This is a genomic window from Vibrio sp. E14, from assembly GCF_020515785.1.
Taxonomy (GTDB): domain Bacteria; phylum Pseudomonadota; class Gammaproteobacteria; order Enterobacterales; family Vibrionaceae; genus Vibrio; species Vibrio diabolicus.
Genome location: NZ_JAHPJI010000007.1, coordinates 115,344 through 204,860, shown reverse-complemented (window position 1 = coordinate 204,860; position 89,517 = coordinate 115,344). Strand labels below are relative to the sequence as shown.

General features: G+C 45.3%; 82 protein-coding genes and 1 tRNA gene (1 of these 83 cut by a window edge). 37 read left to right on the top strand and 46 right to left on the bottom strand.

The window, feature by feature from the left end; all coding sequences use genetic code 11:
• Nucleotides 1–447: 447 nt before the first annotated feature.
• A complete protein-coding gene (locus LIX84_RS18635; protein WP_226421943.1) occupies nucleotides 448–1,320 on the bottom strand; it encodes a Tim44 domain-containing protein in 873 nt (290 codons plus the stop codon).
• A 378-nt stretch (nucleotides 1,321–1,698) separates the two neighbouring features.
• On the opposite strand from LIX84_RS18635, the gene LIX84_RS18630 reads away from it, so the two are divergent.
• The 3 genes from LIX84_RS18630 (at nucleotide 1,699) to LIX84_RS18620 (ending at nucleotide 5,229) form a co-directional block, all read left to right on the top strand.
• A complete protein-coding gene (locus LIX84_RS18630) occupies nucleotides 1,699–2,289 on the top strand; it encodes a TetR/AcrR family transcriptional regulator (RefSeq protein WP_006743255.1) in 591 nt (196 codons plus the stop codon).
• A gap of 13 nt (nucleotides 2,290–2,302) precedes the next feature.
• Nucleotides 2,303–4,177, top strand: a complete 1,875-nt coding sequence (locus tag LIX84_RS18625; protein ID WP_226421942.1) for an MFS transporter — start codon at nucleotides 2,303–2,305, stop codon at nucleotides 4,175–4,177.
• A gap of 116 nt (nucleotides 4,178–4,293) precedes the next feature.
• A complete protein-coding gene (locus LIX84_RS18620; RefSeq protein ID WP_226421941.1) occupies nucleotides 4,294–5,229 on the top strand; it encodes a YeiH family protein in 936 nt (311 codons plus the stop codon).
• Here the strand turns inward: LIX84_RS18620 and LIX84_RS18615 are convergent.
• The 7 genes from LIX84_RS18615 to LIX84_RS18585 form a co-directional block, all read right to left on the bottom strand.
• Entirely contained in the window at nucleotides 5,219–5,407 is a 189-nt protein-coding gene (locus tag LIX84_RS18615; protein ID WP_005390556.1) for a hypothetical protein, read from the bottom strand. The two genes, LIX84_RS18620 and LIX84_RS18615, sit on opposite strands and share 11 nt — an antisense overlap.
• A gap of 100 nt (nucleotides 5,408–5,507) precedes the next feature.
• Complete coding sequence (gene menE, locus LIX84_RS18610; protein WP_203342224.1) at nucleotides 5,508–6,935, bottom strand: o-succinylbenzoate--CoA ligase; 1,428 nt, start codon at nucleotides 6,933–6,935, stop codon at nucleotides 5,508–5,510.
• Nucleotides 6,920–7,909: an o-succinylbenzoate synthase gene (menC, locus tag LIX84_RS18605; RefSeq protein ID WP_226421940.1), complete on the bottom strand. Its 990-nt coding sequence runs from the start codon at nucleotides 7,907–7,909 to the stop codon at nucleotides 6,920–6,922. Before menC ends, menE begins: the two co-directional genes overlap by 16 nt.
• A gap of 126 nt (nucleotides 7,910–8,035) precedes the next feature.
• The gene (gene menB / locus LIX84_RS18600) at nucleotides 8,036–8,902 is read right to left on the bottom strand and encodes a 1,4-dihydroxy-2-naphthoyl-CoA synthase (protein ID WP_005390550.1); all 867 of its coding nucleotides are present in this window, start codon (nucleotides 8,900–8,902) and stop codon (nucleotides 8,036–8,038) included.
• Nucleotides 8,895–9,722 (bottom strand): 2-succinyl-6-hydroxy-2,4-cyclohexadiene-1-carboxylate synthase, encoded by an 828-nt coding sequence (menH, locus tag LIX84_RS18595; protein WP_226421939.1) that lies wholly within the window; start codon nucleotides 9,720–9,722, stop codon nucleotides 8,895–8,897. Before menH ends, menB begins: the two co-directional genes overlap by 8 nt.
• On the bottom strand, nucleotides 9,709–11,427 hold the full coding sequence (gene menD, locus LIX84_RS18590; protein ID WP_226421938.1) for a 2-succinyl-5-enolpyruvyl-6-hydroxy-3-cyclohexene-1-carboxylic-acid synthase: 1,719 nt from the start codon (nucleotides 11,425–11,427) through the stop codon (nucleotides 9,709–9,711). The genes menH and menD overlap by 14 nt, the downstream gene beginning before the upstream one ends.
• Entirely contained in the window at nucleotides 11,424–12,731 is a 1,308-nt protein-coding gene (locus LIX84_RS18585; RefSeq protein WP_226421937.1) for an isochorismate synthase, read from the bottom strand. The genes menD and LIX84_RS18585 overlap by 4 nt, the downstream gene beginning before the upstream one ends.
• 217 nt (nucleotides 12,732–12,948) lie before the next feature.
• On the opposite strand from LIX84_RS18585, the gene LIX84_RS18580 reads away from it, so the two are divergent.
• From LIX84_RS18580 to LIX84_RS18570, 3 genes are all read left to right on the top strand, one after another.
• Nucleotides 12,949–14,163, top strand: a complete 1,215-nt coding sequence (locus tag LIX84_RS18580) for a pyridoxal phosphate-dependent aminotransferase (RefSeq protein WP_005390543.1) — start codon at nucleotides 12,949–12,951, stop codon at nucleotides 14,161–14,163.
• Nucleotides 14,164–14,253: 90 nt separating this feature from the next.
• Nucleotides 14,254–14,838 (top strand): 5'-deoxynucleotidase, encoded by a 585-nt coding sequence (gene yfbR / locus LIX84_RS18575; RefSeq protein ID WP_047009477.1) that lies wholly within the window; start codon nucleotides 14,254–14,256, stop codon nucleotides 14,836–14,838.
• A 15-nt stretch (nucleotides 14,839–14,853) separates the two neighbouring features.
• Nucleotides 14,854–16,176 carry an anti-phage deoxyguanosine triphosphatase gene (locus LIX84_RS18570; RefSeq protein WP_005390538.1) on the top strand — a complete coding sequence of 441 codons (1,323 nt, stop codon included), beginning with the start codon at nucleotides 14,854–14,856 and terminating at the stop codon, nucleotides 16,174–16,176.
• 6 nt (nucleotides 16,177–16,182) lie between these two features.
• On the opposite strand, the gene LIX84_RS18565 is transcribed toward LIX84_RS18570, so the two are convergent.
• Nucleotides 16,183–16,797 (bottom strand): tRNA-uridine aminocarboxypropyltransferase, encoded by a 615-nt coding sequence (locus tag LIX84_RS18565; protein ID WP_085343450.1) that lies wholly within the window; start codon nucleotides 16,795–16,797, stop codon nucleotides 16,183–16,185.
• 3 nt (nucleotides 16,798–16,800) lie between these two features.
• Between LIX84_RS18565 and rrtA the strand changes: the two genes are divergently transcribed.
• Nucleotides 16,801–17,352 carry a rhombosortase gene (gene rrtA / locus LIX84_RS18560; RefSeq protein ID WP_226421936.1) on the top strand — a complete coding sequence of 184 codons (552 nt, stop codon included), beginning with the start codon at nucleotides 16,801–16,803 and terminating at the stop codon, nucleotides 17,350–17,352.
• 98 nt (nucleotides 17,353–17,450) lie between these two features.
• Here the strand turns inward: rrtA and LIX84_RS18555 are convergent, their stop codons facing one another.
• The 7 genes from LIX84_RS18555 to tig form a co-directional block, all read right to left on the bottom strand.
• A complete protein-coding gene (locus tag LIX84_RS18555) occupies nucleotides 17,451–17,735 on the bottom strand; it encodes a ComEA family DNA-binding protein (RefSeq protein ID WP_031780151.1) in 285 nt (94 codons plus the stop codon).
• A gap of 224 nt (nucleotides 17,736–17,959) precedes the next feature.
• The gene (gene ppiD / locus LIX84_RS18550; protein ID WP_139059987.1) at nucleotides 17,960–19,819 is read right to left on the bottom strand and encodes a peptidylprolyl isomerase; all 1,860 of its coding nucleotides are present in this window, start codon (nucleotides 19,817–19,819) and stop codon (nucleotides 17,960–17,962) included.
• Nucleotides 19,820–20,020: 201 nt separating this feature from the next.
• On the bottom strand, nucleotides 20,021–20,293 hold the full coding sequence (locus LIX84_RS18545; protein WP_005382341.1) for an HU family DNA-binding protein: 273 nt from the start codon (nucleotides 20,291–20,293) through the stop codon (nucleotides 20,021–20,023).
• Between the two features lie 191 nt (nucleotides 20,294–20,484).
• Nucleotides 20,485–22,836, bottom strand: a complete 2,352-nt coding sequence (gene lon, locus LIX84_RS18540; protein ID WP_005390529.1) for an endopeptidase La — start codon at nucleotides 22,834–22,836, stop codon at nucleotides 20,485–20,487.
• 129 nt (nucleotides 22,837–22,965) lie between these two features.
• A complete protein-coding gene (gene clpX / locus LIX84_RS18535) occupies nucleotides 22,966–24,246 on the bottom strand; it encodes an ATP-dependent protease ATP-binding subunit ClpX (protein WP_005390528.1) in 1,281 nt (426 codons plus the stop codon).
• Between the two features lie 70 nt (nucleotides 24,247–24,316).
• Nucleotides 24,317–24,943: an ATP-dependent Clp endopeptidase proteolytic subunit ClpP gene (clpP, locus tag LIX84_RS18530; protein ID WP_005382347.1), complete on the bottom strand. Its 627-nt coding sequence runs from the start codon at nucleotides 24,941–24,943 to the stop codon at nucleotides 24,317–24,319.
• A gap of 105 nt (nucleotides 24,944–25,048) precedes the next feature.
• The gene (gene tig, locus LIX84_RS18525) at nucleotides 25,049–26,356 is read right to left on the bottom strand and encodes a trigger factor (RefSeq protein WP_005390526.1); all 1,308 of its coding nucleotides are present in this window, start codon (nucleotides 26,354–26,356) and stop codon (nucleotides 25,049–25,051) included.
• Nucleotides 26,357–26,882: 526 nt separating this feature from the next.
• On the opposite strand from tig, the gene LIX84_RS18515 reads away from it, so the two are divergent.
• From LIX84_RS18515 to LIX84_RS18505, 3 genes are all read left to right on the top strand, one after another.
• Complete coding sequence (locus tag LIX84_RS18515; protein WP_226421935.1) at nucleotides 26,883–28,688, top strand: sensor histidine kinase; 1,806 nt, start codon at nucleotides 26,883–26,885, stop codon at nucleotides 28,686–28,688.
• 4 nt (nucleotides 28,689–28,692) lie between these two features.
• Complete coding sequence (locus LIX84_RS18510) at nucleotides 28,693–30,030, top strand: sigma-54-dependent transcriptional regulator (RefSeq protein ID WP_226421934.1); 1,338 nt, start codon at nucleotides 28,693–28,695, stop codon at nucleotides 30,028–30,030.
• A gap of 78 nt (nucleotides 30,031–30,108) precedes the next feature.
• Complete coding sequence (locus tag LIX84_RS18505; RefSeq protein ID WP_041853050.1) at nucleotides 30,109–30,291, top strand: hypothetical protein; 183 nt, start codon at nucleotides 30,109–30,111, stop codon at nucleotides 30,289–30,291.
• A gap of 42 nt (nucleotides 30,292–30,333) precedes the next feature.
• Here the strand turns inward: LIX84_RS18505 and LIX84_RS18500 are convergent, their stop codons facing one another.
• The 9 genes from LIX84_RS18500 to LIX84_RS18460 form a co-directional block, all read right to left on the bottom strand.
• The gene (locus tag LIX84_RS18500) at nucleotides 30,334–31,695 is read right to left on the bottom strand and encodes a TRAP transporter large permease (RefSeq protein WP_053807126.1); all 1,362 of its coding nucleotides are present in this window, start codon (nucleotides 31,693–31,695) and stop codon (nucleotides 30,334–30,336) included.
• A gap of 3 nt (nucleotides 31,696–31,698) precedes the next feature.
• The gene (locus LIX84_RS18495; RefSeq protein WP_226421933.1) at nucleotides 31,699–32,373 is read right to left on the bottom strand and encodes a TRAP transporter small permease; all 675 of its coding nucleotides are present in this window, start codon (nucleotides 32,371–32,373) and stop codon (nucleotides 31,699–31,701) included.
• Nucleotides 32,374–32,443: 70 nt separating this feature from the next.
• A complete protein-coding gene (locus LIX84_RS18490) occupies nucleotides 32,444–33,442 on the bottom strand; it encodes a TRAP transporter substrate-binding protein (RefSeq protein ID WP_048626156.1) in 999 nt (332 codons plus the stop codon).
• Nucleotides 33,443–33,654: 212 nt separating this feature from the next.
• Entirely contained in the window at nucleotides 33,655–35,124 is a 1,470-nt protein-coding gene (locus LIX84_RS18485; protein WP_226421932.1) for a protein adenylyltransferase SelO, read from the bottom strand.
• Nucleotides 35,125–35,300: 176 nt separating this feature from the next.
• Nucleotides 35,301–36,113, bottom strand: a complete 813-nt coding sequence (locus LIX84_RS18480) for a hypothetical protein (protein ID WP_005390499.1) — start codon at nucleotides 36,111–36,113, stop codon at nucleotides 35,301–35,303.
• Nucleotides 36,114–36,287: 174 nt separating this feature from the next.
• Nucleotides 36,288–39,272, bottom strand: coding sequence for a M6 family metalloprotease domain-containing protein (locus LIX84_RS18475; RefSeq protein WP_226421931.1), 2,985 nt, complete (start codon nucleotides 39,270–39,272; stop codon nucleotides 36,288–36,290).
• A gap of 356 nt (nucleotides 39,273–39,628) precedes the next feature.
• On the bottom strand, nucleotides 39,629–40,996 hold the full coding sequence (locus LIX84_RS18470; protein WP_226421930.1) for a TrkH family potassium uptake protein: 1,368 nt from the start codon (nucleotides 40,994–40,996) through the stop codon (nucleotides 39,629–39,631).
• Nucleotides 40,993–41,655: a potassium channel family protein gene (locus LIX84_RS18465; protein ID WP_104974339.1), complete on the bottom strand. Its 663-nt coding sequence runs from the start codon at nucleotides 41,653–41,655 to the stop codon at nucleotides 40,993–40,995. Before LIX84_RS18465 ends, LIX84_RS18470 begins: the two co-directional genes overlap by 4 nt.
• Before the next feature lie 253 nt (nucleotides 41,656–41,908).
• Nucleotides 41,909–43,117 (bottom strand): DEAD/DEAH box helicase, encoded by a 1,209-nt coding sequence (locus LIX84_RS18460; protein ID WP_226421929.1) that lies wholly within the window; start codon nucleotides 43,115–43,117, stop codon nucleotides 41,909–41,911.
• A 143-nt stretch (nucleotides 43,118–43,260) separates the two neighbouring features.
• On the opposite strand from LIX84_RS18460, the gene LIX84_RS18455 reads away from it, so the two are divergent.
• A complete protein-coding gene (locus tag LIX84_RS18455) occupies nucleotides 43,261–44,598 on the top strand; it encodes a hemolysin family protein (RefSeq protein WP_443083703.1) in 1,338 nt (445 codons plus the stop codon).
• Between the two features lie 9 nt (nucleotides 44,599–44,607).
• Here LIX84_RS18455 and LIX84_RS18450 read toward each other — a convergent pair whose 3' ends face one another.
• The 4 genes from LIX84_RS18450 to LIX84_RS18435 all read right to left on the bottom strand — a co-directional run bounded on the left by LIX84_RS18450 (nucleotide 44,608) and on the right by LIX84_RS18435 (nucleotide 48,314).
• The gene (locus tag LIX84_RS18450; RefSeq protein ID WP_226421928.1) at nucleotides 44,608–45,348 is read right to left on the bottom strand and encodes a transglycosylase SLT domain-containing protein; all 741 of its coding nucleotides are present in this window, start codon (nucleotides 45,346–45,348) and stop codon (nucleotides 44,608–44,610) included.
• A 220-nt stretch (nucleotides 45,349–45,568) separates the two neighbouring features.
• Entirely contained in the window at nucleotides 45,569–46,813 is a 1,245-nt protein-coding gene (locus tag LIX84_RS18445) for an NAD(P)/FAD-dependent oxidoreductase (RefSeq protein ID WP_226421927.1), read from the bottom strand.
• 7 nt (nucleotides 46,814–46,820) lie between these two features.
• Nucleotides 46,821–47,888 (bottom strand): methyltransferase, encoded by a 1,068-nt coding sequence (locus LIX84_RS18440; protein WP_226421926.1) that lies wholly within the window; start codon nucleotides 47,886–47,888, stop codon nucleotides 46,821–46,823.
• Nucleotides 47,889–47,915: 27 nt separating this feature from the next.
• The gene (locus tag LIX84_RS18435; RefSeq protein WP_012842027.1) at nucleotides 47,916–48,314 is read right to left on the bottom strand and encodes a hypothetical protein; all 399 of its coding nucleotides are present in this window, start codon (nucleotides 48,312–48,314) and stop codon (nucleotides 47,916–47,918) included.
• A 77-nt stretch (nucleotides 48,315–48,391) separates the two neighbouring features.
• Here LIX84_RS18435 and LIX84_RS18430 point away from each other — a divergent pair, with 77 nt between their 5' ends.
• From LIX84_RS18430 to LIX84_RS18350, 17 genes are read left to right on the top strand one after another with little or no spacing between them, the layout of a single operon-like run.
• Nucleotides 48,392–49,120: a beta-ketoacyl synthase chain length factor gene (locus tag LIX84_RS18430; RefSeq protein ID WP_226421925.1), complete on the top strand. Its 729-nt coding sequence runs from the start codon at nucleotides 48,392–48,394 to the stop codon at nucleotides 49,118–49,120.
• The gene (locus LIX84_RS18425) at nucleotides 49,117–49,884 is read left to right on the top strand and encodes a lysophospholipid acyltransferase family protein (RefSeq protein ID WP_226421947.1); all 768 of its coding nucleotides are present in this window, start codon (nucleotides 49,117–49,119) and stop codon (nucleotides 49,882–49,884) included. The genes LIX84_RS18430 and LIX84_RS18425 overlap by 4 nt, the downstream gene beginning before the upstream one ends.
• Nucleotides 49,885–49,897: 13 nt before the next feature.
• Nucleotides 49,898–50,158 carry a phosphopantetheine-binding protein gene (locus tag LIX84_RS18420; RefSeq protein ID WP_005382278.1) on the top strand — a complete coding sequence of 87 codons (261 nt, stop codon included), beginning with the start codon at nucleotides 49,898–49,900 and terminating at the stop codon, nucleotides 50,156–50,158.
• Between the two features lie 15 nt (nucleotides 50,159–50,173).
• Nucleotides 50,174–50,431: an acyl carrier protein gene (locus LIX84_RS18415; protein ID WP_005382279.1), complete on the top strand. Its 258-nt coding sequence runs from the start codon at nucleotides 50,174–50,176 to the stop codon at nucleotides 50,429–50,431.
• Nucleotides 50,431–50,991, top strand: coding sequence for a hypothetical protein (locus LIX84_RS18410; RefSeq protein ID WP_226421924.1), 561 nt, complete (start codon nucleotides 50,431–50,433; stop codon nucleotides 50,989–50,991). Before LIX84_RS18415 ends, LIX84_RS18410 begins: the two co-directional genes overlap by 1 nt.
• Nucleotides 50,992–50,995: 4 nt before the next feature.
• On the top strand, nucleotides 50,996–52,396 hold the full coding sequence (locus LIX84_RS18405; RefSeq protein WP_226421923.1) for an AMP-binding protein: 1,401 nt from the start codon (nucleotides 50,996–50,998) through the stop codon (nucleotides 52,394–52,396).
• A 10-nt stretch (nucleotides 52,397–52,406) separates the two neighbouring features.
• Nucleotides 52,407–52,775, top strand: a complete 369-nt coding sequence (locus LIX84_RS18400; protein WP_005460551.1) for an ApeI family dehydratase — start codon at nucleotides 52,407–52,409, stop codon at nucleotides 52,773–52,775.
• Nucleotides 52,768–54,474 carry a glycosyltransferase family 2 protein gene (locus LIX84_RS18395; RefSeq protein ID WP_199803799.1) on the top strand — a complete coding sequence of 569 codons (1,707 nt, stop codon included), beginning with the start codon at nucleotides 52,768–52,770 and terminating at the stop codon, nucleotides 54,472–54,474. The genes LIX84_RS18400 and LIX84_RS18395 overlap by 8 nt, the downstream gene beginning before the upstream one ends.
• Entirely contained in the window at nucleotides 54,458–56,011 is a 1,554-nt protein-coding gene (locus LIX84_RS18390; RefSeq protein WP_226421922.1) for an HAL/PAL/TAL family ammonia-lyase, read from the top strand. Before LIX84_RS18395 ends, LIX84_RS18390 begins: the two co-directional genes overlap by 17 nt.
• Nucleotides 56,011–56,457, top strand: a complete 447-nt coding sequence (locus LIX84_RS18385) for an acyl-CoA thioesterase (RefSeq protein WP_152812733.1) — start codon at nucleotides 56,011–56,013, stop codon at nucleotides 56,455–56,457. The genes LIX84_RS18390 and LIX84_RS18385 overlap by 1 nt, the downstream gene beginning before the upstream one ends.
• On the top strand, nucleotides 56,457–57,077 hold the full coding sequence (locus tag LIX84_RS18380; protein ID WP_226421946.1) for a LolA family protein: 621 nt from the start codon (nucleotides 56,457–56,459) through the stop codon (nucleotides 57,075–57,077). Before LIX84_RS18385 ends, LIX84_RS18380 begins: the two co-directional genes overlap by 1 nt.
• Complete coding sequence (locus LIX84_RS18375) at nucleotides 57,049–59,391, top strand: MMPL family transporter (RefSeq protein ID WP_226421921.1); 2,343 nt, start codon at nucleotides 57,049–57,051, stop codon at nucleotides 59,389–59,391. Before LIX84_RS18380 ends, LIX84_RS18375 begins: the two co-directional genes overlap by 29 nt.
• Nucleotides 59,388–59,999 (top strand): DUF3261 domain-containing protein, encoded by a 612-nt coding sequence (locus tag LIX84_RS18370; protein ID WP_226421920.1) that lies wholly within the window; start codon nucleotides 59,388–59,390, stop codon nucleotides 59,997–59,999. The genes LIX84_RS18375 and LIX84_RS18370 overlap by 4 nt, the downstream gene beginning before the upstream one ends.
• Before the next feature lie 20 nt (nucleotides 60,000–60,019).
• Nucleotides 60,020–61,207, top strand: coding sequence for a beta-ketoacyl-[acyl-carrier-protein] synthase family protein (locus LIX84_RS18365; protein WP_226421919.1), 1,188 nt, complete (start codon nucleotides 60,020–60,022; stop codon nucleotides 61,205–61,207).
• Nucleotides 61,200–61,664 (top strand): hotdog family protein, encoded by a 465-nt coding sequence (locus LIX84_RS18360; RefSeq protein ID WP_005396020.1) that lies wholly within the window; start codon nucleotides 61,200–61,202, stop codon nucleotides 61,662–61,664. The genes LIX84_RS18365 and LIX84_RS18360 overlap by 8 nt, the downstream gene beginning before the upstream one ends.
• The gene (fabG, locus tag LIX84_RS18355; protein WP_226421918.1) at nucleotides 61,661–62,386 is read left to right on the top strand and encodes a 3-oxoacyl-ACP reductase FabG; all 726 of its coding nucleotides are present in this window, start codon (nucleotides 61,661–61,663) and stop codon (nucleotides 62,384–62,386) included. The genes LIX84_RS18360 and fabG overlap by 4 nt, the downstream gene beginning before the upstream one ends.
• Nucleotides 62,383–63,606, top strand: a complete 1,224-nt coding sequence (locus LIX84_RS18350; RefSeq protein ID WP_226421917.1) for a beta-ketoacyl-ACP synthase — start codon at nucleotides 62,383–62,385, stop codon at nucleotides 63,604–63,606. The genes fabG and LIX84_RS18350 overlap by 4 nt, the downstream gene beginning before the upstream one ends.
• A gap of 185 nt (nucleotides 63,607–63,791) precedes the next feature.
• Here the strand turns inward: LIX84_RS18350 and LIX84_RS18345 are convergent.
• Nucleotides 63,792–63,868: transfer RNA gene (locus LIX84_RS18345), tRNA-Arg, on the bottom strand.
• A gap of 203 nt (nucleotides 63,869–64,071) precedes the next feature.
• On the opposite strand from LIX84_RS18345, the gene folD reads away from it, so the two are divergent.
• Complete coding sequence (gene folD, locus LIX84_RS18340) at nucleotides 64,072–64,932, top strand: bifunctional methylenetetrahydrofolate dehydrogenase/methenyltetrahydrofolate cyclohydrolase FolD (RefSeq protein WP_005396027.1); 861 nt, start codon at nucleotides 64,072–64,074, stop codon at nucleotides 64,930–64,932.
• Nucleotides 64,933–64,999: 67 nt separating this feature from the next.
• On the opposite strand, the gene LIX84_RS18335 is transcribed toward folD, so the two are convergent.
• The 4 genes from LIX84_RS18335 to LIX84_RS18320 form a co-directional block, all read right to left on the bottom strand.
• Nucleotides 65,000–66,199: a NupC/NupG family nucleoside CNT transporter gene (locus LIX84_RS18335; protein WP_226421916.1), complete on the bottom strand. Its 1,200-nt coding sequence runs from the start codon at nucleotides 66,197–66,199 to the stop codon at nucleotides 65,000–65,002.
• 305 nt (nucleotides 66,200–66,504) lie between these two features.
• The gene (locus LIX84_RS18330) at nucleotides 66,505–67,449 is read right to left on the bottom strand and encodes a LysR family transcriptional regulator (protein WP_226421915.1); all 945 of its coding nucleotides are present in this window, start codon (nucleotides 67,447–67,449) and stop codon (nucleotides 66,505–66,507) included.
• A gap of 91 nt (nucleotides 67,450–67,540) precedes the next feature.
• Entirely contained in the window at nucleotides 67,541–68,512 is a 972-nt protein-coding gene (locus LIX84_RS18325) for a lytic murein transglycosylase (RefSeq protein WP_226421914.1), read from the bottom strand.
• Between the two features lie 48 nt (nucleotides 68,513–68,560).
• Entirely contained in the window at nucleotides 68,561–68,842 is a 282-nt protein-coding gene (locus LIX84_RS18320; protein ID WP_005382303.1) for a YcgL domain-containing protein, read from the bottom strand.
• A 197-nt stretch (nucleotides 68,843–69,039) separates the two neighbouring features.
• Here LIX84_RS18320 and minC point away from each other — a divergent pair, with 197 nt between their 5' ends.
• Genes minC through minE form a run of 3 tightly spaced genes read left to right on the top strand, consistent with a single transcriptional unit; the run spans nucleotide 69,040 to nucleotide 70,798 of the window.
• Nucleotides 69,040–69,702: a septum site-determining protein MinC gene (gene minC, locus LIX84_RS18315; RefSeq protein ID WP_048626138.1), complete on the top strand. Its 663-nt coding sequence runs from the start codon at nucleotides 69,040–69,042 to the stop codon at nucleotides 69,700–69,702.
• A gap of 17 nt (nucleotides 69,703–69,719) precedes the next feature.
• A complete protein-coding gene (gene minD, locus LIX84_RS18310) occupies nucleotides 69,720–70,532 on the top strand; it encodes a septum site-determining protein MinD (RefSeq protein ID WP_005388331.1) in 813 nt (270 codons plus the stop codon).
• 2 nt (nucleotides 70,533–70,534) lie between these two features.
• A complete protein-coding gene (minE, locus tag LIX84_RS18305) occupies nucleotides 70,535–70,798 on the top strand; it encodes a cell division topological specificity factor MinE (protein WP_005396037.1) in 264 nt (87 codons plus the stop codon).
• A gap of 78 nt (nucleotides 70,799–70,876) precedes the next feature.
• Here minE and rnd read toward each other — a convergent pair whose 3' ends face one another.
• From rnd to LIX84_RS18270, 7 genes are all read right to left on the bottom strand, one after another.
• Nucleotides 70,877–71,995, bottom strand: coding sequence for a ribonuclease D (gene rnd, locus LIX84_RS18300; RefSeq protein ID WP_226421913.1), 1,119 nt, complete (start codon nucleotides 71,993–71,995; stop codon nucleotides 70,877–70,879).
• A gap of 79 nt (nucleotides 71,996–72,074) precedes the next feature.
• A complete protein-coding gene (gene fadD, locus LIX84_RS18295) occupies nucleotides 72,075–73,766 on the bottom strand; it encodes a long-chain-fatty-acid--CoA ligase FadD (protein ID WP_005382216.1) in 1,692 nt (563 codons plus the stop codon).
• Nucleotides 73,767–73,872: 106 nt separating this feature from the next.
• Nucleotides 73,873–74,727 carry an alpha/beta fold hydrolase gene (locus LIX84_RS18290; RefSeq protein WP_226421912.1) on the bottom strand — a complete coding sequence of 285 codons (855 nt, stop codon included), beginning with the start codon at nucleotides 74,725–74,727 and terminating at the stop codon, nucleotides 73,873–73,875.
• Nucleotides 74,728–74,733: 6 nt separating this feature from the next.
• On the bottom strand, nucleotides 74,734–75,291 hold the full coding sequence (locus tag LIX84_RS18285; RefSeq protein WP_226421911.1) for a Slp family lipoprotein: 558 nt from the start codon (nucleotides 75,289–75,291) through the stop codon (nucleotides 74,734–74,736).
• A gap of 41 nt (nucleotides 75,292–75,332) precedes the next feature.
• Nucleotides 75,333–75,638 (bottom strand): chromosome partitioning protein ParA, encoded by a 306-nt coding sequence (locus tag LIX84_RS18280; RefSeq protein ID WP_226421910.1) that lies wholly within the window; start codon nucleotides 75,636–75,638, stop codon nucleotides 75,333–75,335.
• Nucleotides 75,639–75,698: 60 nt separating this feature from the next.
• The gene (tsaB, locus tag LIX84_RS18275) at nucleotides 75,699–76,400 is read right to left on the bottom strand and encodes a tRNA (adenosine(37)-N6)-threonylcarbamoyltransferase complex dimerization subunit type 1 TsaB (protein ID WP_226421909.1); all 702 of its coding nucleotides are present in this window, start codon (nucleotides 76,398–76,400) and stop codon (nucleotides 75,699–75,701) included.
• 29 nt (nucleotides 76,401–76,429) lie between these two features.
• Nucleotides 76,430–78,370, bottom strand: a complete 1,941-nt coding sequence (locus tag LIX84_RS18270) for an ATP-dependent DNA helicase (protein ID WP_104971401.1) — start codon at nucleotides 78,368–78,370, stop codon at nucleotides 76,430–76,432.
• Nucleotides 78,371–78,588: 218 nt separating this feature from the next.
• Between LIX84_RS18270 and purU the strand changes: the two genes are divergently transcribed.
• The 3 genes from purU (at nucleotide 78,589) to LIX84_RS18255 (ending at nucleotide 81,619) form a co-directional block, all read left to right on the top strand.
• On the top strand, nucleotides 78,589–79,422 hold the full coding sequence (gene purU, locus LIX84_RS18265; protein ID WP_005382206.1) for a formyltetrahydrofolate deformylase: 834 nt from the start codon (nucleotides 78,589–78,591) through the stop codon (nucleotides 79,420–79,422).
• A 207-nt stretch (nucleotides 79,423–79,629) separates the two neighbouring features.
• On the top strand, nucleotides 79,630–81,246 hold the full coding sequence (locus LIX84_RS18260; protein WP_226421908.1) for a trypsin-like serine protease: 1,617 nt from the start codon (nucleotides 79,630–79,632) through the stop codon (nucleotides 81,244–81,246).
• Between the two features lie 4 nt (nucleotides 81,247–81,250).
• A complete protein-coding gene (locus LIX84_RS18255) occupies nucleotides 81,251–81,619 on the top strand; it encodes a hypothetical protein (protein WP_226421907.1) in 369 nt (122 codons plus the stop codon).
• A 72-nt stretch (nucleotides 81,620–81,691) separates the two neighbouring features.
• Here LIX84_RS18255 and LIX84_RS18250 read toward each other — a convergent pair whose 3' ends face one another.
• Nucleotides 81,692–82,288, bottom strand: a complete 597-nt coding sequence (locus LIX84_RS18250; protein ID WP_226421906.1) for a VOC family protein — start codon at nucleotides 82,286–82,288, stop codon at nucleotides 81,692–81,694.
• A 220-nt stretch (nucleotides 82,289–82,508) separates the two neighbouring features.
• Here LIX84_RS18250 and argS point away from each other — a divergent pair, with 220 nt between their 5' ends.
• Nucleotides 82,509–84,242: an arginine--tRNA ligase gene (gene argS, locus LIX84_RS18245; protein WP_170892663.1), complete on the top strand. Its 1,734-nt coding sequence runs from the start codon at nucleotides 82,509–82,511 to the stop codon at nucleotides 84,240–84,242.
• 126 nt (nucleotides 84,243–84,368) lie between these two features.
• Nucleotides 84,369–84,797 carry an HIT family protein gene (locus LIX84_RS18240; protein ID WP_012842045.1) on the top strand — a complete coding sequence of 143 codons (429 nt, stop codon included), beginning with the start codon at nucleotides 84,369–84,371 and terminating at the stop codon, nucleotides 84,795–84,797.
• 93 nt (nucleotides 84,798–84,890) lie between these two features.
• Here the strand turns inward: LIX84_RS18240 and LIX84_RS18235 are convergent, their stop codons facing one another.
• From LIX84_RS18235 to LIX84_RS18220, 4 genes are all read right to left on the bottom strand, one after another.
• The gene (locus LIX84_RS18235) at nucleotides 84,891–85,121 is read right to left on the bottom strand and encodes a FeoC-like transcriptional regulator (protein ID WP_005396058.1); all 231 of its coding nucleotides are present in this window, start codon (nucleotides 85,119–85,121) and stop codon (nucleotides 84,891–84,893) included.
• The gene (gene feoB / locus LIX84_RS18230; protein ID WP_226421905.1) at nucleotides 85,118–87,394 is read right to left on the bottom strand and encodes a Fe(2+) transporter permease subunit FeoB; all 2,277 of its coding nucleotides are present in this window, start codon (nucleotides 87,392–87,394) and stop codon (nucleotides 85,118–85,120) included. The genes LIX84_RS18235 and feoB overlap by 4 nt, the downstream gene beginning before the upstream one ends.
• Nucleotides 87,394–87,621 (bottom strand): FeoA family protein, encoded by a 228-nt coding sequence (locus LIX84_RS18225; protein ID WP_005382190.1) that lies wholly within the window; start codon nucleotides 87,619–87,621, stop codon nucleotides 87,394–87,396. The genes feoB and LIX84_RS18225 overlap by 1 nt, the downstream gene beginning before the upstream one ends.
• A gap of 828 nt (nucleotides 87,622–88,449) precedes the next feature.
• On the bottom strand, nucleotides 88,450–89,517 hold the end of the coding sequence (locus tag LIX84_RS18220) for an AraC family transcriptional regulator (protein ID WP_226421904.1). Its footprint extends 2,310 nt past the window's final position; only the last 1,068 of its 3,378 coding nucleotides appear in the window; its start codon lies off the right edge, out of view — the gene reads right to left on this strand; the stop codon is at nucleotides 88,450–88,452.

The following is an 89,517-nucleotide window of genomic DNA, read 5'->3' as shown; positions in this document are numbered from 1 at the left end:
GTTCGAATCCGTCCCCCTCCACCATATTGAAAAAGCCAGCTCATTGAGCTGGCTTTTTTCGTTTCAGACTCTTGATAAAGTAACAAGCCCTTCCTTATTTAACCCAACTTCTCCGCTATTCTCCCTTTGTTTGGCTCCTACTTTAACAACTGGGCCGAAGCGAATCTCCGGCCAAAGTTCGGATCTGGTCGTTGTAATACAAACAATGTACTAGCACTTTGTCCTTGTTTTATCGCAATGACCATATGTGAATGCTAAAAACATTCAGTAAAGCACTTGAGGACTGGCTAGCAAAAAAGATATTCGGCAGAGTTAAGCGCGAGCTATGATGAAGGCTCCACCTGGCAGGTTTTATAAAAATATCTTTCGTAGATACAAACGACAGATACAAAAAATCCCGCAGGGGGTGCGGGATTTTTATTAGTGACTAAATTGGTTTAAAGGTGACTAGCCTTGAATACCAACGATTAACCATGGTGCATTAGGCACAGTCAGGTCACGCTCTAGGTGCCAGATATCTTCGATTTCTTCTTCAACACCTTCTACTGTGTCACGGTAACGACCGCTAAACTGCAGGCTAAGCTGTGCTTTATTTGCATCATAATCGGCACGGACGATCTCTGCATCAACGTACATTACATCAGTATGCTGCTCACCGTCGAGCTTCGCGCGCTCTGCTTTCAGATCTTCAAACAAGCTTGGAGAAACATATTCTTCAATAGTTTCCAGTTGATTGTGATTCCACGCTCCTTGCAGGATTCGGTAGTGTTCACGAGAGCCGTTAATGAACGCTGCTTGGTCAAAGCCCGGTGGGTAGTTATGTGGTACGTCCGTTTGAGCGCCGAAACCACCAAAGCCACCATTATTTGTGTTTGGCTGTTGCTCAAAGTTTTGCATGTTTGGTTGCTCAAACTTAGATGCGTTACCACCAAATGCAGGTTGCTGGCGATGCTGGTTCATACTGCCCTGCTTCGCACCTAGCATACCGCGCATTAATTTAAAGATGACAAAGGCAATCAAACCAATAATTAAGATATCCATAAACTGGATACCTTCAAAAGCACCGCCAAAGAATGCAGCAAGTAGACCACCAGCAAGAAGTCCGCCTAGCAGACCACCCATTAAGCCTTTTTTACTTGAAGACTTCGCCGTCTGATCTTTGCCGACCGTATTGGTGTTTTGTTGCTGTTGTTTTGGTGCTGGCGCTGTTTTGTAGCTCTTACCGAAAGACTTACTGCCACCAAACTTCTTCGCTTCCGCGATAGGCGTTACAGCAACGGTAAACATCAACAGAGCAACAATAGACAATAAACGTTTCATCGTTATCCTTAAAGTTAGCTATCTAAGATTGTGCTCTATCAGACGAAACAACGATTGTTTCAAACAGTAGCACGCCAAAGATGATTGTTACGTCATCATACTCTGTATGCCTGTTGATGAAAACAGCTTACAGAAGCTGACATGTATCAGAATATTGCCAAAGATACAGACTGCTCTCGGTTAACTTCGAGATACTTGGTTCGTTTAGAAATGCTTGGAATGAACTCGCTGCTACTTGGGGATGTTTTACTTGAATTAGAATCAGTGACACAGCTCAGAATCCTGCACCTTGACGTCACTTGAGTATATTGCCTTGTTGACGGTTAATAGGTAGCTGACTATCATATTGAACGATGTTCAATAAAGCAGTTTGAGAGTATGGCGCGCAGAAACGATCACACCAGAGAAGAGTTAGTGAATTTGACTTTAACAACAGTCAAAAACTTTTTAGATGAGAATTCTTACCACGAACTCAGTCTTCGTAAAATCGCTAACATGATTGGTTACGTGCCAAGCACATTAGTCAACATTTTTGGCAACTATAACCTGTTACTTTTACACGTAGTCGCGCAAACTTTAGACGAACTCTCCCAAGAAGCACTGAAGGCGACCAATAGCAGTAAAGACGCTCATCAAGCTCTATTTGAACTGGCTTATTGCTACCACGATTTCGCTCAAAAGCACCCTTACCGTTGGCAGTTAGTGTTCGAGCACAACATGAATGGTGCAGAGCTTCCAGAATGGCATGCCAAACGTATCGACGGGATGACAGGAATGTTGGAGTCACTATTGGCTCAAATCGCACCACATCGTACCGAGTCTGAAGTGATTCAAGCGAGTCGAGTGCTTTGGTCTGGCGTACACGGTATTACTTTACTCAGTGTTGATGATAAATTTTTCTCTAGTGAACCCATTGATGGTAAAGAATTAATCAGTAACCTGCTTTCTAACTACCTCACAAACTGGTAACAAAGGATTATCCATGTCGTCCGACAGACAGCCGTCCTTACTTACGCAAAGAAAGTTCCTACCCTATTTCATTACTCAGTTTTTTGGCGCTTTCAACGACAATATTTTTAAAAACGTTTTGCTGCTGTTTGTCGCCTTCGCGGGATCCAGCGCACTACCTATTTCGAGCAACTTGTTCATCAATTTAGCGGCTGGCTTGTTCATTCTACCGTTCTTTCTATTCTCCGCTTCAGCTGGCGTATTAGCCGATAAATATGAAAAATCATGGTTTATTCGCAAGGTAAAGCTGTTTGAAATCGCCATCATGCTTTTGGGTGCCATTGGTTTTATAACCGAAAGTTATGGTGTGCTTTTGCTGCTACTGTTCTTAATGGGCACACAGTCAGCATTCTTTGGACCGGTTAAATATGCCCTTTTGCCCCAAAAATTAAACGCGAAAGAGTTAGTGCCAGGCAACGCCCTTGTTGAAGCTGGTACCTTTATCGCCATCCTTATTGGTACCCTAGGTGCTGGAATTATCGCCTCAGCAGACAACGCAAAATACCTTGCCGCATTTTGTGTCGTACTCTTTGCATTTTTGGGATATTTGTCGAGCCGATCAATACCCTTTGCAGCCGCCAGCGCACCTAATCTTTCTTTTCGTTGGCAACCGTACAAACAAACTAAACACACGCTATCCATCGCAAAATCAGATCGTGTTGTTTTTCAATGTATTATGGCGATAAGCTGGTTTTGGTTTTTAGGCGCCGCCTATCTAACCCAGTTCCCGAATTTCACCAAGATTTACTTAAATGGCACCGAGAGTGCGGTGTCTTTCTTGCTAGCTCTGTTTTCCATTGGTATCGCGCTGGGGTCGCTACTTTGCAATTGGATCTCAAATCATCGTATCGAAGTCGGTATTGTGCCTATTGGCGCACTTGGCATTACGGTATTTGGGTACTTGATGGCAACCTCCATTCCAAGTGACCTACCTATCTTCCATAACTTTGTAGACTTCTTTAGATATGAGCCTTTTTGGCCATTATTTTTCTATCTATTGATGATTGGCGCCTCTGGCGGGCTGTTTATCGTACCGCTTTACGCATTAATGCAACATAGAGCAAAGGAAACCGAGCGCGCACAAGTCATCGCAGGGCTCAACATCTTTAACTCTCTGTTTATGGTCGGCAGTGCTGTCTTAGGTATTGTGTGCCTGAGTGTCATCAAGATGACAATTCCTCAGCTGTTTGCATTGTTAGCCATTTTGAATTTCTTGGTCGCCGCTTACATTTTTTTGCAAATACCGATATTCGTTGTCCGTTTTGTGGTTTGGATGCTAACTCACACTATTTATCGAGTGAAACATAAAAACCTACATAACTTGCCAGAACAAGGCGGTGCGTTGATCGTATGTAATCACGTGAGCTATATGGACGCCTTGCTACTTAGCGCAGTATGCCCAAGGTTGATTCGTTTTGTGATGGAGGAAGATTACGCCAACCTACCTCCACTAAGACGCTTTTTACGCAGAACTGGGGTAATTCCGATTTCAGCGAGTAACAGAAACTCCATCAGGCGTGCATTTAATGATGTAGAAACCGCATTAAGCGAAGGACATATCGTCTGTATTTTCCCAGAGGGGAAATTAACCTCAGACGGTGAAATGAATGAATTCATGCGTGGCATTGATATTATTCTGCGTCGCAGCCCAGTACCTGTCATACCCGTGGCACTCAAAGGCTTATGGGGAAGCTATTTCAGCCGCGCGAAAGGCCGCGCATGTTGTGGCTTACCGACTCGATTTTGGTCAAAGCTAGAAATTGAGGCCGGACAGCCGGTTCCACCAAATGAAGCAACGGCAAAAACGATGTTCGATAGAGTGCATCAACTTAGAGGCGACTGGCGATAAAAATACATTTGAACACATGTTTAGAATAACTGAACATGTGTTCAAATCATTAAGACAAACTGACCACACTCAGTGCGATATACTCGCGCTTTCATTCACAACAGCGAATAAAAACCTTGAATAGAAACTACCTCTTGTTTGGATTGGCGTTACTCTTTTGCTTAACCCCTTTTGTCTCCTCTCCTATTGCCCTAGTTATTGGTTTTCTACTCGCAAGTTTTGGTTTTGTGCCTTCAGAACTGCCCATTGCTTCTTTTACTAAAAAGCTGTTGTCCTACTCGATTATTGGTTTAGGCTTTGGCATCAACTTTGAGCAAGCACTCTCTGTTACATCGGATGGTATCGGTCTGATTATCGCCACGATTACGGGCACACTGATCATAGGCACTATCATTGCCAGAATAATTAAGTTGGAGCGAGTAACCGCATACTTAATCTCGTCAGGTACAGCAATTTGTGGTGGTAGTGCAATTGCCGCGGTGGCACCAGCGATTAAAGCAAAAGACGAACAGATTGGATTAGCACTGGCAACGGTATTTGTCCTAAACTCCATCGCACTATTCGTGTTTCCTGTGGTTGGGCATGCTTTAGGGCTAGATCAACACACATTTGGTACATGGGCCGCGATTGCTATTCATGACACTTCTTCTGTTGTTGGGGCTGCCTCAGCGTACGGTGAAGAAGCACTAACTACAGCAACAACGTTAAAACTTGCACGAGCTTTGTGGATCATCCCTGTTGCACTGATCAGTGCCGTGATCTTTTCGAGAGACCAGAAAGAGAATGGAACGAAAAAGTTAGTTATTCCTTATTTCATTTTTTGGTACTGTGCAGCCATCGCGTTTAGCGACTTCTTCCCTCAATTTGAAATGGTCTATCACGGTATTTTCGTTGGAGCGAAACAAGCTTTGGTGGTGTGTCTGTTCCTGATTGGTTGCAGCATTTCAATTTCGAAGCTGAGGTCTGCTGGAGCTAAGCCACTGTTGTTTGGTGTAACTCTGTGGGTGTTAATTTCAACCACTTCTCTAATTTGGTTATTGTTTAGATATTAGTGGTCTTCTCATCGTGTTGAGATGACGACGGCTCAAGTTTGCTGTTTTTGTATGTAACAACCAATGCGATAGCGATCAAAAAGGCCGTCAGCTCTGCAAGAGAGCGGGCGAGCCCTTCACTGCTTATTGCAATACCAATTTGTAGTGCTACCGCCGCAATTAATACTAGCTTTACCATCCTGAACCTTATGCCTTTTCTCTCTTCGAAGAAGCATAATTATGATTCAGAGTTATAAGGATACGAAATTCCCTTTCTGACTAATACATAGCAAAATTGACTAATGCTGAATTGATGGCAATAGCCACTCCTTCACTGCCTTCCGAGAAACTTTGATCCCACTTTCTAGTAGCACTTGTGGCATTAAATGGTATTCCACTGGCCATTTAAACTTCTCTAATTTGGATTGCAAATGCAGGTCATATTCCGCTTTGCTGCGCAAATCATTGGTCTGAATCACAGCAACAGGGCGATGACCAAATTCCGCATCTTCGACTGGAACCACTATGCTCTGCACCACGCCATCAATTTGGTTCAATGCTGCCTCAATCTCTTCACAATGAATGTTCTCACCACCAGAGATAAATTGATTGTCGGCACGGCCGATGATCTTTAACTCGTCACCTTGCCACTCACCGAGATCCTTGCTATCGAACCAGCCTTTCTCATCCAGAAACGGAGTAACATGACCTTGATGAAAATACCCTGCCGCTAATGTTTTACCACCGACAAAAATGCGTTGGTCAACCAACTTTATCTTACGATGATTCAATACGTGTCCAGCATTACTGGTACTGTCAATTCTCTTTGCGGTAACGGTAGAGGCTGCTTCCGTCATCCCATAACCTAACCACGCCTCAATCCCTCGTCCTGTTGCTCGCAACGCCAACTCGTGAGCAACGTGGCTGCCGCCCAATAGCACATGCGTCAATGACAAGTGAGCATCATCATCCAATAGCCGTTTGAGCTGCGTTGCAACCAAAGAGGCGTGTGACACGCCCTGAATATCTTCGACAAGTTTTCCTGTACCGATTTTCAATGTCGCTCCGACATATAGCCAACGATATACAATCGCCAATCCAGAGACGTGATAAAGCGGAAGCGACAATAGCCAAGAATCTTGCTGAGTGAAAATGAACTCTTGCAACAAGCCTTCTGCTGAAGCAAGGTGTTGTCGATGTGTATGAACCACAGCTTTAGGCTCCCCTGTCGAGCCAGAGGTAAATACCACTGAAGCGAGCCTGTCATGGTGATAGGCATCTTCAATCACCGCATCACGCTCTTGTTGTGAAACTAAGGGCGGTGAAAGCAATGTTGCCTTGAGTTTTTGTATATCATGTTCAGAAAAGGTCGAAGCGCACTCCTGAGCAAACCAGATAAACCGAGTTTGTTCAGGTTTATAAAGGGTCGCAAGTTTACTCTGTAGCGTATCGAGTGGTTGTACCATGGTCAGCGCGGCAAGTGCACCTAACTGCTTGGAAGCAAGATAAAACAGCAGAGTTTCGACTTGGTTTTTACCTACCAAAGTCAGCACATCTCCCCGCGTTACGCCCAAGTCATTCAAATAGTGAGCGTATTGGTCAATACGTACTGAGAGTTGTTGCCAGTTTAATGTTTCTGTTGGTGTCTTGAGTGCAATAGAAAAAGGGCTCGTTTGAGCCCAATATTTCCACGGTGCCTTCGCAACATTGTCTATGCAGAATGCCACACAATCTCCTGATCTTTCAGAGGAAGAACGGGAAGTTCACACTTAGGCCAGCCTTGCTCTAACTGAGCTTTGAATAGGCCAATCGTATCCAAACCTGGAACTTCATCAGGCAGCTGCCATTGGGCAAAGCGCGCTAATTGCGTTAAACCGAGACTGGATTCAATGCTCGAGCTAATAACCGCTTTCATCCCCAGTGACTTCGCCTTCTCTATCAGTGTAATACAAAAATCCACCGAACCAATGAGTGTGGGTTTGATGATGATCGTTTTCACACCAGTTAGATCTTCAAGACGGAAATCCTCTCGACGAACCGCATCTTGCAACGTTTCATCCCAAGCAATCGCAATACCAGTATTGATAGCAAAAGAGAGACTATCGCCAGGAGAGCGGCACGGCTCTTCCAAAAAGGTAATGCGCTGACGCAGAGACGGAGTAATGTATTTAGCAAACTGCTGCGCTTTTTCTGGTGTCCAAGCGCGGTTTGCATCAAGTCGAAGCGTTAATTGAGGGATAGATTCAAGGAAAAGGTTCACAAGCATGCCATCGCGAATTGGCTCATAAAGCCCGACTTTTACTTTCGCGACTTTCTCGCCTTCCATTTCGTTCAGCTTTGGAATGAGCTCGTCTGGGTCACCAGTACACAGCGGCGCTGTTTGATACTTACCTTGTTGGGGCAGGCCACCAGCCAACTCTAACTTTGCCATCGATAAACCAAACGCGACCGATGGATACATGTTGGTGTAATCCACATCCAATCCTGCTACCCAACGCTCCGCTTGTTCTTGTAGCTGAATACCAGCATCTTCGGTGCTCTCTAAACTAAAACCAGGAAGAGGAGCGACTTCTCCAAGCCCTATTTGGTCACCTTCAGAAAGCGCAACAACATAACTAACACGTTCAGTTAGCTTATTGTCTCGTAGGATGACACCACTATCCATGGGCAAGCTATAACGATAAATTTTCGCTTCACGCATAATTCGAGTCCTATGTAATGCCGTATATTTGAGCGTTCTGGCGAGCAATCCCACCAGCCTCCCAGAGGGCGAGGCGCTCAGGAAAAATGGAACAGAGGAGCTAAAACACTCCTCTTTTTATACGGATTATGGGTTACGAGGGAATTTGTCGAAGTCTGGGCGACGTTTCTCGTTGAATGCGTTACGACCTTCTTGGCCTTCATCGGTCATGTAGAACATCATCGTTGCGTTACCCGCAAGCTCTTGAAGACCTGCTTGACCATCACAGTCCGCATTCAATGCAGCTTTCAGGCAGCGTAGCGCCATTGGACTATGCTGAAGAACTTCACGACACCAACGAACGGTTTCTTTCTCTAGTTCTTCTAGCGGCACAACCGTGTTGACCAAGCCCATGTCTAACGCTTCTTGTGCGTTATAGAAACGACATAGGAACCAGATTTCGCGTGCTTTCTTCTGGCCTACGATACGAGCCATGTAAGACGCGCCCCAACCACCATCAAATGAACCCACTTTAGGGCCCGTTTGACCAAACTGCGCGTTGTCCGCTGCAATTGTTAGGTCACACATCATGTGCAGTACATGACCGCCGCCAACAGCCCAGCCAGCAACTGATGCGATCACAGGTTTTGGACAAGTTCGAATATCGCGTTGGAAGTCCAATACGTTTAGGTGGTGTGTACCTTGCTCGTCTTTATAGCCGCCGTAGTCGCCACGGATCTTCTGGTCGCCGCCAGAACAGAATGCGTCTTCACCTAGACCTGTCAGAATGATCACGCCAACACCAGAGTCATAACGCGCATCTGCCAACGCATCAATCATCTCTTTTACTGTTTGAGGGCGGAATGCATTACGCACTTGTGGGCGTGCAATGGTAATTTTCGCGATACCATCTTCAGATTTATGGTAGTGAATATCCTCGTATTTCTCGCTGCAATCTTTCCATTGAACCGGAGCGTAAAGTTCTTCTTCAGAAATGCCTACTGTTTTAGCCATGGTGATTCCCATTGTTCTCGTTACTCTCACCAAAGTGAGATTGAATTATTTGCTTAATATGCATCGCAAATTGTTGGGGCTGCTCTTGATGAACGTTATGTCCTGCGCCTTCAACTTGTCGATACGCCAACCCGCTACGTTGTGCCAGTTGACTAAATTTTTGGTCTTTCGCGCCACACAAGTAATACATCGGTATATTCTGCTTTTTCAGTGTGGGCAACAAATACGCCTGCTTGGCTAACGATGTTGCCATCAGCATGCTCGCGACCGCCGAGCCAAGATTATCACTTCGCTTCGCAATTAATGTTTGTCTTTGCTCATGGTTTAGTGAAGAAAACACCGCTTGCTGATACCAATCGTTCAAAACACATTCAAGTGGTTCAGTTTTGAAACGCTTTGCCCAGCGAGCATCATTCTCCAATCTCACCTGTTTCTCTGACTCAGTTTGAAGCCCGAAGTTTCCCCCTTCCACAATTGCACCCACAATATTGAGATCTGGGAAGCATTGATTGGCAATACCATGCATCGCAATACGACCGCCCATCGAGTAACCAATCAAAATAAGTGGTTGTTGCGGAGGAAATAATAAAGATAGTGTGGAATTAAGAAGTTTGCAGCAATCATCGAGATCGTTGCACTTTGTAAACTGACTGCGACCATGCCCAGGAAGGTCTATAACGACTCGTTCAAACTGAGTCAGCTCATCCAAACAAGCTTGCCAATCAGCACCACTTCCTAAAAAGCCATGCAAAAACACCAGAGTGGGAAGGTCGCCACTTTGGTGTTTTTCAGTTGAAGAGAGACGCTCAGAGTGAAGCATGCAGGCTCTTATTAAATGCCTTTATCAACTCTGCGGCTTGGCTTGGTGGGGTTTGAACTTCCACCAGCAGTGTGCCTTGGCCGCTCGACAGGTGCTCGGCAACCATTGCTTGATACATTTCTAACGTAGTTGGCTTCTCATACTTTAAACCAAACTGTTTGGCTGCATGTTCAAACTGATAACCGTGGGGCATTTGGTAGTACGCAGTGCGATGCTCCTGAGGCACCGGTAACATATCGAAAATTGCGCCACCATCATTGTTTGTGACCACAAGTACCGTCGGCAGTTTATTGTGAGAAAACAGCGCTAGTGAATTGAGATCATACAGTGCTGATGTGTCACCAATATACAGCAGTAACGGATTACCTCTTGCTCGCTGCACACCTGATGCGGTAGCAAACAAGCCGTCAATGCCTGACGCGCCTCGGTTAGTGAACACTTCTACATCATCAAGTTTGCCGTACATATCGACAAGTCGAACAAACAAACTGTTACCCAAAAAGACATCAGCGTTTTTAGTGCGCTCGTTGATGTCTGCTGCCAACGCAATTTCGTCAATGGCAGAAGCTGAATCAGATAGAAAAGCTTCTTCGATACGTTGATGAACTCGCTTAACTCCATTCGCTAACTTATCAGCCCAACCAGCAAATATTGGCTTCTCAAAGCTAATGCGAGAAACCCAAGTTTGAGGAAGCTCAACCCAGTGCATTTGCGCCAGATGATTTTGGTTATTACGGTCAATACGCGACGAGATATACCAGTATTGAACGTCTTTACTTTGTTGATTTTGCGAAACTTGTTTATAAATCCATTGGTTCAAACGTTTGGAGATGATTCGGCTACCAAATTGGATAATAAGTTCACAAGATTCAAGCTCGTTTGCGAACTCGGGAAGTTGAAGCCATACATCGTAATGCGCCCAATCCGAACTGAGACCACTTTGCGGGTCTGCAAGTACTGGCCATCCCATCTTTTGTGCAAATGCCTGCGCCGACTTCGCTTGTTCAAGCGGTAAGCTGCCAATCACAACCAAGCCTTTTTTATCCGCACAAGACGTGATGTGCGCCTGTGACAAGTGGTTAAAACGCTGAGTATAAGTACCACTTCCTTTTCGCCATCCGGCTACCGAGTCTAAGTAGGTTTGATAATCCGCTTTTGCGCCGTTGGAATACAAAGGCTCTGGAAATGCACAGTTAATATGAACAGCACTACCTTGCAGTTGCTGAGTAAACATCACTTCGTCAACAGAGGTCAGCAACCAATTAAGCGATGTTGTTAAAGTTGGGCTTGGTAAATTCAAGCTGGCCGAGACATGATGTGAAAAAATACCCAACTGGTTAATCGCTTGGTTTGCGCCACAGCCAACGAGCTCCATCGGACGATCCGCAGTGAGCAGCACCAGCTTTTCACCAGTAAGCCTAGCCTCCGCAACGGCTGGTAATAAGTTCGCCACTGCCGTACCAGAGGTAACGATGATTGCCACTGGCTCTTGAGTAGCTTTCGCTAAGCCAAGAGCCATAAAGCCGAGACCACGCTCATCAAAGTGAGTATGAATAGAAAAATTGGACTGTTCTGCCGCCTCTAAAGTTAAAGGAGTAGAACGAGAGCCAGGAGCGATACAAACATGCTTAACGCCAAATCGCTGAAGCTCAATCAATATGGTTTCTGACCAAATTCGATTGAGCACCGCTTGGTCATGATTCATGATGCGACTCCTAACGGGGGGTGATCAGAAATCAGCGTAAGTAACGTCGACATTTTCTTATCAAGTTCCGCCCACTCATGCTCTGCTACAGAGCCTGGCACAATACCTGCGCCCGCAAACAGTTGTACTTGGTCACCGAGAACAAGCGCGCTTCTGATCGCGACACAAAACTCTGCTCGTTCATGGCTTATGTAACCCATTGACCCCGCGTACCAGCCGCGCGCAAAGGGCTCATTATCAAGAATAAACTGCATGGATTCTTGTCGAGGTAAGCCAGCAACCGCCGCCGTCGGCTGAAGCGCCGATAACAACTGAACACCGTTTATTCCCGTCTTTAGGCTCGCGTGAATATTTCGCTTGAGGTGTTGCACTTTTCGTAGCCTAACCAAACTTGCCTCGGCCTCCACTTCAACCGCTTCGGAATGCGGTGATAGGCGATCAATAATGTCATCAACCACATATTGGTTTTCATTGAGGTTCTTTTCATCTTGGGATAACCAATTCGCCAACTCCATATCGTGAGTGGCGTTGTCCCCTCGACCAATCGTGCCTGCTAACGCTTCGGTATGAAGTTCGTGCCCTACGCGAGAATACAAACGTTCTGGCGTAGAACCCATAAAGCTGTGTTTGCTGTCTAAGCTCAGCATGAAATGGAAACTATGATGGTTATTTAAGTAACTCGCTTTCAGCAATTGTGCAGCACTTAATGTGTTATCAAGCTGCACGGTAGAGCGACGCGCCAATACCACTTTCTTAAAATCATCATTCTTTATACCAGTCAGAACTTTATGAACTAACTCATTCCATTGAGGCTGACTTGGCGTATGAACAATAAAGCGGATGTGAGAAGAAATCGGAGCTAAGGTCGCGACCTCACAAACCAGTTTATGCAGTCCTGCTAGGGTTCGCGCTTTGTCTTCTGAAATATTAACTGCGAGAGACCATTGTTGATCAAAACGAATTAACTCAATTTGAGGCAAAAAGAAGAAAGAAGGCATACAGCGACGATTCTTCTCATGCTGGCCGTCAAAAGAGCGTCCGCCCCAGACTCGTTGCCCTTCACCTAGAATGGTATAAGCAGGGCCTGGCTCAACAAAAGCGTGTAATTGCCCTAGTGCAACGACCTCTTCACGAGTATCGCGGGACTGCCAGTAGAATTTAGGGAAAAGTGGTTGTGCATCAAGCCAATCAATAAATGAGAAATTAGGTTTCTCGCTCAGGGGCTCGACCAGACGTGTTTGATTGCCTTCCGCTTGCTGAACTCGCTCGATAATTCTCTTTACGGCTTGATGGAACTGTGACAAATCAACCTCGTAGTATGTGAGGATAAATGGTAACTGACGGCTACTCTAAGTTTAGACCCAAAGCAAATCAAGGTCGTATGCGATCTTTTGCAAAATCCTGTGATAGCAAACGAGCAAAACTTAACCAGCAAACAGATAATTTACAGATATATATTCTAATAAAAAACAAATTATTGTATTTTAATAAAGAAATTAACGAATTTTTAGGAATTATACAATGCAAAATATCGGGATGTCGTCAAAACTCGATAATGTCTGCTACGACATTAGGGGTCCTGTACTCAAACATGCTAAGCGCATGGAGGAAGAAGGGCATAAAATCCTAAAGCTAAACATTGGTAACCCTGCCCCATTTGGTTTTGACGCCCCTGATGAAATTTTAGTCGACGTGATTCGTAATCTGCCGACTTCTCAAGGCTATTGTGATTCCAAAGGCATTTACTCTGCTCGTAAAGCCGTGGTCCAACACTATCAACGTAAAGGTATCCGCTCGCTAGATGTCGAAGATGTGTATGTGGGTAACGGCGTGTCTGAACTGATCGTGATGGCCATGCAAGCGCTGTTAAATAATGGCGACGAAATGCTGATCCCAGCACCTGATTATCCGTTGTGGACAGCTTCAGTTGCACTATCAGGCGGTAAGCCGGTTCATTACCTATGTGATGAAGGTGCAGACTGGTACCCAGATCTTGAAGACATCAAAAAGAAAATCACACCAAAGACACGTGGCATTGTTCTGATCAACCCGAACAACCCGACAGGTGCGGTATACAGCCGTGACTTCCTACTTGAAGTGATTGAAATCGCGCGCCAGCACAAACTGATCATTTTCGCAGATGAGATCTACGACAAAGTGTTGTACGACGGTGCAACACATACCTCAGTCGCAACACTCACTGAAGACGTGCTAGTCATGACATTCAATGGCCTTTCAAAAGCCTACCGTGTTTGCGGTTTCCGTGGTGGCTGGATGTTCCTAACGGGGCCTAAACATCTAGCTCAAGGGTACGTTAATGGATTGGAGTTGCTTTCATCGATGCGTTTATGTGCAAACGTACCAATGCAACATGCGATTCAAACCGCGTTAGGTGGATACCAAAGTATTAATGAACTGATTTTACCTGGCGGACGCTTATTAGAGCAGCGCAACCGAGCGTATGAACTGATCAATCAGATTCCTGGTGTTTCTTGTGTCAAACCTAAGGGGGCGATGTACCTCTTCCCGAAAATCGACACTAAAATGTACAACATCAAGAACGATCAGCAGATGGTTTTAGATTTCTTAAAACAAGAGAAGGTCTTACTGGTGCAAGGTTCCGGTTTTAACTGGCCAAAACCAGACCACTTCCGCATCGTGACACTACCGCACGTTGAAGATCTAGAAATCGCCATTGGACGTTTTGAAAGATTCCTATCAACCTACAGCCAGTAATGAATCACTGGTAGTAATTAGTGCTGATCTCTCATATGCTTAGAGGAACTCCTAGTGAGTTCCTTTTTTACACCAGAAACGGAGAAAGCCATGAAAGAAAGCCATTTTTTCGCTCACCTGGCTCGAATGAAGCTGATCCAACGCTGGCCTTTAATGCGGTCCGTCTCACCAGAAAACGTTTCAGAGCATAGCTTACAAGTTGCTTTTGTCGCTCATGCCCTTGCCCTAATTAAAAACAAAAAGTTCGGCGGCAACCTTAATCCAGAACGCATCGCGATTCTTGCTATGTACCATGACTCCAGCGAAGTATTAACGGGTGACCTTCCAACCCCAGTGAAGTATTACAATCCTGAAATTGCCAAAGAATATAAGAAGATAGAATCGGCAGCGGAACAAAAATTACTCTCAATGTTACCGGAAGAGTTCCAAGATGATTTTGCCCCCTACCTTCTTTCCCACTCTGCACACGAAGAGGACGCAAAAATCGTCAAGCAAGCCGACTCCATCTGTGCCTATTTAAAATGTCTCGAAGAACTAAGCGCAGGCAATCATGAGTTCGCTCTGGCAAAAAAACGCTTAGACATCACTTTGCAAGAACGTAGAACGCCTGAAATGGATTACTTCCTCAATACCTTTGCCCCAAGTTTCGAATTATCGTTAGATGAAATCAGTTAGCTTACGGAGATAATCGTGTCGTTTGAATTACACCCGCAATGGCAAGAGCGCCATGATGATGAGCATAAAATACGTCGTGACGACCATCGAAGCCCGTACCAAAGAGACCGAGCGCGCATTCTTCACTCGGCTGCATTTCGACGCTTACAAGCAAAAACCCAAGTACACGGCAATAGCTTGGAAGACTTTCACCGCAGCCGGTTAACACACTCCTTAGAAGCGTCGCAACTCGGGACCGGTATCGTCGCCCAGTTGAAGAAAAAACAACCAGAGTTCCGTGATCTATTGCCATCAGACAGCTTAATTGATTCATTATGTTTGGCGCACGACATCGGGCATCCTCCATACGGTCATGGGGGAGAAGTCGCTCTAAACTACGTAATGCGCGAACATGGCGGTTTCGAGGGGAACGCCCAAACCTTTCGTATCGTCACTAAGTTAGAGCCTTATACTGAGCATTTCGGAATGAATTTATCACGCCGCACACTGCTTGGTTTGATTAAGTACCCTGCCCTCATTAGTCAAACACGCTCCGTCAAGTTGCCTCAACCAGCTGAGCATCAACGTAAACTAAAAGCCAAAGATTGGAGCCCAGCTAAGGGCATTTATGATTGTGATAAAGACTTATTTGATTGGGTAATTGCACCGCTTTCTGACAACGACAAGGCATTGCTTAGCCTAATGCGCTCAAAACCAGAATCGGAGTTTGAGCACAGTAAAACGCGCTTTAAATCACTCGATTGCTCAATCATGGAGCTAGCGGACGATATCGCCTACGGCGTTCATGATTTAGAAGATGCGATCGTACTTGGTATGGTGACACGTCAGCAATGGCAAGAAGGCGCAGCAAGTCAATTAGCGGACTGTGGCGACCCGTGGTTTGAAGCACATATCGATTCCATCGGACAGATGCTATTTAGTGGTAAGCATCATGAGCGGAAAGATGCCATCGGTGGTATGGTTAACGCCCTGCTGACCAGCATTTCAATTAAGGCGGTGGATGAGCCTTTCAATAATCCATTACTGTCTTGGAATGCGTGTTTAGAGCCACAAATGGCACGAGCACTTGACGTACTCAAACACTTTGTCAGTACTTTTGTTATCCAAGTCCCGCAGGTCCAGATCGTTGAATATAAAGGTCAGCAAATTATTATGGACATTTTTGAAGCGTTAACAGCGGACCCAGAGCGCTTGCTGCCTGTTCATACAAAAGAACTGTGGTGCCAAGCGAAAAGCGAGAGCAATAAGATGAGGGTCATCGCCGATTACATTTCTGCTATGACCGATGGTCACGCGCAAAAGCTGCACCGTCAGCTATTCTCTTCCATCGTTCTTTAGTCACACTCAACCTTTCAAGTAATTCTTTTCAAATACGCCCGGCGGCATCTGGGCGATTTGGAATTCGATCATCTTTTCAAAGGCATGCATAAGCGGTGTAAAGTCTCTCTCGGGTTCAAGCAAACGAAGCGAATGATAACCTGCCTCGACTGTCGATAAGCTATTCTCAGAGGGCGCCTTACGAATAGTGTAATGCCCTTGCAATTGCTTCGGTAATTGCACGGTTGGGAGTGGATGTAAATTGCTAGAAAGCTGCCACATTTTGTACGCTTTTTTCCACGTCCCATCGAGCAAAATCAAACGTATTTTCTTAGATACACTACGTCTCGCTTGATTGATTTCAGAGATGCATCGTGACTGTTCCGATGGGTAAAGAACAAAATGTTGATATGATTCATCCGCCAACAAGTGATTTAAGACATCATCACCAGAAAAGTCCTCTCCTATCAGACAAATACAGTTATCTAAACTCAAATTGAGAATCCGTGCCGTACCAAGCGGACGATGTTCTTCACTCGTGTGCTGAAGAATGATAAGTTCTACCTCGCTTGCCAACGGTACAATCCATTGGCAAATACACGCTTTTTGCGACTTTCCACAACGAGAACAATAACGAGACATAGAGTGAACCTTTATACCTTGCTGAGTATTATCAGCGTGATCTGTTTGATACTTCAATTCGAACCAATGGCAAGCCTAACCGAGTGGCACAGCTACAATATACGCCATGGCGAATGGTGGCGAATCGTAACAGGAAATCTCACACATACCAACTTTGCGCACTTAGGGATGAACCTGGCAGGATTGTGGATCATTACTTTTATTTTTCGTCCAAGCACTCGCAACTTCCTTATCGTTTTCTCACTCTTGTGTGCATTTGTTGGCGCAATGAATTTGTTTACCAACATGTCCGTGTACGTGGGATTATCTGGCGTACTACACGGACTGTTTGGATTCTGGGCACTCAGAGAAGTCTTTGAAAGCAGAAGAAGCAGCTTGTTGTTGGTCGGCGGGCTTATTGCCAAAGTAGCATGGGAGCAGATCTATGGTCCATCAAGCAGCACTGCTGCGCTTATCGGCGCAAACGTTGCTATTGATGCTCATTTATTTGGCGCAATCGGTGGGTTAACAATGGCTCTAATGGAAAAAGGCTTTAGCCGTCGTTTATTCGGATAAAAAATCCCGAACCACGAAAGAGGGGTTGGTTCGGGAAAGCAGTAATAGGGAAACAGATATTGTTCTGAATTCAGACTCAATATCTGAAATACATCAAGCTACAGTAAAATGCGGTCTTCGTTTTTCTTAACTGTCGCTTCACCAATGCCTTTTACGCTCTTCAAATCTGCAGCCGTTTTAAAAGGGCCATGCTCCTCGCGGTAGTCCACGATACTCTGCGCTTTCTTCTCACCTATACCTTTCAACATGGTCGCAATTTCTTCAGCAGAAGCCGTGTTGATATTTACGGTAATTTCAATTCCTTCATATTTGTCAGTGGCTGAATCCGCAGCCATGCTAAAAGGCGCAAAAACAAATAAGCACAATGTCAAAATCCATTTCATATTGAACATACAATCTCCAAAATAGTAGGCTAAAACCAGTCATCGGGAGCAAGTCACTATCAATTAACAAACCTAGATGACCCAATATTCGCAATGACTGGTATCACTTAAACGCGCACTAATTTAAGTAATGCTTATTGATGATTGAAGTTAATAAAGACAAAAATAAAACGGACCGCTTATGCGGTCCGTTTTAGTTAACATGCAAATTACACTAATTGTGCTTAGTTGCTCACAATAAAGTACTCAATGTCAGTGTTTGCTCGCAGTACTGCTAGCACAGAGGATAGGTCTTGCTGAGAAGATGCACGCTGCATTTGCATCGCAACTTGCTCTTCTAACTCACTATCTAGCTCAGCATTTACAGCATCAAGCTCGATGATAACAATGTTACCTTCAAGATCTTTAGACTGACCATATACTGGCTTACCATCGACTGGTTTTGCCATCGCGAATACCGTTGTTGCCAACGGAGAACGGCGATCTACTGTCTCTTGTTCACCAAATGCAAGGTTGTTTTCAGTAAGCACATCTGTCTTACCTTCTTTCAATGCAGCAACAACCTGTGTACCAAGTTCCATCGCATCTTGCTCACCCTTAACGCGAGATAGCTCTGCAATAACCTGATCTTTCACTTCTTCTAGTGGAAGAACCGTCTCATCACGTGCGTCTTCAACACGAACAACAATAATATGTTCAGGTGCAACTTCGATAGCTTCAGAGTTTAAGCCATCTTCTTTTACTTCTGGGCTAAGGATAGCTTGCATTACCGCAGGGTTACGAAGCACTTCAGGTGCGTCAACTTGAGAAATAAAGTCCGTTGTCTTCACTTCTTGGTTAACCGCTTGAGAAGCGTCATACAATGAGTCTGGGTATTCAAACGCTACGCGCTCAAGCTCGCTTTGTAGCTCGTAGAATTGATCAACTGCTTGTTGGTCAACCATTTCTTGTTTGATTTCAGCGGCAACTTCTTCAAATGGCTTCGCCACAGAGTCTTTTAGCTCTTCAAGCTTGATAATATGGTAGCCAAAGTCCGACTTTACTAGACCCGACGTATCGCCTGGATTCTTCAACGCGAATGCCGCTTCTTCAAAAGCAGGGTCCATCACATCACGCTCAATCCAACCTAAGTCACCACCATTTTCAGCACTGCCAAAATCGTCAGATTTCTCTTGAGCAAGCGTCGCAAAATCTGCACCCGCATTTAGCTCATCTAGGATAGCCTGCGCTTTTGTTTCATCGTCCCCTTCTACAAGAATATGAGCGACACGGCGCTGCTCTTCTGAAGAGTATTTGTTTAAATGCTCATCGTAGTACTTTTCCACCTCAGCATCAGAAACATTAACTTGTTCCTTTAGCGCTTCAGCAGACAGTTCGATATAAGCGACTTTAACCTGCTCTGGGCGAGTAAAGTTGTCAGGGTTTGCTTTGTAGTACTGTTGAATTTCTTCGTCAGTCAATTCAATGTTTTTCGCAAACTCTGCTAAGTCGATTTTAATCGTGCGAATATCACGAGTTTGAGTGAACAGCTTACCTTCTGCCTGTACTTCACCTGGCAGAATAAATTCACTGTTTTGTAGTGCATTCAGCAGTTGTTCACGAACCAATTCACGACGCATGTACTCAGCAAAAGAGTCTGGCGAAAAGCCTGCACGACGCAGAGAAGCTTGATAGATCTCTTGATCGAACTGACCATTAGATTGGAATTGAGGCATGTCTAGAATCATGCTGCGAACTTGAGTGTCGCTGATTCGCAGACCTAAAGCTTCTGCTTGTTGGTCAAGCAACACGTCATTGATCATTCGATCTAAAACGGATTTGCGGAAAGATTCAACATATGCAGGGTCAGCCAGCATTTGAGAGAAGTAGTCACCCAACTGAGCTTGCATACGGTTACGCTCATTTTGGTATGCCATCTCGAACTCACCACGAGGAATCTCAGTGTTACCGACTTTCGCTGCAGAGTTGTTGTTACCACTAACGATGTAGCTACCCACACCTGCAAATACGAAAGACAGGATGATAAGCCCAAGGATAATTTTGACCGCGATGCTATTCACGCCTTCGCGTAGTCGATCCATCATAATTTAACTGCTCTCCACAATTGAAGCCTACTGCTTCTATCTAATAGAAATAATGGCGCAATAATATCAGAAAAAGAAATGCGCATCAGTATGATGCGCATAATTTAAGAAAGTTCGGCTCGAAGTTTGTAAATTTTTGTTCGAAACTTATTGTTTGAGCAAAAGTTAAGCAAATGGCCGGTTACAGAATTAACGCTGTGATTAGTTACAAGCGTCTTTCAGTGCTTTACCAGCTTTAAAAGCTGGTACTTTTGCTTCTGCGATTTGGATTTCTTCACCAGTTTTTGGGTTACGACCAGTACGTGCAGCACGAGTACGAACGCTGAATGTACCAAAGCCAACTAGAGCAACTTGATCACCAGACTGAAGAGTGCCGCTTACTGCTTCGATGAATGCATCTAGAGCACGACCCGCTGACGCTTTAGAAATGTCTGCATTTTCTGCGATTTGTTCTACTAACTGAGTTTTATTCACTGTAATTTCCCCTTTGTGTCATCTGTGATTATTTTTGTGATGACTTTCGTTCCATTGTTAAGAAAATATGCTCCATCCCTTATTCGTCAAGGGCTGGCAGCTATCGAAACTAACTTAGCGCCCAAAAAAAACGCTGACAAGCCTTTTTAGACTTATCAGCGTAAACTTTTACTTATTTTTGCTGCACATCACTATTTTTGAGACTCAAACTCAACGCCCGTCGGGTCTCGCTCTAGTGCGACTTTCAGTACTTCATCAATCCACTGTACAGGGATGACTTCCAGATCAGCGATAACATTATCAGGAATCTCTTCCAAATCACGCTCGTTGTCTTTTGGAATTAGCACAGTCTTAATGCCGCCACGGTGTGCCGCAAGTAACTTCTCTTTTAGGCCACCGATAGGTAGGACTTCACCACGCAGTGTTATTTCACCCGTCATCGCTACCTCTGCTTTCACAGGGTTACCTGTCAGAGCAGAAACCAAGGCAGTACACATTGCAGTACCCGCACTTGGGCCATCTTTTGGCGTCGCGCCTTCCGGTACGTGCACGTGAATATCTTTCTTCTCGTAGAAGTCAGTATTGATACCCAGTTTTTCTGCACGAGAGCGAACTACTGTCATTGCGGCTTGGATAGACTCTTGCATCACGTCACCAAGAGAGCCCGTTTGCGTCAGCTTACCTTTACCTGGCATAGATTGAGTTTCAATCGTTAGCAGATCACCACCCACTTCTGTCCAAGCTAGACCTGTCACTTGACCAATTCGGTTACTTTCATCCGCTTTACCGTAATCGAAACGTTGAACACCCAAGTACTCTTTTAGGTTGTCCATCGTTACCGTTACTGACTTGATGTCTTTATCCAGCAAGATGTTCTTCACGGCTTTACGGCAGATCTTAGAGATCTCACGTTCTAAGTTACGGACACCCGCTTCACGAGTGTAATAACGGATGATGCCAATAATCGCAGAGTCTTCAATGATGATCTCATCCGGTTTTAGACCATTGCGCTTCACTTGCTTATCAACAAGGTGACGTTTTGCAATGTTCAGCTTCTCGTCTTCGGTGTAACCAGATAAACGAATAACTTCCATACGGTCTAACAATGGACCTGGAATGTTCATTGAGTTCGAGGTTGCAACGAACATAACGTCAGAAAGGTCGTAATCCACTTCTAAGTAGTGATCGTTGAACGAGTTATTCTGTTCAGGATCAAGTACCTCTAGTAGCGCTGATGCCGGATCGCCGCGCATATCTGAAGACATTTTGTCGATTTCGTCCAATAAGAACAATGGGTTCTTCACGCCAACTTTCGACATCTTCTGGATTAATTTACCTGGCAATGAGCCAATGTAAGTACGGCGGTGACCGCGAATTTCTGCTTCATCACGTACACCACCCAGCGCCATACGAACGTACTTACGACCTGTAGCAGAAGCAATTGAACGACCAAGAGACGTTTTACCCACACCTGGAGGACCAACAAGACAAAGGATTGGACCTTTTAACTTATTGATTCGGTTTTGAACCGCCAAGTATTCAAGAATACGCTCTTTTACGCGCTCTAGACCGTAGTGGTCTTCATTAAGAATCTCTTCTGCTTTCGCTAAATTTTTCTTAACTTTTGAGCGTTTAGCCCAAGGCACGCTGACCATCCAATCGATGTAGCTACGAACCACTGTTGCTTCGGCAGACATTGGAGACATCATCTTAAGCTTTTGCAGCTCTTGCTCAGTCTTTTCACGTGCCTCTTGAGGCATTTTTGATTCGTCAATCTTCTTCTGCAGCGTTTCGAACTCGTCTGGTGCGTCTTCCATCTCACCAAGTTCTTTCTGAATCGCTTTCATTTGCTCATTCAGATAGTACTCACGCTGAGATTTTTCCATTTGCTTTTTAACGCGACCACGAATGCGTTTTTCAACTTGCAGCAAATCGATCTCTGATTCCATCTGACCCATTAGGAATTCCAGACGCTCAGTGACATCAACTATTTCAAGTACTTGCTGCTTATCCACCAGCTTCAACGGCATATGAGCTGCAATAGTATCCGCTAAGCGAGCCGCTTCGTCGATACCGTTGAGTGAGGTTAGAACTTCTGGTGGAATCTTCTTGTTTAGCTTAATGAAGCCTTCAAACTGATTAATCGCACTGCGAACAATCACTTCTTGCTCACGCTCATCCAATTCTGGCGTAACCACAAATTCCGCTTCCGCTAGGAAGAAATCACTCTCTTTAAAGTGATTGATTTTCGCACGTTGCTGGCCTTCAACCAGTACTTTTACTGTGCCATCCGGAAGCTTCAGTAGCTGGAGAATGGTGGCTACCGTACCTACTTCAAATAGGTCGTCAACCGTAGGCTCGTCAGTATCAGCTTGCTTTTGTGCCACAAGAAGAACTTGTTTGTTGGTTTCCATCGCCGTTTCTAAACAGCTAATCGATTTCTCACGACCAACAAACAATGGAATAACCATGTGCGGGTAGACCACTACGTCACGTAGAGGTAGTACCGGGATCTCGATACGCTCGGAACGTTCCAAGTTCATATAATTCTCTCTTCCGCTTTCACGTTTACGTATTACTTATCGATTTATATGGGGGCTAATTGTTTGGATTCAATAAGAGAAATAAAAAAAGGAGGTAATTACTTACCTCCTTTTTCATTACGGCTGAATTTATTCTGCTCCAGCGGCCTGATTGTCTGAGTTGCTATAAATAAGCAATGGCTCTGACTCACCATTAATGACGGACTCATCAATCACGACCTTACTTACGTCTGTCGCAGATGGCAGTTCGTACATGGTTTCCAGTAATACGCCTTCAAGGATCGAGCGTAAACCACGAGCACCTGTTTTACGCTCCATTGCTTTCTTAGCGATAGCGCGCAGCGCATCTTCTCGGAACTCAAGTTCAGCGTTTTCAAGCTCAAACAATGCTGCGTATTGCTTGGTTAATGCGTTCTTCGGTTCACATAGGATCTGAATCAACGCTTCTTCATCAAGCTCAGTCAGTGTTGTTGTCACAGGAAGACGACCAATGAATTCTGGAATGAGTCCGTACTTCACTAAATCCTCAGGCTCAACCTGAGTAAATAGCTCACCCACGGTCTTCGATTCGTTTTTAGAACGAACTTCAGCACCGAAGCCAATACCTGTACCTGTTGCAACACGCTGCTCAATCACCTTATCTAGGCCAGCAAATGCACCACCACAGATGAACAGGATCTTCGACGTGTCCACTTGTAGGAATTCTTGCTGAGGGTGCTTACGACCACCTTGAGGTGGAACCGATGCAACCGTACCTTCGATAAGTTTTAGTAGCGCCTGCTGAACACCTTCACCAGATACGTCACGCGTAATAGATGGGTTTTCAGCTTTGCGTGAAATTTTATCAATTTCATCAATGTAAACGATGCCGCGTTCAGCTTTAGCTACATCGTAATCACATTTTTGCAGAAGCTTTTGGATGATGTTTTCAACGTCTTCACCCACATAACCAGCCTCGGTTAGTGTGGTTGCGTCTGCCATTGTAAATGGCACATCCAAGAATCGAGCTAATGTCTCAGCAAGTAGTGTTTTACCGCTACCTGTTGGGCCAATTAGAAGGATGTTACTTTTACCAAGCTCCACACCTTCACTCGTTGTATCACCATTGCGTAAACGCTTGTAGTGGTTATATACCGCAACTGCGAGCACTTTTTTCGCGTAATCTTGCCCGATCACATAGTCATCAAGGTGTTCACGGATCTGTTTTGGCGTTGGTAACGCTTCAGATTCTTTCTTAGGGAGAACATCCTTGATTTCTTCGCGAATAATATCGTTACATAAGTCGACACACTCGTCGCAAATGTACACTGACGGACCTGCGATTAGCTTGCGAACTTCGTGCTGACTTTTGCCGCAGAAAGAACAGTACAGCAATTTACCGCTGCCACTTTCTTTGCTTTTATCTGTCATTCGCTAACCTCTTAGCCTTTACTCTTCATGAATGAGTGTATATCAATTTTTGCCAAAATGCGCTGGCTAATTACTCGCCGCGGTGGCTTAACACTGCATCCACGATACCGTATTCCACAGCCTGCTCTGATGACATGAAGTTATCACGATCAGTATCGCGCTCAATGACTTCAAGAGGTTGGCCAGTATGTTCTGCTAACAACTTGTTTAGCTTCTGCTTAATGGTCAGGATTTCCTGAGCATGGATTTGGATATCAGAAGCTTGACCCTGGAAACCACCCAATGGTTGGTGGATCATTACACGAGAGTTAGGCAGTACGTAGCGCTTACCTGGCGCACCACCTGCTAACAGGAAGGCACCCATTGAACATGCTTGACCCATACATACAGTGCTAACATTTGGCTTAATAAACTGCATGGTATCGTAGATAGACATACCAGCTGTTACGCTGCCGCCTGGCGAGTTGATGTATAGGAAAATATCTTTATCTGGATTTTCAGATTCTAGGAAAAGTAGCTGAGCCACGACAAGGTTTGCCATGTGGTCTTCCACTTGACCCGTTAAAAAAATCACGCGCTCTTTAAGCAGACGTGAGTATATGTCGTAAGAGCGTTCGCCGCGGGAAGTTTGTTCAACCACCATTGGTACTAGCGCGTCCATAATTGGCGACATTGCATTTTTTTCTTGGTAGCTCATATTCTTATGTCCCTAAAATAAATGGCCCGGATGATGACTATCATACGGACCATTGTTAGCAGAATAGTTAACGTTAAGTCAACCTTCTACGCAAGATATTGCTTATTAAGCAGCAGGTTGTTGTTGGTTAAGTAGCTCGTTGAAGCCTACTTCTTTCTCAGAAACCTGTGCTTTAGCGATGATCGCGTCGATTGCTTGCTCTTCTAGAGCTACATTGCGCATGTTGTTCATCATTTCTTCGTTTTGCTCGTAGTAAGCAATAACTTCTGATGGATCTTCGTATGCTGTAGCCATTTCTTCAATTAGAGCTTTAACTTTCTCGTCGTCCGCTTTTAGCTCTTCAGACTTGATTACTTCACCTAGTAGAAGACCAACTACTACGCGACGTTTAGCTTGCTCTTCGAACAGCTCACGTGGAAGCTGAGCAGCAGCTTCTGGGTTACCACCGAAGCGTTGTGCAGCTTGTTGACGTAGAACTTGGATTTCTTGCTCGATAAGCGCTGATGGTACGTTGATGTCGTTTTGCTCAACTAGACCGTCAATCGCTTGCTCTTTGATGCGGTTCTTAACAGCTTGCTTAAGCTCGCGTTCCATGTTTTTACGAACTTCAGCTTTAAGTGCTTCAACACCGCCTTCAACAACACCGAACTTAGCAACGAACTCGTCGTTTAGTTCTGGTAGTTCACGAGCTTCAACTTTGTTCACTTTGATTGCGAACTTAGCTGCTTTACCTTTTAGGTTTTCAGCGTGGTAATCTTCTGGGAAAGTCACGTCGATGTCGAATTCCATACCTGCAGTTTTACCTGCGATACCGTCTTCGAAACCAGGAATCATGCGACCAGCGCCCATTTCTAGTGGGAAGTTCTCAGCTTTACCGCCTTCGAATTCTTCACCGTCGATAGAACCAACGAAGTCAATGCTTACGCGTTTGCCATCTTCTGCTGCTTCTTCAACTTCAACCCAAGTTGCTTGTTGCTTACGTAGAGTATCGATCATCTCTTCTACGTCTGCGTCTTTAACTTCAGTTAGCGGTTTTTCAACAGTGATGTTTTCTAGGCCTTTAAGCTCAACTTCTGGGTAAACTTCAAAAGTTGCAGTGAAAACTAGGTCTGAACCTTCTTTGTTTTCTACAGGAGCGAAAGTTGGAGCGCCAGCTGGGTTGATTTTCTCTTTAACGATAGCTTCGATGAAGTGGCGTTGCATAACTTCACCAAGAACGTCTTGACGTACTGCTTTGCCGTACATCTTAGCAACCATTTTTAGAGGCACTTTACCCTTACGGAAACCATCGAAACGACGGTTTTTAGCGATGTTGCGTAGTTCAGCTGTTACAGCGTCTTCGATGTTTGCAGCTGGAACAGTAATGTTTAGACGGCGCTCTAGGCCCTCTAGCGTTTCAACAGTAACTTGCATTATATATAAACCTCTAAAGTGGCTCGGTTTTCCGAGCGTATGAGCGAAACTCAGCGGAGCTTACGCTTCATCCTTGTGTAGTGTTCTGTCCGAACACCTAATTTAAATCGAGTATCGATACTGTTTGTCAGTACCGGACTAATCAGTGATATCTTCGATAAAATTACCAAAGGTATCTCCTATTAGCCTCAGGACAGAATTTTTAGACGCGACATTCTAGCGATCTGTCGCAACCCTGTCGAGCCAATAGCCACTATGTGGACATTGTCTGCGCTAAATTCTCGAATGCTGACCCATTTTTTCTTCAAAAATGCGATTCAAACAGCGTCTAAGTATCGTCAGCATATCTAGAATGGGGACAATAGCGACTTTTTCAAGAGAATCGACCGGTTTTTTTATCGAAAAGCCTAAAAAGAGATCTTGCTCTTGTTTTACTCCACAGAGTTGAAAACTAAATCCCTAATCCTCCCTACAAACTATTAACATTTTCTTACGTGACCACAGGAAAGGTTTAAGGAGTGTAAGGATGTCGCAAAAAAACCGGATTCTGCTGACTTTTTTTGCCTTCTATTTCCTTTGCGCAATCATAGGTGGTCATTGGGTTTGGCAGACTAGTTATCAATCATTGCTTGATAAACACCAATCCCAACTTGAGCAATTTTCTAGTCATATTAAAAACAAACTCGATAAATACGCCCATATCCCTAACCTTCTGGCCAAAGATGACCCTCTCCATCAAGCGTTACTGCATCCAAATAACAGTGCCCAACTGGAACTCACCAATCGGTATTTAGAATCCGTTAATGACGTGATTGAAGCGGCAGATACCTATTTAATCGATCAATGGGGTACGACGATCGCGGCCAGCAACTGGCGTAAAGAGCGATCTTTTCTTGGACGAAATTTTGCGTTCCGCCCTTATTTCAAACAAGCAATCGTTGGGGAACGAAGCCAATACTACGCGCTGGGTTCGACTTCGGGTAAGCGTGGCTACTACTATTCTTATCCGATCATATACGCGGGCGGCGTCCTTGGTGTGGTCGTGGTTAAGATGGACTTGAGTAAGATAGAAGACAACTGGCAGCAGCCAAATAGTGTGTTCGTCGCGAGCGATCCGCACGGGATTGTTTTCATGAGCAGCCGAAGTGATTGGCTACTCAAAAGCTTACAACCACTGACTGAGAATGAAAGAAAACAAGTTTGGGCAAGCCGACAATACCTTGATGAGCCAATTGAAACTCTAGGATTGGTGGGCAATGTGGAGGAAACGCATTCTGAGCTTAAACAAGGTTACCCATATAACAAAGGGACCTTGGTGGTCTCTTCGTTGCCCCTACCAGAGCTCAAGCTGACCATCCGTGTACTATCTCCCAAGCAGTCTATCGTCTGGCTCACTATGGGTTACATTTTTGTACTTACTCTTGCATTCACCGTATTGTTTTTAATTGGCCAGCTCATCTATCACCGTCAACAACGCCACTTACAACTTGAGAGAATTCAACAAGAGGCCAATCAAAAACTTGAATATCAAGTCATGGCTCGCACCGCAGAATTGCAAGCAGAAATCGCCCAGAGAATAGAAACCGAACAAACACTTCGCCTAACGCAAGACGAACTCGTTCAAGCTGCGAAACTAGCAGTATTAGGGCAAATGTCAGCCAGTATCAGTCATGAACTGAATAATCCACTTGCGGCCATTCGCAGCTTTGCTGAAAACGGCAAGCTGTTCCTCCAAAAAGAAAAATATGAGCGAGTGGAAGATAATCTAACTCGCATCTCAGCCCTCACTGATCGTATGGCAAACATCAGTCAGCAGCTTCGTTCTTTCGCTAAAAAAACCAGTGGAAACGAGCTGGCTCAATCTCGTTTGTTTCCAGTAATTGCCTCAGTCAAAGAGCTGATGAAACCCGCACTTAAATCTGCACGTGTCACGCTAGAAACGCACGTACCAGAGCACGATGTTGAAGTTCAGATCAATATCATTCAACTTGAACAAGTGTTGGTTAATTTGCTGACCAATGCGATAGAGGCTCTCAAAGAGCAACAAGACAAACAAGTACAGTTATCCGTAGAGCAAGACGAACATGCCGATTTAATTTGGATTCATGTAGATGACAATGGTCTAGGGCTTGGAGATTTCTCACTTTCGGACTTATGTGAGCCTTTCCTAACTACCAAACAAAATGGGTTAGGTTTAGGGCTGTCCATCTCGCAACAAATCTTAGCCAGTATGAACGGAAGATTATGTGCCCAAAATCGAGAACAAGGCGGAGCTCGATTTTCATTGTGTTTACCTATCGCTCCTAACAACACAGAACAATCAAAAGGATGAGATCATGTGCCAGGTGTTTTTTATTGATGATGAAGCCGATCTTAGACTGGCAATAGAACAAACGTTTGAATTGGCAGATATCGATGCCACATTCTTTCCAGACGCTGAATCTGCCTTACTCGCAATTAAGCAGGGAGCCGAGCCAGGTGTGGTGATTACCGATATTTGCTTACCCGGTATTTCAGGGATGGATTTACTGAATACCCTTGTACGAAAAGACCCCCATCTTCCCGTGATTATGATTACTGGTCATGGCGATATCTCAATGGCAGTTAATGCGTTACACCATGGAGCGTATGATTTTATCGAAAAGCCATTCCCACCTGAGCACCTAGTTGAAACCGTCAAGCGCGCCATTGAGAAGCGCCAATTAACGGTTGAAAACGAGAAGTTACGCCTGTCTCTCAAGGCAAGTAAAACGCTCGGACCTCGTGTTATCGGAGAAACGTCTAGCATTCAAATGTTACGCGAAACCATTGCTCACATCGCCGATACTGATGCAGATATCTTATTGTTTGGCGAAACTGGTACAGGTAAAGAGTTAATCGCCCGCTCTTTGCATGAGCAAAGCTCTCGACGGAACCAAAACTTTGTCGCAGTAAATTGTGGTGCAGTACCAGAGAATTTGATTGAGAGCGAACTCTACGGGCATGAAAAAGGCGCATTTACTGGCGCAGAAAGCCGCCGTATCGGTAAGTTTGAATTTGCTCAAGGCGGTACACTTTTCTTGGATGAAATCGAGTCAATGCCAATCCAAGCCCAAATCCGTTTACTGAGAGTACTGCAAGAGCGTGTGATTGAGCGTGTCGGCTCGAATGAACTCTTGCCCTTAGATATTCGAGTGATTGCCGCCACCAAAGTCGATTTGAAACGCGCTGCTGAAGAGGGAACCTTTCGCCAAGATCTTTACTATCGACTGAATGTGGTTACCTTAGATCTCCCGCCACTGCGTGAACGGAAAGAAGACATCCCTGCCCTCTTCCATCATTTCCTATTGGTAGCGGCTTCACGTTACGGTAAAAGCTCTCCCAGTTTGTCATCCCACGACCTCGCCCAACTGATGAACCATGACTGGCCAGGCAATGTTCGCGAGCTAAGAAATGCAGCAGAGCGTTTCGTGCTATTGGGTAAATTAATTCAGTTAGGAGAATCGACTCCGGTTGCCAAGCCTTCTTCAAGTCTTGCAGAACAAGTTGCAGAGTTCGAGAGAGCAGCCATTGAAGGCGCATTACTGGAAAATAACGGCAGCATTAAACAGACAATGGCGCAACTGAATGTGCCTCGAAAAACTCTGTATGACAAAATGCAACGCTATCAAATAGATAAAGAGCTCTATAAATAAAACGATTCTCAAGGATTGGTATTATATCCAACTTGAATCATAATTTTTAATAACCGATTCATCATGGTTGTTACGGATATGAACGAGAAAGTGAGAATACCGATCATTACAGATACCGTGATGGTAGACGGGCAATATCAAGAAGAGAGACGTTCAGGCGAGGAGCGGCGCAAGAATAAAAAGAAGTGGCGAAGCTACGAGCGGCGAGTCCACCCAGACCCTCGTAGGCCTAGCTACAAACCCATAGACGAAGAGGTGTGAATCATCACACCTCTTTTGTTTTTCTTCAAATATCTGGTGCCATTACTTAGTAATGATTTCTGGCCCCATCAAGGTCGTTGGTAACCAAGTCGACACCCATGGCACGTACGTTACAATAATAAGGAATAGGAACATCACCGCCACCCATGGCAGTGCGGCTTTTACTACATTCATCATCGACATTTTGGCGACACCTGCAGTAACAAACAAGTTAAGCCCAACAGGTGGTGTTATCATACCTATCTCCATATTCACCACCATCATAATACCTAAGTGAATTGGGTCGATCCCCAGTGCTATCGCAATTGGGAACACCAGTGGTGCAACAATGATCAATAAGCCTGATGGCTCCATAAACTGACCACCAATCAACAGCAATACGTTCACCACAATCAAGAAGGTGATTGGTCCTAGACCAGCTGACATCATCGACTCTGTGATCATTTGCGGGATGCGTTCTTCCGTGAGAACGTGCTTCAAAATTAACGCATTGGCAATAATGAAAAGCAGCATGATGGTGAGTTTACCCGCTTCATACAGCGTGTGTTTGGTGTCTTTATGAACGAAGGTTTGGAAGATTTTAACGAGCGCAGGTTTAGTGTTTTTATTGTCTGCAAATGGCCCCATGTCTTTGTATACAAAGTTGGCAATAAAGAACGAGTACACAGCAGCAACTGCAGCGGCTTCTGTTGGGGTGAAAATACCGCCATAAATACCACCGAGAATGATCACCACCAGCAACAAGCCCCAGCTTGCATCCTTAGCTGCATCAAACGTCTCTTTCCAACCGACAAATGGTTGTTTTGGCAGGTTCTTAATACGGGCAGCAATATAGATCGCGATCATCAGCATGACGCCAGCCAACAAACCCGGTATCACACCACCGAGGAACATACGTCCAACTGATACATCAGTCGCGGCAGCGTAAACTACCATAACGATAGACGGCGGAATCAAAATCCCTAGCGTACCTGCGTTACAAATTACGCCGGCCGCAAACTCTTTTGAGTAACCGTTTTTGATCATACCTGCGATAACGATGCTACCTATGGCAACAACCGTTGCTGGAGATGAACCTGACAGCGCGGCAAACATCATACACGCGACAACCGAAGCCATCGCTAAACCACCACGGAACCAGCCTACAATCGCAATCGCGAAACGAATGATCCGTTTCGCTACACCACCTGTCGACATAAAGCTTGAAGCTAAAATGAAGAATGGAATTGCTAATAGAGTGTAGTGTCCAGCAAATGCATTAAACAACGTTTGAGCAACAGACGCCAAAGACGCATCCGAATGAATCAAAAGGAAAAGAATACTGGAAAGACCCAGAGAAACTGCGATTGGCACGCCGACGAGCATGAAACCAATCACCATCAAAAATAGAAATAAGATATCCATGGCTTATTGCTCCTTGCTCTTAGAATTGTCTGAGGCCTTTGGAGCCATAAGATCACCGGCATCACTCATCTCTTCTTGAAGCGCATCTAGCTCTTCTTCCGCTTCATGCCCTGCAATCAGTCGGTCGAGCTTTCCGGTAGCAATTTGCCATGTTGCCTGAGCAAATCTCAGCGTTAGCAACGCCATACCAAGCGGCAAAGCGAAATAAGGAATAAAACGTGGCAGCTTTTCGTAACGCTCTCCCTCGTTTAACCAATCCGCCATAAACTGAAGCATTTCCGGCATTGGAATATCATCCGTTTCATACCACGCTCGGTCTGTGGCGAACGGATACCAGTAGTTCCAAGAGCCAATTAAAAGCAAAATAGAGAAGGCTAAACAGCATATTGCAGCGAATAACGCCAAGGCTTTTCGTTTGCCCTCTGGCACTATGTTGATAATCACATCAACACCAATATGAAAGTGTTTTTTCACACCGTAAGAAGCGCCGACCAACACCATCCATGCGAACATAAAGACGGTGAGCTCAAGCGCCCAAAGAATATTGTCGTTAAAGACATAACGAAAGATGACATTGGCAAAGGTTAACAAGGTCATGGCACCTAAGAAGAAAGCAATCAAAGTCTCTTCAATGGCATCGGTGATTCGTCCAGCCTTGGCAAAAAAAGTCTGTTCCATAATTACATCACGTCGTCTGTAGGGGAAAAGAGCCCCCTCTAATCGAGAGGGCTAAGCGTGCTAGGCGTTATTATTTTTGGTTAGAAGCCAAAGCGGCTTCAATTAGGTCAGAACCAATGTCTTTTTCAAACTTCTTCCATACTGGCTGAAGTGCAGTGACCCATTCTTGGCGCTGTTCTGGCGTTAACGTGCGAACCACACCACCAGCTTCGATGATGTTGTTTTTGTTCGCCAGGTTCACTTTGGTCGACTCAGCATTACGCTGCGCTGTCACCTCTTGGATGATTGTGTTTAGCTGCTCGCGCTGATCGTCTGGTAAGTTTTTCCAGAAGTCGTTTGACGTCACCACTAGGTAATCCAGAATCCCGTGGTTCGTTTCCGTAATGCCATCTTGAACTTCGAAGAACTTTTTGCCGTAGATGTTTGACCAAGTATTTTCTTGACCATCAATAACCTTAGTTTGCAGGCCACCGTACACTTCTTTGAATGACATTTTTTGCGGGTTTGCACCTAGCTGTTCAAACTGAGCAACGAGAACGTCAGAAGCTTGAACACGGAACTTAAGCCCTTCAGCATCGGCTGGAGAAATGAGCGGCTTGTTGGCTGACATTTGCTTCATGCCATTATGCCAAAACGCAATACCTTGTAGACCACGTCGTTTCATTGAGTTTTTCAGCTTTTCACCGGCTTCAGAGTTTTGGAAGCGGTCAACAGCGTCGACATCGTCGAATAAGAAAGGCAGATCGAAAAGGCGGTACTTTTTGGTGAATTTCTCAAACTTAGAAAGAGAAGGTGCAGCGAGTTGAACATCACCATTTAGTAGTGCTTCCAACACCTTATCATCATCGTAAAGCGTTGAGTTCGGAAACACCTGCATACAGACTTTACCGTTCATCTCTTCGTTAACGCGTTTTTCAAGTAACGAAGCCGCAATACCTTTTGGGTGTTTGTCCGCGTTCGTTACATGGCTGAACTTGATGACCGTTTCACCTGGGTCACAATTCGCGGCAGCGTTAAAGCTCATTACAGCAAGCGCAGAGACAGATAGTAGAGTTAGAGGCTTAAACATTATTATTCTCCTTGTTGAATCACATCCCATCCCGTCCATGAATAACTAGGTATTAGACGATGGGTACGGATGTTCAACAAAGAGCAATTAATGGACCATGTTAAAATTTATATGTATTTCAATAAATTAACAAAGACCATTAACATGAACACAGAGTATAACGAGTGAATTCCACCCAAGAAAAAGATTCAAATGGGTGGGAAATGACCCATTTATGAAGAACAGCTTATCTCCATTTTCTTCCCCCATTCTGGTGGCAATTTCGCGTAATCATCAAACTCGGGTTGCTCATCAAATGGGCGCTTTAACAGTTCGGCCAATCGGTGTAATTCGCTAAAGTCCCCTTCTTCCGCTTTATCAATCGCCAACTGAGCCAAGTAGTTACGCAAGATGTATTTGGGATTGGCTTGACGCATCTGTTCGCAACGCTGTTCGGCTGAAATCAGGCCCCCTAGTTCATCAACCTCTAGCTCACATCGAGCTAAGTACAGATCAAGCCAAGCTCGCGCAGCTTCTCGGTCGAGAAACAAGTCGATTACGGATTGAGAAGAATCAGTATCAAGATTTGAAAGCGTTCTAAAGAAGCGAGTGTAATCCGTGTTATTTTGGTGAAGGAGCTCAAACATTGCTTCAAATAAACGTCCATCTTCCGCGATCTGGGTTTTTAAACCCAACTTCTCACGCATTAGGCGGCTGAACTGCTGACTCAACCGGACTTCAAATTGGCTCAACGACGCTTCTAAATCTTCTCGCTCAACGAGTGGCGATAGCGCATGCGCGAGCGCTGAGAGGTTCCAAAGCGCAATTCTTGGCTGTTGGTCAAATGCATAACGGCCTTGGTAGTCGGAATGATTACAAATATATCCCGGCTCATAATCATCAAGAAAACCAAACGGGCCGTAATCAAACGTTTGACCAAGGATCGACATGTTGTCGGTGTTCATTACCCCATGAGCAAACCCATACGCTTGCCAATAAGCAATCATGTCCGCTGTTTTCTGAACAATTTCACCAAACATTGCGGCGTATGGCTTCTCTGCCGACGCACAATCAGCAAAGTGCCACTCGATCACTTTGTCCGCCAGCAACTTCTGCTCTGCCAATTGATTGGTATAGAAAAAATGCTCGAAATGGCCAAAACGCACGTGGGTCTCCGCCATACGAATCAACATTGCGCCGAATTCTGTTTTCTCGCGATAAACCGGCGTGTCACTGACCATCATGCCAAGAGCACGAGTCGTCGGGATCCCAAGCCCTGCCATGGCTTCACTACATAGATACTCACGAATGGTTGAGCGCAACACCGCCCTGCCGTCCCCCATTCGCGAGTAGGGGGTTAGCCCCGCGCCTTTAAGGTGAATATCAAACCAAGTGCCATCTTGATGCTCAATTTCCGCCAACAGCAATCCACGTCCATCGCCCAAGTCTGGGTTGTAAACGCCAAACTGATGTCCTGCGTATTTCATCGCCAGAGGACGAAACGGTTCGAATTCGCTTTGCCCAGAAAAAACCGCCAATAGCTCATCGCTTTGCTCTGCTGGTAAACCAAACTGCTGCGCAAACTCACTATTCCAAGCGACCCAACGAGTATTATCCAAGGGTTGCGGCCCGACCAAAGTATAGAAAGCTGACGGTAATTGACTAAAGCGATGGGTGAAACTGACCCGTTGCCAAATGGACATGTGGGGTTCCTTAATAAAAAGAAGTACTACTGTCAGTATACGTGTGAACGTCACTGTCATTCAGCCATGAAATGGGCATGGGTATTTTGCGTGAATAACGCGAAGGCGGTAGGAAGGTATTAACCCGCTGCATACCACCTCACAAACGGAAGTGGTATGTAAAAGCGATCAAATGATTAAGCGGAAAACTCTTCACCCGTTTTTGGTGGCTCTGATGGTGTATCAAAACGAGCACGTTCAATATCCACGACTGTTTTATAGCTCAACGATAACAAAGCCAACTGGTACGCACCGAAAATACCATAGGCAACACCCACAAGACTCAGCATGAAGAGGTTAGTAAAGTGACTAAAGATAAGCTGACTGAGCAATCCCGCGCCCAATGGAATTAAGCCCATCAAAATGAATACTTGTTTGTTGTATGGTCTGCTTTGGTTCCACGAACGACGCAAGCTGCGCGGCTGATGATCCATTGCGGTCGCAGGCAATACAAATGACCAGCGCGCCATCACCCAATAGCCCGGAATGCTTGCAACCGTTGTGATAAACGCCATGGCGACAAAATCGGGTTCACCGCTTTCTGCAATATAGAGAAACGACAACACAAAGATCGGGATACCAATGACGAGCATCATCATCAGTCCAAATAATATCCACCAGCCAATGAAACGGAATTCTCTGGCTGACAAGCGAAATACATCCAATGCTGAGTGCATGTAATCGCCAACCAAATAAATTCGGTGTACCCGGACAGCCGCCATCGCGGCAACAAGTGGGTATAAAATGATTGTGACGAAATAAAATCCCGCGATGTTTCCTTCTTGAGCGTTCGCTTGATCTTGCCCCGTCATTTCAGGATACATAAACACAAAAATTGAGTGCACGATGATCAATGGAATACAAGCAATGACAATTGCGAGTAGGTTCCTTCTGACCATCACTGCTGCTTCTCGGCATATTGCCGAAACAGAAAAGTCCTCGGTTGACATACAACATCCTTAATTTATAAAAATCTGCCCATAGGGTAACCGCTGAATAGAAAAATCGCTTTAAAAATAATGAGAAACACATCTCATAAGATAATGAGAGATACTAGGAAGTAAAACAGGCACAAAAAATAAGCCACTCAATGTGAGTGGCTTATACCGTAATTCGATATCGTTTTAGACGCGGCGTCGCCAGCCCAATGCAACAAGTAACATCAGAGCCCAATAAGAAACACTGCCGCTACCTTCAGAGTTCTTGAATGTCGTTGTTTTCAAGGAAGCGACAACCGTAACGGTCACTTCACCTATTGCGGTAGCACCGTTGCCATCTGAAACCGTGTATTGCAGCTTGATGTTATCAACCGCACTATCCGGAGCTTGAAAACGAATTTTACCATTCTCTACACTCGCACTTCCCACGCCCGTTAGGTTCTGTACGCTTTCTACAACCAGTTTATCGCCATTCACATCCGAATCATTGCCAGCAGCATCAATCACAATGCTTTCACCAACGGCAACGGTCGCCGTATCTGCTAACGTGACTGGCGCTGCGTTTTGCATGGTTAAATTGACGGTAGCACTGGAGGTTTCATTACTTGGATCAGTAACAGTTAGACGGAATGTCAGAACCTCACCCGCTTTTATACCTTGAGGCACTGTAAAGCTTGCCGTAGCACTGGTCGAATTTCCGATAGAAACTGAAGTACCAGCCAATTGCTCCCATCGGTAGTTCAACACATCGCCATCCGCATCTGTGCTGTTTGCCGCCGACAATGTTACTTTCTGTCCAGCAGTAATCTCCTGGCTATCCACATCGATGAGCGCTTTTGGTGCTTCATTACTACCAAGTACTTCGACCTGCACGCTCACAACCGAAGACGAATACACGCCATCCGTAGACAGCAAACGATATTGGAAGCTGTCCAAACCAACAAAGTTAGCTTCAGGTTGGTATTGGTTGCCAGAAATGGTGCCGTGCTCAGGCTTCTGCACAATGTCCACATTGAACTGATACCCTATGGCCATGAAATCATTGTCCATCAAGTTCAGATCGATTGGCGTATTCTTATCGGTTTGCAGTGAATCAGCTTTCGCTTCAACAATGTTGTTCGCCTCCACATTCAAGAGTGCTGCGAACGGAACATAAGAGAATCCGGCTTGCTCTAAACCAAACGTACCTATCTCGTTGTAATTACCAGTCCACATTACAGGCAGGGATGATTTTTCAGTTTTTAGTAAGCGGCCAAAGTCAAAGTTCGATTCAAATTCACCGCCTTCTAATTCCACTACTAACAGGTGCTGACCCGCACTTAATTGGCTTGGTTGAGGGAATAAAATTCGGGATGGCTTTTGGAAGCTACCTTGCTGTAAAAGTTCAGCATTGTTCTGATCCAATATTAATCGGTAGCCCACGTTACCTGAGAATGGGAATCGCCATACTCGATAAGTCATGTCACTTTGAGCACTATTGCTTTGCGCGTAAAGTTGAAGACCATCAAGCTTTGTCTCAGCATTCAAATCCAATGATACCGCCAGAGTGTTACTGCCACTTGCGTACACATAACCTTGGTGAAGAGAGTTCAACCATGCCGATTTATTTGGCTCGTTTATATGCTCAAGAGAAAAACTGCCGCCGTTGGTATTGCTGGCAATGTTGGAAATACGAACCCCAGTATCAAACCCGGCGATCGCTCTCAGACCCGGGGTCGATGTATCTGAAATGACATTACCACCATTAGGATACAAATCGCCGGCATCACTGCTTCCATCATGTTCTAACTCATTCAGACCATCGGCCTGCATGATTTGAACCTGCATCGCGCCAACATCGTTAAAGCGATTCTGGACATTAACCGACGTCGCTAGTATGCCTTCTGCCGCCAATGCTCGGTCGTAACCGCTAAAGGTACGGTTTTCCAAATAAACGCGTGGGCCAAACTCTTTCAAGTATGGGTCGAGATACACCAGTTTGACATCGTCGTTGTTCACGGAAATAGGCATCGGGCTTTCATGAGTGATCGTTGGTACTACGAAACCAGCGGCGTGTTTGCTCCACGCACTCATGTTCACTGGCGTGTCTCCTGCGTATGAGTCTCCCGGTTTCTGTGCCCATGAACCACCGCCCATCACGCCCCAAGAACCGATCGAGGCATCACTGTTCCTTGCATACAAATCCGGCAAGCCAAGCATTAAATGGCCAAGCTCATGTACGATCACGCCTAACGTCGCTTGATGATCAACTTGGTAGTCAGCAAACACACAGTAATCGGCAATTTTTTTGCCATCTAAGGTCACATCATCGTGAGAGAATTTATGCGGCCAAATAGAAGGACGATCAAGGAATCCGGTTGAACGGTCGCCACCCGCAAAAATAAACATGACTGAGAGCTCTGACGGTTCTACGGTACCATTTTGATTGCTGTCGTAAGCCGAAAGATTAAAGTACGGATCCAGTTTTTGATACGCTTCGGTGAAGACCGCATTCAACTTGGCAGTGCAAGTCTTGTCAGTTGAGCTAGAGTGGCAATTTGGGTGGCTTTGCGCCACGGTCACATTGATCACACCATCATTCGCGGTACCATAACTCTCAATCGCAGGGACAACTTTGAATTTCCCTTGAGAGTTTTTATCAAAATAATCGACAACGCTTTGGCCATCGGTATTAAACACACGTTGTTCGAAGTCATGCACCATTGCTTGGTCATCAAAGGAGACTTGCACAACCAACAGTGGTTGTTGCTTCACCGATGAGTTACTCATCGCCTGATAACCTTGCGCCGAACGCAATAGATTTTGGCGCGCCATCGGTTCAATGTTTTTTAGAGAAGATAACTGCGGCTTAACTTGTAGATCCGGGCGAAACTTCGCCGATTCAGGCGCATCACTCGATTGAGTTTTAGCAACACCCGTCGAGCGCAACGTTGGGATGTCTGACTCGCGCTGAATCTGTGCAAAAAACCAAATACCATCTTCATGAACCAAGGCATTACCTTGTTTATCTTCAAACCAGTGGAAATCGGCAGTGCCGCGTAAAATTGCCTCACTAGAGGTACCATCGCTCAACGCAATAGTATGCCAAACTGGTGATGGCGGAGTAGTTGCCATGCTCTTACCTGCAAGAAGCGCAGTTAGCATAGTCAAGGCGAGTGTGTTGAATTTCAAAGTACGGCTCCATCTTTTCGATTCGTTTAATACCAAGCACAGCCAGTACACAATCGCCCATAAACATAGAATGAGGTTGAGTGGCTAACGACTAAGGCTGGTATCAATTAGCTCAGATAACACAATATTATTTAGCATCACGTTACAAAAGCGTCGGATGCCCAAATACTTTTGTAAGTGTGGCTTCCGAGGGTATAAATTGAGTGAATGAATAGTATCGAAACAAAAGGAAGAAGAAATAAACTTCTGCGACTTTGTAGATAAAATTGGGCAACGTCCCACATATTTTATAAATGTACGAGCACTGCTATTAATCAGTGCTCGTTATGGTCGGTGGGTTGCAGATAAACACTACTTTACCCTGTAAGAACGGCGTCTTCTGGGTATTTGATTAAGGTAGGTTCAGGGCGGGCCAACATGTAGGCAAGCGTGAGTGGCCCGATACGACCAATGATCATTACCACGATCATAATGTACTTGCCAGGTTCAGAAAGCTCTGCCGTCAAACCAGCGGTAAGTCCTACCGTCGCAAATGCGGAAATGGTTTCAAACATGACCTTATCAAAGCTTGCCTTCTCTGTGAGCATCAATAAAAACATCGCGCTTGTCAGAATGGCGCCGCTCACAACGATAATGGCAAGTGACTTAGTCACGGTTTGCCAGTTTACGGTTCGTTTAAACATAACCACGTGTTTCTTTTGGCGCAAAAAGGTCCACGTAGCCATGAACGCAACGGCAAATGTGGAAACCTTAATACCGCCCCCCGTTGAGGTGGAGCCAGCACCAATCAACATCAAAACAATCATGATCAATAACGATGGCTGGGTAAACTGCGCCAAGTCGACACTGTTGAATCCGGCCGTTCGAGCACTAGCGGATTGGAAGAATGCCGCCAACCATTGACCCGCCAAAGGTAACGATTCCATTGTATTTAGATTACTCCGCTCGAGTAACCAAAACATCACCGTCCCAACGAGGAGCAATATCGGTGTCGCGATAAGCATGATTTTGGTATGAAGATGCAAAAAGTGGAAACCTTTACGCCAGTTCAACCAGATGTCTCCGACAACAGTAAAACCAAGCCCACCAAAAATGAATAACCCGGCCAGGGTAAAGATGACCAGCGGGTCATTCACAAAGCTCATCATACTGTCTGAAAACAGAGCAAACCCTGCGTTGTTAAACGCAGAAATCGCATGAAATAACGCGTAAAACATGCCAGTTTGCCAGCCCATTTCAGGAACCCAACGAACGGAAAGGAAAATAAACCCAATAGATTCTGCGACAAGCGCAAAAATCACAATCCGCTTCACCAGTCGGTTTAAGTTGACCTGTCGATCTTGCCCTAGCGCTTCTTTCGCTAACGCTTGCTGGCGTAAGCTTAAACGCACACCAAACATATAGAGTAAAACCGCCGACAACGTCATCTGTCCCAACCCACCGATTTGCATTAAAAACATCAGCAAGATTTTTCCGGCTAACGTAAAGTGCTGCCCGGTATCGACAACACCAAGCCCTGTCACACTTATGGCGGATGTTGCGGTAAACAAAGCGTCCGTTATCGAAAGGCCCGTAACTGAAAAAACCGGCAAAGTTAACAGCACGGCAGAAGGCAGCAATACACCGAGAAAACTCAGCAATATGATCCGCGGCTCGTTACCCTTTGCTTTTTCTCGTTTACCATCTGGCGCGTAAAAAACGCCTTTTTGATGAAACTGCGTCATAGTGATTTTAATTTATTTGCTAGCGCATCTTGCGGGCCAACCACAATAATGAGATCGCCAATTTCCAGCTTGGTATTAAGGTCTGGCGCCTTGGTAATTTCTGGGCCCCGTTTAAACCCGAGTACTTGCACACCGCCGACTTTGCACAGTGCGAGGTCACTTAATGTCTTACCCATCCAACGAGATCCAATCACAAACTCCGTCATGGCTAAGCCACTACCTAAAGGGTGGAACTCAAGAACCCGTTTATCGAGCATTTTACGCGCGACACGTATCCCCATGTCACGTTCAGGCATGATAATGTGGTCCGCACCAATCTTTTGCAGGACACGCGCTTGAAATCGATCGTTGGCTTTAACCCATACTGACTTCACTCCCGCTTCTTTGGCGATCAGTGTGGCGAGAATACTGGCGTTAACGTCCGCTCCGATAGCAATCATCACCATGTCGTAATCATCAAGCTTAAGCTCAGCAACCGTCTCTTCGTGAGTACAATTAGCCACAATTGCCTGACTAACAAAACTGGCAGCTTCTTTAACTCTGTCTTCGTTGATATCAACCGCTAAAACTTGAGCTCCTGAATCTTGTAGCTCTTTACACACTGCCAAACCAAATCGGCCAAGACCAATAACGGCGAATTGCTTATCACCTGTTTTCATTTATGCCTCATCTTATGCATTCACTAGCAAGCAAAAAAGTCTGCGCCCATTCCTAACCTTGTGCAAACCTGAGGACAGAGAATTGACAAAAGCTTTACGAAAGCTGACTCACTTTGAGTGTTAAGCGTATGACATAAATTAACTTTTTTCCTCATTACGGCATAAAAGCCAACACTGTCAACCCATGAGTGAGTCTCCCTAAAACGCAAAAAGCCGCAACAATGCGGCTTTTGGATCGTAGAGATAAAACAGGCTATTTTGATTCGCGCTTATCGTGCGGTTTACGCTTGTTCTTAGGTACGTAATTTAAAATAGAAATCGGCACTGGCTTTCTTGGTGCAAAGCCGTCAATTTCCACTCGCTCTAGCAAGTGCCCTAAACGGCTCTCGATCATACAAAGGTTTTTAAAGTCATCTTTTGAGACTAATGAGATCGCTTCACCTTGTGCGCCAGCACGACCGGTACGACCAATACGGTGTACATATTCATCTGCTGGATACGGCAAGTCATAGTTAATAACAACGGGCAAGTTATCGATATCAATACCGCGCGCTACAACACCAGTTGCAACTAGGTACTGGATTTCACCGGCTTTGAACTTTTCTATTAATTCTTGGCGAACACGCTGATTACGGCCACTGTGAAACGCTTCAGCCACAATGCCGCGCTTTTCAAGTTGGCTAACAAGCTTGGCAGCACCGTGTTTGGTTTCAATAAATACCAGTACTTGCGACCAGTCGTTTTCTTTGAGCATGTGACTTAACAGCGACGACTTCATGTCCTTATCGACGGTGGTGATCCACTGCTTGATGTTCGACTTAGATGCACTGTGTTTTGCAATCGTGATCTCTTCAGGATCAATAATCGCGTTTTTCGCCAAATCACGAACAGGGTTAGATAGCGTTGCCGAGAACAGTAGGCTTTGAACATGTTCTGGCATGCAATCAACGATCTTATCGATCGCATCGATGAATCCCATGTCCAACATCTTGTCCGCTTCATCAAGCACTAGCATTTCCACTTCATCAAAGTGAATGGCGCGTTGACCGTACAGGTCAATCAAACGTCCCGGCGTACTTACCACAATATCGACACCCTCGATCAAGGCTTGTTTTTGTGGCGCATAATCCACACCACCAAACATCGCCATTGAGCGCAGCGGTAAGTTTTTACCATAAGCTTCAATGCTTTGATGAACCTGAAGCGCAAGTTCGCGTGTGGGCGTAAGAATAATAGCGCGAGCACGTTTTTTACGTTGAGTTTCGCCTTGACTAAGCTTTTCTAAGATTGGTAGAACAAAACTGGCCGTTTTACCTGTCCCCGTTTGTGCTGCAGCAATTAAGTTGCTACCACGCAGTACGATTGGAATGGCTTTTTGTTGGATAGAGGTCGGTTTTTCATAACCTAGCGCTTTTACTGCATCAGTAATCGATGCGCTTAAACCAAGCTTAGAAAATGGCATAGAAACGTCTCAACAGAGGAAATGGGCGCGTAGTGTATCAGAATCCCAGTGAAGTAACAGAAGGATTCATGCGCGTAGAGCCCGATAATAGAGCGCTGCATGATTTACTCGCAACATCACATTTCTTGCGCGTGAATCTAGTTATGCTGCTAACGTGTACATTACTGGGAAACGTTATGGACGTATTACTGCTGGTTGGATTAATCGCACTCAATGGCGCGTTTGCTATGTCAGAGATCGCTCTAGTCGCAGCCAAAAGCGGAAGGCTAAAATTAATTGCAGAACACAACGCCTCTGCCACTTTAGCGCTCGAACTTAAAAACAATCCGACTCAGTTTCTTTCCACGATCCAAATAGGCATTACCGTCATCGGGTTATTAAGTGGTATTTTTGGTGAAGCAACGCTTTCAGTACCATTCGAAAATTGGTTAGTAACCCAAGGGCTAGAAAGAGAGATAGCAACGGTACTTTCAACGACGAGCGTCGTGCTCATGATCACCTACTTCGCGATTGTGGTGGGAGAACTCGTTCCCAAGCGCTTTGCACAAAACAACGCAGAAACCATCGCTATTATCGTAGCTTATCCGATCCACTGGCTCGCCAAGCTCACCACTCCTTTTGTCTTCTTATTGACGTTTTCAACCGATACTTTTCTCCGATTATTGCGCCAAAACGACAGCAACGGTGAGATTGTTACCGAGGAGGATATTTTTGCTATTGTTAGCGAAGGCTCTGAGTCCGGTGCGATTGAGCCACAAGAGCAATTGATGATTCGCAACTTACTCCACCTTAACGATCGTTTAGCATTATCGTTAATGACACCACGGTGCGATATCCATTACCTAGATGCCAACCAACCTATTGATGTCATCCTTACTGACCTTCGCCAAACCCAACACTCCGTATGGCCAGTCTGTAAGGGTAGTTTGGACAATATTATTGGCACCATTTCATCCAAAGTCCTGCTCGATGAATATGACGAATTGTCTATCAGTAAACTGGCTAAACAGCTCAAGCGTCCGCGTTTTGTACCCGAGTCCATGAAAGGGTTACCTCTCCTTAACTACATGCAACAAACCAGTGCGGAAATGGTCTTTATTGTCGATGAGTATGGTGATGTACAAGGCCTAGTAACCCTTTACGACTTGTTAAAGTCAATTGCTGGAGAACTGGGCATGGCACCACAGCAAGTGTGGGCCAAGCAACAAAAAGATGGCAGCTGGTTGATGGACGCGTTGATCCCGCTCAATGAGCTCAAGAATAAACTCGAACTGAGCAGCATAGAAGGCGAAGAGCGAGAAGGCTTTCAAACATTAAATGGGCTTTTGACATGGCTTTATGGTCGAGTCCCAAATGTTGGGGAGCACATTCACTACCAAGGTTGGCGATTTGACATACTCCTCGTTAAAAAACATCGCATTATGCAAGTCAGAGTCACCAAAGACACCGATATACCAACTAACAATAGCGAAGTTGAATAAAACACGGCCCTATCCCATCAAATTGGGCTGTAAACCTTTCTCTAGTTTTTTCCTCACTTTATAGGAAACATCATTAAGCGTGATTTTTCCTGTATTGTGACGATCGATACCCGCATTTTGTCGGTATGCAATCGAGCCTTGCTTGAACAAAATGAAAGAAGACGGTTTGCCAATCGCTGCAGGATAGAGAATTGCCATATACGCATCTTCCAGACTATTGATTTTATGGCGATATGGCCAGTAATAGGCTTTTACATAGTCAAGTTGCTCGACCGCGCTCATCCTCGCAAGAGTTTTCGTACTCACTCCTAGTGACTCAGCAGTAGAGGGCATAAATTGAATTAACCCTGTCGCCCCACTTCCTGAACCATTTTTGATGCTTGGACTGAAGGTTTCAGCGGTTTCAAATGCCATGCAGGCCATCAGGTGATTAGGGTTGATCTCCAGCTCTTCACTAATACGAATGACTTTGCGTTTGAACTCTGGAGAAACTTTGCCTCCCCACGCCACCGCGTTCTCGGGATCAACAACCGAAGAGACAGTTGGCGCCTCGTGTTCTTTGACAATTCGAGAAAGTAAAGGAAGTGTTTGGCGCAGTCGATGGTTCGAACTCACCAAGCGAATTGATTTGGCAAGAAACTTATCTTTTTTTTGGTGCAGCTTTTGGAACTTTACTAATTTATACAGTTGCTTATAAACCGTTTTCACAACGAAGCCGGATTTAGGGAACACTCCCAAAATGTAATCCATTTCCTACACGTTTAATATAAATATCAGCAACAATGAGTATGTATGTGATCATAATCACTATAAATTTTCTCAAATTCGATACACCTCGAAACAAGTGGTCAAGATGTCTCCAGTAAGCTCGAAGTACAAATAAAAAGGTATTGTCGAGAATAAAAAAGGTCTTACCAATTTCTCGGTAAGACCTAGGTTTACGCATCCTCAGCTAAGAGAATTTATACTCTTACAGTTCCGCTTCTCGAACCAGCTCAGCAAGCGTCGACAAACGTTGTTCGCTTTGTTTTACGTAAGGGTTGTTTGTATCCCAAGCGTATCCAGCCAAAATCGCGCTAATCATCTGCTTAATACGTGGATTCGGGTTTTGATAGAAGATCACATCTTGCAATGTGCCGCTGTACCACCCCTCCACATAAGTGCGGAATGTGTTCACCCCCACCATCAAGCGTTCCGAATACTCTTCTTGCCAATCAACCACTTCACCATTTAATTGACGAACCACGCAATCGGCCGCAAATTCCGCCGACTTCATGGCTATGGTGACACCCGATGAAAACACAGGATCAAGAAACTCGCCGGCATTACCAAGCAGTGCGTAGTTTTCTGTCGCTAAGCGTTTGACGTTCGCTGAATAGCCACCCAACTCTCCTGTTGGATTTGGGTACTTCGCGTTTCGCAACAAAGAAGCCAACCCCGGCTCTTCATTCGCCAACTGCTGCAAAGCTGCAAGCTTATCCTCTGGGTATCGCTCAAAAAACTCAGGCTCACCCACCACACCAAACGAACATGTACCATTCGAGAATGGAATTAGCCAGTACCATACGTCGTGATTTTCAGGATGGACTGAAATCAGAATTTTGTTGCGATCGTACTCTGGCTCTTGTGGTGAAATATGATCTTCGATATGCGTAAATATCGCTTTTCTTGGAGGAAGACAAGAAGGCTCTTCAAGATCCAACAAGCGTGGCAAAACACGGCCAAAACCACTCGCATCCAAAACAAAATCAGCTTCGATTTGATAGGTCTGTTTATCCGGCCCAACAACTTCTAAGCGAGATTTTTTGCCTTCAAACGCCAAGCTAACTAGCTCATGTTGATAACGAATATCGACGCCCTGCTCTGCGGCACTGTCGGCGAGCACTTTATCAAAACTGGCACGTTGCACCTGAAACGTCGTACCCGGCCCTGGGCTATATTTGTCCGTAAAATCGAACTGGGTGTAAACACCATTGCGACGAAATGCAGCACCATCTTTATATTGGAAGCCAAACTGCTTTACCGCATTGGTCATTCCGGCTTGCTCGACAACTTCCATACATGCAGGAAGCAGGCTTTCTCCGATAGAGAAACGTGGAAAGGTGGCTTTTTCTATGACAACGACATCTATGCCACGCGATTTTAATAACGCAGAAACGGTGGAGCCAGATGGGCCCGCTCCTACGACGACAACTTGCTTGAGCTCTGTTTTCATTCTGAATTTAGTTTGCTTGTAGTTTTAATAAGGTGTGACCAAGGCCAATGTTGTCGGTTCTTTCGACGACAGATAAACCTGCCGCTTCAACAATTTCTAAGAAATCATCACTGCGATAAAAACGACTATTGCCGTTGGCTAAACAGGTAAAGTAGAGAGAGGTTGCATTAAGACTATAGGAAGCACCCGCGTATTTTTGGGCATCCCAAAATAGCTCCAATACGTAAATAGTATCTCCCTTCGTTAACTGGGCTTTGACTTTTTTAAGGATATTTAGGATCTCAATTGGGGAAAAGCAATCCAAGAACTGGCTCATCCACCATACGTCAGCATGCTCAGGCAATGTTTGTGCTTTATCAAGCATGTCGGCAGGGTATGGACGTACACGCTCGGCGAACTGGTTTTCTGATACATTTGACATCGCCACTTCTAATTGCTGCGGCAAATCGACAATGGTAACTTCAACATCAGGATCATGCTTACAACACTGAATAGCCCATTTCCCGGTATTTCCGCCAATATCCACTAGGTGCTTTGGCTTGCTTGCAAACACTTCTTTAAGCAGTAATGGAAACGAGCGATCCGAATAGAAGTGATCGAACTTAAACCAACTCTGCTTAGCTTGGTCTGGCAGCGTCGACAGACCTTGATAAATCGTCTCCCAATTGCCCAACTCTTTCAAACCTGAAGGCTTACCTTCTTGAATCGCTTCCGTCAGATGCATCATCGCGGCGTAACAGACATCAGCCGTAAAATCCATGTTTGCGTTCGTCATACCATCGTGAAGAAGGTAAAAACCAAGGTTCGCAAGCGAATAGTTAGGTCTTTCCCATAAAACAATATGTGCGCTAATCGCCATATCCAACAATACTTTGACACCATATTCTGACACGCCCGTTTTCTCGGAAATGTCCGTGGCACTCATGCCTTGTGAACCGGCGCTGTCTAGCGCGGCTAAAATACCTAAATCTCGGAGCGTTCTGGCGGTCTGGAACACGATTGGTGCAAAAGATAACTTCTGAGCTTCTGTTTTTGCTTCAAAAGCATTAAAAGGGTCATTATTTTGATTTAACACGGAAAAACCTAACTGCAATTAATATTTTTATTGTTTAGACTGAGAGCCTAACAATGCAATAGCTCGTTGAATATCAACATTCAAGTTGTTTATCCAACGATTGTAATTGCGATGGATTTTGCCATTACTGGCTTTTAGATTTACTGAGTTGAGATAAATAATTGAGTAATATTTGTTGTTATATGGAATTTTTACTTCTGCAAAGTGTTTACGAACGTGAATTTTTGCAATAAGAACGCCTGGGCTTACTTCTTCAATCGTCCAACCTCGGTTGGTTGCCGATTGCACAATGGCCATTTTTACTTGTTTATTTTGAAGATCATAAGCAACTGGAGTATCCTCCACATTCATTACAGGTTGTACTCGTCCACAACCGACAAGAAGCAAAGTTAATAATAACGAGACATACAGCTTAAAACGCGACATGATAATTTCCTTTTTTATTATGACTTTGGGTAAAGCCCAATTTGTATCGAGCTGTAAAATAAACAATTTAACCCAATATGCCAAACTCGAAGATCAACATTTCGTTCAATATTGATGCGTGGACAGCGAATTCATTCGGTTTATCCGAATCCAATGAATGGAAACAATGGGCAACAGAGATAACATGGCCAGAAGATGGCAAAATCAATGTTGCAGATATTCCTGCGATGATGCGCAGAAGAATGAGTCCACTTAGCAAACTGGCAGTGCAAACGGCAATCGAATTGCTTAATCAACATCAGGTTGATTACCTCGTATTTTCGAGTCGTCATGGCGAATTGCATCGCAGTGTTGCGTTAGTTAAAGATATTATTAACGGTGAAGAAGCGTCTCCGATGGCTTTTTCTCAGTCAGTGCATAATACCGCCGCAGGGCTTGCCACTATTGCAACCAAACAGCCCATCCCCCTAACTTCGATCGCTGCGGCAGAAAACACATTCCAAAGTGCAATATTAGAAGCATGGCTGTTTTTGTCCGACAATCCTGACAAAAAAGTCCTGCTTGTTGATTTTGATGAGCCTATGCCTGACTCTTATTTAGAATATGAAAACCAACAATACCAAGGGTTTGGACTCGGCTTGATACTTTCTCATGGAGATGGCTTCACGGTGCAAAGCGGCATCAGTGCAAAATGCTCAAACCACCCGTTGCCACAAGGCTTAGCGTTTTTGCAACACTACTTGTCAGATGAAAATCAGTGGACTATTCACGCTCCGAAACAAATTTGGGAATGGCACAAGCAATGAGTCGCTTAAATCAGTATTGGCGTGTGCTAGCAACCGGCTTTTGTTTTTCAGTATTTGGGTTAGGTGGTTTAGTACTGAGCTTCATTGTTATTCCGACCATTCGTATTTTTGTTTCAGACCAAACGGAACGCGAATATAAAATTCAAGGTGCGATTCGATATTCATTCAACACATTTTGTAAATTGATGAAGTTGAGTGGCGCAATCGATTATCAAATTATTGGCGCCGATATTCTTCAACAAGATCGTAATTGTTTAATTGTTGCCAACCACCCTAGTTTAATCGATTACGTTCTCATTGCTTCACAATTAAATCGCTGCGACTGTTTAGTAAAATCGGCAATATGGTCGAATCCTTTTATGAAGCACATCGTAAAAGCAGCCGGATATATTCCCAATGAAGCGCCTGATGACTTATTAGCACTTTGTGATGAACGATTTAACAAAGGCAACGTGTTGCTTATATTTCCTGAAGGGACAAGAACAACACCTGGTGTAGAACCAAAATTACAACGCGGCGCAGCACAAATTGCGGTAAGAACAGAGCGAGATTTAAGGGTTGTCCATATTACGGTAACGCCAAGTTTCCTCACAAAAGAGAAAAAATGGTATCAAGTACCGGCAACAAAGCCTTTTTTCAGGGTTGAAGTTAAGGATAAAGTTGAGATTGACCCTTTTATAAAGCAAACTACGTCGCCGACAATAGCGGCGCGACGCTTACAACAGCACCTAGCTGAAAACATTTTTCCAGAAAACTTTTATTAATAAGCAGGTCCCAGTGGAACAGTTACACAACGACATTAAGCAACTTATTATTGATGCTTTAAACCTTGAAGATTTAACCGTAGATGATATTGAAACGGATGCACCACTTTTTGGTGATGGACTTGGCTTAGATTCTATCGATGCACTTGAGCTTGGACTCGCAATTAAAAAACAATACAACATCGTTATTGATGCCGACGACTCAAACACGCGCGAACACTTTGCTTCTGTAGCAAACCTAGCGAAATACGTTTCTTCTCAAACTAATGAATAAGTTGTAGGTATATTCATGACTGATGTAAATAAAGATCAAGTATTTGAACAAGTTAAAGATGCGCTTGTTGAGCTGTTCGAAATTGACGCAGCCGACATTCAGTCAGATGCGCACTTATACCAAGATCTCGACCTTGATAGCATTGACGCCGTTGATTTGGTCGTACACCTACAGAATGTCACTGGCAAAAAAATCAAGCCAGCAGAGTTTAGTGCAGTAAGAACCGTTGACGATGTGGTTAACGCCGTCACTGAGTTATTGAAGGAAAGTTAATGCGCCAATTGCTGACTGGTCTGTCTGCAATTGTACTGTTTGCCTACCCCTTCGCCGTCTATTTCGGTATAGATAAATTTGGCTTGAACTTAGTCGGGGGCTTGTTAATTGCTGCGTTACTTTTGCGTGTTTTCGTCGCAAATAAGACCCCACTAAAAGAGTTTAAATTCTTGGCGCTCGTTACGGGCGCTGTTGGCATTCTTCTAATTACGCTTGGCATGGTGTTTAAACAACACGGGTGGCTTCAGTTTTACCCTGTCGTTGTCAATGTATGTATGCTGTGTGTCTTTGGACTGAGCTTAAAACAGCCGCAATCAATCATTGAAAGGCTTGCTCGCTTGCAAGAGCCTGACCTTCCGGCTAGTGGCGTGGCTTACACACGCAAAGTCACGATGGTTTGGTGCGTTTTTTTTACGCTCAACGCTGCCGTTGCACTCTATACCTGTTTCCTACCAGTAAAAATATGGACGCTTTATAACGGCCTCATCAGCTACTTACTTGCTGGTGGCTTGTTCGCTGGAGAATGGATCGTGCGTCAATTTGTTCGAAAGGAACACTAATCGTATGAATACAACGTATTCGAGCTTTACCTCCCTAGCGACCTTGTTCGTCGCAGAGAGGTCTGAGCAATCCCCTGTCTCTTACGATCGCGACACAGTTATCAATTGGGGTGATTTCCAGCAGCACGTCGCAACACTTGCTCAGCAGTTAGAAAACCAGCCAATGCAAAACATTGCGCTGTGTTTTGGCAACAGCTACCTGTTTGCCGTTGGCTTTTTTGCTTGTTGCCACGCAGGAAAATCCATTGTATTGCCTGGTAATTACCAACCAGAAGCACTCAAAGAGCTCAGCGAGCACTACGATTTATTGCTGCATGATGCCGATGTCTCGGTTCCAGAACAGGTTAGTTCACTCCTAGTAAAAGCTCAACCATTGGTAGACATCACCTTGATTCACGAGCAACAGGTAGACCAACCTTATGTTTGGCGTGAATTGAATCTGGCAAAAATACCAGTAACGCTATTTACGTCAGGTTCAAGCGGTAAACCAAAAGCCATTGCAAAAACGCTGAAACAGCTCGATATCGAAGTGTCTATTCTAGACAACCTATGGGGCGACACGGTTGCCAACACACGCGTTGAAAGCACCGTCTCTCATCAACACATTTACGGCTTGCTGTTCCGCGTATTGTGGCCTTTGTGCTCTGCACGTCCATTTTCAGCACACAACCTTGAGTTCCCAGAGCAAATTGTCCATCACGCCGATGCTGACACCACGCTAGTAAGCAGCCCTGCGTTACTAAAACGACTCAGTGAAGAGCATAATCCGGTTGCGATTCGGTGCGTATTTTCTTCTGGTGGCCCCCTGCCAAACCAAGCCGCGCAACACAGCCAGTTGTTGTTTGGGTCACTTCCTATTGAAGTCTTTGGCAGCACAGAAACCGGCGGCATCGCTTACCGTCAGCAGCACGTAGCCAGCACTCCTTGGACGTTATTCCCTGGTGTTGAAGCCGAGCTTAACCATGAAAATTGTTTAAAGCTCCGCTCGCCACACATTGATGAAAACACTTGGTACCAAACTGCGGATGAATGCTATTTCCATGATAGTATTTCTTTTGAATTGCTTGGACGCACTGACCGAATCGTCAAAGTCGAAGAAAAGCGTATTTCCCTTGTCGAAGTGGAAAAACGTTTAGAGCAATTGCCGTGGGTTCAAGAAAGCGTGGTGATCCCAATGGAAGAATCTGGTCGCCTCACGTTAGTCTCGATCATCGTACTTAACGATAAAGGCAGCGATGTGCTTAATGAACTTGGTAAAGGCAAATTTTGGCTTGAGCTTCGCAAGGCACTGCGCAATTGGCTAGAACCGATCGCTATCCCGAGAAAATTCCGAGTGGTCGACGAAATTCCATTGAACAGCCAAGGCAAACGCCAAGTTGCTGAAATTGAAAAATTATTCCAATAAAGCTAGTAACATGGAAAAAAGAAAACCAACTATTCAGAATATTGAAGTTAGTGACCACACCGCGGAGCTGTCGCTGCGTGTGGATGCTGACATCTTAGATTTCCAAGGTCATTTCAGTCACTTTCCTCTTTTACCCGGCGTCACTCAAATTGACTGGGCGTTGTTCTACGCCGTTCAATATTTGAACACCCCCAAGGTATTTAAAGGAATGGAAGTCATCAAATTTCAAGAGCCGATTCTGCCAAACGCCGACGTTTGTCTCTCACTCTCTTGGGACAATGAGCGCGAGAAATTGACCTTTAAGTACACATCGAAAAACGGTGAAACCTTGGTGACTCACTCGTCAGGCAAAATGAAACTGGGTGAGTCACGTGAGTGATTACCGTCCCTGCTTTTTAATTCCTTGCTACAACCACGGCAGCACAATTGCAGACGTGGTTGCATCGTTATCCTCTTTCGATTTGCCAGTGCTGGTCGTGGACGACGGCAGCAATGAAGACACCAAACAAGCGCTTTCAGCGTTGAGTGAGCAAGGACTGATAAAACTGATTAGTCTGAGTGAAAACCAAGGCAAAGGTGGCGCGGTGATGGCTGGCCTACATCAAGCTCACCAGCTTGGTTTTACGCACACCATTCAAATCGACGCAGACGGTCAACACGACCTAGAAGCACTACCCAAATTGCTCAGCGCCAGCGAAACAAAACCAGATAACCTGATTTCTGGCCAACCGATATACGACGAGAGCGTACCTAAAGCCCGTCTGTATGGTCGCTACGCTACGCACATTTGGGTGTGGATAGAAACCTTGTCACTGTCTATCAAAGACAGCATGTGCGGCTTCCGCGCCTACCCAGTGGCGAAAACGGTCGCCGTGTTGAACAAGTACAACATCGGCAAACGCATGGATTTTGATATCGAAATTCTGGTGCGAATGTACTGGGAAGGCGTCGATATTGATTTTGTTCCAACGCGCGTGATCTACCCTGAAGGTGGCATTTCCCACTTCGACGCATTGTGGGATAACGTCAAGATAAGCTGGATGCACACTCGCCTATTTTTTGGCATGTTGCCACGCATTCCTTCGCTACTCGCCAGAAAGCGCCGTCATACAGACGACAGCAATGCCCACTGGTCGAAACGAAAAGAACAAGGCACGATTTTAGGCATCAAAACCTTACTCGCGGTTTACCGCTTGTTCGGTAGAAAAGCGTTCGACCTGATTTTAAAATTAGTCATGCGCTACTACCACTTCACGGGTAAATCTGCCCGCGAAGCGTCTGAGATTTACCTGCAAAACTTACAGCACTACGCTGCGCAGCAGAACATCGCACTGCCAAAACAGTTGGACAGCTATCATCATCTGCTTTCTTTTGGGCGTACCATGCTCGACAAACTGGCAGCATGGCAAGGTGACTTTAACGTCGATAACCTAACCATTCACGGCCAGCATCATTTCGAAGAGATGGCGCAGAAAAAACAAGGCGTGCTCATTTTAGGCTCGCACCTTGGCAATATCGAACTCTGCCGCGCGCTTGGTCGTCGACACTCTCATGTCAAAATCAATGCCTTGGTATTTACCCAACACGCTGAACAATTTAATGCGGTAATGAAGGCGGTAAACCCAAACTCGGAACTGAATCTGATTCAAGTCAGCTCAATGGGACCAGACACCGCGATTCTGCTTCAACAAAAAATCGAGCAAGGCGAATGGGTGGTGATCGTTGGCGATCGCACTTCCACCAGCAAAGAAAATCGTGTCGTTTGGGCAGATTTTCTTGGTAAACCTGCACCATTCCCGCAAGGCCCATTCATGCTAGCCTCGGTATTAAAAGCGCCGGTTTACCTACTCTTCGGCCTACGCGACGACGAAGCAAACACTCCGCATTTTAATGTGTACTTTGAACACTTTAGTGACCAAATCACGCTACCGCGCAAGGAGCGTCAGCAGGCACTAGAACACGTTGTTCAACAGTACGCACACAGATTAGAACACCACACACTGCAAGCGCCGTTACAGTGGTACAACTTTTTTAACTTCTGGACTTTAAGTAATCAGCCACATGACAAACAACAATAATCACAACATCACTTTTGGTGCCCAATCTTTAACCATCGAAGATATCGTTGCCATTGCTCAAGGTGCAAAGGCAAACATGAACACCTCGCCAGAATTTACCGCGAAAATTGATCGTGGCGTGGCGTTTCTGGAACGATTACTGAAAGAAGAAGGCGTTATTTACGGCGTGACCACGGGTTACGGCGATTCATGTACTGTGGCGATTCCACCCGCTCTTGTGGATGAACTTCCGTTGCACCTTACGCGCTTCCATGGCTGTGGCTTAGGTCAAATCCTTTCTCATGAGCAAGCTCGCGCGGTGTTGGCGACACGTTTATGTTCATTGTCGCAAGGCGTATCTGGCGTGTCTCACGATCTGTTGAACCAAATCGTTACGCTTATCAACCACGATATTGCGCCGCGTATTCCACAAGAAGGCTCGGTGGGCGCAAGCGGCGATTTAACGCCTCTGTCTTACCTAGCGGCAACCTTAATTGGCGAGCGTGAAGTGCTTTACAGAGGCGATGTGCGACCAACACAAGAAGTGTTTGCAGAGCTGGGCATTGAGCCAATTCGCCTAAAACCAAAAGAAGGTTTGGCGTTAATGAACGGTACATCCGTGATGACCGCCCTCGCCTGTCTTGCCTACAAACGCGCAGAATACCTAGCGCAGCTGTGCACCAAGATTACCGCGATGGTCTCTGTGGGTATGCAAGGTAACGATTTCCACTTTGATGAAGCGTTGTTTGCAGTAAAACCTCACCCTGGTCAACAGCAAGTTGCAACTTGGCTGCGTGATGATCTCAATGCTGAGCGTCCGCCACGCAATAGCGACCGACTGCAAGATCGTTACTCACTGCGTTGTGCGCCACACGTGATTGGCATGGTGCAAGACTCACTGCCTTGGCTACGTCAATTGATTGAGAATGAACTAAATAGTGCCAACGACAATCCAATTATCGATGGCGACAACGAGCGCGTTCTGCACGGCGGTCACTTCTACGGTGGTCATATCGCAATGGCGATGGATACGTTGAAAGTGAACATTGCCAACTTAGCTGATTTGCTGGACCGTCAGATGGCGCAATTGATGGATTACAAGTTCAATAACGGCCTGCCGTTTAACTTAACCGGTGCAGAAGGCGAGCGTAAACCGATCAACCACGGCTTTAAAGCGGTTCAGATTGGTATCTCAGCTTGGACGGCAGAGGCGTTGAAAAACACCATGCCAGCGAGCGTTTTTTCTCGCTCAACCGAATGTCACAACCAAGACAAAGTGAGCATGGGCACCATTGCGGCTCGTGATTGCCTACGCGTACTTGAGTTAACAGAGCAAGTTGCTGCGGCTTCACTCCTAGCAAGCGTTCAAGCGGTTGAGATTCGTCGTCGTCATAACGAATTGGACGAACACCACATGAGTCAGAGTTTGCGAGTAATTCGTGACGCCGTACTGAGCGAGTTTGAATTTGTGATTGAAGATCGCCCATTGGAACAAGATTTGCGTCATTTCATTGAACGCATTCAGCAACGTCATTGGCCACTCTACGCGGAGGTATAATGCAAGAGCAGGTTCTCTACCCATTAGAAGCGGAGGTGACTATGGTCACCTCATTCCAAGATGCTGACCCGATGGGCGTGATTTATCACGGCAACTTCTTTCGATATTTTGAAGAAGCGCGTCGTGTGCTGATGGAGAAGATCCAATACAGCTATCGCGATATGCAAGACTCTGGGTATATGTGGCCGATCATCGACACGCGCGTTAAATACGTGAAGGCGATTCCGTTTAATCACACCATTCGTATTACCGCGCAACTCACTGAGTGGGAAAACCGCTTGCGTGTGGATTACGTGATTTACGACGCCGAAACGAATCAACGTATGTGCAAAGCGCATACAACCCAAGTCGCCGTATCCATTGAAAAGCAAGAGATGTGCTTTGTTTCTCCAGCAATCTTTTTAGATAAAGTAGAGCAATGGCATCACCATGGGAGCCTGAACTAATGCAAAAGTGGTTACTCTCTTTTTTGCTGATATTGTCTGTTTCAGCAATGGCCACACCTACAGCAAACGTAACGGATTTGGCATCGCTTCAGCAGCAGTTGTCTCAGCATGAAATCGTACGCGGAGATTTTACGCAGCAGCGTCATCTGGAAATGTTCAGTCAACCTCTAACCTCTAAAGGTCAGTTCACACTGAGCAAAACACATGGCTTGTTGTGGCAACAAACAGAACCTTTCGCAGTCAATTTGGTATTGACGGAAAACAAACTTCGTCAGACTTTTGCCGACCAAGCACCGAAAACGATCTCTGCACAAGAAAACCCAATGGCGTTCTACTTTAGCCATGTATTTTTATCCGTGTTCCACGGGGATACTTCTGCACTGCAAGAACAATTCACACTCGATTTTTCAGTTGAGAACAATCAGTGGCAGCTCGTTTTAGTGCCAAAACAGTCGCCATTAAATGCGGTGTTTCAATCCATCACTCTTTCCGGTAAAACGCACATAGATCGCCTAACCCTACAAGAGCTGCGTGGCGATAAGACCGAAATCACGTTTACGAACCAGACCTCTCTACCTCAGGAACTCACGGATGCCGAAGACGCTCAATTCCGTTTCTAAACTCAGTCTCGGCACTCACACCTTTGCTCTGGTTTGGCTCAATCTCGTTGTTTTAGCGGGCGCGTTGCTACTCAAACAATGGGTTTGGAGTGCAGAATCTCCGATTGAGACCAACATTTTAAAACTGTTGCCGAAGAACCAACAAAACCCGGTGGCTGAGCAAGCCTTTGAGTCGGTCTCGGCAAGTATGAGCGACAAAGTCATTTTCGTGATCGCAGCGCCGGACAAAAATACCCTTTTTGCAGCGGCCGCTGAATTTGATAAGGGGTTACGCCAAAGTAATCATTTTCGCGATGTGGTGGGAAAAATCTCACCTCAAGAGCAGCAAGCTTGGGCGAGTTACTACTTTAAGCACCGTTTCCAATTGCTGACGCCTGAGCAACGAGAGCGTTTAAGCAAAAATCCAGAGCAGCATGTGCAGCATGTAATTCAGTCTCTGTACAACCCGTTTTCTGGAGTGACCGGGCAAGAGTTACAGAATGACCCTTTCTTGTTATTTCGTGATTATTTAAGCCAAGTTACCCAGCAATCTTCCTCTTTCCGGTTGGATAACGGCTATCTATCCGTCGAAAAAGACGGTGCTCAATACTTACTTATTACTGCTGAGCTAAAAGACTCGCCTTATAGCCTAACTGGGCAGCTTGCAGTCCCTGATATTCAAGCACTAGAACAAAGCGTCGCTCAGAAATATGGCGCTGAAGTCGCACATACTGGCGTTCTATTTTATGCCGACTATGGTACGCAAAGTGCAAAATCGGAGATCAGTACCATCGGTGTGTTCTCTCTGCTCGGTATCATTGCATTGTTCGTGTTGGTCTTTCGTAGTGTGATGCCACTGTCTCTCGCGCTGCTTTCCATCACCATTGGTTTGCTCGTTGCGCTGTCCGTTACGACGTGGATTTTTGGAAAAGTCCATCTGTTCAGCTTAGTGTTTGGCGCAAGTTTAATCGGCGTGTCTATCGACTACGCATTCCACTACCTAACCGAACGTCTTGCGGCGGGAAATGAATGGGATAGCGAGCAAGGGTTAAAGCATATTTTCATAGCGATCACACTTGGCTTAATCACCAGTTTGATCGGCTATTTGGGCATGTTAGTGGCACCGTTTCCTGGTTTGCAGCAGCTTGCGCTGTTTTCATCCATTGGTCTGATTGCCGCTTACATCACAGTGGTGGCTTGGTATCCGATACTAGCTCGTAACCCATCGCGCTCCATTTCGACTTTACCGGGACAATCACTGTTGGCGAAATGGTTAACGCTTTGGAATCAACCTCGAATTAAAGTCGGATTACCGATGTTATGTGTGGTTGCGAGTGGCTTTTTCTTGCTGCAATTGAACTACGATGACGACATTCGTCTGCTGCAAACGATGCCGAACGATCTCAAGCAGCAAGAAACCTTGATTACGACTCTCAGTGGCATGCAATCTTCACAGCAAATGCTGGTCGTTACCGCCGACGATGACGAAAACCTAATGAAAAAGCTGGAGTCTTTGACGCCAACTTTAGAAGCGTGGAAAGCGGACAGCACCATCGAAAGCTACCAGAGTCTGAGTCGCTACTTGAGCTCAGTGGAACGTCAGCAACAAGACTATCAATTGATTCGCGATCTTTACGCGACACAATCCAGCCAACTTGCATCCGGACTGCGCTTAAATAAAAAGCCCAAAATGGACGCCGACTTTATCCCCGTTACGGTTGAACAGTACTTGCAAAACCCGGTATCGGCACCTGTCCGTTTTCTTCATTTGGGTAAAATTAAAGAAAAATCGGCAACGGTTGTGGTGTTAAACCAATTGCAAGACTCCGCCGTTGTTAAGGCATTTGCCAAATCGCAGTCTGATATTGTCTACCTAAACAAAGCAGAAGAAATCTCCGCCCTATTTGGTGAATACCGAATCAAAATCATGGAACTATTGGCAGCCGCCAGTGCTGTGATCTTTCTGGTGTTAATCAAGCGGTACGGTCTGCAACACAGTTGGCGAGTTTTACTGCCATCATTGATTGCTTGCGCGTGCGGTCTGGCAACTGCTGTCGCGATGGGAACAACATTAAACCTGTTCAACTTGCTTGGCTTGGTGCTCATTCTTGGTATCGGCATTGATTACACTCTGTTCTTTGCCGAGAAAGCGCGCAGCGTGAGCACACTATTGGCGATCACCCTTTCGGCAATAACCACTGTGCTGTCATTTGGGTTGCTGTCACTAAGCCAAACTCACGCGATTCACAGTTTCGGCATTACAGTGTTAAGTGGTATTTTCGTCGCTTGGCTGCTCTCTCCGATTGCAATTAAAACAGAGGAAACGACGTCATGATTTTCAATCACGCTTTTCGCTACGCGACGTTCATCACACTGAGTCTGTTTTTAAGTGCATGCAGCTTGGTACCTAACCAATCGACGCCTCAGGTCGACATTGCCGAGCACACCCAAGTTAGCTTGCCCACTCCCGCAAGCTTGGGCTATCAGTTGTCTGCCAGTCAGTTAATTACGGCTTCTTGGGCAATAGATGGTAAAACCACATCTGAGCAACTTCCGGTACAACTGCAAGTAACCAACAACGAAGTGGTGCTGGCAGGCTTCTCATCCTGGGGAACAAGAGTACTCTCACTGTCTTACGATGGAGAACAAATTCAAACCGAAGTGCTCAACGGTTTACAAGGTTCGCTACCGCAGCCAGAACAGGTATTATTTAACCTGATGATCACGCTCTGGCCGAGTTCCGCTTGGGAAGGGTCGTTAAATGAGGTAAGGTGGCGAATTATTGATAAAAATAATTCTCGCGCCATCTTTGATAGCGACGGTGAAAAGATCATTGAGATTCAATACAGCTCTTCTAACAAATTAGAGGGTAAAATTGATTTTCATCACCTCAAACATCAGTTTTCAATTTCTATTCAAACACTGCAACATCAGATTAATTAAGAACAATTTAGAATAACAATATGCCTATTCGCTCTCCTCAACCTTTGTATATTCAGGCCTGTGGCTTTCACTCTGCCATGGGACAAGATGACGCGCTCATCCACCAGTGTTTATCGGGAGCGAAGCCATCCAACATGTTGGTTGACCAAGATATTTTAAATTCAGGCCGCCAAACAGTAATCGGTCGAATTGCACAGACGTTACCGCAATTACCGACCGCACTCAGCCAGTTTGATACGAGAAACAACCGCCTCGCACTTTCGGCTTTGCAGCAAATCGAAGGCGACGTGCGTGACGCCATTGCTAAATATGGTCGTGACCGTATCGCAGTCGTGATCGGCACCAGCACATCTGGCATTTCAGATGGCGAAATCGCATTTGGTGAAAAGCTGGCAAACGGTAATTTTCCTGCCGACTACCATTACACCAAACAAGAGCTTGGTAACTGCAGCGATTTTATTGCCGCCTACTTTGATTTGAGCGGCCCACATTACTCAGTTTCAACCGCCTGTTCTTCTAGTGGTCGTGTCTTTTTAACCGCGCAACGCCTGATTCGCTCCGGCATTGTTGATGCGGTCATTGTAGGTGGTGTGGATACCATTTGTCGCCTAACGCTAAACGGCTTTAACGGTTTAGAAGCTCTATCCGATACCCTTTGTAAGCCGTTTGACCAACATCGCAACGGCATCAATATCGGCGAAGCCGCAGCATTAATGTTGCTAAGCAAAACACCTGCGCCCGTTGCTCTTCTCGGAGCTGGCGACAGCTCAGACGCACACCATATTTCCGCACCACATCCAGAAGGGTTAGGCGCAGAAGAAGCGATGAAAAAAGCGTTGGCCAATGCAGGACTTACAGCGCAAGAAATTGGTTACATCAACTCGCATGGCACAGCAACGCCGTTAAACGATGCGATGGAAAGCAAAGCCATTCATCGCTGCTTTGGTGACTCCGTTCCCGTAAGCTCGACAAAGCCACTTACCGGACACACATTAGGCGCAGCAAGTGCAACGGAAGCCGCGATCGCTTGGCATATTCTCAAGTACAACCTTGATTTGCCAATACAACACTGCGAAACCAAAGCAGACGATATCCATATATCGTTAGTTGAGACGCCAACCAAACTGGGTAACAAAGCGATTCTCAGCAACTCTTTTGCTTTTGGTGGCAATAATATTAGTCTTATTTTTGGTTACGCTCATGACTAAACTTCCTCCCATCGAACAACTTTTGCCACACGACAAACCAATGATTTTGGTCGATCGTGCCTTGGATGTTCAACAAGATACGATTCACTGCCAGGTTGATATCGCAGAACACAACCCGTTCTTCGACTTGGCCTCTCAAACTGTGCCAGCTTACGTTGGCATTGAGTTTATGGCGCAATCTGTCGCGGCGTGGTCTGGTTACCACGCATTAATGAAAGAACAAGCGCCACCGATTGGCTTTTTGCTTGGTAGCCGTCGATACACGTCTGAATGCGATACGTTTTCTCGCGGACAGGTGCTCGATGTGTATGCTGAAAAAGTTATGGAAGATAACGGTATGGCGGTTTTTTCAGCCCGTATTGAGCTACAAGGAACTGTTGTAGCGACTTGCCAATTGAACGTTTACGTTCCATCAGAAGAAAAATTACAAGAAATGAAAATCAGGAGTCAACAATGACCCGACAAGTCCTCGTTACAGGTGCCAGCAAAGGCATCGGTAAAGCCATTGCCGTTCAATTAGCCAAAGATGGTTTCCAAGTCATTGTCCATTACATGGGCGATCAACAAGGCGCGCAAGACACCCTAAACACCATCGAACAGCATGGTGGTAGCGGTCGTCTTATCCAATTCGACATCAGTGACCGTGCAGATTGTCGTGAGAAGCTAGAAGCCGATATCGCCGAACACGGCGCTTACTATGGCGTCGTAAACAACGCTGGCATCACAAAAGATACCGCTTTCCCTGCGATGACCGAAGAAGAATGGGATGGTGTGATTCATACCAACTTAGATAGCTTCTACAACGTTCTTCACCCTTGTGTTATGCCAATGGTGCAAAAGCGCAAAGGCGGCCGAATTGTTACGCTTGCATCAGTCTCAGGCCTAATGGGGAATCGTGGTCAAACTAACTACAGCGCAGCGAAAGCGGGCGTAATTGGTGCAACAAAATCACTCGCGCTTGAACTGGCAAAACGCAAAATCACCGTCAACTGCGTTGCTCCAGGGCTTATCGACACAGACATGGTAGACGAACACGTGAAAGAACACGCGATGCCGCAAATTCCTCTGCGCCGCATGGGAGAGCCAGAAGAAGTTGCTGGTTTAGTCAGTTACCTTATGTCTGACATCGCAGGCTATGTAACTCGCCAAGTCATTTCGGTAAACGGAGGCCTAGTATGAACCGTCGAGTCGTTGTAACCGGAATGTCGGGCGTGACTGCGTTTGGTAACGATTGGCAATCTGTCGAACCAAAACTGCGTGACTGCCAGAACGCGACGCAATACATGCCTTCTTACGAACAGTATGAAGGTTTGAACACCAAGCTCGCGGCACCCATTTTAGATTTTGAACTGCCAAAGCACTACAAGCGCAAGCAAGTACGCGGCATGGGGCGTGTTTCCAAATTGGCGACCGTCGCAACAGAAAACGCACTAAGCCAAGCAGGTTTGATTGGTAACGACGTACTCACCAATGGTCAAACGGGTATCGCATACGGCTCATCAACAGGCAGTACTGACGCAATCGGCGCATTTGGTGTCATGCTGAATGAGAAAACCACGAAAGCGATCACCGCAACGACTTACGTGCAAATGATGCCGCATACCACGGCAGTGAACGTTGGTCTATTTTTCGGTTTGAAAGGCCGAGTGATCCCAACCAGCAGTGCATGTACTTCTGGCAGCCAAGCAATCGGCTATGCCTACGAAGCGATCAAACACGGCTACCAAACGGTGATGGTTGCTGGTGGCGCTGAAGAATTGTGCCCAACGGAATCCGCTGTCTTCGATACCCTTTTTGCCACCAGTCTGAAGAATGAAGACCCGAAAAGCACACCAAGACCTTATGACTCCGATCGCGATGGTTTGGTGATTGGTGAAGGTGCGGGAACGTTGGTTCTGGAAGAGTACGAACACGCCGTCTCTCGTGGCGCGAAAATCTATGCAGAAATCATCGGTTTTGCCAGCAACTGTGATGCCGCACACGTCACTCAACCACAGATGGAAACCATGCAAATCTGTATGGAAATGGCTTTGCAAAACGCGGGTATTCCTGCTGAGAAGATCGACTATGTATCTGCTCACGGCACTGCCACCGACCGCGGTGATATTGCAGAAAGCAACGCAACAGCGAATGCTCTAGGCAAAGTGCCAATCAGTTCACTCAAGAGCTACTTTGGCCACACACTAGGCGCCTGTGGCGCAATTGAAGCGTGGCTAGGTTTAGAAATGATGCACACGGGTTGGTTCAACCCAACGCTCAACCTAGAAAACCTCGACGAGCAATGTGGCGATTTAGACTACATCGCTGGACAAGGCCGAGAGCTGGACGTGAAATATTTGATTAGTAACAACTTCGCCTTTGGCGGCATCAACACCTCCATCATCTTTAAAAAGATGTAATGCCCTTAGTAAATGCAAAAGCGCTGGTTAACCAGCGCTTTTTTGTTGGTGGCTATCCAGATTGCTAGAAATTGCAATGGCTAGAATGCCATTCAAAAGTTGTAGATAAAGTGGCAATTACAGCCAAAAACCTAAGAACGACAAAGCCCCGACAACTCAAAGAGTTATCGGGGCTTTTGAATAAATGGCACGCCCTATTGGATTCGAACCAATGACCACATCCTTAGAAGGGACGTGCTCTATCCAGCTGAGCTAAGGGCGCGCTACAGGGACAGGATTATACGAGTTCAAACGGGTAAATCAACGGGTTTTCATAACATTCTGATCTGAATGCCTAAAAAAAGTCCATTAAAACGCTTAATGTTCAAAAACACCACAAGGCAAACGTTTGCGTATGGATGTTGATAAGAAATTCTGCGACAATGCGCCGCAGATAATTTGCCTTCTTAATTTATAAGGAAAGTCATGACTGCTCAAAATATAGACGGAACTCTCATTTCCCAAACTGTTCGCTCCGAAGTGGCTGCACGTGTTAAAGCGCGTGTTGAAGCAGGGCTACGTGCTCCTGGTTTAGCAGTGGTCCTAGTTGGTGAAGATCCTGCTTCTCAGGTTTATGTCGGCAGCAAACGCCGCGCATGTGAAGAAGTTGGGTTTGTTTCTAAGTCTTTTGACCTTCCTGCGTCTAGCTCAGAAGAAGAGTTACTAGCGCTGATTGATGAATTAAACAACGATGATGAAATTGACGGCATTCTAGTGCAATTACCCCTTCCTGCGGGCATCGACACAACACATGTTTTAGAGCGCATTCACCCAGAGAAAGACGTGGATGGCTTCCACCCTTACAATGTTGGTCGTCTTGCACAACGTATTCCAAAGCTTCGCTCTTGCACGCCAAAGGGCATCATTACCCTACTAGACCGTTACAACATAGAGCTTCGTGGCAAACATGCTGTTGTGGTTGGTGCATCAAACATTGTTGGTCGTCCTATGACACTTGAGCTGCTGCTTGCGGGCTGTACAACGACAACATGTCACCGTTTTACCAAAGACCTAGAGAGTCATGTGCGTCAAGCTGACGTTGTCGTAGTTGCGGTTGGTAAGCCAAACTTCATCCCTGGAGAGTGGATTAAGAAAGGTGCAGTGGTTATCGATGTCGGCATTAACCGTCTTGATTCAGGCAAGCTAGTTGGCGACGTGGAATACGATAAAGCACGTGAAAGTGCGAGCTTTATTACTCCTGTCCCTGGCGGTGTTGGCCCAATGACCGTCGCAAGCTTAATTGAGAACACGATGCTCGCTTGCGAGCAGTTCCACACAGACAAATAACGTAAACTTCAGATACGAAAAAGGCTCCGCAAGGAGCCTTTTTGCTAATTTTAGGTATCTCTTTCAATTACAGGCTTAAAATCACGCCCGCAATCGAAGCGCTCATTAAGTTCGCCATGACACCAGCGATAATCGCACGGAAACCATGTTTAGAAACAAATGCACGCTTTTCAGGTACCAATGAGCCCAACCCACCAATCAGCATCGCCATGCTTGAGATGTTTGCAAAACCACACAAAGCAAACGTCACGATTGCTTGTGAGTGCTCACTAAGTTGAGACTTCACTTCTGCAAGCTGGATGAAGGCAACGAACTCATTCACCACAATCTTGTTACCAATCAGCGAGCCTGCTGTGGTTGCTTCTTGCCATGGTACACCTAATAACCAAGCGACAGGTGCGAATACATACCCTAGGATCAACTCGAAGCTTAGTGGCGTCCCAACAAGATCACCAATCCAACCTAGCATGCCGTTTAACATTGCAATGACACTGATGAAAGCCAATAGCGTACCACCTACCGATACAGCAATGCGTACACCCGCCATGGCACCATCGGCTAATGCTTCTACTACGTTGGTTGCACGTGGAATTTCAACTTGGCTAATGTCGATATCTGCTGCTTTATCCGTATCTTCTGGCATTAAAATTTTTGCCATCAGCAAGCCCGCAGGTGCCGACATAAATGCAGCAGCAATAAGATAGTTAAGGTCGACACCCAGTGATGCGTAACCGACCAACGTTCCACCAGCAACTGATGCCAAACCACCTGTCATCACCGCAAAAAACTGCGAGTCAGTCATGTGTTTTAGGTAAGGCTTCACCATCAATGGCGCTTCAATGGTGCCAACAAAGATATTCGCCGTAGCAGACAAAGACTCCGCACGACCGATACCCAGCAGTTTTTGAATACCGCCACCGATAAAGTTAATGATTTTTGGCATCACACCAATGTGATAAAGACCGGAGATAAGAGAGGAGAAGAAAACGATGATACCCAGAACATTGATCGCAAAGGTGAAGCCCCCTGTCGCCAAATTACCGAATAAAAACGCGATGCCTTCTTGACCGTAGTTGATCAAATTCGACACGACGCTGCTTACTGAATTCAGCGCATCTCGTCCTGCTGGTACATATAAAACCAACAATGCAAACAGCACCTGTAAAGCAAACGCAAACGCCACTGTTCTCAGCTTTATATTTTTTCTATTTGTAGAAAGTAGCCATGCTACGAATAGTATGGCTACGATACCAATAATTGAGTTCATAAAATGAATCCGACAGAAGGGGGATATGGAAGGCACCGGATTGTATAGCGGACTCAAAATGGCGCAAGTTGAGGATGTTAACAGTGTGAAAAGTTCAAGCGAACAATAATTAACCACACAAATAACTAATTGAATTTGTTATAGATAAACGTTTGCTTGTTTTTATTATTTCCATATGGAAAAGATGTTTCTAGATTTGGAAAAATTTTGTGAGACAAATCACCTTATACAACCACTGAATAGTCGAAAAATGTTTTGCTTAGAGAAAATCGACTAGAAACACCTCTTGAACGTTATTAATGAATCTACTTGGGAATAGAGATGTAAGGTGCGAGGCGCTGATCCCAGTGACACGGGTTGCCAATTTTCTGTTTAATAAAGTTGATAACGGCTGATATTTTTTTCGGCATGTGCTGACGACTCGGGTACACCGCATAAAATGGCATCGACTGGCTCGCTTTCCAGTCTGGCAATAGTTGAATCAACTTACCCGTTCTGAACTCATCACCAAGCAAATACGTAGCGAGATACGCAATCCCCCATCCAGCAATCGCGGCGTCGCGGACAGCTTCTGCTAAATCGACAGAGTAGTTGCCGGAGACTTTGACGTTTAGCTCTTGTTGTCCCTTGGTAAATGCCCATCCTGTGTAATCACGCTCCCAACTGCGATAGATCAAGCAGTTGTGCAAAGACAAGTCGTTCGGCTCAGTCGGAGTATCATACTTAAGCAAATAATCTGGCGATGCTGCCACCACAAACTGGCAGTCTGTCAAACGCTGCGCAATGTAGCCCTCTGGTAGGTGCTCATTGTTTGTTACCCACAGATCGAGCCCTTCCGCCAGCATATCGACCTTGTAGTCAAACAAATGCACTTCCACTTGAAGCTGTGGATACAACTCACGCAGCTCTTGAATCGCAGGAATGATGTGCAGCGTTCCAAATGATTGAGATAACCCGAGACGAACCAGCCCAGCCACTTCATCCCTTTGGCTTTCCATTTCTAACGTCGCACTACTCACCGCCTGCACCACTTGTTCACAATGATGATAAAACGTTTTTCCCGCTTCGGTAGGCGTAAAACTACGCGTGGTGCGTTGAACAAGCTTGATACCAAGAGATGCTTCCAGCTGGCTCAACTGCTTACTCACATGAGACACCGACACGCCTAAGCTCTTTGCAGCAGCCGTGAAACTTTTATGTTTAAGAAGAGCGGAGAAGATCACCATTTGTGCAGCACGTTCAGATAACACGCTTTACCTCGATTTGATTATAGGAAAAACAAAGGACTCCGAAGAGCCCTCATATTGAATACTGGATGCCAAGTGATTATTTTATAACAGCTCAGTATTTAATTCGGTCAGCCAAGTGACTCACGGCGAGTGCGAAGTAGTAAGAGCGGTTCCACTTCATCAGTACGTTGTAGTTATTGTAAACCAGATACGTACGACCATTCTCGTCGTCCGGCATGATCAACCAGGCTTTGATGTCTTCATCCAGTTTTGGCAACGGGCTACCATCGTATTTTGTGATACCAAGTTTGCTCCACTCCTGAAGATATTTACCTTTTTCAGCCGTGCGCCCTTCTAAGCTGCGATCAATGCCTTTAGGGACTTTCACTTGGCGACCCCAAGTGTATTTGTCATCCCAGCCGGACTTGCTCAAATAGTTAGCGGTTGATGCAAACACGTCGGCTTCAGATTGCCAAATGTCTTTTTTACCATCCCCGTTGCCGTCAGCGGCAAAACGAAGAAAAGAGCTTGGCATAAACTGACATTGCCCCATCGCACCAGCCCATGAACCCTTAAAGTTTTCCAGTTCAATATGGCCTTGATCGAGGATCTGCAATGCCGACATGGTCTCTTTACGGAAAAACTCTTCACGACGACCTTCAAATGCCATTGTAGACAACGCGTCAATCACTTTGAAGTTACCCGTAAATTTACCAAAGTTACTTTCTACACCCCACAGCGCCACGATAAAACGAGGCTGCACACCGTACTCATCGCCTATACGCTTTAGCTCGGTGTAATGCTCTTTATAGAGTTGTCTTGCTTGCTTCACCTTCCATTCGGGCACCGCGCGAGGAATGTATTCATCCAACGTCAGTTTCTTCTCTGGTTGGTTTCGGTCCGCTTTTACTGCTCGAGGCTTGTACTCAACATTCGCAAAAGCAGCACTAATGACCTGCTCTGAGATACCTTTATCACGCGCTTCAGCACGCAGCTTATTCAAGTATTCATCGAAACCCTCGCTACTTGCAAAAGCCGAGGTACACACACCAACGCTAAGCATGATAGCCAGTATTTTTTTCATATTGCCCTCCTTGAGCAAGGCAGAAATCCCAGATGAAAAACGATGACGTTATTCGCCTTTCTGCTGGGCTTTTTGTTCTTTGTACTTTTCTAGTAGGTTCTCCGGCGGAGGCGGAACCTGCAAAAAGAAGCCATCATTTTGCAATGAAGCCTTCACTTTTTCGATATCAACTTGTGCCAATTTACGGCCATCAAGTTTAATCGTCATAACAGCGATAGGCTTACCGAACATCTGCATTAAGGTGTCAGGAACCTGTGAAAAATCATCCTTTTTCGGAATATAGAGATAAGTACCTTCTTTTTTCGAGCTTTTATAAATAGAACAAAGCATGACACGCCTTTTATGCTGATTTAGCCGCGTTGAGTGCGGATTAGGTTGAAAACGTCAAATTCTCGCAAACTTAATAGCAAATTTGAGATTAATTCACCTATTTGCCCACGAGAGAACTTGCTGCGTCAAAGGATGAAATATAACATGACAGACCTAGTTTAAGGCAACGCTCTTTCAATAAAGGCAAGAAGTCCACGATGACCCATTCACCAGACCTTAAAGGTAGCAGTTTTACATTGTCAGTTTTACACCTTTCTGACAATGAGATCGCAAAGACTGTCGAATTTTTGCAAGAAAAAGTTTCTCAAGCACCTTCTTTTTTTGCATCCGCGCCTTTGGTAATCAATATAGCAAAAGTACAAGGCGACATTGATTTCCCTAAGCTTAAACAAGGCATCTCAGATGCTGGTTTTATTCCGGTCGGTGTAACGGGCAGTAAAGACAAGCGTGTACAAAATCTTGCTTCCGAAGCTGGCTTCGCCATTATGTCGGCAAGCAAATCACCAAGCCAGGCGCCAGCCAAAATGGCACCAACGAAAGTAGTTCGCACGCCTGTTCGATCAGGACAACAGATCTACGCGAAAGATGGTGATTTGGTGGTGTTAGCGCACGTAAGTGCTGGTGCTGAAGTCATCGCTGACGGCTCTATTCATATCCATGGCACACTTCGAGGCCGTGCGATTGCAGGCGCAAGTGGTCAGCAGGAAGCGCGTATTATTTGCCACGATTTACAGGCAGAACTGGTATCCATTGCGGGTGACTACTGGTTAAGCGATCAAATTGAAAGCGAGTACTGGCAAAAGAAAGTAATGATCAGTAAAGCCGATGAATCATTACATTTAGAAGTTCTCGCGATTTAATCTAAAAAGGAAAAAAAATGGCACGCATTATTGTAGTAACGTCTGGTAAAGGTGGCGTTGGTAAAACCACTTCAAGCGCAGCCATCGCCTCTGGTCTAGCTCTGAAGGGAAAAAAGACCGCGGTGATCGATTTTGATATCGGTTTGCGTAACCTCGACCTAATCATGGGCTGTGAGCGCCGTGTCGTGTATGACTTTGTAAACGTCATTAACGGCGAAGCGACATTAAACCAAGCGCTGATCAAAGATAAGCGCACGGACAACCTATTCATTCTTCCTGCTTCTCAAACTCGTGATAAAGACGCACTGACAAAAGATGGTGTTCAGCGTGTATTCGGCGAACTTGATGAAATGGGCTTTGATTTCATTATTTGTGATTCACCAGCAGGTATCGAACAAGGCGCATTGATGGCCTTGTACTACGCCGATGAAGCCATTGTCACAACGAATCCAGAAGTCTCTTCTGTGCGTGACTCTGACCGCATTCTCGGTATTTTAGATTCTAAGTCCCTGCGTGCAGAACAAGGGCTAGAGCCAGTAAAACAGCACCTGCTACTGACTCGCTACAACCCATCTCGCGTCACTCAAGGCGAAATGCTAAGCGTTGAAGACGTAGAGGAGATCTTACATATTCCACTACTGGGCGTGATTCCAGAAAGCCAAGCCGTGCTTAACGCGTCAAACAAAGGTGTGCCAGTCACTTTTGACGATAACACCGATGCAGGTATGGCTTACTCTGACACCGTTGATCGCTTATTAGGCAATCAGGTTGAATTTCGTTTCCTTACTGAGGAGAAGAAAGGACTCTTTAAACGACTCTTTGGAGGCTAGACATGTCATTATTAGAATTTTTCCGTCCACAGAAGAAAACTTCTGCGAATCTAGCTAAAGAGCGTTTGCAAATCATTGTTGCTGAGCGCCGCAGCCAAAATGATCCAGCGCCTTCTTACTTACCTCAATTGAAAGAGGACATCTTGAAGGTGATCAGTAAGTACGTGGCAATTGATCCAAATATGGTTGACTTAACATTTGAGCACAAAGACGACGATATCTCAGTTCTTGAGCTCAATGTGAAGCTACCAGACGACGAGAAGTAAACCACTTTTCCTCGCGAGATTGAATGCTCAGATTTGAATGAAAAAGGTTGGCACCGAGGCCAACCTTTTAAACTTTTATTACTTTAATGCTTTGTTCATCTGGTCGCCGAGTAGATCCAAACGCCACCCTTGCATCAAGTCAGGCAACACTTCTGGATCGCGATATTTTTTCCACACCCAACTGATCAGCTGATTGATCTGCTTTTTAGAAGCAAGGAACTCCGTCGCTAAGCCAGACTTCTGCGACGCCGATTTCACTATGTCTTTCATATTTTTGAAGACTTGTTTGTAACCTGGATAATCCATTAAGCGTTCAATTTTCGCTGGATACTCTTCAGAAGGTGTTTGCTTCGCTTGTTTAACAATCGCGGCAATCTTCGCGCCATGGCGGTTAATCGCTCGGATATCAATATCTTCCGCTTCCATCTTCTTAAAGTTCGTTAAGCCAAGACGAGCGACTGTTAATAGGTCACCTTCTTTGAAGATAAAGTTCAGCGCTAAATCTCGTTTGATTGCTTCACGATAACGCCACGTCGCCAATGGCTTTAAAATCGCCAGTTCAGAAGGTTTTAACTGCCAAGCACCTTTAATATCAAGGTAGGCATTCTCCTCATTAGTGACGCGAATGCGTTTTGAAACCAACAAATCACTTTCTTGTTGTACGGCTTCCCACCAACCTGCTTGCGTCACCTTATCGAACAGCTTTTCGTATAACGGTAATAAGTAATGCACGTCTGCAGCAGCATAATCTAATTGCTTTTGCGTCAACGGTCGAGCCATCCAGTCAGTACGTGATTCACTTTTGTCGAGCTCTACGCCTAAATATTCTTCCACCAGCGATGCGAAGCCTGTTGATAGACCGTGACCAAGAAAGGCCGCCATCAACTGTGTATCTACCATAGGGAATGGAGTGCAACCAAATGCGTTTTGGAAAACTTCTAAATCTTCACCGCAGGCATGCAGCACTTTTAACACGGAAGTATCTTTTAATAGCGCTACAAACGGCGTCATATCCGTTAATTCGGTCGGATCAATCAGCGAGAGGCGATTACCATCGAAAAGCTGAATCAGACCTAACTGCGGGTAGAAAGTGCGAATACGGACGAATTCGGTATCCAGCATCACTACATCTGCCTCTCGGGCGTGAATGCAAACTTCTTCTAGGTCTTTGTTTTTGGTAATAATTTGATAATTCACATACTTCTCGCTATAAAAAATGCCAGCAAAACGCTGGCATTCTATCATTTTTTAAATCTCTCGACTCGACGAAATCGGCTTATGCGCTTTTCTTCGCGAGTTCAGCGTCATTCTCTTCGCGTAAAACACGACGCAAGATCTTACCGACATTGGTTTTAGGTAAGTCTTCGCGGAACTCAACCAACTTAGGTACTTTATAGCCAGTTAAGTGTTCTCGACAATGCGCGATCACTTCGTCTTTGGTCAAGCTCGGATCGCGTTTCACGACATAAATCTTCACTAATTCACCAGACACTTCATGCGGCTGACCAATAGCAGCAACTTCAAGTACTTTGCCGTGTAGTGCTACAACGTCTTCGATTTCATTCGGGTAAACATTAAAGCCTGATACTAAGATCATGTCTTTCTTACGGTCAACGATATGCAGGAAGCCTTCGTCATCGAACTTAACGATGTCGCCAGTTGATAGCCAACCGTCTTCGTTAATCGTGTCTTTCGTTGCTTCAGGTCGTTGCCAGTAACCTTGCATAACCTGAGGGCCACGAACTTGAAGTTCACCAGTTTCAGTATTCGCAAGAGCGTTGCCTTCTTCGTCCACGATACGAACTTCTGTTGATGGTACCGGCAGACCAATAGAGCCATTGTATTCAACAAGATCATGCGGATATGCCGCCACCAACGGAGAACACTCTGTTAGACCGTAACCTTCGAGCAAATAGCAACCCGTGGTCTTTTGCCATCTTTCTGCCACTGAGCGCTGCACTGCCATGCCGCCGCCAACGGCTAAACGTAGATTACTGAAATCCAACTCGTGGAAATCTTCATTATTGACCAATGCATTAAATAAGGTATTCACGCCCGTAATCGCGGTAAACGGATGCTTTTGTAGCTCTTTCACGAACCCTGGAATATCTCTAGGGTTGGTAATAAGTAGGTTACGGCCACCCATTTCGACAAACAGTAAACAGTTTACGGTAAGAGCAAATACGTGATACAGCGGTAACGCTGTCACGACTAACTCGCGCCCCGGAGATAAAACCGGTCCGTACGCGCCTTTTGCCTGTAGAACGTTCGCAATCATGTTGCGGTGAGTCAGAATGGCACCTTTCGCGACGCCTGTCGTCCCCCCCGTATATTGCAGGAATGCAATGTCATCCCCAGACATAAACGGTTTAACGTATTGTAGACGACGACCTTTACGTAGAGCCTGACGCATTGAGATCGCACCAGGTAAATCGTACTTAGGCACCATGCCCTTAACGTACTTCACAACAAAATCGACAATCGTACCTTTCGCTCGTGGCAGCATTTGACCAAGGCTGGTTAACACCACGTGTTTAACTGGTGTTTTATCGACGATTTGTTCTAGCGTGTTCGCAAAGTTAGATACAATCACAATCGTCGTCGCACCTGAGTCATTCAATTGGTGTTCAAGTTCACGAGGAGTGTAAAGTGGGTTAACGTTTACGGCGATACAACCTGCACGCAAAATACCAAACAACGCCACTGGGTATTGCAGTAGGTTTGGCATCATCAGAGCAACGCGGTCGCCCTTTTGCAGTTTTAACTCGTTTTGCAGATACGCTGCGAAAGCGCGACTACGCTCTTCCAATTTACGGAAGGTCATAACCGAGCCCATGTTCATGAATGCCGGTTGGTCTGCATATTTTTGTACAGACTGCTCAAACATTTCTACCAAAGACTCATATTGCTCTGGATTAATGGTTTCAGGTACGTCACTTGGATAACGTGAAAGCCATGGTTTATCCACGATGTTACTCCTCGTTTATAACTGGCTAAAAAATAGCGTCCTTTTTATTTTGAAAGCTATTACAGCACAGCGAACGTGCTTGAGCACGCAACTCTCAAACACTTGTTTAAATTTTGTTAACTACACCAAGAATTCGCGTTGCGACCTCGAGTATTTGCTCTAAATGACAGTGATGACCACCCTTGACAGAAACCACTTGCGGCGGGTTCTCTCCCCAATCAGCTTGGTTAGATGGTAAATTCTGAAATCCTTGATCGCCTAATACGATCAAATGAGGACAACGTATTTGGCTGGTAATCGAGTTAGCATGCGCTTGCGCCATTCGGTAAAGCGACGCACATTTTAACTTGGCGTCATGCCGCCAATACCATTTATCTCCTCGCTGCTCCGTTCCTCGCTCGACTATCGGCAGAAGCTGCTCAGCGGTTAATTGGTTGGCTTGCACGCGTAATTTTAACGCCAGATCGAAGGAGGCAATGGCTCGCTCTGGCTTGTTTTGCTGTCTTATTCGACTTAAAACGCCATCGCGAAGACGAGGCAAACTGTTAGTAGGATCTTCAGTAAGAGGTCCTGCTCCCTCAATTTGCACAAGAGCTTCGACCTGCTCTGGAAACGCAGCACTATAGCAACTTGCGATTAAAGCACCAAGTGAATGCCCTACTAATATCAGTCTGTTTGGTGATAATTCGTCCAACAGCTGATATAAATCGGCAATATAGTCGTGAAAGGGATAATAATTATCGTGAGATTTATGACTCGATAAACCGTGACCAAAATGGTCGATAGCAAGGAGGTGTAAGTGAGGATTAAGTTGGTTCAACTGCTCCATGAGCGCTTTAAAGCTGCCCGCATTATCTAACCATCCATGAAGAAAAACGACTGACAAGTCAGCCGTTTTTTCGTTCCCTATCTCTAGGGCTGCCATTTTTCCGACAGGAAGCTCGAATTGACGCTCATGCATCGCAGATTATTTGACCTGTTTTATCACTTTACCGTCTTGTGGGAAATCATTACGCCACATGCGGCAGTTAATCGAGTAACATGGGTAAAAGTAGGTTGGCGAGTCATACATGCGTACACGTTCTTCAATTTTCCATAAACGGTAGCCTTGCCCCTTAATGATCGGGAATACGTATTCGTGCTCACCAATCTTTCCTTCTTCTTCTCCGGCGCCTTTACCTACAACCGTCATCAAGCGACCTTCACTAAAGGCAACAGGCTCTAAATAACCATCAAAATAGGCAATAAATCGTCCCGTTGGCTCTTCATCAATATCCGGTTTACCAGATTTACTGATTGGTAGGTTTACGATTTCTAGACGGGTTTTATCTTTGAAGTTATCCACTTTAGCGATGATTCCACCAAGGCGAACATCTTCACTCACTTGCCCCTGAGACTCAGCAAAAGCTTTATAGTCTGTAACGACCAATTCTGTGCTTGCATTTAGCTCCTCTGGCAACGAGCTACACGCAGACAAACCAACCGTAGCAAATAATGCGAGAAAAAACCGTCCAAAAACCTTCATAAACCACCTTTCAATATTAGTAACCCCAAGCTGGGGAGATCTCACACGTAAATATCGACACCAAGTAATTGAGCCAGTTCCTCTTTTTTAGTTCGATTCATGACATCCATGTACTGCTCCATTGCTTTACGTGCGCTCCCTTCAGGAAGGTCATATTGCACTTGAGCTCGGTGAATTTGGGACTCATCCACGTGTTTTATGGAGTGCGCCACAGCGTTAGCAACCTTTGAAGGCTGACCTACAGGCTGCTTTGTTTGTGATTTATTTACCTGCTTCTTTTGACTGGCTTTATTAGTGCGATTTGCACCAGTGATCAGTGAAGGAGGCAAGCCATTAATCGACGCCATAACGCTCCATAAAAATACAGGGCAAATGCCCTGCTTTTTGTCAGGTTAATGAAAAACGGATTATTCGCGGCCCGGAAGTTTTTTCCATGTCACATTATCGCGTAGATAAACTGGGCTAGAATCTTCGACCGGCACGGTATTACCCTTTTTAAATTCTTGTTCAGCAAGAATCACGATGTCTTGTGAATCAGGGTACAGAACGTCACCATGCGTCAAATTAAACGGTAGGTCTGCTAATACTTCTTGGTAGGCATCCCAACCAGTACCTGCTGTCGTCCACGTTTTGTCGTCTGCTTGTGCTTCTTCAACGAGACGTGCTGGTGGAATTACGCACTCTGCATCCATCCCTGCCCACTCACCGTTTGCTTGGCGAGTGTAACGTGCCCAGTAAACTTCACCCATACGTGCATCAATGGCCACAGCGACATCGGTCACGCCATGTAAGCGATAGCTACCTTGAGCCATTGCAGCCAACGTTGAAACGCCGATCATAGGTAAGTCAGCGCCGAACGCCAAACCTTGTGCGATACCAATACCGATACGAACGCCAGTAAAGCTACCTGGACCACGTCCAAACGCTAACGCATCTAGCTCTTGTAGAGTCAGGCCAGCTTCTTTTAGTACTTCATCAACCATTGGCAGTACTTTTTTGGTGTGATCGCGTGGTGCAACCGCGCTACGTGAAATCACTTGATCATTAGCCAACAACGCAACTGAACAGTTTTCAGTCGCTGTATCGATAGCAAGAATTTTTGCGCTCATTTAACTCTCTACAACTCTCATTTATTGGGTTATGCCTCAGCACTTGCGTCTGTGACAGATTGTTCTACTTTCAGGAATGCTTTGATTCCATCTAAGTCTCGCGTTCTTGGGATAGGTGGTAGGCTTCCGAGGAAAATACCACCGTAGTCTCGCGTGACAAGGCGATTATCACAAATGATCAACGCACCGTGATCCTTCTGATCTCGAATTAATCGCCCTACTCCCTGCTTTAACGTAATCACTGCATCCGGGATTTGTACTTCAGCAAATGGTTCACCGCCACGTAATCGACAATCCTCGATACGGGCTTTGAGTAACGGATCGTCAGGGGCGGTAAACGGTAATTTGTCGATAATAACACAGCTCAGCGCATCACCTCTAACATCAATCCCTTCCCAGAAGGCGCCTGTCGCCACGAGTAAAGCGTTACCCAGTTCCATAAACTCCGCCAAAGTTTTCTGCTTACTCATCTCCCCTTGCATTAACACAGGCAGCTCAAGTACTTCTCGGAACTTCTCACCTAGTTCACGCATCATGCTGTGCGAGGTACATAAAAAGAAGCAGCGACCATCATTTTCTTCAATCACCGGAGCAAGCATTCGGACTAACTTATCCGCTAAGCCGTTACTGTTTGGCTCTGGCAAATACCTTGGCACACAAAGGCGCGCTTGTTTTTGATAATCAAAGGGGGACGGCAGAGAAAATTGCTTTGTAGGCTTGAGGCCAAGGCGCTCAGTAAAGTGCTTGAAGTCGCCCGATACGGCTAGGGTTGCTGACGTGAAAATCCACGCGCCTTGTTTAATCTCTATTTGCTCATGGAACTTGTCCGCGACAGAGAGAGGCGTAATGTGCAAAGCAAAATGACGAGGCGAGGTATCGTACCAGTATGAGTAGCCGGTAATATCGACATCACAGACACGGTCGATGCGGCCTTTGATCAAATTTGCTCGTTCAAAGGCGGTATCCAGTAATTGACTGCGCCCTAAGGCTATTTTGAGTACATCAATCGCCAATTCGAGGCTGTCAGTTAAGCGCAATAATTCTCGCTTAATAGAACCTGATTGCAACGCCTCACGCCAGTTGCCACGAAAGCCTGGCTCACCCAATACAATCCGCATGTCCATTGCGCTTTGCATGAGTTTGTCGCCCACTTTTTGCAATTGACGCATATCTTTGGCTTCGGTGCGATAGGCTATTTCAATGTCTTTGGCAAGATCGTGAATTTGGCGGCTTGAAACTGACTGGCCGAAATATTCGCTCGCAATATCTGGCAACTGATGAGCTTCATCAAAAATAAACACATCGGCTTCTGGAATCAGTTCACCAAATCCTGTTTCTTTAATCGCTAAATCAGCAAGAAACAAGTGATGGTTCACTACAACAATGTCGGAATCCATGGCTCGCTTACGCGCTTTCAATACAAAGCAATCAGTGTAGCTCGGACATTCTTTACCTAAACAGTTATCATTGGTTGAGGTGATGGTCGGAATGATCATGCTGTCTTCTGGTAGATCATCACAATCCCCAAGGTCACCTGTTTTGGTTTCTGATGACCAAGCACGCACTTTAACCAGTTGAGTTAATAATGTCGGGTCAGATTCATTAGTGTGGCTTTCGACCATTTGGCGGCTCAAACGATCCAAACACAGATAATTAGAACGCCCTTTTAATAACGCCACTTGGCCATAAAAACCAAGCGCATTGACCATGAGCGGTAAGTCACGATGGTACAACTGCTCTTGCAAGTTTTTCGAGCCTGTACTGATGATCACTTTTTTACCGCTTAACAGCGCAGGGACTAGGTAGGCGAAGGTCTTACCGGTTCCGGTTCCTGCCTCCACCACCAACTGGGTTTGATCTTTGATCGCACTGCTGACGGCTTCCGCCATATCGATTTGTGGCTGACGAGCTTGAAAGCCAGGAATGGCCTTACCTAACGCGCCATCAGAGGAAAAAGTTTTTGCGATCATGCTTGGTATTGAGTTTGAAAAATTATCGAGAGTATATCAGAGGAATAGGAGTGACATCAGCCCACAATCTGACCAGCTTGCGGCGACACGCGGATATTTTGTTGAAACCAACGTAAGAATAGATTATTTATGGTGAAACATGGCAGTACAGTTACACCCGCTAGGGAATAATAACAAATTCGTACGCTAAAATATTAATGCATGGAAGTACCTGATTTATGGAAAAGAAAACACTGTTGACCCACTGTTCTGACGCCCCGGGTCTCATCTCGAAAATTACTAATATCTGTTACAAGCACCAACTCAACATCGTTCACAATAACGAATTTGTTGATAATACCAGTGGCCACTTTTTCATGAGAACGGAGCTGGAGGGATACTTCAACGATCAAACGTTTCTTGCCGACTTGGACCAAGCTCTCCCGCAAGGTGCTAAGCGTAAATTGGTTGGCTCTCGCCGTAAGCGCATCGTCATTCTCGTCACAAAAGAAGCGCATTGTTTAGGCGATATTCTGATGAAAACCTACGATGGAAGCCTAGATGTTGAGATCGCCGCTGTGGTGGGGAATTACGACAAACTGCAAACTCTCACTGAGCGCTTCGACATTCCTTACCACCACGTGACCCATGAAAACCTTAGCCGTGAAGAACACGAGCAGAAGATGCTAGAAGTGATCGATCAATACGATGCTGACTTTTTGGTGCTAGCTAAATACATGCGCGTATTAACGCCGACGTTTGTTGAGAAATATCACCACAAAATCATTAATATTCATCACAGCTTCTTACCTGCTTTTATTGGCGCGAAGCCATATCAACAAGCTTACGATCGCGGTGTGAAAATCATCGGTGCAACAGCACACTTCGTGACTAATGATTTAGATGAAGGGCCGATCATCAAGCAAGACGTAATTCCTGTCGACCATACATTCAATGCCCAAGATATGGCGCAAGCGGGACGCGATGTAGAGAAGAACGTATTGAGTAAGGCTTTGAATAAAGTGATCAATGACCACGTCTTTGTTTATGGGAATAAGACAGTGATCCTGTAATCCCTCCGTACTAGTTACAACGATAGTGAACCCCGTCCAACTTGGCGGGTTTCATCTTTTCAGAAGATCCCCCCCTCCAATTCTAACCATCAAAGTTAAACCGATACGTTATAATTTTTCATTTCTCTACAACTATTTACTGAGAGAATGATTCCGTTTATCATTTGTCCTCCTTATAATAAACCACGTTAATATTACGGAATTAAAATGAAAAAAACGTTAGTGGCTTTTCTGATTGGGCTGACTTTACCAGCAACCACAATCGCAGATACTCTTGAGCCTGTTCAGAATGATGTATCCACTCGCATTATCGGCGGCGAACCTGCCAACACTTCCGACTGGAAATTTATTGCTTCACTGGTACGTAAAGGACAACCTACATCTATTGGTCACTTTTGTGGTGGCAGTTTCCTAGGTGGAAAATACGTATTAACTGCTGCGCACTGTGTGGAAGGTCTTAATGCGGATGATATCGATATCGTTCTTGGCCTTTATGACCAAAACAACGAGTCTCAATCGCAGCGTATCGCTGTTAACAATATCTATTCACATAATGAATATAACCGCAATACAACGAACAATGACATCGCTCTTATTGAATTAGAACGCAATATCGATAGCGCAACTATTGACCTGGCAACGCCAGAACTTTTAGATAGCGTACGTGTGGGAGACAAGTTGCACGTGGCTGGATGGGGAAATACGTCCACGACAGACCGAGTATACCCAACCGTTTTACAACAAGTTGATTTGGAATACGTAGATCGAGCTACCTGCCAAAACCTACCAGGAAACTACTCTAATGTATCAGATGACGGCATTTGCGCCGGATACTATTGGGGAGGTAAAGATAGCTGCCAAGGAGATAGCGGCGGTCCGCTCATCGTTGATGATAACGGCATCAACAAATTATTAGGGGTGGTCAGTTGGGGTGATGGATGTGCTCAACCAAATGCTTATGGTGTTTACGCAAACGTCGCTCATTTTCAGCATAACGGCTGGATAGATAGTCATCGTAATACTATCAGCTACACTCAGTATCGAGATCTTCATTTCGTTGAGCGAAAAGCGCAGCAAGAGACCTTTACTATTCGTAATGACGAGGTGAATACGCCAATCAACATCACGGGCGTTACCCTAACAAGCGGAATCAGCCTCGCCAAAAATACCTGTACTGCGACACTGGCACCATCTCAGAGCTGTCAAATTACGGTAGGCTACTACCCAAGCTACTCGCACTCAGTTGAAACGATTGAAGTCTCTACTGATCATCCGAAACTATCTAAACTTTCGACTACCTTAATATATAGTGGTATTGACAAAGCAAGCAGCTCATTGAGCAGTGCCGTTACGCTAGCTGGCGCAAACGTGTACACTAATGAACACGCTTGGACCGCTGAAAATGGTGAACTTCAATCAGCAGACATGGGAACATCTGCTGACGCATCCATCTTGTATTTAACCGATCTTCCAAAAGGCAAACTATCAATGGACTTTAAAGTCTTGTCAGATGGTTTCGATGTTTTTGTCGTTTACGTCAATGGCCAAGAGTATGACTACACTCGCCAGCTTCTTGAGTACAATGAACTTTCTATCGATCTTTACAGGAAGTCAAACACGGTTACTTTTGCTTATCTGAAAAACTACGAGTTTAGCGGTGGTTACAACGCGCAAGCGTATATTCGCAATATCAAGATGTCAGTTAGTTCAGATAACACTAGCGAGAGCAGCGTAACCAAAACATCGAGTTCAGGCGGCAGCCTCTCAATTAGCCTATTAATGTTGCTAGCTGCAGGTCCTTTCCTGCGTCGCAAAAAAGGATAACAAGATGCAATATATACTCAAAACAATGCTGCTTGGTTTGAGCTCAATCAGCTTAGTCGCTTGCTCGGCAAATACAGAAACGCAGCAAGGTCTAGAGTCTGAACATCAAGCCGTCATGGTTGAAGCGTACCGAACTAGCGATAGTCAAATTTCATTTATCGCCGAGTCTAATGGCTGCAGTAAGAACGATGACTTTAGCTTAAAAATAGAGCAAAACTCTTCAACGGAAGCCCTGCTCACAATCGTCAGGAACAAAGTGGATCATTGTAAACGAATGCCGTTTCCAAAGACTTTCACACTAACTCTAGACGAAGAGTTGAAAGGCAAAAAGCTTTCCATTACCAACCCAAAAAGCAAGTCACCGGCTAAATAGTGATTCGCTTACGAAAGGGAGCCTCGGCTCCCTTTTTGCCTCTCGCAACTCAGCAATTTTCACTCTAGCGTTTTACGCCTGCTCAGACTCCACAATACGCTTAAGTGAATGCGGGTGCAGCTTGATACAAATGCCTTGGTACTTAAACGCCACGGTTGGGTTGTTCAAGCGTTCGCCTTCCCCTTTCGGGCTCGACAATTTGCTCTTTACACCCAGCTCTTTTAACTCATCAAAACGCGCGCTAAACGCTGGGTAAGTGTGTTTCAAATCAGCAAGAAACTCATCTGCGGTTTCGGCATGAGACGGAATCACAAACTCCACATGTTCCCAGCTTTCATTTGGGTAGATTTTGCCTTCCGCAGGGTATGGCAGCTCCAGACACTCAATCTTCCAGCCACGGCTTTCCAACGCTTTGTCGAATTCGATAACGATGATTGGGCGACCGTTTATTTTCGCTTGTGAAATCACCTTACCGTATTGATTCCATGCTTCATGCGCGGCTTTCGCTGTTTCAGTATCATTAATACGCAGCGCAATATGGTCAGCTTGAGCAAAGCTCAGATCCAGTTTTAACAGGGTTGCAAGCTCTTCAATCTTCGCCATAAATGCGTCCAGATCTTGGATCATCAATTCAGGCGTTAGGCGCTTTTCAACTAGTTGAGTCGTCATTGTGGGTCTCTTATGGGGCGATTTATCTCATTACTTTGAGCGCAATAGTAAACGCAAACTAAGCCACATTTCCATTCAATCGAAAAAGTAAAAATTTCGCCTATTCATCTCTGTATGAAAAGCAATAAAGTTGTTATGATTAGCCCCATTTTTGTGAACTCTAACAGAGCTCGGCGTACATTTTGCCGAGTTCTTTGTCCTTGAATTGAAGGAAACGCGTGTGAATATCCAAGCACTTATTAATGACAAAGTATCTCAGGCTCTAGAAGCCGCTGGCGCACCTGCAGGCAGTCCTGCAGCCGTTCGCCAATCAGCAAAGCCACAATTTGGTGATTACCAAGCAAACGGCGTAATGGGCGTTGCTAAAAAACTGGGTACTAACCCACGAGAATTTGCACAGAAAGTACTGGATGTTCTAGACCTAGATGGTATTGCGAGCAAAACAGAAATCGCTGGCCCTGGTTTCATCAACATTTTCCTAAGCGAAGAGTTCCTTGCGAAACAAGCCGACGCGGCGCTAACAGACGAACGTCTTGGCGTAGCTAAAGAAGAAGCGCAAACCATCGTTGCCGACTACTCTGCACCAAACGTAGCAAAAGAAATGCACGTAGGTCACCTGCGTTCAACCATCATCGGTGATGCAGTGGTACGTACGCTTGAGTTCTTAGGTCACAAAGTGATCCGCGCGAACCACATCGGCGACTGGGGTACTCAGTTCGGAATGCTTATCGCAAACCTTGAGCGTGTACAACAAGAGTCTGGCGAAGTTTCTATGGAACTTGCGGACCTTGAAGGCTTCTACCGTGAGTCTAAAAAGCTGTACGATGAAGATGAAGAGTTCGCAGTAAAGGCGCGAAACTACGTGGTAAAACTGCAAAGCGGTGACGAGTACTGTGCAGAAATGTGGAAAAAACTCGTTGATGTAACCATGATCCAAAACCAGCGCAACTACGACCGTCTAAACGTGTCACTGACTCGTGACGACGTAATGGGCGAAAGCATGTACAACGACATGCTTCCTAAGATCGTTGCAGACCTAAAAGAACAAGGCCTTGCCGTTGAAGATGATGGCGCGCAAGTTGTATTCCTAGATGAATACAAGAACAAAGATGGCGAACCAATGGGCGTTATCGTTCAAAAACGCGATGGCGGTTTCCTATACACAACAACAGACATCGCATGTGCAAAATATCGTTATGAAGAGCTAAGCGCAGACCGTGTGCTTTACTTCATCGACTCACGTCAACACCAGCACCTAATGCAAGCTTGGACGATTGTTCGTAAAGCGGGCTACGTGCCTGAGTCTGTATCTCTTGAGCACCACGCGTTCGGCATGATGCTGGGTAAAGACGGAAAACCATTCAAGACTCGTGCGGGTGGTACCGTTCGTTTGGCAGATCTTCTGGATGAAGCAGAAGTTCGCGCAGCACAGCTGATCGAATCTAAAAACCCTGAACTAGATGCAGAAGAAAAAGAGAAGATCTCTAAAACAGTTGCAATGGCAGCGGTTAAATACTCTGACTTATCTAAACACCGTACGACTGACTACGTGTTCGATTGGGACAACATGTTAGCGTTTGAAGGTAACACAGCACCATACATGCAATATGCATACACTCGCGTAGCTTCAATTTTCGCTAAAGCTGGTGTTGCTATGGATGCTCTCCAAGGTGACATCAAAATCACTGATGAGAAAGAGAAAGCACTTATTGCTAAACTTATGCAGTTCGAAGAAGCGGTGCAATCTGTTGCTCGCGAAGGCCAACCACACATCATGTGTAGCTACCTATTCGAACTAGCAGGTCAGTTCTCTAGCTTCTACGAAGCGTGCCCTATCCTAGTTGCTGAAGACGAAGCAGTGAAACAAAGCCGTCTGAAACTAGCTGCGCTAACAGCGAAGACCATCAAGCAAGGTCTGTCTCTACTGGGTATCGATACTCTAGAGCGTATGTAATCCGCTTTTACGTAGTTAGCTTAAGTAGCACAAGCTAAATGATGACAAAGGTTGACGTGAAAGCGCCAACCTTTTGTTTTATCTGTCGTATACTAATTCAAACTAAAAATTAATCGGACAGCAATAATGAGTTTTGAACTTCATCCTCAATTGGCAAAAGACACTTCGGTGATTGGTCACTTCCCACTTTGCGTCGCGCTTCTTCATAAAGATAATGCTGTGCCATGGGTTATCTTGGTGCCTAAACGCGAAAATTTGAAAGAGCTACACCACTTGCCAATGCAAGAGCAACAACAGTTTTTGCTCGAATCTCAAGCGGTAAGCCAAGCACTCGAAGCGACATTCCGCCCAGACAAGTTAAACCTTGGCGCCCTAGGTAACATGGTGCCACAGCTGCACATTCACCATATTGCGCGCTTTAAAGACGATATGGCATGGCCAGGACCAGTTTGGGGGAATACAAAAGGAGAGTTTCGTACTGACGAAGAACAAGAAGAGATTCTTAACCGAATTCGTAATGTGTTGTCGTTAAGCTCTATCTTCCGTAAAGCGTAACCGTTATATAACTTTTAATTCAGGTAGAAAGTAAAAAGCCGCATCATTGCTGATGCGGCTTTGTTGTTTGTGCGCGATGGTTCATTGCTCCTACTACATGGTCACGGTAAGTGACAAACCATCGTGCTTTGTGACTGCATAGCGTATTCGCGTTATATGATGAGCTTTATTTGTATCTACCAAGCGAGAAATGCGACCTTTGTTAATCCATACACTTAACATGGCGTCTGCACCGTCTTCACTCATTCCGAACTGTTTTGCTAGCTCAGATTGGGAAACCGTTCCTTTTTCGGCAATATATTGATAAAGCTCTTTTAAAATCATACGACTTGCGCCTCTAATGCACCGTTTTGTTTCTTACCAACTTGTTTGAACACACGGTATGTGCCAAAGAAGATAGCTACGATCACAGCCATCCAAATACCACTTGTTACTGGGCTATCTGCGAAATGCGTCAATTGGTTGTAGAACGTCGCACATAGGTAAGCCAAGCCCATTGTCCAAACCGCGATAAAGCGTGCGAACTTATGACCAAACTCACGTACGTAAGCACCCATCGCCGCCACACAAGGTGTGTACAGTAGGATAAAGATTAGGTAAGCAAATGCGGCATTGCCAGAAGCAAACTGCGATTTGATGTTACCGAAGATAGAAGCATCGACTTCTTGTTCTTCTGCAACAGCATTCGAGTCAGTTAAGTCACCCACTTCAATGCCTAGTGGATCTGAGTAGCTCAGCCCTGCTAGGTTTTCAGGAATGCTCATCACCGCTTCTTCTAGGCTACCCATAAGATCAAATTCTGCATCCTCTCCATCGGTTGGCGTAGTATATAAGCTGTTCAATGTGCCCACGACTGCCTCTTTCGCGAAGATACCAGTAATAATACCAACCGTCGCTGGCCAGTTATCCTCTTGAATACCAATTGGTGCAAACACTGGCGTCACAACCTGAGCGGCTTTTGATAGAACCGATTTATCACTGTCTTCATTACCGAATGTACCGTCAGTTCCTAGCGAGTTGAGGAAGCTCAAGATAGCAACAACCACTACGATGGTTTTACCTGCACCCAATACAAACCGCTTAAGTTTTTGCCAAGTTTTGATCACCACGTTTTGTAGCGTCGGAAGCTCATAGTCAGGCATTTCCATCACCAAGCTATCACTGCTGCCAGGATACAGCGTGTGCTTGAGGAACAAACCGGTAAACACCGCGGCGACAATACCAAGTAGGTAAAGTGCAAACACAATGTTTTGACCAGAGCCTGGGAAGAAAGCGGCAGCAAATAAAGCGTATACAGGTAAGCGAGCACCACATGACATAAACGGTGCCATCGACGCAGCCAACTTGCGCTCACGCTCTTGGTCTAGCGTGCGCGTTGCCATTATTGACGGAACGTTACAGCCAAAACCAAGAACCAAAGGGACAAACGCTTTACCCGGCAAGCCGATTTTCTGCATCACTTTATCAAGCACAAACGCGGCGCGTGCCATGTAACCCGAGCTCTCAAGCACAGCAAGGAATAAGTACAAACACGCAATGACCGGGATAAAGGTCGCAACTGTTTGAATACCGCCGCCTAAACCATCAGCAATCACCGTAACTAGCCATACGGGGAGGTGACCATCTAATAAGTGGTGTCCACCATCAACCAGCAATGCGCCTACACCAATGTCAAAAAAGTCGATAAATGCACTACCGATGTTAATCGAGAACATAAATATCAAGTACATAACCACAAAGAAGAATGGGATCCCAATCCACTTGTTCAAAATAAACTGGTCGAGTTTTTCGGTCACGCTACGGCTTAATTTGCCTTCGCTTCGGCGAACTTTTTTACACTGTTCATGCAGGTATGTGTACTTGGTATCCGCGACATGCAAATCGATATCCAAGTCTAAAGTCGCAGTGACTTCCAATACTTTGCTTCTATCAATATCGGAAAGGCTATTGAGAACCATCGTGTCTTTTTCAAGCGCACGAATCGCTAATGCACGATGGGCGACGGTTTGATCGTTAAAAAGTGTGGAAACAGTTTGAATCGCCGACTCCATCTTTTCACCGTAATGCAAAGATAGCTCTTTAAGCGCGACCCCTTGAACGATGGACTTATGAAGTTTTTCTTTAAACTCTGCAACTTGAGTTTTATTGGTTGCAGATAAACTTACTACAGGACAACCTAATGTTTTCTCAAGCTCTGAAACGTTAATCATTTGACGTTCACGTTTTAGTGCATCCATTTTGTTGAGAACAACAATCATAGGACGGCCAAGTTCGCGAAGTTGTAACGTCATATATAAGCTGCGCTCTAAACTCGTGGCATCAACCACGTTGATAATGAGATCGGCAGGATGAGTTAGAACCGCACGCGATGCAATGGATTCGTCAATACTATTGCTATCATTACCACTGTCTAACGAGTAAATACCAGGAAGGTCAGTGAGCAAAAACTCGTCACCCGCATGTTTGAATTGTCCCGTTTTCTTTTCAACGGTGACGCCTGCCCAGTTACCAACTTGCTGTTTTGCGCCAGTCAAACCATTAAATAGCGTCGTTTTACCACTATTAGGATTACCTACGGTAAGCACTTGATATTGCATTACACTCGCTCCACTTCAATTTTCTGAGCAATGGTTTCTCGCAATGCGACAGACACACCACGGACTTCGACTTGTAAAGGATCGCCCATTGGAGCACGTCGAATCACTTTGACTTCTGTATTGGGAAGCAGCCCCATTACCATGAGTTTCTTTCTGATATCTGATGAAAGACCATCTAACAACCGAATCGTCACCGTATCGCCAGGATTAATCTCTGATAACTTCATAGTGGCCCTTAAGAGTATTGCTAATGAGAAATATTATTATTTAATAAGTTTAGGCTGCCAATATTACTCTCCTATAACCCTTCAATCCTTGTGTGAAATCAAAGATTTCATAAATGTTTTCATGCTTTCAAACGTCAACTCCGTAAATTTCCTCTCGTTATTTACGTCAAAATTAACAATTAAAAATCACGACCAATGAAATAAAAATGTCACAAACAAATGGTAAAGATAAAAATTTCCACACAAAACAACAGGTTAGATGACATTTAAAACTTTGTCGTTTTTCTCATATCAACATGGCGTTATTTTTATAAGAAAAATAAGTAACCTCTCGTATAGTTACTCCATCGAGAGGGCAACCTCTCAAATGAATTCCAGAGGTGGCATGGCAACATGTCACTCCGGCAGCAAGCGAAGGTGTCATTGACACCCGTGGTATAGTCCCCCCGGCTATACCACGATATTTTTTTTCATCTCTCTCTAAACTCTTTATCTTATCCACCTTTTCAGCACAGTTCTGTTTTCACGAATTTCGCATACCCCCACTACTCAAATGAACCAACGCACTCTAGATACAAAAATACAACCATTCATCTATTTGTCGCCGTAGGTAAATCCGTCCTCTTAAGCCATGTATGGTTATAGCTAAGAACAGCGCTACTAACAGATAGAGCGTGACCGTGCTTACGTATTGAGAATGGATTTGTAGGCTAGATGTGATGAAGAAGCAATGAGAATCACTGCATTGGTAGCTCTAGCAATAGTAGAGCACTATAAGCAGCTCCCCAGTCTTTTGAATATTCACTAGGGAGTGTGTAATGAGGTTTTTTAGTTGGTTTCTTGGCTTTCTTGAGTCAAAGCAAACTTGGAAGGAGGCAAACCAAAATGCAATTTAAACTTTTGGCTAAAGTAAGAAGGATCATTAAAGCCGCAGTTAAACGCTACTTCGCTGATTTTCTCGCCCGCTAATAATTGCTCACACGCCGTTTCTAAACGAACTTCGGTTACATAATCTTTTAACGTTCTTGACGAGGCTGATTTAAAGCGCCTCTGTAAAGAGCGTTCTGACATGAACAGCATTTTAGCCGCTAAAGCAGTACCAAACTCAGGGTCATGGTAATGCTCAGCCACCAGCTGATAGACTTTTTGCAACCATTCTTTCTCTGGGGTCACTTTATCTTCGACGATAGGTTCAGACTCAAATTCTTGCAAAGATTCATCCACATAACTCATCTCTTTCGCAGTTGGCCATGTAATTTCGATTTTATTTTGAGCGTCGGAAGTAAACACCGCCAAGTATCCTCCACTCGTTGTCACTAACTGGGCAAGATGATCAATACTCAATTCAGAGTGGTTCATATTAGATGGACGCCCGGTCGTGACTTTATTAGGCAGTTGCGTCCCATAATCAAGAAAACTCAATGAAACAATATCATTGCCCTCTTCTAGCATGATTCTCACCGTTTGGCCTCGGAAAGAACGCTTGATGATATTGGCAAAAATGCTGTTGAAGATAACATCAAGGTTAAAGCTTTCCAGAGCAATTCGACTTGTTTTTCTCTCATCTTCAAGCTCCACCATAATCCCAGCCTTCGCAAAATCATCTTGCCATACATCAACCACCGATTGAGTTATCTGACTCAAATTGTAATTGTGACTGCCGCCGCTAGCTTCGCCAGGAACACTTTTTAACTCATTTAATTGCCATGTCGTTTTCGCCAGATGATCTTCCGTAGCTGCATCCAAAGGTATGGGTAATTTTGACGCTACAAAATCCACACTGGACTTAATAGATTGCGCCACGTGATCAACCAACAGGTTTCTGACTTGAATCTGTTTACGTAGCTGTTGGTTACTCGTCAACAACACTCGGCTTTGATGCCTCAACTGGTTAGT

Coding starts and splice junctions, on each gene's coding strand:
- LIX84_RS18635 (WP_226421943.1), bottom strand. CDS start 1,320: ATGAAACGTTTATTGTCTATTGTTGCTCTGTTGATGTTTACCGTTGCT.
- LIX84_RS18630 (WP_006743255.1), top strand. CDS start 1,699: ATGGCGCGCAGAAACGATCACACCAGAGAAGAGTTAGTGAATTTGACT.
- LIX84_RS18625 (WP_226421942.1), top strand. CDS start 2,303: ATGTCGTCCGACAGACAGCCGTCCTTACTTACGCAAAGAAAGTTCCTA.
- LIX84_RS18615 (WP_005390556.1), bottom strand. CDS start 5,407: ATGGTAAAGCTAGTATTAATTGCGGCGGTAGCACTACAAATTGGTATT.
- menC (WP_226421940.1), bottom strand. CDS start 7,909: ATGCGTGAAGCGAAAATTTATCGTTATAGCTTGCCCATGGATAGTGGT.
- menB (WP_005390550.1), bottom strand. CDS start 8,902: ATGGCTAAAACAGTAGGCATTTCTGAAGAAGAACTTTACGCTCCGGTT.
- menH (WP_226421939.1), bottom strand. CDS start 9,722: ATGCTTCACTCTGAGCGTCTCTCTTCAACTGAAAAACACCAAAGTGGC.
- menD (WP_226421938.1), bottom strand. CDS start 11,427: ATGAATCATGACCAAGCGGTGCTCAATCGAATTTGGTCAGAAACCATA.
- LIX84_RS18580 (WP_005390543.1), top strand. CDS start 12,949: ATGCAAAATATCGGGATGTCGTCAAAACTCGATAATGTCTGCTACGAC.
- yfbR (WP_047009477.1), top strand. CDS start 14,254: ATGAAAGAAAGCCATTTTTTCGCTCACCTGGCTCGAATGAAGCTGATC.
- LIX84_RS18565 (WP_085343450.1), bottom strand. CDS start 16,797: ATGTCTCGTTATTGTTCTCGTTGTGGAAAGTCGCAAAAAGCGTGTATT.
- LIX84_RS18555 (WP_031780151.1), bottom strand. CDS start 17,735: ATGAAATGGATTTTGACATTGTGCTTATTTGTTTTTGCGCCTTTTAGC.
- ppiD (WP_139059987.1), bottom strand. CDS start 19,819: ATGATGGATCGACTACGCGAAGGCGTGAATAGCATCGCGGTCAAAATT.
- lon (WP_005390529.1), bottom strand. CDS start 22,836: ATGAACTTGGAACGTTCCGAGCGTATCGAGATCCCGGTACTACCTCTA.
- clpX (WP_005390528.1), bottom strand. CDS start 24,246: ATGACAGATAAAAGCAAAGAAAGTGGCAGCGGTAAATTGCTGTACTGT.
- clpP (WP_005382347.1), bottom strand. CDS start 24,943: ATGAGCTACCAAGAAAAAAATGCAATGTCGCCAATTATGGACGCGCTA.
- tig (WP_005390526.1), bottom strand. CDS start 26,356: ATGCAAGTTACTGTTGAAACGCTAGAGGGCCTAGAGCGCCGTCTAAAC.
- LIX84_RS18515 (WP_226421935.1), top strand. CDS start 26,883: ATGTCGCAAAAAAACCGGATTCTGCTGACTTTTTTTGCCTTCTATTTC.
- LIX84_RS18510 (WP_226421934.1), top strand. CDS start 28,693: ATGTGCCAGGTGTTTTTTATTGATGATGAAGCCGATCTTAGACTGGCA.
- LIX84_RS18505 (WP_041853050.1), top strand. CDS start 30,109: ATGAACGAGAAAGTGAGAATACCGATCATTACAGATACCGTGATGGTA.
- LIX84_RS18500 (WP_053807126.1), bottom strand. CDS start 31,695: ATGGATATCTTATTTCTATTTTTGATGGTGATTGGTTTCATGCTCGTC.
- LIX84_RS18495 (WP_226421933.1), bottom strand. CDS start 32,373: ATGGAACAGACTTTTTTTGCCAAGGCTGGACGAATCACCGATGCCATT.
- LIX84_RS18490 (WP_048626156.1), bottom strand. CDS start 33,442: ATGTTTAAGCCTCTAACTCTACTATCTGTCTCTGCGCTTGCTGTAATG.
- LIX84_RS18485 (WP_226421932.1), bottom strand. CDS start 35,124: ATGTCCATTTGGCAACGGGTCAGTTTCACCCATCGCTTTAGTCAATTA.
- LIX84_RS18480 (WP_005390499.1), bottom strand. CDS start 36,113: ATGTCAACCGAGGACTTTTCTGTTTCGGCAATATGCCGAGAAGCAGCA.
- LIX84_RS18470 (WP_226421930.1), bottom strand. CDS start 40,996: ATGACGCAGTTTCATCAAAAAGGCGTTTTTTACGCGCCAGATGGTAAA.
- LIX84_RS18465 (WP_104974339.1), bottom strand. CDS start 41,655: ATGAAAACAGGTGATAAGCAATTCGCCGTTATTGGTCTTGGCCGATTT.
- LIX84_RS18460 (WP_226421929.1), bottom strand. CDS start 43,117: ATGCCATTTTCTAAGCTTGGTTTAAGCGCATCGATTACTGATGCAGTA.
- LIX84_RS18455 (WP_443083703.1), top strand. CDS start 43,261: ATGCTGCTAACGTGTACATTACTGGGAAACGTTATGGACGTATTACTG.
- LIX84_RS18450 (WP_226421928.1), bottom strand. CDS start 45,348: ATGGATTACATTTTGGGAGTGTTCCCTAAATCCGGCTTCGTTGTGAAA.
- LIX84_RS18445 (WP_226421927.1), bottom strand. CDS start 46,813: ATGAAAACAGAGCTCAAGCAAGTTGTCGTCGTAGGAGCGGGCCCATCT.
- LIX84_RS18435 (WP_012842027.1), bottom strand. CDS start 48,314: ATGTCGCGTTTTAAGCTGTATGTCTCGTTATTATTAACTTTGCTTCTT.
- LIX84_RS18430 (WP_226421925.1), top strand. CDS start 48,392: ATGCCAAACTCGAAGATCAACATTTCGTTCAATATTGATGCGTGGACA.
- LIX84_RS18425 (WP_226421947.1), top strand. CDS start 49,117: ATGAGTCGCTTAAATCAGTATTGGCGTGTGCTAGCAACCGGCTTTTGT.
- LIX84_RS18415 (WP_005382279.1), top strand. CDS start 50,174: ATGACTGATGTAAATAAAGATCAAGTATTTGAACAAGTTAAAGATGCG.
- LIX84_RS18410 (WP_226421924.1), top strand. CDS start 50,431: ATGCGCCAATTGCTGACTGGTCTGTCTGCAATTGTACTGTTTGCCTAC.
- LIX84_RS18405 (WP_226421923.1), top strand. CDS start 50,996: ATGAATACAACGTATTCGAGCTTTACCTCCCTAGCGACCTTGTTCGTC.
- LIX84_RS18400 (WP_005460551.1), top strand. CDS start 52,407: ATGGAAAAAAGAAAACCAACTATTCAGAATATTGAAGTTAGTGACCAC.
- LIX84_RS18390 (WP_226421922.1), top strand. CDS start 54,458: ATGACAAACAACAATAATCACAACATCACTTTTGGTGCCCAATCTTTA.
- LIX84_RS18385 (WP_152812733.1), top strand. CDS start 56,011: ATGCAAGAGCAGGTTCTCTACCCATTAGAAGCGGAGGTGACTATGGTC.
- LIX84_RS18380 (WP_226421946.1), top strand. CDS start 56,457: ATGCAAAAGTGGTTACTCTCTTTTTTGCTGATATTGTCTGTTTCAGCA.
- LIX84_RS18375 (WP_226421921.1), top strand. CDS start 57,049: ATGCCGAAGACGCTCAATTCCGTTTCTAAACTCAGTCTCGGCACTCAC.
- LIX84_RS18370 (WP_226421920.1), top strand. CDS start 59,388: ATGATTTTCAATCACGCTTTTCGCTACGCGACGTTCATCACACTGAGT.
- LIX84_RS18365 (WP_226421919.1), top strand. CDS start 60,020: ATGCCTATTCGCTCTCCTCAACCTTTGTATATTCAGGCCTGTGGCTTT.
- LIX84_RS18360 (WP_005396020.1), top strand. CDS start 61,200: ATGACTAAACTTCCTCCCATCGAACAACTTTTGCCACACGACAAACCA.
- fabG (WP_226421918.1), top strand. CDS start 61,661: ATGACCCGACAAGTCCTCGTTACAGGTGCCAGCAAAGGCATCGGTAAA.
- LIX84_RS18350 (WP_226421917.1), top strand. CDS start 62,383: ATGAACCGTCGAGTCGTTGTAACCGGAATGTCGGGCGTGACTGCGTTT.
- folD (WP_005396027.1), top strand. CDS start 64,072: ATGACTGCTCAAAATATAGACGGAACTCTCATTTCCCAAACTGTTCGC.
- LIX84_RS18335 (WP_226421916.1), bottom strand. CDS start 66,199: ATGAACTCAATTATTGGTATCGTAGCCATACTATTCGTAGCATGGCTA.
- LIX84_RS18325 (WP_226421914.1), bottom strand. CDS start 68,512: ATGAAAAAAATACTGGCTATCATGCTTAGCGTTGGTGTGTGTACCTCG.
- LIX84_RS18320 (WP_005382303.1), bottom strand. CDS start 68,842: ATGCTTTGTTCTATTTATAAAAGCTCGAAAAAAGAAGGTACTTATCTC.
- minC (WP_048626138.1), top strand. CDS start 69,040: ATGACCCATTCACCAGACCTTAAAGGTAGCAGTTTTACATTGTCAGTT.
- minD (WP_005388331.1), top strand. CDS start 69,720: ATGGCACGCATTATTGTAGTAACGTCTGGTAAAGGTGGCGTTGGTAAA.
- minE (WP_005396037.1), top strand. CDS start 70,535: ATGTCATTATTAGAATTTTTCCGTCCACAGAAGAAAACTTCTGCGAAT.
- LIX84_RS18290 (WP_226421912.1), bottom strand. CDS start 74,727: ATGCATGAGCGTCAATTCGAGCTTCCTGTCGGAAAAATGGCAGCCCTA.
- LIX84_RS18285 (WP_226421911.1), bottom strand. CDS start 75,291: ATGAAGGTTTTTGGACGGTTTTTTCTCGCATTATTTGCTACGGTTGGT.
- LIX84_RS18280 (WP_226421910.1), bottom strand. CDS start 75,638: ATGGCGTCGATTAATGGCTTGCCTCCTTCACTGATCACTGGTGCAAAT.
- tsaB (WP_226421909.1), bottom strand. CDS start 76,400: ATGAGCGCAAAAATTCTTGCTATCGATACAGCGACTGAAAACTGTTCA.
- LIX84_RS18270 (WP_104971401.1), bottom strand. CDS start 78,370: ATGATCGCAAAAACTTTTTCCTCTGATGGCGCGTTAGGTAAGGCCATT.
- purU (WP_005382206.1), top strand. CDS start 78,589: ATGGAAAAGAAAACACTGTTGACCCACTGTTCTGACGCCCCGGGTCTC.
- LIX84_RS18260 (WP_226421908.1), top strand. CDS start 79,630: ATGAAAAAAACGTTAGTGGCTTTTCTGATTGGGCTGACTTTACCAGCA.
- LIX84_RS18255 (WP_226421907.1), top strand. CDS start 81,251: ATGCAATATATACTCAAAACAATGCTGCTTGGTTTGAGCTCAATCAGC.
- LIX84_RS18250 (WP_226421906.1), bottom strand. CDS start 82,288: ATGACGACTCAACTAGTTGAAAAGCGCCTAACGCCTGAATTGATGATC.
- LIX84_RS18240 (WP_012842045.1), top strand. CDS start 84,369: ATGAGTTTTGAACTTCATCCTCAATTGGCAAAAGACACTTCGGTGATT.
- LIX84_RS18235 (WP_005396058.1), bottom strand. CDS start 85,121: ATGATTTTAAAAGAGCTTTATCAATATATTGCCGAAAAAGGAACGGTT.
- feoB (WP_226421905.1), bottom strand. CDS start 87,394: ATGCAATATCAAGTGCTTACCGTAGGTAATCCTAATAGTGGTAAAACG.
- LIX84_RS18225 (WP_005382190.1), bottom strand. CDS start 87,621: ATGAAGTTATCAGAGATTAATCCTGGCGATACGGTGACGATTCGGTTG.